Origin of the sequence: Arthrobacter celericrescens (assembly GCF_003614925.1) — a bacterium.
Lineage (GTDB): Bacteria > Actinomycetota > Actinomycetes > Actinomycetales > Micrococcaceae > Arthrobacter > Arthrobacter celericrescens.
On the sequence record NZ_QYLP01000033.1, the window covers coordinates 1 to 115,343 of the forward strand.

Genomic DNA, 115,343 nt, shown 5'->3' on the forward strand with positions numbered 1-115,343 from the left:
TACTACAACACTGAACGCATCCACGCCGCCATCAAGGACACCCCGATCACACGAGTGTCACCAACCTAATGGCCGAGTACAGCTAGCACTGCCTTGAACGGCGCCGCCCGGGAGGCGGCGCCGTTTCATTTGCGGGAGCGGCGCCGCGTCAGTCCGACACCCACCAGGCACACGACGCCGCCGATGAGCCCCCAAATACTCGGGACCTCGTTGAGGAGCGCCCAGGAAATCAGGATGGTGGTCCCCGGCACGAGGTACGTGGTGGCGGCGAGCTTGCCTGCCTCGATCAGGGACAGGGCGTACGCCCAGGTGGTGAACGCGATGGCCGTGGGGAAGACACCCAGGTAGACGAGCCCCGCCGTGGCCGGGAGCGGCGCGGCCTGGACTTCGGCTACAAGCTGGCCGGCCCACGGCAGGCAGCAGAGCGCCCCGACCATGATCCCGAACCAGGTGGCCTGCGCCGCGGTGAACTTCCGCAGCACGGGCTTCTGCACGATCACGCTGACCGAGGCGAGCACCGCGGCCAGGAGGCACAACAGCACTCCGGCGACATCCGCCGTCGAGCGCTGCCCGGAACCGAGGGCGATCATCGCCACCCCGCCGAACGCCACCGCGCTGCCGATGATCAGCCAGCGCGGGAACCCTTCCTTCAGGATGACCCCGGCCAGCACTGCGATGAGGATCGGCGAGACGTTGATCAGCATGGCGCTCGTTCCGGCGTCCAGCAGGTGCTCGGCCGCGTTGAGCGCCACGTTGTACCCGGCGAACCACATCACCCCATAGGCGAGGATCGGCCACCATTCCCGGCCCTTCGGCCAGACCTTGATGGTGGGCAGCACCACCGCGCCGAGGGCGACGGCGGCAACCGCCAGGCGTCCGAGCGTGAGGGGCCCGGGGGAGAAGCTTGGGCCGACGGCGCGGATGCCGACGAAGGCCGAAGCCCAGAGGATGACGGTGATGACGACGGCGGCGACGCCGGCTTTGCTGATGCCCCGACTGCCGGTGGGCGCCGTGTTTTGGGGCGTGGTTGGGATGCTTGTGGCCATGCAGCCAACCTAGCCCGGGGGACCGACATTTGGCTCGCGATTTCCGGACGTCCTGCAGCAAGAAACTGCCAAGGTTTGCGGGGCTGCGGGGAGGCTTGCGGACCTCGATTTGGGAATATCCGCTTCCATGCTCTAAAGTTTTAGAGTCCAGTTCGGACGAGCGAACATCAGGAAAGATTCCCAGGGATCCTTTCTGCCGCAAATCCGGATTGTTCCAGGCCCCCATCGTCTAGCGGCCTAGGACACCGCCCTTTCACGGCGGCGGCACGGGTTCGAATCCCGTTGGGGGTACGCAAGGAAGTGGTCAAAGCAGGCTGAAAAGTCTGGTAGGCTGGAAGCCTTGAAAAACGCGGTAGAGATACCGCAAACAAGCAAGGCCCTGTAGCGCAGTTGGTTAGCGCGCCGCCCTGTCACGGCGGAGGTCGCGGGTTCAAGTCCCGTCAGGGTCGCTCTGGTGGCCGGAAGAGATTCCGGCTATCACGGTGATAAAACACCTAAGGCTCTGTAGCTCAGTTGGTAGAGCGTTCGACTGAAAATCGAAAGGTCACCGGATCGACGCCGGTCGGAGCCACCACTGGGAAGCACCAATTCTTCGGAATTGGTGCTTTTCTTCTTTAACGCCCGGATTGTTCCCAATTGCCGCCCTGTTCAGCGGTGAACCCCGGGCGTATTCTTTCCTCGCCGGCACTCAGATGGCGTCGAAATGGGGGAAACCATGAAGCTCAAGTCCAGGCTGTTCCTTGCCGCCGCGCTGGCCGCGACCATGGCGCTGGGAGCCTGCTCGTTCCCGGCTCCCACGGCCCAGAACTCCCAGCAAAGCACCTCCCCCTCTTCACCGGAACCATCGCCGGGCGGCACATCCGGCAGTTCCGGCGGCGCCGGCAGGCTGTTCGGTGGCTTCAGCTCGATGAGCGAGGCCTGCGTCTCCGTCACCGCCACCTTCCTTAGCATCAGGATCCTTCCGCTGGCGGGCATGATGGGCGGCAATCCCGAGGACGTGAAGAAGGCCCAGGACGAGCTCGCTAAGTTCCAGGACAAAGTTCCGGACGAACTGAAGCCGCATTTCGAGAAGCTCAAGGCCTTGGTCGATTCGGCCGGTTCCGATTTCAGCAAGTACGGGACCGACGAGTTCGAGCAGCACTTCAAACCGATCGAGGAATGGCTGGACAAGAACTGCAAGTAGCCCTCGCCCTGTCACGGCCACGCGTTAGGGTGGTACCCAGAAGAAGGGGAGGGGCTCCGGCATGGACCGTGAAGAGATAAACCGTGAAGAGATAACAGGGGAACTGGCAGCAGCGGAACAGCCTGCGGGCACCGGACGCACGGTCATCTCGGATTCGGCCGTTGCCAAAGTCGCCGGCATCGCGGCGAAGACCGTGCCCGGCGTCTACTCTCTCGGTTCCGGACCGTCCCGTGCACTCGGCGCCATCCGGGACGCCGTGGGAAGCTCCGACCACGCCGCCGGCGTCCGCGCCGAAGTGGGCGAAACCCAGGTGGCCGTGGACATCAACCTGGTGGCCGTGTACGGCTACCCGCTCCACGACGTTGCCAACCAGGTCCGGGCCGCCGTCTACAGCGCGGTGGAGAAGCTCGTGGGCTTGCAGGTCATTGAAGTCAACATCGAAATCAACGACGTCTACATCGCCCCGCCGGCGAAACCGGGTGGCAAGACGGGCACCGAAAGGGAGGCACTGCAGTGAACATGACCGTGGTCGGCATCGGAATCGGTGCCTTCGTGGCTTTCATGTCCTTCCAGTTCGGGCTGTGGGGCTTCCTGGTTTCCCTCCTGTTCATGGGCATCGGCGCCATGCTGGGCCGCGCAGCCGACGGGAAACTGGACCTGCGCAGCGTGCTGGACGCCATCACCGGCCGGCGCTCCTCGTCATGAGTGCGGCCCCCGCGGCCGTCCGCCAGGCTTCCGCGGGCCTGGCCGGCCACAACCGGATCAGCACCCAGGCGCTGACGTCCCTGGCCCGTGAAGCTGCTGCCGAGGCGCTGGGGGTCCACGCGCACGACGTCCGGGCCGAATGGTCCGACGACGGCGGCCTGCTGGCCCTGTCGATCGTCGCACCGGTCGGCATCCCCCCGCTGGCGGACGTCCTCCGTGATCCACTCCGGGTAGCCGCGTCGGGCGGCTCCGTGTGGGACCGTGCCGTGGCGGCCAAGACAGACATCCTGCGCAGGGTCACGGAGCTAAGCGGCTCCCTGCTGAGCCGGGTGGACATCCGGATCAGCGGAGTCCGCGTCACCGAGGGAGGACGGGTCCAATGAGCAACGGCACCAGCAGCGTGGCAAGCGGCCAGGACGTCCATCCGCAGGCGGCGAATGCCGCGCCTCGAACACCTGCCGACCCCGGAGTCCGCAGCATCCTGAGGCGCGAGACCAAGTCCTCCCGCGCCCTCGCCGCCGGGGTGGCTGCCTTCCTGGTCATCGCCGTCTGCGTTTACGGGCTGCTCGAGTCCGCCCTGCGCGCGATCGGGCAGCAGCCCTGGCTGATCGACCCGCAGGCAGCGGCCGAGGGCCTCGTGAAACTTCCTGAGGGCATCTCACCGCTGTTGCTGGGCGCAATCGGCGCAGTCGTGGTGATGTTCGGCCTCATCTTCCTGCTCAATGCGGTGCTTCCGGGCCGCCGCGCACGGCATCTACTCGATGATCCGCGGCTGGCCGTGGTGGTGGATGACGAGGTCATCGCCGCCGCCCTGGCGAGGAGTGCCCGTGCTGCCGCCAACGTCACCCAGGAGCAGGTGATGGTGGTGGTGTCGCAGCGCCTGGTGGTGGTCAACGTCCGGCCCACGTCCGGGGTCCCGGTGCACGAGCAACGTGTCCAGTCCGCCGTCGAGGATGAACTCCGCGCCATGGCGCCCTCGCCTATGCCGGCCATCCGGGTGAACGTCGCCGTTTCCGGGGTGATCGGAGCGTGAACGGAACCCCGCACGTACTCAATCGGATCCTCGTGGGGATCCTCGGGCTGCTCATGACGGCGGCCGGCGCCTTGCTCGTGCTGCTCGCCAGCGTTCCTTCGGTGGCCCAGTGGTGGCATGGTTGGTCGTCGGACGTCTACCAGCGGGCTGCCTACCTGGCAGAGCAAACCCGGATTCCCGGGCGCCAAGAGAGCTGGCTCTGGGTGGCCGCCGCGGCCGTGATGGTGATCCTGATCGTGCTCATGGTGTCCTGGCTGGCACAGCAGGGCAAGGGCCGGGCCAACCTGATCGTGGCTGACTACGAGGACGAAACCACGCCCGGCGAAGTGCAGATCGGCGGTGGCGTGGCAGAGCAGGCCCTGAAAGCGGCGTTGGCCGGACGCGCGGACCTTGCAGCCGTCTTTGTCGCCACGTACGAGGTCCAGGGCCAGCCGGGCCTGAGGGTGCGCGTGCATCCCCGGCAGGGTGTTTCCCCGCAGATCCTCGCAGCGGAAATCTCCGGCCTGGTCGAAGCCCTGGACATCGTTGTGGGCCGCAGGACCCCGGTGCTGCTGCACATCGCAGGCGGTGCCCGGGCCCGCTTCAGCAAGGCCGAACGCGTCCACTGAGGCCCGCGTGAGTAGGCCCAATATGCGCGTTGGTTGAAGCGGCGGTGAACACCCAGGTTCATGTGTCCGAATATGCCCTGAACAGGGGTTTTGCCTTGCAGCGCCTGTCCGCCGGGCCCTAGTTTGTTGGCAGGGGGATGAGCTTTTCCCTTTGCTTGGGCTTCGCCCGGGCCGCCGGGGGACAGGTGTCCGGGTGGAGCCGACGAACCAGGAACATGAGAACCAGGAGAAGGAGAGCACCATGAGCGACGTAAGCGGCAATGGAAACACCGAGGGCCAGGTTCCCGAAGGCGACGCGTTGGAGAACGCCAAGGAGTTCGCAGGCGACGCGGTGGAGAACGTGAAGGATTTCGCCGGAGACGCTGTCGGGAACGCGAAGGAGTTCGCGGGCGACGTCGTGGAGAACGCCAAGGGCCTCGGCTCCAAGATTGCAGGCTTCTTCAAGGGCGACAAGTAACACCACGCACTGATACTGATGGCAGGTCCCGCCGGAAACGGGGACCTGCCATCGGTTTGTTCCGGACCTATTCAGCCTTCACCAGCCACACGGCACGGTTCGCCTTGACCCGGCCGTGGCTGACGGCGGCGGCCTGGCTCCGCAGCAGCACACGGTAGCCCTTCGGCAGGTCCACCGGAGCCTCCGACATGTTCGCGATCACCAGCACGCTCCTGCCTCCGGGCGCACGGGTCTCAAAGGCGAGGATGCCGTCCTTCGCGCTGTAGCTGCGCGACCAGTGCAGCGTGCCGTCACCGAGCCCCAGTTCCTTGCGTTCGCTGATCAGCGCGCGGTACAGCTCCAGGGTTGAATGTTCGACGCCGGCCTGCTGGTCCGCGGCGTACCGGCCGAACTTGCTCGGCTGCGGCAGCCACGGCGCGGCCGGCCCGGCGTTCCCGTGGCTGAAACCGAAGCTCGCCTCGTCTTTGGCCCAGGGGAGGGGGACCCGGCAGCCGTCGCGCCCGGGTTCCAGGCCATTGGTACGGAAGAACGTCGGGTCCTGGCGGTAGCGGGCTGCCAGGGCGGTGTGTTCGGGCAGGCCCAGTTCTTCCCCCTGGTAGATGTACGCCGAGCCCGGGAGCGCCATCATCACCATGATGGCCGCCCGCGCACGGGCAAGGCCGAGGGCCTCGTTCGGCTGCTCCTCGCGGCTGGAAATGCCGCGGGGGAACTTGGTCGGATCGGTGAGCCCGAAGCGGGACGGGTGCCGGACAGCGTCGTGGTTGGACAGCACCCAGGTACTGGGCCGGCCGACCGAGGCAACCGCCGTCAGGGTCTTCCTGATGCTGGTGGCGAGCCGGCCGGCATCCCAGCCGGCCATCAGGAAGCCGAAATTGAACGCCTGCTGCATTTCGTCCTGCCGGATGTAGCGGGCCAGGCGCTCCTCCGGCGCAACCCAGGCTTCGGCAACCAGGACCCGGTCGCCGTCGTACGCGGACACCAGCGTGTTCCAGCTGCGGTAGATCTCGTGCACGCCGTCCTGGTCGAAATAGGGCGGGCCCGCCGGCTCTTCGGCCTTGGCCTTCTCCGCGGACGACCGGCGCCGCTTCATGCCGCCCTGCACCATGGCCACCACGGCCTCGGACCAGTCCGGAAGGCCGTCCGCCTTGATCAGTCCGTGCGCCACGTCGATGCGGAAACCGTCCACGCCGCGGTCCAGCCAGAAGCGCATGATGTCTTCGAACTCGGCCCTGACCTCGTTGTTGTGCCAGTTCAGGTCCGGCTGGGCCGCCGCGAAGAGGTGCAGGTACCACTCGCCGGGGGCACCGTCGGCGTCGGCGGTCCGGGTCCAAGCGGGGCCGCCGAAAACGGACTTCCAGTCGTTCGGCGGCAGGTCGCCGTCGCCCGAGCCGGGAACGGCATCTTTGCCCGGACGGAACATGTAGCGCTCCCGGGCGGCCGAGCCAGGTGCCGAGCGGAGGGCTTCCTGGAACCACTCGTGGCGGTCCGACGTGTGGTTGGGGACGAGGTCCACGATCACCTTGAGCCCCAGTCCGTGCGCCTTGGCGAGCAGGACGTCGAAGTCGTCCAGTGTCCCGAAAAGCCCGTCCACCTCGCGGTAGTCCTCCACGTCGTAGCCGGCGTCCGCCTGCGGCGATTTGTAGAACGGAGAGAGCCAGACGGCGTCGACTCCCAACGCGGAAAGGTGCTCCAGGCGTGAGGTGACGCCGGGCAAGTCGCCCATGCCGTCGCCGTTGCCGTCCGCGAATGAGCGTGGATAGACCTGGTAGATGACGGCGTGGTGCCACCACGGTTGGGCTGCGTTCGCGGGCTCGGGCATCGGCTTCCTTCCGGCGGTTGCGTGCGTCCCCTCAGACTAGTCCCGCACCCGCCACGAAGCGCCCCGCCGTTCCTGGGTGTCGGATAGGCCACGCCCCGGGCTTCCGTCGTCTCAAATTGGTAACGGAGGAGATGTGTATCCAGTGTTTCCTAACGATTACGAGAATATGTGTAAACGCTTGCATTCTTCCCTCAATCCTCGCTAGTGTGAGCAGCACCACATCACATCGCCGCATCGCGGCACTCACCTGGTTCACTCATCGAGGAGTCCCGGAAAATGAAAACTCGCAAGTACCTCCTTCCGGCCGCTGTTGCCGGCGTGCTAGCCATGTCCCTCTCCGCTTGCGGCGGGGGTGGCGGGGGTGGAACCCAGACCGGCGGCGGCGACGCAGCTGCCAACCTGGAAGGCCGCGGCCCGATCACCTACGTCACGGGCAAGGACAACGCAGCCGTCCAGCAGCCCACGGTCGATCGCTGGAACGCCGCCCACCCGGACCAGAAGGTCACGCTGAAGGAACAGACGGACAAGGCCGATCAGCAGCACGACGACCTCGTCCAGCATTTCCAGGCCAAGCAGTCCGACTACGACCTCGTGACCGTGGACGTCGTGTGGACAGCGGAGTTTGCCGCGAAGGGCTGGCTCCAGCCGCTCAAGGACAAGCTCGCCGTTGACACGTCGGCGCTCCTGCCCTCCACCGTGAAGGCCGCCACCTACAACAACACCCTGTTCGCCGTGCCGGTCCACTCCGACGGCGGCATGCTGTACTACCGCAAGGACCTCGTTCCCACCCCGCCCAAGACCTGGGACGAAATGATGTCCATGTGCTCCATCGCCAAGGCGAACAAGATCGGTTGCTACGCCGGCCAGTACCAGAAGTACGAGGGCCTCACGGTGAACGCGGCCGAGGCCATCAACACCTTCGGCGGCAAGATCGTGGATGACGCCGGCAAGGCCACGGTGAACTCGGCCGAGGCCAAGGAAGGCCTGGGCAAGCTGGTTGAGGCTTACAAGAACGGCAACATCCCGGCCGAAAGCATCACCTTCCAGGAGGAACAGGGCCGTGGGGCATTCGAAGAAGGCAAGCTCCTCTTCCACCGCAACTGGCCGTACGTGTACAACCTGGCCAAGACCGACGGCGCTTCGAAGGTGAAGGAAACCTTCGCCGTTGCACCGCTCCCGGGCAAGGACGGTCCCGGCGCTTCCTCGCTCGGTGGCCACAGCGCGGCCGTCAGCGTGTACTCCAAGTACAAGGCCACTGCCGTTGACTTCGCGAAGTTCCTCCTCGAAGACGAACAGCAGAAGTTCTTCGCCCTCCAGGGCTCCCTCGCGCCGGTGAAGGCCAGCATGTACAAGGACGCCGCAATCGTCGCCAAGGCTCCCTACATGCCCACCCTGCTGACCTCCATCGAGAACGCCGTGCCGCGCCCGGTGACGCCGTTCTACCCGGGAGTCACCAAGGCGGTCCAGGACAACGCCTACGCAGCCCTGAAGGGTGAGAAGTCCGTAGACCAAGCGCTGACGGACATGCAGGCCGCAATCGATTCCGCCAAGTAGCGGTCCTTAGACAGCCGGGGAACCGCCGTCAACCGGCGGTTCCCCGGCTTCCCCAAGGAAGGGGAGAACAGGAGTCATCATGTCCACTGAGGCGCCCACGCCGACCAGTGCCAAGGAAACACTGGCCGGCACGCACCACATGCCAGGCAAGGAAAGCGCTGACCGCCGCCAGGTCACGCAGGGCCGCTGGGCCTACACCCTGCTTACGCCCACTCTCGTCCTGCTCGGCGTAGTCATCCTCTACCCGATCATCAACGCCATCATCATGTCCTTCCAGAAGGACGCTGGCCTTGACCCGGCCACCGGATTCTTCACCGAGGGCGGCTTCACTGGCCTGGACAACTACACCCACTGGCTGCTGCAGCAGTGTGGTTCCGGCCCCGCCCTAGGCCCGTGCCCGCCGGGCACCCTCGGTGCCCAGTTCTGGGATGCCATGGGCACCACGTTCTTCTTCACGATCGTCACCGTCGCGATGGAAACCGTGCTGGGCTTCTGGATGGCCGTGATCATGGCCCGCGCCTTCCGCGGCCGCGCGCTGGTCCGTGCCTCCGTGCTGGTGCCGTGGGCCATCCCCACCGCCGTCACCGCGAAGCTGTTCTTCTTCATGTTCGCCTTCGAAGGCATCGTGAATAAGATCTTCGGGACCCAGATCCTCTGGACCGGTTCGGAATGGCCGGCAAAATGGGCCATCATCATCTCCGACGTCTGGAAGACCACTCCGTTCATGGCCCTGCTGATCCTGGCCGGCCTGCAGTTGATCCCGGACGAGGTCTACGAGGCTGCGAAGGTGGACGGCGCCTCGGCCTGGCAGCGCTTCACCCAGATCACACTTCCGCTGGTCAAGCCCGCCCTGATGGTCGCGATCCTGTTCCGCACCCTTGATGTGCTGCGCATGTACGACCTGCCCGCGATCATGACCGGCGGCGCGAACAACACCACCACGCTCTCGATCCTGGTGGTCCAACAGATCCGGCAAGGCCTGAACAACGCTTCGGCGCTGTCCACCATCACCTTCCTGGTGATCTTCCTCGTCGCGTTCATCTTCGTCCGCTTCCTCGGCGCCAACGCCGTGGACGCCGCAACAACCGGAAAGAAGTGACGACATGAGCACCGCAACCGCCACTGCTGCCCGGCACTCCGAAGCTCCCGCGCGCCGTCGGGCCTTCGACTGGGCCCCGGCCCGCACGTACGTCCAGGCCGTGATCATCCTCATTTGGTGCCTGGCGCCGTTCTACTGGATGGTCGTCACCGCCTTCCGCGACGTCGGTTATACCTTTGAGCCGACGCCGTTCTTCAACCACGTCACCTTCGACAACTTCGTCACGGTGTTCGACGAAGCGCGCGGCAACCACTTCGCCCGGAATCTGGTGAACAGCCTCCTGGTTGCCGGCATCACCACCATCATTTCGCTCATTGTGGGTGTTTTCGCCGCCTACGCCTTGGCCCGGCTGAAGTTCAGCGGCAAGAGCCTGGTGCTCGGTTTCATTCTGGGTGCTTCGATGTTCCCCGGCGTTGCCCTCATCACCCCGCTGTTCCAGCTGTTCACGAACATCGGCTGGATGGGCACGTACCAGGCGCTGATCATCCCGAGCATCTCCTTCTCCCTGCCGTTGACCGTCTACACGCTGACCTCCTTCTTCCGCGAAATGCCGTGGGAGCTTGAAGAATCGGCGCGCATCGACGGCTGCACCCAGGGCCAGGCCTTCCGCAAGGTGATCCTGCCGCTCGCGGCTCCGGCCACCTTCACGACCGCGATCCTGACCTTCATCGGGGCCTGGAACGAATTCCTGATCGCCAGCCAGTTGTCGTCCGATGCGACCAAGACGGTAACTGTCGCCATCGCTGGATTCGCCGGCGCGCAGCCGCACCAGGAACCGTACACCGCCGTCATGGCCGCCGGAACCGTGGTGACCATTCCGCTGGTGATCCTGGTGCTGATTTTCCAGCGCAAGATCGTCGCGGGTCTGACCGCGGGCGCGGTCAAGTGAGCCGTACAGGACGCTCCGGAACTCCCGACGGCGGCAGCCCCGCCGTCGGGAGCTCCGCCCGCAACGACATCCACGCACGCCGCAAGCGCCGTTCGGCCGAGGACCTGGACATCCTGATCGGTTTCCTTGGCTTCTGGACCCTGGTGCTGCTGGTCACCACGGTCTGGATGGAGCTCACGGCCCAGCCTGCACTCGGCTGGGCCCTGGGGCTTCTGGCCTCGGTCCTGGCGCTGTGGGGGCTTGTGCGGCTGCGTCGGCGGCTGCCCGCCCGGACCGGACGCCGGTTCGACTAGCGGAGCAGTAACAAAAGCGCGGAACCGGGGGACACCTGCCGGAGGGCTAAACTGTATACCAGCCCTCGGCAGGGACATCCCGCCTCCGTGCGGTCTCAGGAGAGGGTTTCATTGGCGAAGACGAGCGAGCGGTCCCAGCGCGGAGGGCATGCCGGGGTAAGCATCGAAGACGTCGCCGCGGCGGCCGGAGTATCGACGGCCACGGTTTCCAGGGCCGTGCGGGGATTGCCCCGGGTCTCTGCAGCCACCAGGGAGAAAATCCTCAGGATCGCCGGGGAACTGGGCTACGTTGCCTCCTCGTCGGCATCCGGGCTGGCCACCGGACGGACCCGCACCGTCGGCGTCCTGGCCCCTTACGTTGACCGCTGGTTCTTCTTCAAGGCCATCGAAGGCGTGGACCGGGAACTGCACGCCAACGGCTACAACCTCTCACTCTTCAACCTCGGCGGGCAAAGCGGAAGCCGCGAACGCCTCTTCAGCAAGACCATGGTCTATAAGCAGATCGACGCCCTGCTGGTGCTCTGCATGTCCCTCACCCCGGATGAAGTGGACGACCTCCAGCGGATCGACATCCCCCTCGTGGTGGTCGGCGGGCCCGTGGAATCCTGCCCCAGCATCGGGATCAACGACTTCGCCGCCTCGGTGGAAGCCACCGAGCACCTGCTGGCGCTGGGACACCGCAGGATCGCGCTGCTCCACGGACAGGACGATTCCGACCTCAACTTCGCCGTTCCCCGCCTCCGCGTGGAAGGCTTCATGAAGGCCATGACGGATGCCGGGTTCACGCTGCCGCCCGAGTGGGACATCTACGGCAACTTCACCGTCAGCAGCGGGCAGGCCGGCTTCGACGAACTCTGGTCCAAGCCAGGGCCGAAGCCGACCGCGCTGTTCTGTGCCTCCGACGAAATGGCCATCGGCGCGATGCTGCAGGCCCGGCGGCGCGGCGTGCGCGTACCGGAAGACCTTTCGATCATCGGTATCGACAACCACGAATTCTCCGAAGCCATGGGGCTGACCACGATCGCCCAGAGTCCCCTCGACCAGGGCCAGTTGGGCACCCGGATGCTTCTTGAGGAGCTTGGCGGGACGGCAGGATCCATCCGTTCGGTCACCGCCGAACACCACCTGATCGTCCGGGAAACGACGGCACCGCCCGCCGCCTGAAGCTAGGACGCCCGGGCGAGCTGCCGGATCGGGATCCAGCGCGACGCCAGCCGCCGGTACGCCGCGGCCGCGCCGGTCATGTCGCCCTCGGCCAGGCACTCGATGCCCAGCCGCACATCCAGCGGCGACTCGTCCGGGTAGACCTTGTCCGCCACGGCGCCGTAGTCGAGCTCCACCATGGAGTCCACGTGGAACATCTCCAGCCACTCGGTCAGCTGCGTGAGGTCGTCCAGCATGTCCAGGTCCGGCGCCGCGAGGGCCAGGTTGGCCACCGCGAAGCGCGCCCGTTCCAGCGCCTCGGTCAGCGGCACCCACACCCGGACGGTGAGGATGCGGCCGTTGCCTTCGACGACGTCCTTGCGGTCCTCCTCCTGGAACAGCGAGAACCAGCTGAACGGAATGCCCCACGTGGAGGCCCGGGTGTGCACGCGCTTGGAGTCGTTACGTGCGTTGATCCGGTCGATCCGGAGCTGGTGCTTCTCGCGCTGGTCCACCGGGATGAGCAGCTCCGCGAGGGAACCGTGGATGCCTTCCATCAACGCGTTCGCCGCGAGTCCCGCGCGGATCACCAGCTGGCTGGGGCAGTAAAGGAGGCGGCCGCCGTCGCCCTCTCCACCTTCGGCGGGGGCGCGCGTCACGCGGACCAGGTCCGTGTGGCCGGTGGGGAACGGATCGCCCCCGGGGCGCGTAACCCGGCCGAGGGAGGCCAGGAGTTCGGCGTGCTCGACGGCGGCCCGGGAACCGCCGCGGGTGCCGCCGGCTTCGAGTTGTTCGCGCTGCCGCTCGGGGAACGCCTCGAGCGGTTCGTAGATGCGCAGGGCAGAGGAGAACGGAAGCCCTGCCTGGCCGCGGTAGAAGTCTTCGCTCATTGCAGCCCCGCCTCCCTCACCTGTTGCCTGCCCCGTTCTTGGAAAGCCTGCCTACGCAAACCGGTCCGCGCTAGTCCGCGAGCTCCACGATCACCGGCGCGTGGTCCGATGCGCCCTTGCCCTTGCGTTCTTCGCGGTCGATCTGCGCGCCGGTGACGCGGGCCGCCAGCGCGGGCGAGGCCAGGACGAAGTCGATCCGCATGCCCTCCTTCTTGGGGAAGCGCAGCTGGGTGTAGTCCCAGTAGGTGTAGACGCCCGGGCCCGGAGTGTAGGGGCGGACGACGTCGGTGAAGCCGGCGGCCTCGAAGGCGTGGAACGCGGCGCGCTCGGGCTCGCTGACGTGGGTCATGCGGTTTGCCAGGAAGAAGTCGATGTCCCAGACGTCTTCGTCGGTGGGAGCGATGTTCCAGTCGCCCATGAGCGCGATCTGGCTTTCCGGGTTCCCGGTGACCCAGCCGGCGGCGTGGCCCTTCAGGGTGTCCAGCCACTTGAGCTTGTAGGGCATGTGCTCGTCATCGAGGGAACGGCCGTTGGGCACGTACAGGCTCCACACCCGCACGCCGTTGCAGGTGGCGGCGATGGCGCGCGCTTCCTGGACCGGATCCTTGCCGGCCTTGCCGAAGACGGGCTGGTCGAGGAAGGTGCGTTCGACGTCGTCGAGCCCCACGCGGGAAGCGATCGCCACGCCGTTCCACTGACTCAGCCCGAAGTGCGCCACCTCGTAGCCCATGCGTTCGAAGAGCTCCCACGGAAAGTTGTCGTCCTTGCACTTCGTTTCCTGGATGGCCAGGACGTCGCAGTCGCTGCGCTGCAGCCAGGCCTCCACACGGTCGGCGCGGGCACGGAGGGAGTTCACGTTCCAGGTAGCAATCTTCACAGGCACTAACTTACCGAACTTGGCAGGACGGGTCTGCGGAACTGTCCGGAATACCCCGCCCGGATCCCTCGTTGCCCACCGACGTGAGCACACTTTTCTCCGAAACCGTCCTTTCCGCCCCGTCCGGCCAGCTCGCGCTGCGCAACCGGACCTTCCTCGCCCCGATGTGCATGTACTCGGTCGACGCACGCGACGGCGTCCCCACCCCCTGGCACCTCGTCCATCTCGGGGCGCGGGCGGCAGGCGGGTTCGGCATGGTGATCGCCGAGGCCACCGCCGTCGTGCCGGAAGGCCGCATTTCTCCCGAAGACCTGGGCCTCTGGAACGACGAGCAGGTGGCCGCCTTCAAGCCCATCACCGACTTCATCAGGAGCCAAGGCGCCGCCGCCGGCGTCCAGCTGGCGCACGCCGGCGCCAAGGCGTCCACCTACGGCAACGTGCCGCGTTTCGTTTCGCAGGGGCTCACCGGTTCCGTTCCAGCCGGCGACGGCGGTTGGGTCACCGTGGCGCCCTCGGCCACCTCGATCCACCGGCTGGCCGAGCCGCGCGAGCTGTCCGCGGACGAGATCGCGGAATCCGTCGAGGCGTGGGCGGCCGCCGCCCGGCGGGCCGACGAGGCGGGCTTCGACTTCATCCAGATCCACGCCGCCCATGGCTACCTGATCCATCAGTTCCTGTCACCGCTGACCAACACGCGGACGGATGCGTACGGCGGTTCGTACGAGGGCCGCACCCGGTACTTGCGGGAAGTGGTCGCAGGCGTGCGTGCTGCGTGGCCGGCGGAGAAGCCGTTGGGCGTGCGCTTCTCCGGGTCCGACTGGGTGGACGGCGGCTGGACCATCGAGGAGACCGCGCGGCTGTCCGTGGAACTCCGCTCTCAGGGTGTCACCGTGTTTGACCTGTCCAGCGGCGGGATCGGCGCCTACCGCGGGCCGGTGGGTCCGGGCTACCAGATCGCCCTGGCAGACTCCGTCAAGAAGGCGCTCGCCGCCGATGCGGCCGCCCGGGGCGTGGAGAATGATGCGTTCGTGACCGCCGTCGGGATGATCACCACGGCCCAGCAGGCGGAACAGGTGCTGGTGAACGGCCAGGCCGACGGGGTCTCGATCGCCCGCGCCGCCCTGCGCGAACCGAACTGGGCAGCGCTGGCAGCCCGCGAACTCGGCGAGGCCGTGGAGAAGACCCCGTCCGCGCCGCAATACTGGCGCGCGCACTGGTGATGCCCACCCGGAACCCCTACCGCGTCCCCTCGCGCCGCAGCGCCTTCGCGATGGCTGCCGCGCGGGAGTCCACGCCGAGCTTGGCGTAGATGTGGGCCAGGTGCGACTTCACCGTGGCTTCGGAGATGAACAGCTTGCGGCCGAGCTCTTTGTTGGAGAGGCCCTCGGTGAGCAGGGTCAGGAGCTCGGCCTCGCGGGGCGTGAGGGCTTCGTCCGGGTTGCGCATCTGCTGGAACAGCCGGCTGGCCACCGGGGCGCTCATGTGGCTTTGCCCGCGGGAGGCGCCTCGCACGGCGGCGAAAATCTCGTCCGGCGCGGCGTCCTTGAGCAGGTAGCCCATGGCCCCGGCGTCGACGGCGCGCACGATATCGGCGTCCGAGTCGTAGGTGGTGAACACGAGCACGGCCTGCGTGGGCCGGGCGGCGCGGATCCGGCGGATCGCCTCGATGCCGTCGATCCCCGGCCCCATCGACAGGTCCATGAGCACCACGTCCGGGCCGTGCTCCAGGGCAGCGGCTACCCCGTCCTCGCCGCTGGACGCCTCGGCCACCACCTCGACATCGGGCTGGGTGCTGAGCAGGGCCCGCAGGCCGCTGCGCACCACCAAGTGGTCGTCCACCAGGAGCACGGTGATCACGGCTGGCCTCCTTCGGCGCCCGGCGCGGAATGTTCGGGATTTCCGGGGTGGTGGAGCGGGATCTCCACCCCGATCACCGTACCTTCACCGGGCGCGGACTCGACGGCGAAGGTGCCGCCCAGCTGTTCCACGCGCTGGCGCATCGCGCGCAGGCCGTACCCGCCTTCCCGGGTGTGCGCTGCCGTGGCGTCCGGCGCGAAGCCCAGGCCGTCGTCGTAGATGTCCAGGGTCACGGAGTCCGGCAGGAACCCCAGCGTGACGCTCGCCGTCTGCGCCCGCGCGTGCTGCTGCACGTTCGCCGCCGCGCTCTGCGCGATCCGCAGCAGGGCGTGCCGCACCTCCGCGGGCAGCTCGCGGGGCTGCCCGACGACGGCGACCCGCATTCCCGGTACATGCTTGCGTGCCGCCGTGGCCAGGGCCGTTTCGAGCGGCTCTTCGGGGGCGTCCGCGGTGGCGAGTTCGTGGACGAGGCCACGGGTTTCGGCGAGATTGAGGCGCAGCTGTTCGGTGGCCTGCCGGACCTCGGCGCTCAGGCCTTCCCTGCGGTCCGCTGCTTCAAGGAGCAGCGCGGTGCTGGCCAGTCCCTGGGTGACGGTGTCGTGGATTTCGCGGGCCACGCGCTCACGTTCGGCCATGGTTCCGGCGGCGCGTTCGGCGGCGACGGCCTGGGCCTGCGCTTCGCGGAGTTCGCCGTTCAGGGCCGCTTGGCGGGCGAGGGCCCCTTCCAGGCGTTCGTACACGAGGGTGAGCACCAGGGCGGCGGCGAGCGGGCCGAGGAGTGCCGCGACGTCCGTGAAATCGCTCAGCTTGAACAGGCCGGCGGCTGTGCTGAGGGCCGTGATCGCGGTGGCGGCGGCTGCTTGCCCGGCCGGGACGCCGGAGCGGCAGACGAAGAAAACGGCGAAGGCGCACCAGGCGAAGCTCGGCGCGAGGATAACCAGCGCCGTCCACACAGCCACCAGTACCCAGGTGGCCACAGTGCGAGCCGGGCCGTGGGACCGCACCGCGGTGACGTACAGCCCGCACAGCAGGCCGGCGAGCACCAGCACCATGGTGTTCTCGCCCGGGCCGTGCCTTAACACGTAGCGGATGAGCGATGCGGTGATCAGCACGGCAAAGCCGCAGTGGACGGCAAAGTTCAGCTGCCGTTCCCGTTCCGGCCGTGCTTCTGCGGTGGTCATGCCGCCAAGTATTCCACTGCGCTCCGCCGCGGACCGGCCGGATTCCGCGCAGATAAAGGCGTCTCATACTTTTGGCTGAGACGGGTAGCCGAAAGCATGAGGCAGCGCGCCCTGAAGGGCCGATGTGCAGTGTCTCCGGGCCCGGCAGGATGGATGCCAAGAGCCCGGCAGGTACGCCGGCGAAGCACACCGAAAGGCAGATCATGGGACTGAGCAAGACCAACATCAAGACCCTCTCCGCAGCAGCCGCAGCCCTCATCCTCACCGGCGGCATCACCGTCGCCGCAAACGCCGGCCAGATCGCCCCGGCCGCGGCACCCGCCGCCCAGGCTCCCGCGGCCGTTCCCGCCGTCGACGTCCCCGCCGGTGAAGGCACCACCGTGGCCCAGAACCGTATCTCCGCCACCGCCTCCGCCAAGGCCGTCCAGGCAGCCCTCGCAAAGTGCGCGGCTGACAAGCTCCCGTTCGTCACCGTTTCCGTGGTGGACCGATTTGGCACCGTCCAGGCCGTGCTGCGTGGCGACAACGCCGCCGAGCACACCATCGAAGCCTCCAAGCAGAAGGCCTACACCGCAGCTGCGTTCGGCGCTCCCACCAGCGAGCTCAACGGCCGCATCAGCGGCAACGGCAAGCCCTCCATCGCCGACCTGCCCGGCACCCTGTTCCTCGCCGGCGGCGTCCCGCTGAAGGTCAACGGTGTTTCCGTGGCCGGCATCGGCGTTGGCGGGGCCCCGGACGGCATGCTCGACGAAGCCTGCGCAACGGCCGGCGCCGAGGCCATCCTGGCCCAGTAGTCTCAGCCCATGCCTGACTTCAAGCGCGGCCGGAGTTTCCTGCGGGGAGCTCCGGCCGCGTGCCTGATTCTGTTCCTGGCCGCCTGCTCCGGCGGGCAGCCGTCCGCCCCGGAAACTGCTGCGGGCCCGACGGCGGCAAGCACGACGGCGTCAAGCGCCCCGGCGGCGCCCTCGGCGTCTGCGGTGGTCCCGCCGTCGTCGGCTGCTTCCACGGCGACCCCCGGCAAGCGTCCGACCCTCAGCAAGGAGGCCCAGCTGGAAACGAACCGGCAGCTCATCCGCGCGGCCAAGGCCAACGACCCCGTCCAGGTCAGGAAACTCATCGCCGCCGGCGGGGACGTCAACGCCAAGGACGACATCCAGGACTCGGCGTTCCTGTACGCCGGTGCGGAAGGTTTCAACGAGGTCCTCAAGCTGACCATCGAGGCAGGCGCCGACGTGAAAGCCACCAACCGCTACGGCGGCACGGCGCTGATTCCCGCCAGCGAGCACGGTCACGTGGAGACGATCAGGATCCTGATCGCCGCCGGCGTCCCGGTGGACCACGTGAACAACCTCGGCTGGACGGCCATGCAGGAAGCCATCCTGCTGAACAACGGCGGCCCGCGCCAGCAGGAAGCGGTGAGGCTGCTGCTCGACGCCGGCGCGAACCCGGACATCCGCGACCCCCAGGGCCGCACCGCCCTGCAGAACGCGGAGCGGCTTGGCTTCACGGAAATCGCGGAGCTGATCCGCGGGCGCTGAGGCTGGTACGCGAGCGCTGAGGGGCGCGGCGGCAGGTCCGCGCTGAGGCGCTATCCGAACGTGAACGAGTACGCCTGGATGCCCTGCGGGATGCGGACCTGCAGCTTGCCTTCGCGGATCTCCATGTCGTCGACGATCCTGTAGAGCGTGGGCACCCCCGAGACTTTCACCGGGGTGCTCCTGCCGTCGCGGACCACCTCGATCGTCCCCTCGCCGCTGACCACGATGTACACCTGCCTGGCGTGATAGTTCAGGGCGATCGAGGACGCGGGGCCGGTGGGGGCGATCGACTGCGTTCCCAGGTTCCAGCCTCCGGAGAGGGCGAAGCTGTCCGCGGGCTGTCGTGGCGGGACGGTGTAGCTTCCCGCCCCGGCCTTGTACGGTTCGGTTCCGCCGTAGTTGACCTTCTTGGTGACGCCCAGGTACGTCTCGCGGGTTGTGGCACCGGCCACTGGACCGTCGTCGGAGGTTTCCACCGGCGCGGGCAGCGCCACGGACGGCTTGGCCTGCTTGAGGAGTTCACGGATGAGCTTCTCCGTGGTCTGGTAGCCGCCCTCGCCGAATTTGATGTGCCGGACGGTGCCCTCGGCGTCGATCAGGTAGTGCGCGGGCCAGTACCGGTTGCGGTAGTTGGTCCAGGTGGAGAGGGTGTTGTCGATGGCCACCGGGTAGGCGATCCCGAGGTTCTGCGCGCCGGACCTGACGTTCCGGACTTCCTTCTCGAAGGCGTACTCGGGGGAGTGCACGCCGATGATCTCCAGGCCGGCATCCTTGTACCTGCCGTACCACTGCGTCAGGTGCGGCACGGAGCGCTGGCAGTTGATGCAGGAGTATGCCCAGAAATCCACTAGCACCACCTTCCCCTTGAGGTCCTTCAGGTTTACGGGCTGGTTGCCGGGGGTGTTGAACCACTCCTGGATGCCCTTGAGGTCCGGCGCCGTGCCGCAGGATTCCAGCTCGGTTCCGCCGTTGCTGCACTTGTCCAGGTCCTTGTTCTGATCGTTGACCAGCCCGCCGAGGTCTAGGGCCTTCTTGACGGCGTCGTTGTCCTGCACCCGTTCTTGGAGTGTGGAGGTGTAGTCGGGGACCAGTTTCTGGAGCAGCTGCGGGAGGTTGAACACGAGCCCGATCGCCAAAGCGATCATCATGGTGCCGCCTGCGACGCGGATCTTGCGCTGGTTCTTCCGGAAGGACTTGACCCGTTCGGCCACGCGCCGTCCGGCCAGGGCGAATACGAGCAGCGGTATGGCCGCACCGACGGCGAAGGTCAGGGTGAGGACGATCGTTTCCAGGCCGACGCGCCCTGTGGCGCCCGCGACCGCGATTGCCGCCAGCACCGGCCCCGCACAGGGGACATAGACGACGCCGAGAGCCAGCCCCAGCACCAGCCCGCCGTTCTCCGTACCCACCCTGCGTTGCGGGATCCAGGAGAAGGGCTTTTCGAGGATGTGCTGGAAGCTATCGAAAATCAGGCCGAGCCCGATCAGCACCAGCACCACCAGGCCGATCCAGCGCAGCAGGTCCTGCGGCAGGTTCACCAGCGTGAGCAGGAACGAGCCCACCAGCGTGAAGGTGCTGAAGCTGATCACCAGTCCGAGGATCACCAGGTAGGGGCGCCACCCGGCTGGAGGGTTGGTGCCGTTGCGGGCCGCCTGGGCGCCGCCCGAGAGGAAAATGACCGGCAGGACGGGCAGGATGCACGGCGAGATCCCCGTGATCAGGCCGCCCAACAGGCCGATGAGTGCCAACTGCAGCATGGTGTCTCCCGAGGTTGCGGTGCCGGGCGCCAACAGTTCGTGTCCCGGATGTCTGCAGGGAGTTCGGAGCCGGAGCCCTTCCGGCTTGGTGCCGGTGTTCCGGGTCTGGAAAATTTCCTGCGGTTCGCACCCATCCACCTTCCCTCGTCCTCCGAATAGCTGGTGAGGCACAACCGTCGGCGAGGCAGATGCAGCGCCGGGCAGCCCGTGCCGACCCATTGGGCCCGACGCCACGGGTCCACAAACAAGGAGAATGACAATGTTGTCCAGAAAGCGCCCCACCCTCGCCTTCGTTGGTCTCACTGCAGCTGCCCTCCTCGGACTTACTGCCTGCGGCGGTTCCAGCACGTCCGGTTCGTCCGCGCCTGCCACGTCCCAACCGTCATCATCGGCAGCACCCACGCCGTCGGAATCGTCCATGACCAGTTCCGCCATGGATCCGGCCCGTGATCTCGTCGGCCCGGGCTGTGCCGCGTACGCCGCCCAGGTGCCGGATGGGGCGGGTTCGGTGCTTGGCATGTCGCAGGACCCGGTGGCCGTGGCCGCGTCCAACAACCCGCTGTTGAAGACCTTGACTGCCGCTGTTTCGGGCAAGCTCAACCCCAAGGTTGACCTCGTCTCCACCCTGAACGGAAGCGAGTTCACGGTCTTCGCGCCGGTGGACGACGCGTTTGCCAAGGTTCCCGCCGCCACCATCAACACACTCAAGACCGATGCCCCGCTGCTGAGCAAGATCCTCACCTACCACGTGGTTCCCGGCCAGCTGACGCCGGACCAGGTGATCGGCAAGCACAAGACGGTCCAAGGTGGCGAAGTCACCGTGGCCGGCACGAAGGATGCCCTCACGGTTGACGGCGCCAAGGTGATCTGCGGCGGTGTCCACACGGCCAACGCCACGGTGTACTTGGTGGACTCCGTGCTGATGCCCAAGTAAGTCCAGTTTCAACGTGCGTTGAGCAGGTGCCCCCTAGGATGCCTTCTTGGGGGCATTTGCCGTGCTCCTACCCGGAGAAAGGTGCCACGTGAAACCGTCCATCGTCTGGTTCCGCGACGACTTGCGCGTCAGGGACAACCCTGCCCTGCGGGCCGCCGTCGACGACGGCGCCGCGGTGGCGATCTACGTCCTGGACGAGGAATCGCCCGGCATCCGGCCGTACGGCGGTGCGGCGAGGTGGTGGCTGCACCACTCCCTGGCCGCGCTTCGTGAAGAGCTCGAGGCGCTTGGCATTCCGCTGCTGCTGCGCCGCGGGCCCGCCGCGGACATCGTCCGGAAGACCGCGACGGTGATCGGCGCCGGCGCGCTGTTCTGGAACCGGCGGTATGGGGAGGCCGAGCGGACGGTCGACGCCGGGATCAAGGCCTGGGCCCGCGACGCCGGGATCCATGTGGAGAGTTTCCAGGCGTCCCTGCTGCATGAGCCGTGGGAAGTCACCACGAAGACCGGCGGACAGTACAAGGTCTTCACCCCGTTTTGGCGTGCACTCTCGGCGCAGGAGTTCCGGGAGCCCCTGGTTGCACCTGCCAAGGGCCACGGGTACGCGGGCGACCTTCCCGCGTACGACGACCTGGATTCCTGGCGCCTGCTGCCCACGAAGCCGGACTGGTCCTGCGGCCTGGCTGAGGCCTGGACGCCGGGCCCGCGGGCTGCGCACAAGCGGCTGGCGGAGTTCGTGGACGGCGGGCTTTCCGGCTACAAGGAGGGCCGCGACCGCCCGGACCGCGACGGAAGCAGCGGCCTCTCGCCGCACCTGCGCTGGGGTGAGCTCAGCCCGTTCGAGGTGTGGCACGCCTTGGGGTTCCGGAGCTCGCAGAGCGCTGCGGTGTATGCCTCGGAGCTGGGCTGGCGCGAGTTCTGCTGGCACCAGTACTTCCATAACCCGCAGCTCGCCACCGCCAACCTGCGGACCGAGTTCGACCGCTTCCCCTGGGCCTGGCCCGAGGTTACAGAGGACGAGGCTGCCGCCAGGGACCTCCGCGCCTGGGAGCAAGGCCGTACCGGTTTTCCCCTGGTGGACGCCGGTCAGCGGCAGCTTTGGCACACGGGCTGGATGCACAACCGGGTCCGGATGGTCGCCGCCAGTTTCCTGGTTAAGAACCTCGGCATCCACTGGCAGCTGGGCGAGCAGTGGTTCTGGGACACCTTGGTGGACGCCGATCCCGCCTCCAACCCGGCCAACTGGCAGTGGGTGGCAGGTTCCGGGGCGGACGCGTCCCCGTTCTTCCGGATCTTCAACCCGGAAGCCCAGCGCACCAGGTTCGACCCCCAGGGCAAGTACATCGCCCACTGGATCCCCGAGTTCGGCACCCCCCACTACCCGGAGGAGATCGTGGACCTCAAGACCACCCGGCAGGACGCGCTGGAGGCTTACAAGGGGCTCAAGGAGCGGCTCTAGGCGGGGCCGAAGGTTCCGGCGGGCCGTCCTGACCTTCTTTGCCCACGAAACAGGGGCGGCACCCCATCAAATAGGCGTGCCGCCCTTGTTCTGTCCTTCAAAGAAGGTCAGGAAGGCCGCTCATCAAACAGCCCTGCGCCTCTGCACCAGCAGCACACAGGCGAACGACGCGAGCACTCCAGCCAGGGACAGGGCCAGCATCCCCGTGAACGAACCGCCACCGGACTGGATGAGGGCGCCGCTGAGCACCGGGCCCACTGCGAAGCCGCCGCCGATCATCAGGTTGGTGGTGTTCATGACGTGGCCGCCCCCGGAGAGGTCTGCCAGGGTGGACAGCAGGTAGGGCAGGATGAACGTCCACGCGAACTTGAAGATCACCGCCGCAACCGCGAACTGGATGAGCCCGGGAGCTCCGAACAGCAGCGCCACGCTCAACGCCATGCCCAGGTACCCGGCAATGAGGTAGAGGCGGCGCCGCGGGGTGTCGCCCAGGACCGTGGCCACGAGGGCGGAGGCGATACCGGCGACGGTGGCGACGGACAGCACCAGGCTCGTCGCAGAGAGTTCGGTCCCCGCCGCCGCGGAGATCTGTGCCATGAAGGACCACACCCCGCTGAGCGCCACATAGAAAAGGAAGACGGCGGCGAGCCCGGCCACGAACTTCGCCAGCGGCACCTTGGTGCGGGCGGCGGCTGCCGCGGGAACCTCACGGCGCAACACCTCGCCGTCGATCCTGTTCACCACGACAAGGCAGGCGACGCCGAGCCCGGCCAGCGTCCAATAGATCGCCGAAACCCCGGCCCCGGCGAACAGCGCGGGGAACACAGCCAAGATCAAGGCACCCATGGCCAGTTGGAACACCACGAAGATCCCGAAGGCACGGCTTGGATTGGAGGTCTTGCCGCTGAGGGTCAGGAGGATCACGGTGATCGAGCCGGCGGCCAGGGACGTGACGAAGCGGACTGCCACCAGCAGCGGGAAGCTGTCCACGAAGCCGGAGAGCAGGTTGCCGGCGATCACGACGGCGGTGAACAGGTAAGAGGCCGTGCGCAGGTTGATGCGCCGCAGCCAGAGGTACGCCGGGACGGTGGCCAGGCTGAAGGCGCCCAGTTCCAGCGAGAACAGGCCACCCAGCTGGACCGGGGTGAGCCCGAACTGCTGGATGAGCTTGCCAGCCACCACGGGAGCGATCAGGAGCACGGTATACAGAACGGCGCTATAGACGGCGACGTAGGTGTAGGTGCCGCGGTCGGATGCCCGTGTGGGCATGGCTGTCTTGAGGAGGGATGTCATGGCTGCCCTTCGGTTGGGGGAACTGTTGGGGAGGAGTGGGAGATCAGGCTTCGTAGACTTTCCGGCCCGCGAACCAGGTCTGCCGGGCGTGGACGGTCGGGATCTTCTCGATGTCCACGTCGTAGGGGTTGTCGCTCAGGACGATGAAGTCCGCGGACTTGCCAGGAATCAGGGAGCCGGTGACGTCGTCCACGCCCATCGCTTCGGCGCACGCGGTGGTGTAGACGGCAATGGCTTCGGAAAGCGTGATGGCCTGTTCCGGCCATAGGGTTCCCGGGAAGGTGCCACTCGGATCCTTCCGGGTGACGAGGCCGTAGATCCCTTCCCAGGCGTTGGGCGAGACGCTGACCGGCCAGTCGGACCCGCCGGCCAGGCGGGCACCGGCGTCGAGCAGGATCCGATTGGGCTGCATCTTCGAGGCTCGCTCGGGCGGCAGGACAGTGGCGATGGCTTCTGAGATGACGCCCGGGAACCAAAGCGAGGGCGAAATATCCGCGGTAACGTCCAGCTCGGCGAAGCGGCCGTAGTCGTCCGGGTGTACGAACTGGCCGTGGGCAATGTGGTACTTCGTGTCCGTGTGCCCGGCGGCCCGGACCTTGGCGATGGTGTCCAGGGCTAGGCGCACGGAGGCGTCCCCCGTGCAGTGGATCTTCGCGGAGATGCCACGTTCGGCCGTGCGCATCAGCCAGCCCTCCAGTTCCTCGGGGGCCATGGTGGCGTTGCCGCAGTGGCACTCCGGGAACCCGGCCTCGGGCAGGTACGGTTCCAGGAAGGCGCCGGTGCCTGCCGGCGGAACACCGTCCAGGAAGATCTTGATGAAGTCGGGGCGGTGGTGCTCGCTGCGCAGGGCGTCGCGTTCGGCGATGATCCCTTCGCCCAGGGGAGTGGTGCCGAAGATGAAATCGTTGGCCTGCATGGAGGTGACCACCCATGCGTGGAGGCGGCCGTCGTCGTCGAGCTGCTTGAGGGCCTGCAGCAGCTGTAGCGACGCCGCCGCGTCCTGGAAACCGGTGACACCGTAGCTGTGCAGGAGTTCGATGCCGCGCTCCGCCGCCCGGGCCAGCTTCGCTGGGTCCTGCGGCTGCAGCCGGGCGAGGGTCTGTTCGAGCAGCACCCCGCCTGCCTCGATCAGCACCCCGGTGGCGCGGCCGGCGTCGTCGCGGAGGATCTGGCCGCCGTCGGGATCCGCCGTAGTGTCGGTGATCCCGGCCAGCTCCAGCGCGCGGGAGTTGGCCCAGCGGTTGTGCTTGCTGTCGTCCTTGAGCAGGCCCGGCCGCCCGCCCGTGGCCACGTCCAGGCGCCGCAGGGCCTCCGGAGTGTTCAGTTCGCCCAGCAGGCCCGAGCCCCAGCTGCCGCCGGTGACCCACTCATCGGGGCCGAGGGTCGCGGCGTAGTCTCCGATGGAAGCGATGAACTGGTCCAGCGTCAGCGACGGCGGTGCGTCCAGTTCGAACAGGTCCATCTGCCCGGCGAGCATGTGGTGGTTGTGGACGTCCAGCAGCCCCGGCATGACATAGGCGCCCTGGAGGTCGACGACGGCGGTGCCCGGCCCGCGGCTCAGCCCGGCTTCCGTGCCGGTTGCCAGGACCTGGCCCGCCTTGACGGCCAGGGTTGAGGTCCGCGTGCCAGCGGGATCCAGGGTGTCGATGACGCCATTGATAAGAAGGAGGTCGGCGTGGTGTTCGGACACGGCCAGTCCTTTCGCTCGGGATGCGATTCAGACTAGGCGCGCCGCCTTGGCCGGCCGTTGTCTGGCAGTGCAAGGGACTTGTCCGGCAGAGCTCGTCAGTGAGCTGCGCCACTCTGGAAAATAGTAGGAAGTCCGAGTATATTCGGGACCAGATGGCCAGCCCGCGCCGAATTCCGTAGTCCGCAAGCCACGCGGCGCGGCCGCGGCACGGTCTTTCCGGCAGTCTTTTCCGGCAATGCGAAGGAGCATTCTGATGGTCCGCGAACTTTCCCACTACATTGACGGCCAGAGGGTGGACGGCACATCCGGCCGCTTCAGCGACGTCTACGATCCCTGCACCGGCGAGGTCCAGGCCCGGCTTCCGCTGGCCAGCAAGGCCGAGGTGCAGGAGGCGGTCGCCAATGCCGAGAAGGCCCAGCTCGAATGGGCCGCCATGAACCCGCAGCGCCGCGGCCGGATCCTGCTGAAGTTCGTGGACCTGGTCAACGAACATATGGACGAACTGGCCACCCTGCTCTCCTCCGAGCACGGCAAGACCTTCCTCGACGCCAAGGGCGACATCCAGCGCGGCATCGAAGTGGTGGAATTCGCGGCCGGCGCCCCGCACCTGATGAAGGGTGAGTTCTCGGACAGCGCCGGCCAGGGCATCGACGTCCATTCGATGCGCCAGCCGCTCGGCGTCGTCGCCGGCATTACCCCGTTCAACTTCCCGGCCATGATTCCGCTGTGGAAGTCAGGCCCCGCGCTCGCCGCCGGCAACGCCTTCATCCTCAAGCCCTCCGAGCGCGACCCCTCGGTGCCGTTGCGCCTCGCCGAGCTCTACAACGAGGCCGGCGTGCCCAACGGTGTCTTCAACGTCATCAACGGGGACAAGGAAGCCGTGGACGCCCTGCTCGAAGATCCGCGCGTCAAGGCCATCGGCTTCGTCGGCTCTACACCTATCGCTCAGTACATCTACGCCACCGCCGCGGCCCACGGAAAACGCGCCCAGTGCTTCGGCGGCGCCAAGAACCACATGGTGATCATGCCGGACGCGGACCTGGACATGGCCGCGGACGCCCTGATCGGCTCCGGCTATGGTTCCGCGGGCGAACGGTGCATGGCCATTTCCGTCGCGGTCCCGGTGGGCGAAGAGACCGCAAACATCCTGGTGGGCAAATTGCAGGAGCGCATCAAGGACCTCAAGGTGGGCCCCAGCCTCAAGGACGGTGTGGACTTCGGCCCCGTGGTGGCGGCCGCGGCCAAGGAACGGATCGAAGGCTACATCCAGGCGGGCGTCGACGCCGGTGCAACCCTCCTCGCCGACGGGCGCGGCCTCACCGTGGACGGCTACCCCGGCGGGTTCTGGCTGGGCCCCACCCTCTTCGACAACGTCACCAAGGACATGTCCATCTACAAGGAAGAGATCTTTGGCCCGGTGCTCAGCGTGCTGCGCGCGGCGGACTACGACGAAGCACTCCGGCTCTGCTCCGAGCACCAGTACGGCAACGGCGTGGCGATCTTCACCCGCGACGGCGACGCCGCCCGCGACTTCGCCAGCCGCGTGGAAGTGGGCATGGTGGGCGTCAACGTCCCCATCCCGGTGCCGATCGCGTACTACACCTTCGGCGGCTGGAAAGCCTCCGGCTTCGGCGACCTCAACCAGCACGGCGCGGACGCCTTCCGCTTCTACACCAAGACCAAAACGGTCACCACGCGCTGGCCCTCCGGGATCCGGCAGGGCGCCAGCTTCGTGATGCCGGCGGGCAGCTGATGGGGGAGGAAGCGGAGGTCCTTTTCGAGCAGCGCGGCCGTCTCGGTGTCGCCACCCTCAACCGGCCCAAGGCCGTCAACGCACTGAACCACGGCATGGTGCTGGCCCTGCTGGACCAGCTCACTGCCTGGGCCGCGGACGACTCGGTGGCCGCCGTCCTGGTGCGCGGGGCTGGGGATCGGGGCCTGTGCGCCGGCGGCGACATCGTGGCGATCTACCGGGACATGCTCGACGGCGGCCACGCCACCGCGGATTTCTGGCGCGACGAATACCGGCTCAACGACCTGATCTCCCGGTACCCGAAGCCGTACGTCGCCTTCATGGACGGCCTGGTGCTCGGCGGCGGCGTCGGAGTGTCCGCCCACGGCTCACACCGGATCGTCACCGAGCGCACCCGCACCGGCATGCCGGAAACCACCATCGGTTTTGTGCCCGACGTCGGCGGGACGCTGCTGCTCTCCCGCTCGCCGGGGGAGACAGGAACCCACGCCGCCCTCACCGGCGCGCACCTCTCCGGTGCGGACGCCGTGTACCTCGGGCTGGCCGACCACCTCGTCCCGTCCGGCGAGCTGGAAGCCCTCGCGGAGGCACTTGAAAAGGCGGCGTTGGAAGGCGCGACGCCGGATGACGCCGTCGCGCGGTTCGCCCAAGTGCCGCCGGCCTCGGCACTGGCCGGGCAGCGTGAGTGGATCGATGCCGCCTACTCTGCGGACGACGCGGACGAGATCGTGGCCAGGCTGCGGTCTGCCGGCGGCGAGGCCGCCGAGGCGGCGGACACCATCGAGGCCAAGTCCCCGACGGCTGTGAAGGTCACGCTGGAATCGCTGCGACGCGTGCGCGGGCGCTCCCTGGAAGAGGCCTTGGCGCAGGAGTTCCGGGTGGGCGTGCACTGCCTGGCCGGGCCCGACTTCCGGGAGGGCATCCGGGCGCAGGTAGTGGACAAGGACCGCAACCCGCAGTGGAAACCGGCCACCCTGGCAGGCGTGGACCGGGCCGCCGTCGAACGCTATTTCGAACCGCTTGATGGGCAGGAACTGACCTTCGAATCAAAGGAGTCGCGCCATGTCTGAGAACGCAACTACCGGAACCATCGCGTTCCTGGGCCTGGGCCACATGGGCGGGCCAATGGCGGTGAACCTCATCAAGGCCGGCCATACGGTGGTGGGCTTCGACCCCGTGCCCGCCGCGGTGGAGGCGGCGAAGGCGCACGGCGTGCCGATGGTGGATTCCGCCGCCGAAGCAGCCTCAGGCGCCGCCGTAATCCTGACCATGCTGCCCAGCGGCAAGCACGTGCTGGACGCCTACCGCGGCGTGGACGGCGAGTCCGGGCTGCTGTCCGTCGCCGCCCCGGACACCCTGTTCCTGGACTGCTCCACCATCAACGTGGACGAAGCCCGGGAAGCGGCAGCCATCGCGGTCGAAGCCGGGCACCGCTCCGTGGACGCCCCGGTGTCCGGCGGCGTGGTGGGAGCCGAGGCAGGGACCCTGACCTTCATGGTCGGGGCGCTGCCCGAGGACTTCGAGACGGCGAAGGGGATCCTGGAGCATATGGGCAAGAGGATCGTGCACTGCGGCGACCATGGGGCAGGGCAGGCCGCCAAGGTCTGCAACAACATGATCCTGGGCGTCTCAATGATCGCGGTGAGCGAGGCCTTCGTGCTCGGCGAGAAGCTGGGGTTGACGCACCAGGCCCTGTTCGACGTCGCCTCCAATGCTTCCGGCCAGTGCTGGGCCCTGACCACCAACTGTCCGGTGCCCGGGCCCGTGCCCACCAGCCCGGCCAACCGGGACTACCAGCCAGGTTTCGCGGGGGCGCTGATGGCGAAGGACCTCAGGCTCGCCGTGAACGCCCTGGAGAGTACCGGCGTCGAAGGGCAGATGGGGCACCTGGCCTCGAAGATCTACGATGCCTTCGCCGCGGAAGGCGGCGCCGCGCGGGACTTCTCGGGGATCATCACGGATATCCGGGACAAGTCGGGCAAGTAGCCTTGCGTATTGAAGGCACGGGTCTACTGAGGGATCACACAGCGAAGGGGAACGGTTTGGCGCAGCAATTCGAGAACATCCTGGTGGAAACCCGCGGACGGGTGGGGCTGGTGACCCTGAACCGGCCGCAGGCGCTGAACGCACTGAACAAGGCCACCATGGAGGAACTCGTTGCCGCGGTGACCGCCATGGACTCCGACCCGGACGTGGGCGCCGTGGTGATTGCCGGCTCCGAGAAGGCCTTCGCCGCCGGTGCCGACATCAAGGAGATGGCGGCCAAGGGCTACCTCGAGATGTACGCCGAGGACTGGTTCCGCGGCTGGGAGAACCTCACCCGCCTGCGGATCCCGATCATCGCCGCGGTCTCCGGCTTCGCCCTGGGCGGCGGCTGCGAGCTGGCCATGATGTGCGACATCATCATCGCCGGGGACAACGCCAAGTTCGGCCAGCCCGAAATCAACCTCGGGGTCATCCCCGGCATGGGCGGCTCACAGCGGCTCACCCGTGCCGTCGGCAAGGCCAAGGCCATGGACATGGTGCTGACCGGCAGGTTCATCGACGCCGAAGAAGCCGAGCGCTCCGGGCTGGTGTCACGCGTGGTGCCGGCCGCCGTCGTGATCGATGAAGCGCTGAAAGCCGCCGAACTGATCGCCGCCAAATCCAAGCCGGCCGCCATGCTCGCCAAGGAAGCGGTGAACGCGGCCTTCGAGATGGGGTTGGCGCAGGGCGTGGTGTTCGAACGGCGGGTGTTCCATTCCCTGTTCGCCAGCGAGGACCAGAAGGAAGGCATGGCCGCGTTCACGGAGAAGCGGTCGCCGGAGTTCAAGGGGCGGTAGGAACGTCACAAGGCGCGTTGTGGGCCACCTTCCGGGTCCAGGAGTTCGGCAAGGTGGAGGCTCTTGCGTTCCGGTTCCAATTGCTTGACTTGCATTGCACAGCTGAAACCGTCGGCAAGGACCGGGGTGTCTGTTGCAGTGTTTTCAAGGGCAGGGGCCAGTGCCTGTTGCGCCACCTTCATGGAAATCTCGTAGTGCTTGGTTTCGAATCCGAAGTTTCCCGCTACGCCGCAGCAGCCTGTCGCTTCCGTGACATTGGCAATTCCGAGCGCCGCCAGCGCTTTCCTCTGTACTGTCGCGCCAAAGGTTGAGTACTCGTGGCAATGGGTTTGGACTGTTACCGTCGATGGCACGGTCAGGGGTCTCCAGCCGTCATCCACCCATTGCTTCACCGCTTCTGCGAAGCTCTGGATCCTGTGCGAAACCCGTTCGGCGGCTTCGCTGCCGAGAAGCTCGGGACCGTCCTTCTTCAGCGCTGCGGCACAGCTGGGCTCGATGACGACGATGGGCGCGTCGCTGCCGTCGTCCAGCTTGGCCACGGTCCTGCGCAGCATCTTCTTTGCTGCGTCCAGTTGGCCGGTCGAGATCCAGGTCAGGCCGCAGCAGGCGTCTGTCTCGCAGGAGACCTGCCTTCCGGTGCCTTCGATAACCCGTGCCGCGGCTGCGGCCACCTCCGGCCGGAAACCCTTGGTGAACGAGTCGACGAAGAGCACCGTGTCCGCGTCCGCCGGCGCCTTTGCGAAGGCTGCGAGGGCATCGCTGAGCATCTTCCCGGAGGCAAACCTTGGCATGGCCCGCCGGGTGGTGAGGCCGCCGGCCGCCGCCACGACTTTTCCAAGCGGGCTGGCCAGGACGGCATTGACCAGCGGGCTGATGCGGGTGGTGAGTTTTAGCCACCGGGGCAGCCATCCGAGCGAGAAGTGCGACATCGGCCGGAGCCTGCCCTCGTAGTAATGCGAGAAGAACTCCGATTTGTAGCTGGCCATGTCCACGCCTGCGGGACAGTCGTTGGAGCAGGCCTTGCAGGCCAGGCACAGGTCCAATGCCTCACGGACGTCGTCGGACTTCCAGCCCTCGTCGATGGTGCGTGCTCCCCGGACCATGTCCTGGAGCGCCCTGGACCGACCACGGGTCGAGTCTTTCTCGTCCCCCGTGGCCCGGAAACTCGGGCACATCACCCCGCCGGAGTCCGAGCGGCATCTTCCGACGCCGATGCAAGCCTGGACGGCATGCACCCACGGGTCCGCTCCGGCCGCGGCAGCCTCGACCGGCCGGAGCTCGAAGTGCGTTCTCCATTCACGTTCGGGGATCCCCTCGAGTGCCAGGTTGGCGTCAAATGGATCCGGATCGGTAATCGGGCCCGGATTCAGGATCCCTGCCTCATCCCAGAGCCTGCGGTATTCCTCGAACGCGGCAAGCATGGCGGGTGAATACATCTGCGAGAGCAGTGCCGAGCGGGCGCGTCCGTCTCCGTGCTCACCGGATAGGGAGCCGCCGTGGCGGACAACGAGTTCGGCGGCGGCGTGCGTGAACTTACGGAATACGCTGCGGCCTTCTTCCGTGCGAAGGTCGTAGGTGATGCGGATGTGCATGCATCCCGCGCCAAAGTGTCCGTACATGATCCCGGTCAGCCCATAGTCATCCAGGAGCGTCCGGAAGTCGGCCAGGTAGGCTGCGAGGTTCTGCGGGGCAACGGCGGAGTCCTCCCAGCCGGCCTGGGATTCCCCGCCACTGGCGGGCCTCGATGACAGGCCTGCGCCGTCCTCCCTCACCCGCCACAATGTGGCGCGCTCGGCAGCATCCGGAACGGTCCGCCCATCGAGCAGGCGGCCGTTTGCGGCGAGCCGTTCTAGCAACAGTTCGGCTTGGCTGGCTACTTGGTCCGCGTCGTCGCCGTCGAGGTCTACATACAGGAACGCCTTGCCTTGGGGAAGGCCCAGAACCGAGTCGGCTCCGCGGCGCAGGCGCATGGTATCCACGATGGCCTCGTCGATGCCCTCGACCGCGGCGGGCGAGAAATCCAGGATGGTCTCGATGTCCTTCGCAGCGTCTACCACGTCCGCATAGCCGAGGCAGACCAGCAAGGCACTGGATGGCTTGGAAACGAGTTTCATTCGGGCACGGACGGCGACGGCGCAGGTACCTTCGGTGCCGACGAGCGCCCTGGCGACGTTCAGGCCGTTCTCCGGCAGCAGGTTGGCTAGGTGGTAACCCGAAACCTGGCGCTGGATGCGGCCAAGTTCGCGACGGAAAGGTGCCAGGTTGTCCTGGGCGAGCTTCTTGAGGGCTTCACCCAACTCGAATGCCCGGGACACGGAGTAGCCGTCGGACGGATCGGTGGCCCGGATGCCCTTGCCCGATGCGGTGAGGAGGGCTCCATCGGAGGTGACGACGTCGATCTCGTGGACGTGATCGGAGGTTCGTCCATAGCGGACGGAGTGGTTGCCGCACGCGTCATTTCCGATCGCACCACCGATCGTGGCACGGTTTTTTGAGGACGGATCGGGGGCGAAAGTGAGGCTTCCGCCGGTTGCGCTTTCGGTTGCCCGGGTGAGGTGTGCAAGCACAACGCCGGCTTCGACTTCTGCTGTTGCTGTCGTCGCATCGATGGCGATGATCCGGTTCATGTGCCTTGAGAAGTCCAGCACAATACCTGGGCCGATGGCGTTTCCCGCCATGGACGTCCCGCCGCCCCGGCTGATGAGAGCAGTTTTGGTTTCCCGGCACGCAGCCATGACGGCGACGACGTCCGCAACGCTCCGTGGGAACACAACGCCGAGAGGCGGAATCCGGTAATTGGAGGCATCGTAGGAGTATGCGGCCAGCCAGTGACCAGAGGCTTCCACGGGCACGCCCGCGTCCCGAAGCCTTTCCAAGACGGATCCGTGTTCCGCGGCTTTTGAGTGCATGGTGCGCTTTCCACTAGACGGGCGAATTGCCCGATTGAGCATATCGTCGATTGTTGACAATCCTCAAATGCCGCGGACTACGGCGGAAGGGGGTGGTGCGGTCGAGGGCGGGTAGGCCGGCGCCGTATCGCCTAAGCCTGCAGGGCCGTTTGGAAGTGTGCTGCCAGTTCCTGTCGGAACCGGTCGATGTCGCCTTCCAGGGCAAGCTCGGCCAGCTTCTGGTGCTCAACGGCTATGACATGGAGGTCGCTGTACGTGCGGTGGTCCACTGCCAGGTAGAGCCGCAGCTTCGTCTCCCAGCCATTCCAAAGATTCTGCAGAACGCTGTTCCCTGAGAAGTCATAGAACAGCCTGTGGAAGCGCAAGTGCGCGTCGATGCTGGCCGGTATGTCGTTCTGCTCCGTGGCGTGGTGGAGGTCCTCGACGGTTTGCATCAATTGGGGCCGCCCCGCCCCACACAACACTTCGGCGGAGAGTTCGGCCGCATAGGGTTCCACAAGCAGGCGGACTGAGGCGATCTCGGCGACTTCCCGGGCGCTTACCTCTACGACGAAGGACCCCCGGAAGGGGATCTTCACGATGAGCCCTTCCTCCTCCAGCCTGGACATTGCCTCACGCAGCGGCGAGCGGCTAATTCCGAGGTCGGTGGCGATGTGCACTTCCCGAAGCTGCCCGCCTGGGGGCAGGGTGCCGTCGAGGATCGCTGTGCGCAGAACACCGTAGACGCCCTCCGGCGTCGTGGTGCGCTGCGAGGGCCATTTAAACGTGGCTTCCATCCCGCCCCTTCATTGTCGATTGTCGATTATACCGGGGCCCCGATGATTGGGCCCGCGGAATCACGGGCTGCCTTGCTCTTGTTGGGTTGCAACGAGGTGGGTCACGGCTTCTTGCAGGTGCCGTTTGATGGCCGCGATGAGGCCCTCCCTGTCGCCCATCTCCAGGAGATCCAGGAGGTCCTGGTGCTCTTCCACCAAAACTTCCATTCTTGGGTAGGAGACTTCCAGGTTCAGGATGCACATCCGTGATTCGGTTGCCAGCGCCTTGTAGATGCGGCTCAGGCGGGAATTTCCCGCCGCGGCGACGAAGGACGAGTGGAACTGCATGTCCAGCCCGGCGATGGCCTCCCAGTTGGAGGCAAGCGCATGCTTCGCCATCCCGTCCACAATTTCCTTCAGCGCTTCGATGGCGTTCCGGATTTGCTCCGGGCCGCCATCCAAGAGTATGCAGGCAGCGGTGGACTCGATGGTCTCCCGGGCCGAATAGATCTCCCTGAGATCCGTCGGTTCAATCTCCAGGACAAATACCCCGTAGTTGCGCCGATAGATAAGGATCCCCTCCTGGCATAGGCGTTGAAGGGCTTCCCGGAGGGGCCCTCTGGACGTGTTGAGTTGGCTCGCCACCAGGGATTCATTGATCTGTTGCCCGGGGCGGATGGTTCCTCGGACGATTTGTTCGCGCAGATGGTCTGCAATCAGCTGAGCCGTCGGTCTCCCTTCCAGCGCAAACTGTTCTTCCGTTGCGGCCATTGATAGCCCCCTCATTTCAGCGAATGCGTACTACCTATTTGTCAAACAGCTAATGCCGGGATAAACCGTTGAGGGCGTACGAAATCGAGACCTTCAAACGTGCGGCTGCCCAACGCCTCATGGGCGGCAATTTCCCCAAACCCGGTGGCGTTCTTGAATCCGCCACCCGAAAATCCGGTGGCGCAATAGACCCGGCTGCCTTCGCTGAACGGGCCAAGGAGGGGTTGGCTGTCCTTGGTGTAGAGCTCGGGGAAGGCATCGGTGCGCACGATGTTCGGGATGAGTCCGGGGAAGAACTCGCTGACGGTCTCGACGGTCTCGGCGATTTCCGCACCGGTGAGGTCGCGGGGGACGGCGTCGGGGTTGGGGGTGGGGCGCCCGCGGCCGTCCAGTGTTGCCTTGACGGTGACGCCGTCGACGGCGGGTGCGCCGTACATGGACCGGTCCCCGTAGACCCGGCTGAAGGTGGGGAATTTCCCGGGGGTGAATTCGGCCCCGTTCTGGGCGACGAACCAGGTCAGGATGAGACGTTTCGTTTCCGTTGCGGCCGTGAGGTAGTCGGGCATGAACCTGCGCGACCAGCCGCCGGAGGCGACGATGACGTTCTCGAAGGTCCAGGACCGGCCGCCGGCGGTGACGACAACGCCGTCGGCGGTTTCGGTGATGCTGTCCACGGGAGTGTTGCGGTGGACCGTGGCACCGTTGGCTTCGGCGGCGGCCACTGCCGCCGTGACCGCGCGGTCGGTGCGGAGGACTCCGGCGTTCGGGTCGAAGACGGCGACGTCGTCCGGGCGGAGGCCGTGCTGCGGGTACCGTTCGGCAAGTTCCTCATGGCTGAGGAGCTGGTGTTCGGCGCCGGTGGCCTTGGTGGTTTCCAGGACGGCGTTGATGTAGGGGCCGTTGGCGGTGCCGATGGACAGGCCGCCGCAGCGGGTGAGGATGTCCTGGCCGGTTTCGGCTTCGAGTTCGGCCCAGAGGGCGCGGGAGCGCTGCAGGATGGGGTAGAAGTCGGGGTTGCCGCGGTAGATCATGCGGAAGAGGCGGGTGTCCCCGCCCACGGCGCTGCGGCCGTGGGCGGGTGTGGCGGCCTCGAAGCCGACTACCGAGCCGGACAGCCGGGATGCTTGCCACAGGGCCATGCTTCCGATGCTGCCCAGTCCGATGACTGCGAGTTTTCCGTCGGTCATTAGAGCACCTTTTCGTTACTGGTTGGTCCAGGTATTTGTTGTTCAGCTCGGGCGAGCTGCTTACTATTCGTGAAGTCCGGCGAGCCTGCTGCCGAACTTTGCCAGGAGCGAGGTCTCGGTGGAATCTCTGCGCTCTTCCCACTTGTCGGCGAAGCCGAACAGGCTGTACATGCTGTGAACGCCCAGCCAGCGAAGGGGCTCGGGCTCCCACTTCGGTGCGCGGTACCCCACCCAGGGAAGTAGCGTTCGTTCCGTCTTCCGGTCGAAGGCCAGTTCCGCCAGGGTCCTGGCGCCCAGATAGGCCGCGGTCACGCCGTGTCCTGCATAACCAGTCGAAGACCCGATTCCGGACGCCGGGTCCCACTGCACACCGCCGTTCCAGTCGCGGGTAACGCCCAGGACTCCGGACCAGGCATGGTCCACTTCGAAGTCGATGCCCGGGAAGAAGGATCGAAGCTTAGTGGAAAGCAGGTCAATCGTGGACTGCGCAGTCGAACCGGCGCCCCCCGTCCCCGAGCCGTAACGGTAGGGCTTGCCCCGGCCGCCGATGGCGATGCGGCCGTCGGCTGTTCGCTGTGAATAGATGAAGGTGTGCGCGGAGTCGTTGAGGTTCTGCGGCCCGTTCCAGCCAATCTGCTGCCACTCTTCGTCCGACAGCGGCTTGGTGACGATCATCGAAGAATTGATCGGAATCAGGCTCCTGCTGCCGAGCAGTTGTCCGGAATACCCCTCGGTGCAAACGAACGTCTTGGCAGCAGTGACCCGCCCGCCGTCCAGGGTGAGGGTGTTGCCGTCGATGCTGCCTACCCGGCTGCCCTCGTAGATGCTCACTCCCATGCGGGTAACGGTGTCAGCGAGTCCGTAGACGAGTTTCGCCGGATGAATCCGGGCGCAGTGCTTGTAGAACATTCCGCCGTGGACAGTGGAGATGTTGACTTCCTTCTGGAACTCTTCACGGTCGAGCAGGTAGACGTCGTCGTCGGTCAATCCGTACTTCCGCTCGGCGTCACGCCTGGCAGCCAGCCGGCCAAGCCCGGCCTTCGTGTGGGCAGCTATCAGCGCACCGCTCTTAATCTGATCCGCATCAATGCCTTCGGCCTGAAGGATCTCCAGGACAGCATCGACGCCGGCGATAAACTCCTGCTGCAAGGCACGGCTCGCTTCAATGCCGCCTTCGGACGCCCGGGCAAACTTGGCACGGTTACCGGCAGGCATCGCAGAAAGCCACCCGCCGTTCCGGCCGGATGCGCCATAGCCAATCTGTTCTGCTTCAAAAACCGCGACCGAGAGTGAGGGCTCGAGCTTCTTGGCGAAGTACGCTGCCCAGAGGCCTGTGTAGCCGCCACCGATAATGGCCAGGTCTACTGAGCCGTCGCCGGTGAAGCGGGGGTACGAGGGCCTCTTGTCCGCGAGCCCGGCCATCCAAAAGCCGAGCTCTCCGTTCCGGGGTGGTGCTGCAAGGGCTGTCATTGTTGTCCTTCGTTGTCTGTGAAGCGTTGAGGTGTTCAAGCGGCGGTGTATCCGCCGTCGACGGGCAGGACCGCCCCGGTGATGTAGGAAGATTCCGGCGACGCCATGAAGAGAACGGCGTTGGCGATCTCTTCTGGGGTGGCGAGGCGCTGGAGCGGGATCTGCCCCTCGCGCTGGCGGCGGTAGGCCGCGGGGTCTTCCCTGCGCTGGAAGGAGGCTTCAATGATCGGGGTGGCGGTCAGTCCGGGGGCGACGACGTTCACGCGGATGTTCCGCTCTGCCCACTCGATCGCTGCACCCTTGGCGAGCATGATCAGCCCGCCCTTGGCTGCGGAGTACAGGACTTCCCCGGGCTTGCCGACCATGCCGAGGCGGGAGCTGACGAGGACGAACGAGCCGCCGGCGGCGGGCATGAGCGGCGCGAAGTGCTTCATCACCAGGAACGAGCTCAAGAGGTTGCTGTGCAGCGTGTTCTTCGCGTCCTCATAGGACATCTCCGTCAGCGGGCCGCTGACCTGCAGGCCGTGGTTGAGGACGACGACGTCGACTGTGCCGTAGGTCTCGGCGGCTTCGCGGGCGAGGCGCTCGACGAAGGCCTCGTCGTTCAGGTCTCCGGGGACGTAGAGGTCCCCGGGCTCGGCGCTGTCGATCTGCTCCCTGCGTCCGGTGAGCAGCAGGCGGGCTCCCTCACTGCGGAACTGGGAACACACCGCCTGCCCGATTCCGCTGTTGGCGCCGGTCACCAGGGCCGTGACTTTATCAAGTCTCATGTCAGACACTCCTTATTGGCTACGTTGATTGGTTAGAGAGCTTCGGTGGGGAATTCCCGTGGCGGACCGGTCAGTTGAGGAATCCGCGGGCGTCCACCGGCCATCGCTCCAGGGACGTGCCCGTGCTGTCGGTGACGATGTACTCTTCGAAATTGACCACAATCGGGCAGACGTGGTTGGGCACCACCGGAAGGACAGTGCCTACGCTCGGGCTGAAGTCCCCGGAGGGCAGCGGGAGGAATCCGTGGTACTCATTGAGCTTTGAGAGGACTGCTGTGGTACCGGCGACGCCGCCGTAGCCGCGCTCGGGGCTGCCTTCACGTCCAAGCACCTTGGTGCCGACGTCGAGGATGACCTGGTCGGGAACCCAGTCGCTGACCACGGTACCGGCCACGAACAGGGCAATCTGGTCCTCGGTGCAGGCTCCGAGGCGGGTGTTGTTCAGGTCGTTGAAGACGTATTCGCCGGGACGGATCTCGGTGATCACGCTGTTGGTGGCGAACTCGACGGTGGGCGTGGAGCCGGCGCTGACCACCTCGGGTGTGATACCGATCGCGGAAAGGCTGCGTACGGCAGCGATGAGGGTGGCCTCCTGGTCCTGCGCTGCGCTCTTGCGGGCGTTAGGGCCGGCACTGCCATGGCCCGGATAGGTGAAGACCCCTGCCGGTACCAGGCCGCGCTTACGGGCGGCCGCCGCGAGGTCGCCGGCAGCCTCTGCTGGCGCGCCGGAACGACGGGCACCGCAGTCAACTTCAACCACGACCTGGAGGCGGTCGGCGTCGTCCCCCATCGCGTCGGCAAGGGCGTCGATCGCCGCGAAATTGTCGACGCCGACCCGCAGCCGGGTGGTCTCGGCAAGCCGGCGGATCCGCGGCCCCTTTGTCCCGGCCGCCCAGATCGGGTACGCGATGAAGATGTCGTCGAATCCGGCTCCGGCGAAGACCTCGGCCTCGCCCACATTGCCCGCAGTGATTCCGACGGCACCGGCCTTAACCTGGCGCCGTCCGATCTCCACGCACTTGTGCGTCTTGACGTGCGGCCTGACGTCGAGGCCATTCCGGGTGGCGAAGGCCTGCATGCGGTCGATGTTGTCCTGCATCACGTCGGCAAGGATGATCGGGGCCGGGGTGTCGACCCGCTCGACGAGAGCGTCCAGTGCTCGCTGAAGCCGGTTCACGCTGTACTCCTCATGATTCTGTGGATGAATGACCGAGGGCAGCGATGCTGGCTTCCTCGACTTTTGATCGTTCGGGACCCGCAAGAGCGGGTCCCGAACATTCATGCGGGTCCCTGGACCGCAGTGACGACCATCTGGATTTCCACCGGGGTGTTGAGCGGCAGGCCAGCGACCCCGATCGCGGTGCGGGAGTGCCGACCGTTCTCGCCGAGGACCTCGATGAGCAGCTCACTGGCCGCGTTGGCGACCTGCGACTGCAAGCCCCAGTCCGGCTGGCTGGCTACGAAGACGAGCATCTGCACGATCCGGACCCGCTCCAGGTCGCCGACTGCCTGGACTGCGGCGGCGAGGCAGTTGAGCGCAGTGTGTCGCGCTAACTCCTTCCCCGTCTCCAGATCGACGTCCCGGCCGACGATGCCCTGGCCCAGCAGCACGCCATCCTTGAAAGGCAGTTGTCCCGCGATATGGATGCTCTCGCCCACTGCCCGGTGGTGGACAAAGTAGGCGTTGCCGTCGAGCTCGGGCAGCTCCAGGCCGAGGGACTGAAGCCGTTCTGAAGCCGTGCGGCCCTTGACGGTTTGAGGTAGTGGCAGGCTCATCTGTACCCAGGTCTCCCTTAGGAAGCGTCAGGACGCGGCAGGCCGAAGAGGACCGGTAGGTCCGAGATGTCGGTGATGCGCTCGTAGCCGAGCCAGTACTCGTCGTGCTCGAAGCCGCGGTCGACGTAGACCTTCTTTTCGATGCCCATGATGGCTGCCGGGCGGTGGTCGTACATCGGGCTGGCAGAGACGTGCACGATCTCGTCCGGGGTCACGTTGAGCTTGTCGAACATGTACTCGAACGCGGCGAGGCGCGGCTTGTAGCAGCCCATCTGCTCAGCGGTGATGATGTCCGCGAACGGAGCTTGGAGGTTCGCCGCAAGCTTCTCGGCAACCACAGTGTCGCTGTTGGTGATGATGACCAGCGGAACGGCTTCCGCGAGACGGTTCAGCGCCGCGGTGACACCGGGGTAGGGGCCCCACGACGGGATCCGGTCGTAGACCTCGCGTGCCTCATCGGCGCGGAACTCGAGGCCGACCTTGCGCGAGGCGCGCTCCATGGAGTCGTTAACGATCTGGTGGAAGGGCTTGTACGCGCCCATGCACTCGTCAATCCGGTACGCCTTGCAAATGCGCAGGTACTCATCAGCGACCTCCGCCGGCAGGCGCTCGCCCAGGACGTCACGCATGGTGTCGTTGATCGCGAACTTGATGAGCGTCCCGTTCATATCGAACGTGACGAACTTTGGTTTGGTTTCGAATACCACGTGTCCTCCAGTTGGGATTGAATCAGATTGCAGGTTGTCGATTGTCGACGAAACTACGTCGTCGATTGTCGACAATACGCTTCGAGTGTGTGATTGTCAACAATTTGGCGATGCCAGGGATGGCCTCGGGAGAATCGTCCTTAAACAGCGTGCGGGCCGCCCCTTGAGGGGGCGGCCCGCAGCTTAGGGCGTCATGTTAGGCGTCGAAGCCATGGATGTAGACCTTGCGGATGGTCTCGAGGACCTCCCAGCGGCCGGTCCAGCCTTTGGGCTGCACGACGACGTCGCCCGCCGACACCTCGTAGACGTTGCCGGAGCCGTTGTCGGTGACCCGCACGCGGCCGCTGACGATGTAGCAGAGCTCGGTGTCCTCGCGCGGCGTGATGTTCCAGCCGCCGGGCTGGCACTCCCATACGCCGGTCTTGATGTCGTTGGTATCGAACTTCAGGATGGCTGTCTTGGGGTCACCCGAGTCGTAGCCGGCGCGGTGGCCGTTGGGCTCGAGTTCGCCTTCGATCTTGTCCTTGGGTACGTAAATGTATGGCTGCATGAAGCTCTCCTTCGACTGAAGTGTCAATTGTTGACAATTTTAGGCCACGGTAGGGGTGATGTCCATGGCGAATATCAAGGTCTAGGCCGTTGCGCGGCGGGACACGTTGTAGAAACGGATGTTCTCGTATTCCTCGAGGCCCTCCGAGCTTCCCTCGCGGCCAAGGCCCGACTGCTTGATGCCGCCGAACGGAGCCGCGGCGTTGGACGGCACACCCTGGTTGATGCCCACGATGCCCGTCTGGAGGCTGTCCGCCACGTTGAGGGCGCGGTCGAGGTTCTCGGTGAACACGTAGCCGGCGAGGCCGAACTCTGTCGCGTTGGCACGGCCAATGACCTCGGATTCCGAGCTGAACCGCTGGATCGCGGCAATGGGGCCAAAGATCTCGGACGTGGCAACATTGGAATCCGCCGTCACCCGGTCCAGGACGGTGGGGGCGAAGAAGTTACCCGGCGAGTCGTAGCCGTGGCCGCCGGTCAGCAGCTCTGCGCCGAGGCTCACGGCGTTCTCGGTGTAGGCCTTCATCTCCGCGACGGCGCGGTCATCGATCAGTGCGCCGAGGCCCGTCCCGGTGCCGAGGCCGTGCCCGACCTGGATCTGGGCGAAGCGTTCGGTGAGTGCGGCCACGAAGTCATCAGCGATGCCGTCCTGGACGTAGATGCGGTTGGCCCCGATGCAGGACTGTCCGCCGTTGCGCAGTTTCGCGGCAAGCGTGCCTTCCACGGCACGTTCCAGGTCGGCGTCGTCGAAGACGATGAGCGGGGCGTTGCCGCCGAGCTCCATCGAACTGCGCAGGACGTTCCGGGAGGCGAGCTCCAGGAGCCGGCGGCCCACCGGCGTCGAACCGGTGAAGGACACCTTGCGCACGCGGGGGTCGAGGAGGACGGCCTCGCTGAAGGCCCCCGACTTCGACGTGGTGACGACCTGGACCAGCTCCTCCGGCACCCCGGCCTCGACGGCGAGCTGCACTGCGAAGTATGTGGTCAGGGGCGTCAGGGTGGCGGGCTTGATGACAGCCGGGCAGCCCGCAGCCAGTGCCGGTGCGATCTTTCGGGTCGCCATGGCGAGGGGAAAGTTCCACGGCGTGATGAGGACGGCCAGGCCGACAGGGGAGCGGCGCGTCAGGAGGTTCGCGCCGCCGTCGGGCGTTTCCCGGAAGTTTCCGACGGGGCGCACGGCCTCCTCGGCGTACCAGCGCACGAAGTCGTTACCGTACTTGACCTCGCCGCGGGCCTCGGCGAGCGGCTTGCCCATCTCGCGCGAGATGAGGTAGGCGAGGTCCTCGGAGTGGGCGACGAGCTTGTCGTACCAGGCGCGCAGGACGTCGGCGCGGTGACGGAGGGAAGTCTTCGCCCACTCCACGCCAGCCTTGTCGGCGGTCGCGACTGCTGCCAGCGCCGTCTCGACGTCGGCGTCGGGAACGTGCGCGATGGTTTCCGCGGTCGCCGGGTCCTGGACCGGGATCCCTTGGCCGGGCAATTCGATGGATTGGATGACGGCGTCGGCCTGCCGGAGGTTGTCCGGGTCCGCTGCAATCAGGGGTGCTGTGACGGTGGAAGGGAGGCTCATCGACCCTGCTTTCGGTTTGGCGCCCGCTTGGTTCTTGGTGCTGGCTCTCACCCCTCGTCCCTGTGTACGCGCTTTCGGATGCTCGTGGCCAATGTGCAGTGAGGCAGCAGGAACTACCCGCAGGCGCGAGGGAATTCCTGAATGTAAAGCAAATCTAAACAGCTTCACCGGTTAAAAAAAGCGAATCCTTCTGACCGCTATATGTAAGTACTACTTACGGAATGCAGCCTCGAACGCCCGGACTATGGCGTCCCGCACAGCCAGGAGTGCCGGACTGAGCTCCGACCCCGACCTGACCAGATACTGGATGCTTCGCTGCTGGTCCGAGGGCAGCCAGGAACTCGGTGCGAGGTCGCTGCCAACCTCATGTACCACCATGTCGGGCAGAAAGGCTGCGGCCAGCCCTTGCTCGACCATCCTGAGATGAAAAAGGAGGTCGGAGGAGACGTGGGCGACGATGGGCTCAATCCCGAGTTCCCGGCATACCCGCAAGGCCCACTGCGAGGACGCCGAGCTGAGGGGTTCGAGGACCCAACGCACGTTTCGGAGTTGATCAAAGTTCTCAAAAGTGTGGCCACGGGGGAGGTAACCACGGACAGGGTCCTGGCCGATCACCGTGGTGCTGATGCCTCCACTTGGAGCCCCTGGAGTGCCGGGAAAGGAGTCAGTGACGACCGCATCAACCTGCCGCGAGAGCAGCTGTGTAACCGCAAGTTCGGGGTCCTCGCGCCGTAGATGCACGTCCAGGTGCGGAAAGTTTCGGGCCAGTTCTGCCACGGCTGCCGGCATGACGTTCCGGCTGATAGTAGTGAATGCAGCCACCGTCACCACGCCTTGGGGGCGCTGGTGTGAGGTCGCCAGATCAGCCTCCGCACGCTCCATGGCGGCGAGGATGGCTTCCGTGTTCTGGACGAGCTCCTCGCCGGCTGGGGTGAGTTTAACGCTGCGGCCGACTTTCTCCAGAAGGATCACGCCAGTTTCCTTCTCCAGGAGCCCGAGCTGTTGGGAAATAGCCGAGTGGCTATAAGCGAGTTCCCGTGCAGCGGCGCTCATGCTGCCATGAAGCTTGACTTCCCTCAGCAGGGTGAGGCGGCGAAGATCCAGCATTGCGCAGAAACATCCAATCAGCTGTAAGTGCACGTCGTTGACCATCGTATTCTGCGGCGAGAATCAGCACCCGCATCGATTGCTCCGTAGACGTCGTTTTCAGGGCTGAAAACGACAGCTACGGAGCAATCGATCTCTAGTTGGGCGCCGGTGTCTATACCTTGCTCGCGACCACCATGTAGTTCTCTGCCTCAAGATCGAACGTGCTCACTTCCGTCCGGAGTCCGGCCCGGTGCAGCTCTACTTCGAGTTCCTCGTACCGGTACGGCCAGCAAGACAGCAGTTCCGAGCGGACATGAATCAGTCCGGTCGCATCGACTTGGGCGATCGCAATCTCGATGTGGTGCTTATCCTCCCAATGCGGCGCAATCTCCCAGCGATAGATCACCACGGCATCGCGACCATTCCGGCGGACGAGCCGGTCCCCGATGTCCAGCCGGGATCCTCTGGCTCTCACGAGCTCCCAAGTGCGGGACGTGAGCACCAAGCGCCCGCCAGGGCGCAGAAGCCGTGACATCGACTCCAGAGCAGCACCCCTGCCTGTCGCGCCCGCGGCATGGTGAAGCGAGTTGCCAATGCAGAACACCATGTCGAACGTCTCGTCCTCGAAATGGTCCGGCAACTCTTCCCAGTTCGCCCGCACGGCCTGGACGGAGGCCCCGAACTCCTCAGCCAACTCTGAAGTCCGGCGAACCATCGCTTCGCTGGCGTCAGTTGCGACAACCTGCATGCCACGACCGGCGAGGCCAACCGCCAACTGTCCGGTCCCGCACGAACAGTCGAGGACGCGTGCGTTCGACGGCAGGAGTCTGAGGACGTCGTCGAACGACGCAGCGAACTCGGCGGGAGGCAACTTCGCATCCGAGATGAGCCATTCGTACACCTCGGCAAGCACGTCGTATTCCGTCACAACCACTACCTCCGTCACGCAGCAGACTCACGGCGGGACGTCAGTCCGTCAACGGAGCATGCCGGGCACCAATGGTTTTCGCAAGGATAACCCGTCCGCACATGCCACGGATAGCGTGAGCTGATCCCGGTAAGGACTTCCAGACCATGGGGCGGTCGCAGTCCAGCACTTTGTCATCGCTGGATGGCTGGAACTGCTACGACCTGAGTAGCTGAAGAAGGCTCCCGTCACAGTACAAAGCACGCTACCTTTGGGAGGGTCCTGTCCTGTCGCGCTGGGCGGCAGGGCAGGACCCCACTTTTCGGATGACGGTTTCAGGGGATCCGCACCGCGAAGCCGGCGTTGTGGCTGTCGTTGGCGAAGATCAGCCCGACCACCATCGAGTCCGCCGTGGCGAAGACGGCGGACCCCGAATCGCCCTGGCGGACGGTTCCCTGGTTGAAGCTGATGACATCCTTGAACCAGGCCCAGCGGCCGTCCATGAACTCCAGTACGAACCGGCCGGTCACACTGGTGATGGCGGCGTTCTGCACCACGCCGGTGGTCTTTCCGATCCATTGCACCGCGTCGTTCACCGCCGGGCTGCGGAGCCCGGCGGGCACGCCGATGCCGTGGATGTTCGGATCACCGTCCGTGGCCGTCATGTCGCACCACGCCAGGTCGGTCCTGTTGAAGACCGGGTTGGGTTGGTTGCGGTTCGCGTAGGTCACCACCGGTTCATAGCCGGAGACCGTGGTGAGGGTGTTGCCCCACAGCGCCCAGTCCGGCTGGTAGACGGTGGGACCCCGCGTCCCGTTCTTGGAGATCACATGATTGTTCGTCAGCAGGCGGAACCGGCCTCCCCAAGTGATGTTGACGCCCAGCGTTCCGGTGGCGTCCGTGAAGAAGCCATCGGGCACGGCGATCATGTACCCGCCAGGTGCGGGCCGCACTCTGTCATCCAGCTGACAGAGCCGGATCACCCCCGACTCGACCACGTCGGTGGGGACCTGTTCCACCCGCGGTGCGCCGCCGTCGTCCTGGACGTGGACTTCCACGAGAGGCGGTACCGGAAGGTCGTCAATTCCCAGCTCTGACGACGGCTTCTTTTCCACGACATGGACGACGACGGCCAGTTCCTGCGTCTGCCGGCCGCCGATGGCTTTCGGTCCCACCGTGAGGCCCGTGATGTTCGCGTTCGAAAGCCACGGGCTCACGCTCTGCAGGACCGGTTCGATCTGCTCCCGGCTGAGTGCCACGGCGGCGTCCTATTCCGGGTTCACCAGCGCGATGGTGGTTCCGAGGACCAGGGCCGTTTCCGCCGTCGACGTCCCCGAGAAGGTGCTCGTCGCGGAGTCCGCGGTCCAGCCGGAGGAGGCGCTGCCGCCGCCGCCGGTGAATTCGAACGGTCCGATCCGCACGCCCGAGGAAACTTCCCACTTCTTCGAGAACGACGTGAAGGCCGAACTGCTGACCTTGACGCTGAACGAGGGCTTGTAGCCGACCACCATGCCCACCTTCTGGACGCACATGATGCCGTTCGGGCCCCACACCGCTTTCTCGCCGCCGCCACCGTACGCCGAGTAGCCGCGGATGAACGGGCCCTCCGAGACGCTCTTGACGAAGGCCCCGTTGTACCAGAGGCCCGCGCCAATGGAGATGGTGTCCCAGGCTTCGAACTTGACCGTCACCTCGAGTGAGTTGTCGGTGGCGAACTCGTCGATCCTCTCCCAGGAGCCGCCGACGTTGACGCTCCAGAAGAAGTTGCCCACCGAGGCGCTGCCCTTGGCCCAGGTCTTGCTGTAGTCGTACTGCGCCTGATTGTTGCTGAAGCCGATCTCTCCGCTGCTTCCCCCGGTTCCTGCCTGGACCTTCTGCAGCCAGGTGGTTGCGTCCATCCCGATCGAATAGGCCGGCACCGCGGGGAAGGTGCTGAGCGTAGGATCCTGCAGCAGCGTGTAGTAGTCCTTGGTGCCGTACCGTGCAATCGCGTCGTTCAGGCCGGGCGTGCTGGTTTCGGACAGCAGCTGGTTCAGGACCCGTTGCTTTGCCTGGACCGTCTTGTCCGCGGCGTCGAGCTGGACGGCCCACGACTTTCCGCTGTAGCTGCCCAGCCACTTCAGGAACGGCGGGTCGTTGGTGCCGCCGGTCTCCTGGATGTAGGCCCGGCTCGCCTGGTCGTAGGTGATCTTGTAATCGTTGGTGGCGATGTTCAGCACGTTGCGCGCCTGGCTGATCTTCTGCTCGAGGACAGGATCGCTCGTGTCGGCGGCGACGACATTGAGCACCTGGCCGTAGGCGTCGTTGAATTTCACGCCGGAGGACACGTAGGCCCCGGTGGCGCTGAATTGCGGTGCGGTGGCGCAGAAATCGTACTGTGCGGCCGAGGTGTAGCCGACGTTGGTGATCGGCCAGTCCCAAGTGAGGAACGGGTAATTCAGCTGGAAGGAATCGGGCTTGAGTCCGAGCCCGGCGATCATGGCGCCGTACAGATGGTTCCACGCCTTGTCGTTTTCCTCGGCGTTTTGGGGTGTCGGGACCGCGTACCGGCGGCTTGTCGCCAGTGGATGGTCGGTGTTGGGGATGTCGAGTGCATCCCATTCCAGATGGAGGATCGAATCAATTGCGTTGCTCACGTCAGTTCACTCCTTGACTGGTGCTTCACGTCCGGCCGCCTGTGGATGGCATGCCGTCCGGATCGCTTTCATAGGGCTGCGGCGCCGGAATTGACGTCGGCGCAGGGCAGCATGATTTACCCCCCCATCTGGATTTTGGCGGCGGTCATCGCGTTCCAGCGCACCGCACAGAGGCATCGATCGATGAAATACTGCGCAAGGGATGCGCAGTCTGCCGGGAATTGTTGTGCAATTACCGGAGGCCGGCCGCGAAACATGCAGGCCGGAAAACCAGGAGACGCCGAAAGAGCGCCCGAAGGCGCAGAGTATTCTGAAGGCGCAGGACAGTCCGGGGATTTATCCGCTACAGGCTGTCGCGAGAAAGACCGTGAAGGCCGTTGGGACTTTTTCGAGGATACGGATCGACTGTCGTTTGAATAGCGGATCCCCCATCCTCTAATTGCAGGAAGATCCTGCCCCAGTATTAATTACGATGTGCTCCGTAACGGAATCTTAGGCGCCCGGTGAGTCCAGGGTCAATAGTGGCCGGGCCGTCGTATTGGGCCGCGATCCGCGGCATAGGCCGGTGGCCAGTGTCCGCCCAAGCTGGCTGATCGAAATACGCGTTTCATCGGGCGTCGACCGGAAAGCCAGGACCTGGGCGGAGGCATTGAACTCACCGAAGTTTTCGCAGGCGATGTCCATCTGCACGGCGTCGAACCCGGTGAGCGCGAGGTGCGCGTCCAGCATGCCCCGGGCCAGCAGGATGCCGGGCAAATGGTCCGGGAAGTGGTCGAAGACCAGCGGATCATCCCAGTTCCACACCAGTTCCGCCTGGAGTTCCTCGCCCTGCCGGCGGATATCCGCCAGGCCGGTATGGGGCGAGGCCGCCGCGGTCCGGTCCACGGCGGGCGCGTTCCTCCTGATCGCGCGGTACGCGGTGCGCGAAACACAACCCAGCCTGCCACGGCCGGCGCCCAACGGCACGCCCCCGGAAAGGAAGCAGGCCTCCAGCTCGAGGCCGCTGACCAGGCCGTTCCGCTGTTGGACGGCCACGGTGCTGACGGCGACGCAGCCGGCAAGGGGGCCGCCCGGGTCCTCCGGAACGTCCCGCAGCCACCCGAAACTGAGCTCCTTCATCAGCAGGGCCCAGTCCAGGGGTACGCCGCCTTGCAGGTGCGTGTAGGCGATCGCCGTCTGGCGCATGAGTTCGATCCCGAGGAGGGTGGGAATCCCGCTGGAATCCTGCGCGGATGCATCCCGGGGGAGTTCGGCGTCGAATTCCCAGCGGTGCCCTTGCAAATGGCGGGGACGGCCGATCAATACGGCATCTTCGGATGTCTTATGGACAAGCGTCCGCGCTATCCGGCCATCCATGCAGCATCTCCCCTAAGATGAGCGATAGCCCAGCGCGCTGAGGGCGCTGGCAACTGTATTCGAAATTAACTTTTCGTCCAACGGCAGGAGCCCTGGCAGCAGGATACGCATTATGAGCGGGCCCGTGATCAGGTCGCAAATCCATTCAACATCGGCGTATTCCGGGATTTCTCCCCGGTTTTCTGCCCTACGGATGATTGTAGCCACTCCGGCCCGCCGCGGGGCAAAAAATTTCTCCAGGAATGCCCAACGCAATTGCTCGTTATCGTGCAGGGAATTCAGGAATCCGGCGAAACTGGATTTGACCAGGGGATCCTCGAAAAGGGCCACCTGGTCCCGCTGGATTGCTTCAAGGTCGGCGGGCAGGTTTCCGGTATCGAATTCGACGTCCAAATCGATGCGGAAGTGCTCGAGCATCAGGGCAAGCACGAGCTCGGGGATGCCGGCGAAGCGCCGGTAGAAAGCCGGGCGGGTGGTTCCGGCCTTTGCCGTGATGGCTTCGACGGACAGTGCGCCGAAACCTTTGTCGAGGATCAGTTCTTCCGTTGCCCGGATCAGGGCGACATCCAGGTCTGCATTCCGTGGCCGTCCCGCTTTTTGCACCATAATGAGGCACAAGTGTAGCCAATGGGGGTGGCCTAGCCGCGCATTGCGCTGCAGCGCCGACGGCTTTGCGGAGGTGGTTTCGATTCTGATGGTGTATGGCTGTGGGGCCGTCGGCCTGCGGATTGCGCACGCCGCCAAGGTGGGCGGCGCCGAAACCCTCGTGGCGGGCCGTGATTCGGGAAGAGCGGCCGCCGCGGCCGCAACCCTTGACCTTCCGTGGCGGAGCTCTCCGGTGGACGACCCCGCCCGCCTTGCGCAGATCCTGAGCGGAGTCCGCGTGCTCGTCAACACCGCCGGCCCCATGGCCGTGACAGCGCCGGCCCTGATGGAAGCGTGTCTTCGCAGCGGCTGCCACTACCTTGACGTGTCCAACGAACTCGCGGTGTTCCTCGACGCGTGGCACCGCGACCGGGCGGCCCGGCAGGCGGGCATCGCCGTCGTTCCCGGCGCTGGATTCGCCACCGCCGTCGTCGAATCCCTTGCGCACCGGGTGCTCGGCAGGGTGCCGGGCGCGGACACGGTGACCATCGTCAGGTCCGCCCCGGGCGGGACCCGTAGCGACGGCGTGCGCGGGACCTCCTCCGCGCTGCTGGCGGCCGGCGGTTGGAGCTACGATGCGGGGCAGCTGCTGCGCGCGCCGGATACGATCCTGAGCTTCGACCTGCCCGAGGGCACCCGCGCGGCCGTCCCGATCGGCAGCGGCGAGGTCTTCGCCGTCGCCCATGCAACCGGCGTGCCGAATGTCTCCGCCTACTACACAAGCCGGCTCGGCCCCGTGCTATCCCGGCTGGCAGTTCCACTGGCACGGCACTGGGCACGGGCAGGGCTCCGGCTCCCGAACCGCCGCCAGGAACGTGCGGCGGGACCGGCTGGGACGCCGTCGCGGATCTGGCTGCGCGCAAGCAACCGCGGCGGTGCCGCTGCCGAGGGGTGGGTGGAGGCTTCCGGGACGGAGTCGACGGCGGTCATCGCCGCCGAGGCCGCGCGGCGGTTGGACTCGGGCAGGGCCGTGGGTGTCCTGACCTCCGGCGAACTGCTCGGCCCCGGCTTTCCGCTGGGAATTCCGGGAATCCGGCTCGGCGGAGCGGCGGGATTCGGTTAGTCGACAACCTCCCGCCGACCCGCCGTTTGCTAGGGTCGGAACGTGCGCGCAGTGATCTTTGATGCCGTCCGGGCCCAGCCCGATGTGCGGGACGTGGCCCGGCCTGAAGCCCCGGCTGGTGGAGTGGTGGTCAAGGTCATGGCGACCGGGATGTGCCGCAGCGACTGGCACGCGTGGGCGGGCCACGATGACATCGCCCTGCCCCATGTTCCGGGCCATGAACTTGCCGGCGTCATCGTCGAGACCGGTCCCGGCGTTGAGCGCTGGAAGACCGGTGACCGGGTCACGGTGCCCTTCGTCTGCGGCTGCGGGCACTGCGAATGGTGCCTTGCCGGGGACGCCCAGGTCTGCCCGGACCAACAGCAGCCGGGCTTTACCCACTGGGGATCGTTCGCCGAGTACGTGATGCTGCACGCCGCGGACACCAACCTGGTGGCCATCCCGGAACAGATCGATTTTGCCACCGCGGCCAGCCTGGGCTGCCGCTTCGCCACGGCCTACCGTGCCCTCGGCGCGCGGGCGCAGGTCAAGGACGGCGAGTGGGTGACTGTGGTCGGTGCCGGCGGCGTCGGGCTCAGCGCGGTGATGATCGCCAAGGCGATGGGCGCCAGGGTGATCGCGGTGGACCGGAACCCCGGAGCGCTGGACGTAGCTTCCCGGCTGGGCGCCGACCATGTCCTGCTCGCGGACGGTACCGATATTCCCGCGGCTGTCAGCAGCATCACCGACGGCGGCAGCCAAGTAGCCGTCGATGCCGTGGGCAGCGAGCAGACGTGCTCGGATGCGATCCTTAGCCTCCGGCGGCGCGGACGGCACGTCCAGATCGGGCTGTTGCCGGCGGTCGACGGCAACACCCGCGTGCCCATGGCACGGGTGATCGCCTGGGAACTCGACCTGCTCGGCAGCCACGGGATGGCCGCCGTCGACTACCCCGGAATGATGGCGCTCATCGAACAGGGAGCGCTGCAGCCGCAGCGGCTGATCGAACGCACCATCGGCCTCGAAGAGGCCGCCGCCATGCTGCCGGGCTTCGACAAGGCATCGCCCGCCGGCATGACCATGGTGGATCCGTCCCGCTAGCGCGCCGGGAGAAACCTCAGTCTTCGAAGTCGCCCGCGGCCTTGCGGAAGCGGCCCAGCACCTGGATCAGCTGCTCCACGTCGCCGTCCTCAAAACCCGACTGGGCGAACACTTCCGCGTTGAGGGCCGTCGTCGCCCGCTTTGCCAGGGTGCGGCCCTCCGAGGTGAGCTCGATCAGCGTGGTGCGCCCGTCGGTCGGGTGCGGTGAGCGGACCACCAGTCCCGCCTTTTCCAAGCGGTCGACGGCGTTCGTCACCGAGGTGGGGTGCACCTGGAGCAGGGCGCTCGCCTTGTTCATGGGCAGCGCGCCGCTGCGGGCGAAGCCGAGCAGGGCCAGCAGTTCGTAGCGCGCGAAGGTCAGTCCGAGGGGCTTGAGCACCGACTCGATCCGGGCCGTGAGGATCTGTTGCGTGCGCATGATGGCGGTGATGGCGGCCATCGGTGCGGCCACCTCGCTCCAGCCGTGGCGCTCCCAGTTGCGGCGGGCGTCGGCGATCGGGTCGCGCGGCAGCGGGGTTCCCATGGCGGCCTCAGTCCCTCAGGCCCGGGAACTCGGCCTCGGAGTATTCGACGCCGAGACCGGCCGGCAGCGGGCCGGCACCCGGCCGGCCGTCTTCGCCGTGCCGTTTCTCTTCGCTGTGGCGCAGCTCCACGCGGCGGATCTTGCCGGAAATAGTCTTGGGCAGCTCGGCGAACTCGAGGCGGCGGATCCGCTTGAACGGTGCCAGGTGTGCGCGGCAGTAACGCAGGATGTCCTCCGCGAGCTGCGGCCCGGGCTTGTACCCGGGGGCCAGGACCACGAAGGCCTTCGGCACCGAAAGCTTCACCGGATCCGGGGACGGGACGACCGCGGCCTCCGCCACGGCGGGGTGCTCGATCAGGACGCTTTCGAGTTCGAAGGGGGAGAGCCGGTAATCGGAGGATTTGAAGACGTCATCGCCGCGGCCCACGTAGGTGATGACGCCGTTTTCGTCCCGGCTGGCCATGTCGCCGGTGTGGTAGTAGCCGCCGCGGAACGCCTCGGCGGTCTTCTCCGGATCGCCGGAGTAGGCGGTCATCAGTCCCACGGGCCGGGGGTCCAGGCGCAGGCAGAGTTCGCCGTCGTCGGACTCTTCACCGGTGGCGGGGTCCACCAGCACTACGTCGTAGCCGGGCAGCGGCCGTCCCATGGAGCCGGTCTTGACCGGCTGGCCCGGGGTGTTGGCCACCTGCACCGTCGATTCGGTCTGGCCGAAGCCGTCCCGGATGGTCTGGCCCCAGGCGCGTTCCACTTGGCCGATCACCTCGGCGTTGAGCGGCTCGCCGGCGGACACGACCTTGGTGGGCGGGGTCTTGAGCAGGGTCAGGTCCGCCTGGATGAGCATGCGCCACACCGTGGGCGGGGCGCAGAAGCTGGTGACGCCCTCGCGGTCCATCTGTTCCATGAGGGCCTTGGCGTCGAAGCGCTCGTAGTTGTAGACGAACACGCAGGCCTCGGCGATCCACGGCGTGAACACATTGGACCAGGCGTGCTTGGCCCAGCCGGGGGAGGCCACGTTCAGGTGCACGTCCCCGGGCTCGACGCCGATCCAGTACATCGTGGACAGGTGGCCCACCGGGTAGGAGGCGTGGCTGTGTTCCACGAGCTTGGCGCGCGAGGTGGTGCCGGAGGTGAAATACAGGAGCATGGTCTCGTCGGCGCGGGTGGGGCCGTCCGGCACGAACTCCGCCGCTTCCGTCGCATGGTCGGCGTAGCGCAGCGCTCCCTCCGTGTGGCCGATGCCCACTTCGATCAGCGTGTAGTCGCCGGGGACTTCGGCGAACTTGGCGATGTTCGCGCTCCCGACAGCGGCCCAGCGGGCGCCGCCGCGTTCCACCCGGTCCGCGATGTCCCGCGGACCCATCAGGGTGGTGGTGGGGATCATCACCAGGCCCAGTTTGATGCCGGCCAGCATCAGTTCCCAGAGTTCCACCTGGTTGCCGAGCATGACGACCATCCGGTCCCCGCGCCGCACGCCCTGGCCGCGCAGCCAGTTGGCCAGGCGGGAGGAGGACTCCGAGAGCTCCGCGAAGCTGCGCCTGGTGGCGCTGCCGTCCTGCTCCACGATCACCAGCGCCGGGTTGCCGCCCTTGTCCGGGTCCGCGGCGATGGCGTCGAACCAGTCGAGCGCGAAGTTGAAGTGCTCGAAGCGCGGCCATTGGAATTCAGCGTGGGCCCGGGCATAGTCCGTGCGCAGCTCCAGGAGCCGGTCGCGGGCCGCACGGAAGTCTTCGGTGACAGTCATGGCGTGCCTTTCGCTTCGCGGGTCATCCGCAGCCGGGGCCCGCACTTGCAAAATATACTAGGACATCCAAGCGTTAGGAAGGCCGGACCGGCCGCAGCTCGCCGGTCAGCAGCTCCGCATAGAGGGTGGCGTGGCGGCGAGCCATCAGTTCGGAGCTGAAGCGGCGCTCGACGGCGGCCCGGCAGTCCCGCCGGTCCAGCCCGGCCGCCGCGCGCAAAGCCAGCCCCAGTTCATCGGTGCCGTTCCTCAGGAAGCCCGTGACGCCGTCGTCGACGATCTCCGGGGCGGCGCCCCGCGGCACCGCCACCACCGGAGTCCCGGCGGCAAGCGCTTCGATCATCACCATCCCGAAGGGCTCGTCCCACTGCAGGGGGTTGATCAGGGCCAGCGCCCCGCCGAGGAGCTCCAGCTTGCCCGCGGCATCCGGCTCGCCCAGGAACTCCTCGTCGCCGCCGAGCAGCGGCTCCACGACATCCCGGAAGTAGTCCAGCTCCGCCCGGGCGCTCATCTTGGCCGCGATCTTCAGCGGGATTCCCGCCGCACGGGCCGCCATGACCGCCTCCACCACGCCCTTGGTCGGGTCCATCCGGCCCAGGAACAGGGCGTAGCCGCCGCTGCCGTCGCCGAACGGGAAGTCCTCCGGATCCACGCCGTGGTGGATGACCCTGGCGATCGGCACCTCCGGCGCCGCGGCGGCCTGGTCCCGGGAAATGGCCACCAAGGCGGTATCGCGCGCCATCATCCGGTACACGCTGCGCAATTCCGGGGTCATCACCGTGTGCATGGTGCAGACCACCGGAACGCCCGGCGGGCGGTGCCGGTACAGGGGACCGGTCAGCGTGTGGTCGTGGATCACGTCGACTCCAGCCAGGGCCTCGTACGCCCGGATCACGTGGGGCAGTTCGGACATACTCTGGCCCATCGCGGAACGCATGGCGGGGGAGAAGCCGCCGGGCCGTTCCACCGGGGAGCTGCTGTCCGAGGACGCGGCGAGGACCACGCTGTGCCCCGCGGCCGTGAGGCCGGTGGCGAGGGCGTGGACCACGGCCTCGGTTCCGCCGTAGGCGGTGGGCGGGACCGGGACCCAGGGCGGTGCGATCAGGCCAATCCGCATAGGGGCTCCTGTGGTTTACGGGGCGGGACTGAGCTTTTCGGCGAGTTCCACCAGTTCCGCCAGCACGGGCCTGGATCCGTGGTGCAGGGTAATGCCCGGCGGGAGACCGTCCACCGTTGCCACATTGTCTTTCACCGTGATGGTCATCCGGGCGTCGCCGAGGGGGCAGTTGCTGATCCGGACGTCGCCCATTTCGGGCGGCAGGACGGGGTCCAGCCAGAGCCCGTTGAGGGCCACGTGCGGATCGTGCCGCAGCAGCACGCGCAGCAGCTGCACCGGGGCGGCGGCGGCCCAGGCCTGCGGCGAGCACGACGTCGGATACGGCACCGGTTCCGGGTAGTCGGCACGGTCGAAGCCGCAGAAGAGCTCCGGCAGCCGGTGGTCCGTGTACTCCGCGGCCTCGAACATGGCCATCGCCACCCGCTGCGCCTCGGCCACGAAGCCGTAGCGCATGAGGCCGGTGGCGATCAGGGCATTGTCGTGCGGCCACACCGAGCCGTTGTGGTAGCTGGCGGGGTTGTAGGCTCCCATGTCGGTTGCCAGGGTGCGGATGCCCCAACCGCTGAACATCTCCGGCGACATCAGCTTCTTGACCATCAGCGGCGCCTTGTCCTCGTCGATGAGGCTGCTGATCAGGCACTGGCCCATGTTCGAAGCGCAGGCGTCCACGGGCCTCTTGTCCCGGTCCAGGGCGATGGCGTAGTAGCCGCGGTCCGGCAGCCAGAACTGCTCGTTGAACTTCCGTTTCAGCTCGGCAGCGCGCTCGCGGTACTCGCGCGCCAGGGCGAGGTCGCCGGCGTCGTACGCCAGCCAGGCCCGTGCGGTGTAGGCGCTGTACACATAGCCCTGGACCTCGCACAGGGCGATGGGCGGCTCGGCCAGGCGGCCGTCCGCGAAGTTGATGCCGTCCCAGGAGTCCTTCCAGCCCTGGTTCACCAGGCCCTGGTCGTTGAGCCGCTGGTACTCCACGAAGCCGTCGCCGTCACGGTCGCCGTAATCCCGGATCCAGTCCAGGGCACGGTCCGCGTAGGGCAGGAGCGCTGTCATTTGCTCCCGGTCCAGGCCCCACCGGCTCGCCTCACCCAGGAGGCCGACGAACAGCGGGGTGGCATCGATGGAGCCGTAGTAAGCGGACTTCCCGCCCAGGGCCAGGGTGGTCCCGATGCCCGGGCGCACCTCGTGCAGGATCCGTCCGGGCTGCTCCTCGGTGAGCGGGTCCACCTTGGTGCCCTGCCGTTCGGCCAGGTTCCACATGGTGTCCAGGACCAGGGTGGGATCCAAGGTCAACGACATGAAGGAGGAGAGCAGGGCGTCCCGGCCGAAGAGCGCCATGAACCACGGCGCCCCGGCCGCCATCACCGTGCGGTCCGGCCGCTCAGGGTCTTCGATCTGCAGCGCGCCGATGTCCTCCTGGCTGCGCTGCAGTGTCTTGGCGAAGGACGGATTGCCGATTTCCGGGGCCGGGATCTTCCGGATCCACTCCTGGCGCCGCAGTTCCGCGGGGGACTCGGCCGAACTCAGGTGGCGGAACGGCAGGCGCTGGAAAGACCCGGCGGGCCCGCCGCCGTCGGGCAGCGGGGACACGGTGACGGTCACGCTCCAACTGCCGTGCGCCGGGACCACCAGCGTGTATCCCAGGCCTTCGTGGCGGACAGCGGCGTCCGGGGCGTGGATGGCGACGCCCTTGCGGGCGCCGCGCCATGCGCCTTCGATGACGAGGGAATCGCCTTCCACCCGCCGCTGCTGCTCCCAGAAGCGGGTGATCCGGGCGTCCTTCACCTCGAAAAGGTCGGCGAAGTCCGCGTCCATGGTGAGTTCGAGGTTGCACACCGCCGGTTCGCGCGAATGGTTGTGCACGGTGATGCGCTCTTCCATCCCGACGCCGGCCTCCCGCCGGCGCTCGACGATCAGCGGGCTGTCCGCCCGCCCCGCGAGCCGGCCCGGACGCCCGATGAACACGCCCCGGTACGGTTCGAGGTTCCGGGCAGCCAAGGGCTCAAGGGTCACGTCGTTGACCGTGAGACGCCAGCGGGAAATGATCCGGGTGTCGGCGTGGAAGACGCCGTGCGGCCGGCCCGAATAGATGTCCCCGGCCAGGCCGGAAATGCAGAAGTTCGCGCCGTCCACGAGCGTGACGGAGGCGCCCAGCGGACCGGCGGCGGTATCGGCGTTCCATCCAGCCATGGCGGCTCCTTCACGGCGGGGCTGCCGGCATCGGGTGGTCCGCCGGCGGCTACGGTTTGTCAGCCAAGCACGACCCTACGCCCTCCGGGGCGGCGCCAGAAGGGGGCCGGCCGCTGTTTCCACCGGGAGGGAAACAGCGGCCGGAGACTGGGCAGCACGGTCAGGACAGCGGGGTTACGTACGCCGCCGAGATACCGCCGTCCACCAGGAAGGTCGAGGCCGTGATGAAGGACGAATCATCGCTCGCCAGGAACGCGACGGCCGCAGCCAGCTCCTCTGGCTCGGCGAAGCGGCCCATCGGCACATGGACCAGGCGGCGGGCGGCCTTCTCCGGGTCCTTCGCGAAGAGTTCCTTGAGCAGCGGGGTGTTGACCGGTCCGGGGCACAGGGCGTTGATGCGGATGCCCTGGCGGGCGAATTCGACGCCGAGTTCCCGGCTCATCGACAGAACGCCGCCCTTGGAAGCGCTGTAGGAGATCTGCGAAGTGGCGGCACCCATGACGGCAACGAAGGACGCCGTGTTGATGATGGATCCCTTGCCCTGCTCCTGCATGTACGGGAGGGCGTACTTGCAGCAGTAGTAGACCGATGTCAGGTTGACTTCCTGGACGCGGCGCCAGGCATCAATGCCGGTATCCAGGATCGATGCATCGTCCGCCGGGGAGATGCCGGCGTTGTTGAAAGCGATGTCAACGCTGCCGTAGGTCTCTTTGGTCTGGGCGAAGAGGTTGCGGACCTCTTCTTCGCTGGTGACGTCGACCTTGACGAACAGGCCGCCGACCTCCGCAGCGGCGGCTTCGCCGGTGGTGGGATCGATGTCTGCGATGACGACCTTGGCGCCTTCTGCGGCCATGCGGCGTGCGGTGGCTAGTCCGATGCCGCTTGCGCCGCCGGTGATGACGGCGCTGCGGCCTTCGAGGCGGTTGGAGATGACTGCGTTCATGGTGGGCTCCTTGTTCTTGTGTGTTTGCTCGGGGTGTCCGGCTCAGGCCGGGGTGGTGGAGATGAAGACGTTCTTGGTTTCGGTGAAGGCGGCCAGCGCATCCGGTCCGAGTTCGCGTCCCAGGCCCGACTGCTTGAAGCCGCCGAACGGCGTGGAGTACCGGACCGAGGAATGCGAGTTGACGGACAGGTTCCCGGATTCGACGCCGCGGGCCACCCGCAGCGCCCGGTCCACCTTGGACGTCCAGATGGACCCGGAGAGCCCGTACTCGGTGTTGTTTGCGATCCGGATGGCCTCGGCTTCGTCGTCGAAAGGAACGACGGCGAGCACCGGTCCGAAGATTTCCTCCCGGAACGCGGGGGAGTCCAGGCCCGGGGTGAGGACGGTGGGCGGGAACCAGAACCCCGCGCCTTCCGGGGCTTTCCCCTGGAAGGCGACCGGGGCGCCGTCGGGAACAAACGAGGAAACCGTTTCGCGCTGCTGGGCCGAAATCAGCGGCCCCATGGCGGTGGCCTCATCCGAGGGATCGCCCACCGCCATGCCGAGCACCGCCGGTTCGAGCAGTTCCATGAAGCGCTCGTACACGCTGCGCTGCACCAGGACGCGGGAACGGGAGCAGCAATCCTGGCCGGCGTTGTCGAAGGCGCCGCCGGGAGTGGCCGCCGCGGCCAGTTCCAGGTCCGCGTCCTCGAAGATGATGTTCGAGCTCTTGCCGCCCAGTTCCAGGGTCACCCGCTTTACCTGCTCGGCGCAGCCGGCCATGATCTGCTTTCCCACGCCGGTGGAACCGGTGAAAACGACCTTCCGCACCGCCGGGTGGGTGACGAAGCGTTGGCCCACCACGGAACCTTTGCCGGGGATCACTTGGAAGACGCCCTCGGGGATGCCGGCTTCCAAAGCCAGTTCAGCCAGCCGGATCGCCGTTAGCGGGGTTACCTCGGCTGGCTTGAGGACAACGGTGTTCCCGGCAGCAAGCGCGGGGGCGAACCCCCAGCCGGCGATCGGCATGGGGAAGTTCCAGGGGACGATCACGCCTACCACGCCCAGCGGCTCTTGGAAGGTGACGTCCACGCCCCCCGCCACCGGGATTTGCTTGCCGAAGTTGCGTTCCGGCGCCGCCGAGTAGTACTGCAGCACGTCCCGGACGTTGCCGGCTTCCCAGCGCGCATTTCCTATGGTGTGGCCGGCGTTCCTGACTTCCAGCTGCGCCAGGTCTTCGAGGTCGGCGTCGACGGCGGCGGCGAAGCGGCGCAGCAGCAGGGCCCGGTCCGCCGGGGCAACCAGCCGCCAGCTTTCATAAGCGGCGGCGGCCCGGGCGATCGCTGCGTCGACTTCGCTGGCGCCGGCCAGCGGCACCGACTCAATCACCTCTTCTGTGGCCGGATTGATGACGTCAAAGACAGTGGCGGTCATGGTGTGGACATCGCTTTCGTGGTCTCGGTGATGGTCAACGGGCGTTCGGCGCGGTAGGCGGCGGCCGCCGCCACGAAGCCGTGGAAGAGCCGAAGGTCCTGCGGGTTCTGCTCCGGATGGAACTGCACGCCGAGCACCCAACGCTCGTCCTTGCTTTCGAGCGCTTGGATGGTTCCGTCGGCGGAACGGGCCGTGACCCGGAGTTCCGCGGGAACGGCATCCACCGCCTGGTGGTGGTAGCAGGGCGCTGTTCCGGAGGACCCCAGCAGGCCTTCGATCAGGCTGCCTGCCTCGGTGCTGAAGGCGGCTTCACCGAACACTCCGGGCGCCGGCTGGTAGTTGGCGCCTGGATTGATGTCCGGGATGTGCTGCACCAACGAACCGCCCAAGGCCACGCTGAGCAACTGGGCCCCGCGGCAGATCGAGAACAGCGGCAGGCCGCGTTCCAGGGCCGCGCGGGTGAGCGCTGCATCGTGCGCATCCCGCAGCGGCTGCGGTGCGGTGAGCGGATGCGGCTCTGCCCCGTAAAGGGAGGGGTCGACGTCGGGACCGCCCACCACGATCAACCCGTCCACCAGGTCCAGCACCGATTCGTCGGTCCCCACCGGCGGCAGCAGGAGCGGCGTCCCGCCGGCGGCGACGACGGCCTCGACGTAGGTGCCCGGCAGGATCGCGGCCGCCTCCTTCCAGACTCCCCAGGACGCTTCCTGGTAGTAGCTGGTCAGTGCAATTTTCGGACGGTAGGCGCTAGAGACGTTCGAAGCCACGGACACGCTCCCAATCTGTGATGGCGCCTTCGAAGGCGGCGAGTTCCACGCCGGCCGCGTGGACGTAGTGGTCCACAACGTCGTCGCCGAAGGCTTTGCGGGCGATGCTGCTCTCCGCCAGCAGGGCGCGGGCGTCGCGCAGCGTCGTGGGCAGCCGCTCGGCGCCGGAGTCGTAGGCGTTTCCCTTGGTGATGGCCGGAAGCGGAAGGTCGTTTTCCAGGCCGTGGATAACGGCCGCCACCAGGGCAGCTGCCGCGAGGTACGGGTTCACGTCGCCTCCGCCCACGCGGTTTTCGGTGCGCAGGCCGGGTCCGTGCCCCACCACCCGCAAGGCGCAGCTCCGGTTGTCCAGCCCCCAGGCGATGGCTGTGGGCGCGAAACTGCCCTCGACGTACCTCTTGTAGGAGTTGATGTTGGGGGCCAGGAAGTAGGTCAGTTCGCGCAGCGCCGCCAGCTGGCCAGCGATGAACCGCTCCATGACGGGACTGAATCCGTGGTCACCGTCGCCCGGCAGCACTGCGTTTCCGTCAAGGTCCGTGAGGCTGATGTGGATGTGGCAGGAGTTGCCTTCGCGCTCGTTGAACTTGGACATGAACGTGATGCTCTTGCCGTGCTGGTCCGCGATTTCCTTGGCGCCGTTCTTGTAGAAGCTATGTTTGTCGCACGCGGCCAGGGCTTCGTCGTAGCGGAAGGTGATTTCCTGCTGGCCCAGGTTGCACTCGCCCTTGGAGGATTCCACCACCAGGCCGGCGGCCTCCATGTTGTTCCTGATGGAGCGGATCACCGGTTCCAGGCGGGACGTGGCCAGGAGGGAGTAGTCCACGTTGTACTGGGTGGCCGGAGTGAGGCCGGTGTAGCCCTTGTCCCAGGCTTGGGAATAGGAGTCGTCGAACATGATGAACTCCAGCTCGGTGCCGATGTGGGCGCGGTATCCAAGCTTTTCGAGGCGCTCGAGCTGGGCCTTCAGGACCTGCCGCGGGGACGCCGCCACCGGGGAACCGTCGGTCCAGAGCACATCGCACTGCACCATCGCAGTGCCTTCGAGCCAAGGAACGCGGCGAAGGGTTGCCAGGTCCGGCTTCATCACCATGTCGCCGTAGCCTGTTTCCCACGAGGACATGGCGTAGCCGTCAACAGTGTTCATTTCGACATCCACGGCCAGCAGGTAGTTGCAGCCTTCGGCGCCGTGGTCCAGCACGTCTTCGAGGAAGGAACGTGCGCCGCAGCGTTTGCCTTGGAGCCGGCCCAGGGCATCGGTGATGGCTACGACTACGGTGTCGATCTCGCCGCTTGCCACCAGTTCCCTGAGGGTCTCAAGCGTCAACTGCCGGTGTGTATCTTGGATGTTCATTCTGTCTCCGCAACGTGGTTTCGGATGGAGTGGAATCTGGGGCTAGGACTTGAGTTCGGCTTCGGCGCGGGCCAGTCGGGCGAACTCTTCCTCGGGGGCGCCGGCGACGATGCGGTGCCGGCTGTAGAACCAGTAATAGAGCAGGGCGGCGGCGAAGATGCCGGCGGTGATGGATGCAGCGAAGACGTCGACGACGAAGGTCGCCACAACTGCCACGGCGGACAGCACCAACGCGATCGAGGTGGTGACGACGCCCCCGGGCGTCCGGTAGCCGCGCTCCAGGGACGGTTCCTTCTTGCGCAGCACGATGTGCGAGAGGTTCAACAGGACGTAGGAAACGGTGGCTCCGAAGACTGCGATGTTGATCAGCAAGGCGCCGTCCTGGGTGGTCGCTGCCAGCAGGAAGCCGATGGTTCCGGGCACGATCAGCGCCCAGTACGGCGTGCGGCGCTTGCCGGTGAGGGACATCCAGCGGGGCAGGTAGCCGGCGCGGGAGAGCGCGAACAGCTGGCGCGAGTAGGCGAAGATGATGGAGAAGAAGCTGGCCACCAGCCCTGCGAGGCCTGCGTAGTTGATGAAGTCAGCCAGGGGTGTATTGCCTCCGTAGGCGATGCGCAATGCTTCCGGCAGCGGGTTGTCCGAAGCGCTCATGGCATTGGCTCCTGCGGCCCCGGGCACGAGGACGAGCATCAACGCTCCGAAAATTACCAGGATCAGTACTGCGACGATGATGCCCCGCGGCATGTCCCGTTTCGGGTTTGAGGTCTCTTCGGCCGCCAGGGGAACACCTTCGACGGCGAGGAAGAACCAGATTCCGTAGACCAGTGCCGCAAGGATGCCGCTGATTCCCATCGGAAGGAACGCGCTGGATCCGGCGGAGCCGTCGGGAACAATATCGAACAGCCTGGCCGGATCGAACTTGGGAGCGAGCCCGACGGCGGCCGCGAACAGGGCGGCCGTGGCCACTGCCGTGATGGCGAACATGAGCTTGAGCGCCTCACCCACGCCCCGCAGATGGATGCCGATGAAGATGGCGTACGTGACCAAGTAGACGGGCCAGGAGTTGGTGAGGCCGAAGAGGCCCAGTGCTTCAACGTAGCCGCCGATGAATGTGGCAATGGCAGCAGGCGCCACCGCGTACTCAATCAACACGGCCATGCCGGTGGCGAATCCGCCGAGGGGACCCAGGGCCCGGCGGGCGAACGCATAGCCCGCTCCCGCCGTCGGGAGGGTCGAGGAAAGTTCGGCGAGGCCGAAGACCATGCAGGTGTACATGACGCCCATCAGGACAAAGGCGATCAACAACCCGCCCCAGCCCCCTTGGGCAAGTCCGAGGTTCCAGCCGGCGAAGTCGCCGGAAATGACATAGGCAACGCCCAGGCCGGCAAGGAGCACCCAACCGGCGGCGCCGCGGTTCAGCCTGCGGTGCTGCAAATAGGCATCGTCGTTGCGTGCTGTGTCTGTTGTTTCCATGTGTCTTCCTAAGAGGGGAGGAATGCAGTGGGAAATTCTGAAGTGCGCACGTTCTAAAGGACTGTTTTTAGTCCAAGAGCTGCATCACAGTTTGGAGGTGATCTGTGCCATGGTCAAGCATTCTGGCGAAAAAGATGCCTGATGAGAAAGATTGGCGCTGAAGAATGGTCGACTACGTGACCATTGAGCGAGGCGCGGATAGGATGGGTCCAACATCGACAGCCCCGGCTTCCGGCCCTAGTGAAGGGGAGGCTCCGCCGTGCAGGACTCTCCGTTCGGCCCTTCGTATTCCGTGCTGCGCCCGGTGCGCGGTGGAAACGCCTTCGAAGAGACCATCGAACACCTTCTGCAGACCATCAAGCTGGGGATCTTCGCGCCGGCGGAGAAGCTTCCACCCGAGCGCGAACTCGCGGAGCGGCTTGGGGTCTCCCGGGCCACGCTGAGGGACGCCTTGGGGGAACTGCAAAATGCCGGCTACTTGGAAGTCCAGCGGGGTCGCTACGGCGGCACCTACGTCTCAAGTTCGGCCGTTCAGCGCCCCACGGAGAGCCGCCCGCTGGAACGCGCGGAGGTCGAAGACGTGCTCTTGTTCCGGGGAATCATCGAGCCCGCGGCCGCGGCACTGTCGGCAAAGGCTGCACTGACTGCCGCTGCGCGGCAACATCTGCAGCAGTGCCTCTCGGAATTGATGAGCGCGACGCCGGAAACCTACCGTCCGAGGGACGCCAGGTTCCACATCGCCATCGCCGAGCTGTCCGGATCGGCCAGCCTGGTGGGTGCCGTGGCGGAGACGCGCGCACGGCTCAACGATCTGCTGGACCGCATTCCTCGCCTGGGCACAAACCTCGAACACGCCAATGAACAGCATGTGGAAATCGCGGAGGCCATCCTCAAGGGAGACGCAGTCACGGCGGAACGGGTCACCGTGGAGCACTTGGAGGGCACCGCATCCCTCTTGCGCGGCTTCCTCGCCTGAGGGCCGGAAGATTTGGCCGCGGACCCGCGCGGGTGTCCGCAATCGCCATCGGCAGTCTTGACTGAAAATTCAGTCAAAGCGTATCTTGGATGCGTTGCATCATGGTGATGCAGTTCACGAAAGGCTTGAGATGATGAGCACGCGCTTCCGCAAAGACGCGGGTCCCGCCGGTGCCGTGTCCCAGCACAAGGACCGCTTCGGCAGTATCGAGACAGTCGGCATTGAGTTCATTCCGGACGGAGAACGCACCTCCCGCCCCCGGAACCTCTTCACTGTATTTTTCGGGGGAAACTTCGCTTTCTCCGTCATCGTTTTCGGATGGCTCCCCATCACCTTCGGACTGGACTTCGTTGGCGCCGTGACGGCCAGCCTCACCGGCCTCATCGTCGGGACGGTCCTTATTGCGCCGATGGCCCTGCTGGGGCCGCGGACCGGCACCAACAACACCGTTTCCAGCGCCGCGCATTTCGGCACACGCGGCCGGCTGATCGGATCCGGCCTCACCCTGCTCTTCGCCCTGGCCTACGCGGCCATCGCGGTCTGGACTTCGGGCGACGCGCTGGTGGCTGCCGCCGAGAGGCTGCTGGGAACGCCTGTTGACGGCACCACCCTGGCCATCGGCTACGCCGTCATTTCCGCGGAAATCATCCTGGTGGCACTATTCGGCCACGGGACCGTGGTGGCGATGCAGAAGTTCGTGGCCCCGGTGGTCGGCGTTCTCCTGATCATGGGGGTGGTTGCCTTCGCCCCCACGTTCAGCCCCACCTCCGTGCAGGCGGACTACCTGCTGGGCGACTTCTGGCCGACGTGGATCCTGTCCGCCGTCATCTCCGTGGGCGGCCCGTTGTCCTATGCGCCCACGCTGGGAGACTACAGCCGGCGCATCTCGCGGAAACTCCACTCGGACCGCTCCGTGGTTGCCGCCACCTGCCTCGGGGTGTTCCTGGGCCTCTTTGTCACGGCATTCTTCGGCGCCTTCACGGCCGCGGCCATCCCGGAACTGGGCGGCTCCTACGTAGCGGACCTGGTCCGTTCCGCGCCGGCCTGGTATCTGCTGCCGATCCTTGTCATCGCCCTGGCAGGCGGGCTCGGGCAGGGCGTGCTCAACCTGTACGCCAGCGGACTGGACCTGGAAGCGCTCTTTCCCCGGCTCCGTCGTGTCCACACCACGCTCATCACCTCGGCGGCAGCCGTCGGGCTGCTGTACCTCGGCGTCTTCGTCTTCAACGCCGTCGACTCCATCACCGCCATGACGCTGGTACTCAACGGATTCGCTGGACCCTGGGTGGCAATCAATGTCCTGGGTTTCCTGGCGGTGCGGCGCGGCAAGTACAGTCCACGGGATCTGCAGCTTTTCCGTGCCAACGCTTCGTCCGGCCGCTACTGGAGCACCCGCGGCTGGAATCTCCGTGCAGTGATCCCGTGGGCCATCGGATCGCTGTTTGGCGTGCTGGCGACGGACACGTCCCTCTACACGGGCCCCCTCTCGCAGCTGGCCGGCGGCATCGACCTCAGTTTCCTCGGCTCCACGGCCATCGGAGCCGTCGGCTACCTGGCTGCCGTCCGGTTCTGGCCGGAGCCGCAGAGGCTCCCACGCTCCACGGCAACGGAGCACGTATTACTGTCGAACCATGACTGACAAACTGGGCAAGATCCTCACTGCCGCCACCACCTGCATCGCCAGGAACGGGGTGCGGGGATTGCGGGTCAACGACGTAGCAAAGGAAGCCGGTGTTTCGTCCGGCTTGCTGTACTACCACTTCACCGACCGTGCCGGACTGCTCGCCGCGACCCTTGACTACATCAACAAGCAGGTCGGCAAGGACGACTCCCCTGCCTCACCGGCAGCCGCGGACGGCGACAGGCACCTGCGCCACTTGCTCCTCGACGAAATCAAGGACGACCCGGATGTCAGGCGGAACTCGGTGGCGTGGAACGAACTCCGGGCGTGCTCAGTCTTTGAACAGGACCTGAGTGAACCGCTCTCGCGGACAACCGAGGAATGGAACCGTGAAATCGCCCGGGCCCTCGTCGCCGCCGGCCACGGGGCCGGTGAAGACGAAGCGGCAGCCACCGCCGAGATCCTTACCTGCCTGGTGGAAGGGATCTCCGGCCGGTGGCTCAGCGGGTTCGTCTCCACGGACCATGCACGCTCCCTGCTGGCAGCGGCGGTCGATTCACTCACGAGTGGACGTCCGGCCACCGTGCAGGAGGCTGCCGGCCAGGACCTGGGCTGACGGCTACTTCCACCAGTTGTCGAAGATGGTGACCGGGACGGTCCTCTTGTGGCGGGTGCGCAGGTACTTGTCCTCGATGATCTTCGCGACGCCCTCCGGGACTTCGCGGCCCTCGAGGTAGTCGTCGATCTGGTCGTAGCTCAGGCCGAGCTCGTCCTCGTCGGTGCGGCCGGGCTGGCCGTCCAGCAGGTCCGCCGTCGGGACCTTCTCCCAGACCCGGGCGGGGGCACCCAGCTCCGCGAGGAGGGCCCGGTTCTGGCGCTTGTTGAGGCCGAACAGCGGCAGGATGTCCGCGCCGCCGTCGCCGAACTTGGTGAAGAAGCCCGTAACGGACTCCGCGCCGTGGTCCGTGCCGATCACCAGGTAGTTGTGTTCGCCGGCCAGGGCGTACTGCGCCACCATGCGGATGCGGGCCTTGGTGTTGCCTTTGTGGAAGTCGGAGATCGCGGCGCCGGTGGTCTTCTCGAACTCGTCCTCCACGCCGTCCACGCCAGCGGAGATGTTGAAGGTCCACTCGGTCTTGGCCTGGATGAAGTCCAGCGCTGCCTGGGCGTCGTCTTCGTCATGCTGCGTGCCGTACGGCAGGCGGACGGCCACGAAATTGGCCTCCACGCCTTCGCTCTCGAGTTCCTCGACGGCCAACTGGGCCAGGCGCCCGGCCAGGGAGGAATCGAGGCCGCCGGAGATCCCCAGCACGAAGCCTTTGGTGTGGGTGGCCTTGAGGTATTCCTTCAGGAACGTGACGCGCCTGCGCACCTCCTCGGCAGGGTCGATCCGGGGCTGGACGCCCATTTCCTCGATGATCTTCGCCTGGAGTTTGCGCATGAATCCAAGACTAGCCAGCCGCGTCGGCCGGGCTCAACTGTGGCGCGGGTGCATTGCGGGCGCGTGTGGGGCTCGCGGGGGGCTTGCGGGGAGCGAAGCTACGCGACAGGCCCCGTCGACGCGCGGACGGTGAGGTGCGTGGGCATGACCGCAAGCCGGCGGGTTGAAGCGGCCTGCAGCGGATCGAGTTGGGCCAGAAGCATGGAGACGGCCACCCTGCCGGCCTGTTCGATGGGGGAGGAGATGGTGGTCAGCGGGGGATTGCAGAAGTCGGCCCCGAAGATGTCGTCACAGCCGACGATGCTCATGTCTTCCGGCACGCGGATGCCCCGTTCCCGGAGCCGCTGCAGCATTCCGATCGCAATCAGGTCGTTGAAGACGATGCAGGCAGTGGCGCCGGTCCTGGCGGCAGCGTCGGCGGCGGCGGCTCCCGAGGTGGTCTTCGGGGCGAAGGGGCCGACGCGGAACGTTGTCAGCCCGCGTTCCTGGCTTGCCTCCTCAAAGGTCTTCCACCGGGTGGCGTTGGACCACGAGGAGGCGGGTCCGCCCACGAAGCAGATTTTCGAATGGCCGAGCGACGACAGGTGTTCAAGTGCCTGGACCACCGCGCCGGGGGTATCAATCACGACGGCAGGGGCGTTCGCCGATGAGCGGTTGATGGCCACGATGGCCTGCGACGATGCGGCGTCGGCAAGCTGCGCGTCGGTGAGGCGGGACGCGGCGAGGATGAATCCATCGGCAGTGCGTTGCATCTTTCGCAGGGTGTCGGCTTCCATCTCGGCCGACTCTTCGGTGTCCACGAGCAGCTGCGTGTAGCCGGCCGCCTTCAGCTGGTTCTGCGTTCCCCGGATGATGTCGAAGTAGAAGGGGTTTGTGACGTCGGGGACAAGGACGGCGATGGCATTGGTTCGTCCCGAACTCAGTCCGCGGGCCTGGGAACTCGGCACATAGTTCAGGGCGGCGGCCGCCTCTTCGATTCGTTCCCGCGTAACCCGGTTGACCCGGCCCGGATTCGAGAGCGCCCGGGAAACCGTGGACGTTGCCACTCCCGCCATCTCCGCGACGTCCCGGATGGTGGGTGGCGCCCCCGCGGGGCGACTGGCGCTGGTCGCCGAATCTGCCATGATCGAGTCCCTTTCGACTGGTCTCCGCGCCCCGTTCCGGGAGTGGGGGACCCAAGTTATGCGGCAATTACAGCAGTTATGGCAACTTTTGGCAATCGCTTGCCGCCCGGTTTGCCGCCTCATAGACTCGACGCCGAAGCCCCTGTGACGCACAACACGAATCTGCGGACTGGGTAACCAAGGAGGAAACAATGAGGTTTGCACCATCAGCGAAGTTTGCCGCCGTTGCCGTGGCGGCCGGGCTCGCCTTGACGGCTTGCGCCGGGGGCAGCGGGAGTTCCGGCGGAAGCCCGGACGGCGCCGGGAAGAAACTCAGCGTTCTTACCGGCGTCAACAACCATTACCCGGAGGAGCAGAAGGAATGGTTCAAGGACATTGCCGCGAAGTTCAAGGCCCAGACCGGTGCGGACATTGAGTTTGAGACATTCGCCTCGGCCAATGACGAACTGACCCGGATCCAAACCTCGGTGGTTTCCGGCCAAGGCCCCGACGTTTACAGCCTCGGCACGACATTCACCCCTACCGCTTACGCCACCAAGGCTTTCGTGACTCTCTCCGATGAGGACTGGAAGAAGGTCGGTGGCAAGGAGCGGTTCAATCCGGCCGCGCTGGGGATCTCCGGCCCGGATTCGGAGCACATGGCGGGCATCCCGTTCGTCAGCCGTCCGTTCGTCATGGCTTACAACAAGGATCTGCTGGCCGCTGCAGGCATCCAGAAGCCCGCCACAACGTGGGACGAACTTGCGGTACAGGCCAGGAAGCTGACCAACGCAAGCAAAGGAACCTATGGGCTGGCCACCGGCTACAAGGACAACTATGACCCGTGGAAGTTCATCTGGGCCATGTCCGTCCAGGCCGGAAACCCGCTGGTGGACGGCGACAAACTCAAGATGGACGACCCCGCGGTCAAGAAGGCCTACGAAACCTACTTCGGATGGTTGACCAAGGACAAAGTGGTGGACCCCGCTGCCATCGGTTGGAGCAACAGCAACGCCGTTGCCGCCTTCGCATCAGGCAAAGCCGGCTACTTGATGATGACAACCTCCAGCTCCGTGCCGACTCTGGAAAAGTCCGCCGTTGCCGGGAAGTACGCCTACGCCACGATGCCGACGGTTGCCCCCGGCGAGTCGGCATCGAAGGGTGATGGGGCCAAGGCCGCCAGCATCCTCTCCGGCGATAACCTCGTGGTTGCCGACTACTCGCAGCAGAAGGACCTGGCCTTCGCCTACGTCAAGCTCATCACGTCCAAGGACGAGCAGTTGAACTACCAGAAGATTTTCGGCGAGCTCCCGGCCAATGCCGAGGCGTTGGCGGCCCTGACGAACCCGGTGCTCCAGCCGATTGCCGAGGCAGCCGGGAAATCTAAGGCGACGCCTTTCACCGGGGCGTGGGGTGACATCCAACTCGGACTCGTAAACGTCACCGTCCAGTCCATCCCCGACCTCGCCAAGGGCTCCGTGGATGGCGCGGCCCTGGACAGCCGGCTCAAGGAAGCACAGTCCAAGGGGCAGGCCTCGCTCGACCGGGCTTCCAAGTCCTAGGCGGTAACCACCATGTCAACCGATTCCTTCAGGGACACGAGGGCCGCGACCATTCCGGCTCCTGATAGGCAGCTGACCCGGTCCGGCAGCGCAGCAGACGACGGCGGAGTCCCGGCGAACGCTGGAACAGCCGCCGCCCGCGGCGCGGCGCCTTCCGGAAAGCCCTCGAAGCCCCGGAAGTCCGGCCGTCGCAGGAACATCAGCGAGCGGAACCGTCCGCTGTGGATGTTGATCCCCGGCGGCATGTTGATGCTGGTCATCATTGTTGTGCCGCTGGTCCTGGGCACCTACATGTCCGCCCTCAACCTTGACCAGTACACACTTCGCAAGTGGATCAGCGCTCCGTTCATCGGCGTCGAAAACTTCGTTGAGGCGTTGACCAGCTCACCGCTGCTGCACTCCGTTTGGCTCAGTGTCAGCTACTCCCTGATTGCCACGGTGGTCACCGTTCCACTCGGAATCGCGGCAGCTGTCGCCACCCAGAATCCCTTCAAGGGCAGGGCACTGGTGCGTTCGGTCTTCCTGATCCCGTATGTGCTGCCGTCGTTCGTGGTGGCCACGATCTGGCGGACCATGTTCCAGCCCGATGGCGTCGTCGACTCGGCCCTGGGAACAGTCGGCATCGATTCCGGGCTCTGGCTCAACGGACCGCAGACATATTGGACCCTGATCCTGGTCCAGATCTGGGCTTCCTGGCCGTTCATCTACCTGTTGGCCCTTTCCGGCCTGCAGTCGGTGGACCACGAAGTCCACGAAGCATCCGCCCTGGACGGGGCATTGTGGTGGAACAAGCTGCGGTACGTCATTTTCCCGTACCTCAAGGGTCCGCTCTCGCTGGCCTTCCTGATTGGGATGCTGCACCACATCAACAACTTCACGCTTCCGTTCGTGCTGTTCGGCGTGCCCGCTCCGGCCGACGTCGAGGTCCTGCCGATCCTCACGTACGTGACCAGCTTCCAAAGCTTCCGGTTCGGACTCAGCGCGGCCATGGCCTTCGTATCGCTCGTCCTGATCGCCATTCCGTTGTTCATCTACCTGCGCGCCGTCAGGCTCGACGACGCCGAGACGCCTGGAGGCAAGAAGTGAGCGCAACAACAACTTCAGTCCACGGCAAGGCGGCAAGCGAGCCAGCCGTTGCCGGGTCCAGGCCCGGTTCGGCGATGCAGCAGGAAGTGACCCGCCTCCTGCCCGGCCCGCTACTGGCCATCATCCTGGCGGTGCTGTGCGCGGTGGTGCTGATTCCGATCTTCTACATCTTCCTGGCCTCGGTGAATACGGACATCGGCGTGGCAGGGGGCGAATTCTGGCCGTCGTCGTTCTCGCTCGAGAACTACACCAAGATCTGGTCAAGCGTGGGCCTGGCCAAGGGCCTGGCCAACAGCGTCCTGGTTGCAGGTGCCACGGCAGTCGTCTCGGCCGCCATGTCCGTGTCCACCGCCTACGTCCTGGTCCGGTACCAGTTCCTCGGCAGGCTCACCATCCTTCGCGGGCTCCTGGCCCTCCAGTCGGTACCCGGAACGCTCATGGTTCTGCCCGTCTTCGTCCTCTTCTCCTCGGCGGCAAGTTACCTGGGCGTTCAGGTCATCGGAACCCAGTGGGGCCTGTTCATCACCTACCTGACGTTCGCGATGCCCTTCTCAACCTGGGTCATGGTCACGTACCTGCGCGGCCTGCCCCGTGAACTGGAGGAAGCAGCCCGGATCGACGGCGCGAGCAACCTCGGGGTACTGACCCGCATCATCCTGCCCCTGAGCTGGCCCGGGATCGTTGTCTCCGGGATCTTTGCCTTCCTGCTGGGCTGGAACGACGTGCTTTTCGCTTCGGTCATGACCCGGCCGGACAGCCAGACCGCAGCCGTTGCCCTGCAGATATTCGGGGCGTCGCAGGAAGGCGGAGCGATCCCGATGTACGGCCAGATGATGGCTGCATCGTTGGTCTGCGCGGCCCCGGTGGTGATTCTCTACCTGATTTTCCAACGTTACCTAGTGGGCGGCCTGACCGCCGGAGGAGTCAAATAGCAATGACCGGTTCAGCAAAAGTGGAGTGGACGCTCTCAGGATTCGGCGACGAGATCAGCGATGATCCAGTCCTGCAGATCGCCGTTCTCCAGGCCCTGGGCGCGAACCACATTGAAGTCCGCAGCGCATGGGGAACCAACATCGTGGACCTGGATGCTGCGCAGCTCGGAGAGCTCAAGGCGCTCCTTGACGCAGCGGGCATGGGAGTCTCGGCCATTGCTTCCCCCATCGGCAAAGTGGACGTGACGCTGCCGGTGGAACACGAGGTGGAACGCCTGCACCGTGCGGCGAACGCCGCGAAAGTCCTCGGTGCGCACTACATCAGGATCTTCTCCTTCTACTACGGCGGGGATGTGGAGGTGGAGAGCATCCGCGACGACGTCATTGCCCGCATGCGGGCGCTCGCGGCAGCAGCCGAAGAACACGGCGTGGTGCTGCTGCACGAGAACGAGAAGGACATCTTCGGGGATACGCCGGACCGGGTGCTCGACATCATCGAGTCCGTCGCCTCGCCCGCCCTGAAGGTGGCATGGGACCCGGCAAACTTCGTCCAGGTCGGAGTGAAGCCGTTTGACGAAGGCTACGCCAAGCTCCGTCCCCACCTCGAGTACCTGCAGGTCAAGGACGCACGGTTCGCCGACGGCGTCGTGGTGCCGTCCGGTGAAGGTGACGGAGACCTGCTCCGCACCGTGGAGGCCTTGAAGTCCGACGGCTTCGTTGGGTTCGCCAGCCTTGAACCCCATCTGGCAGGCGCCCACGGACTGGGCGGCTTCTCCGGGCCAACCGCCTTCGGCATGGCAGCCCGGGCCTTTGCAAAAGTCGTGAACGAAGCTGGAGTTGAGACCAAATGAGCACCGAAACGAACCAGGCCATCAACGTCGCCATCGCCGGATGCGGCGTCATCGGACAAACCCATGCCGCCGCCGTCGGCGAATTGCCGGGCTTGTGCGTCACTGCCCTGGTGGACGACATCCCGGCCGCGGCCGCGGCAATGGCCGGGCGTATCGAAGGCACCGGCGCGGCCAGGCCCGCCACCTTCGGAAGCCTGCAGGAGGCTTTTGCCGGTGCCGACGTCGATCTTGTCATCATCGCCACGCCAAGCGGGCTGCACATCCAGCAGGCCTTGGAAGCCCTGGACGCCGGGAAACACGTGGTCATCGAAAAGCCCCTGGATGTGAACCTGGACAGGGCGGATGACATCATCGCAGCCGCCAGTGCGGCCGAAGCGAAGGGGCTGGTGGCGAGCGTGATCAGCCAGCACCGCTTCGACCCCGCCTCCGTCATCGTCGACCGGGCCCGCAGGGCAGGCCGCTTCGGGCGCCTCACCTCGGCCATCGCCTCGGTGGGTTGGTACCGCAGCCAGGGCTATTACGACTCCGGCGCGTGGCGCGGGACGTGGGCCATGGACGGGGGCGGGGCCGTCATGAACCAAGGCGTCCACACCGTTGACCTTCTCCTCTGGTTCCTGGGCCGCCCGGTCGAAATCAGCGCCAAGACGGCACTCCTGGCCCACACGGACCTGGAGGTGGAGGACACGGCCGTTGCCACCGTGACCTTTGAATCCGGTGCACTTGCCGTGCTGCACGCGACGACGGCCGCCTACCCCGGGCTGACTGTCCGGCTGCAGCTCATGGGCAGCAAGGGTTCCGCCGTGATCGACAACGACAACCTTGAGTACTTCCACGCAAGCGACGGGAACGATGCCGAAAGCGGACCCATGGGCATCCGGGGAGGGGGCAACCAGGCCGAGGCCGAACTGGCCAACTTCGCCGAACCGGCCCTGTCCGCCAACCTCGATCCAACGGTCTCCATCGAGGGGCACATCCGCCAGTACCGCGACGTCGTGGAGGCCATCCGGAGCGGCCGCCCGGCAGGAGTCACCGTGCAGGACGCGGTCACGGCCCTGGCGACTGTCCGCGCGCTCTACGTCTCCGCGACGCTTGGCCGTCCCGTCCTGATCGCCGACGTCCTGGCAGGAAAGTTCAACGACGTCCGGGTGCAAACCGGCACCGGCCACCTTGAGGAGGTCCCGGCATGAAATTCTCGGTCTTCACCGCTTCCACCCCCGAATGGACGCCCCGGGAAGCAGCTTCCCGGCTGGCGGCCCAAGGCTGGCACGGCATCGAATGGCGGGTCACAGACCAGGCCGAGTCAGCGGAGGCGGGATTCTGGGCAGGCAACAGGGCTAGCTGGCCCATGACCGGCCTTGAGGACTCCCTCCCGGAGATCGCGAGGATCACCTCCGAAGCCGGGCTGGAGTACTCCGGCTTGGGCGGCTACGCGCGCTGCGACGACCACGACGGCGTCGAACGGGTTCTCGCCGCCACGGCCGCCTTGGGTGCCCGCCAGGCCAGGGTCAACGTCCTGCCCCTGGGCAACTCCACGATGGGAGGCCAGGAACCCAGCGGCCTGGGTTACCCGGAGCTTTTCGCTGCGACCCGGGCGCACTTTGAGTGGGTGGCCGGCCGGGCCGCGGACCACGGCGTCAAAGCCCTCGTGGAACTTCACCACGGCACGGTCACGGCGTCCGCTTCCGCGGCCCGCCGGCTCCTCGAAGGACTGGATCCCCGGCACGTGGGCGTCATCCACGATCTGGGCAACCTGCTGATCGAGGGCTGGGAGTCGCCGCTGCCGGCACTCCAGCTGCTTGGACCCTACCTGGCGCACGTGCATGTGAAGAATGCCCGCTGGGTCCGCACGGGCGAACGGGACGAAGCAGGCGCTGCCCTGTGGGCGAACGAGTGGGCACCGCTCACTGAGGGCCAGGGGAACGTCCTTGAATACTTCAAGGCACTCGCGGACGTGGGCTACGACCAATGGGTGACCGTGGAGGACTTCTCCACAGACGTTCCCCTTGCCGAACGCACCGCCGGAAACCTCGCGTTCCTCCGGCGTGCGGCGGAACTGGCCGGACTGACGGTGGACGGTGCCCTTCCCGCCGACGCCCTCGCGAAAGGCTGACCCGATGTCCCACTCACTTGCAGCCCACCCGGACCGGCTCCTCCCGGCCGATCCCGGGACCCGGAACATCGCCCGCGCCCTGTTGGCCCGCGTGCAGGACCTGCCGATCATCTCCCCGCACGGGCACGTGGACGCGTCGGTGATCGAGCACAACACGCCCTTCCCGGATCCGGCGGCCCTCCTGGTGACGCCGGACCACTACGTCACCCGCCTGATCCACGCATCCGGTGTCGGCCTGGACCGGCTCCGGCCGCAGAACGCCGCCCCGCGCGAGATCTGGCGGACCTTCTGCCGCTCGTGGCCGCTGTTTGAGGGAACGGCCTCCGGGTACTGGCTGCGGACACAGTTTGAGTCCGTCTTCGGGCTGCGGGACGAACCCAGCGAGGAGACGGCTGATGCCAGCTTCGATGCGATCCTTGCCCGGCTCGCCGAGCCCGCCTTCCGCCCCCGCGAACTGTTCAAGGATTTCAACATCGAAGTCCTCGCGACGACGGATGACCCCCTGGACGAACTCGCCAGCCACAGGGCGCTCGCCGAAGACCCCTCCTTCCACGGCAGGGTGCTGCCGACGTTCCGTCCTGATGCCTACCTTAATGTTGCGCACCCTTCGTGGTCCGGCAACGTCGAACGGCTCATCGCCGCGGCGGGTGACGGAGCCGATGGTTACCGCGGCTACATCAGGGCCCTGGAGAACCGGCGCCGGTACTTTATCGAGCACGGCGCAGTCTCCGCCGACCATGGCGTCCGCACGCCGGCCACCCTCAAGCTGGACGCGGCCCAGGCGGCGTCCCTGTTCGAAAAAGCCCGTGCAGGCACGGCGTCGGCCGCGGACCGGGACGCCTTCGAGGCGCACATGATGTACCAGATGGCCAGGATGTCGGTCGAAGACGGCCTCGTCATGACCATCCACCCGGGGTCCTACCGCAACCACCACGGGCCCACGTTTGAGGCGTACGGCGCGGACACGGGCCATGACATCCCCGTTGCCGTGAACTACACCGAGGGCATCCGGCCCCTGCTCCAGGACTTCGGAACGGCCAAGGACTTCCACCTTGTGCTGTTCACTTTGGACGAGACCGTCTTCTCACGCGAACTGGCACCACTGGCCGGTTTCTACCCGTCCGTGTTTGTCGGCGCTCCATGGTGGTTCCTGGACGCACCCGATGCCATGCTCCGTTTCCGGGCCGCCGTCACCGAGACGGCAGGTTTCTCGCGCTCGTCCGGATTCATTGATGACACCAGGGCCTTCTGCTCAATCCCTGCCCGGCATGACGCATCCCGCCGGGTGGAAGCGGCGTTCCTTGCGCGGCTCGTCGCCGAGCACCGCATCAGCGAGGACCGCGCGCACGAGCTGATTGTCGACGTCGTGGATTCCTCACCCAGGAGGGTGTTCAAACTGTGAACAGCAATCCGGCCCTGCCAAGGCTTGATCGGAGCACCGTAGCCGCTCCCAAGGCCCCCATCCGCATTGTGCACCTCGGTCTGGGCGCCTTCCACCGCTCCCACCAGGCGTGGTACACCCAGCACGCCGGCGACTCGGCCGCGTGGGGTATCGCCGCGTTCACGGGGCGGCGCCCCGACGCCGCCGAGGCACTCGCTGCCCAGGACGGATTGTTCACACTGGTGGAACGTTCCGACGCCGGTGACTCCTTCGAGGTCATCGGCAGCATCGTGGAAGCGGTGGACGGCGCCGACGTCGGACGGTTCGCGGAGCTTGTGGCCGCACCCGCGACGGCGGTCATCACCCTCACCGTCACCGAGGCGGCCTACGGGCTGGGCGCCGCCGACCTTCCGCTGCTGGCCGCCGGGGGAGAACCCACGACGCCGATGGGCCGCCTCGTGGCCGGCCTCGCCGCCCGCAGGGACGCCGACGCCGGACCGCTCGCCGTGGTCAGCTGCGACAACCTCTCCGACAACGGGGCCGTAGCGCGCGAAGGCGTCCTGTCCCTGGCCCGCGGATTCGATGCGGAGTTGGCTGCGTGGATCGAGGCGAATGTCAGCTTCGTCAGCACCTCGGTGGACCGGATCACGCCGCGGACGACACCGGCTGACGTGGCTGCCGTGTCCGAGGCCTGCGGCTACCGGGACTCATCGCCCGTGGTCGCGGAACCGTTCGGCAACTGGATCCTCAGCGGCGACTTTCCCGCGGGCCGGCCGAGGTGGGAGGACGCCGGCGCCGTGTTCGTGGACGAGATCGAGCCATATGAGAACCGCAAGCTCTGGCTGCTCAACGGGGCCCACTCGATCCTGGCGTATGCCGGCCAGGTGCGGGGCCACGGGACGGTCGCTGAGGCGTTGGCTGACGCCGTGTGCCTGCAGGCTGTGGAGGAGTTCTGGGACGAGGCGGCCCGGCACCTTGAAGGCGCGGACCTGGGGATACCCGAATACCGCGAGGCCCTCCTGGAACGCTTCGGCAACTCGAGGATCGCGCACCACTTGGCCCAGATCGCCATGGACGGCACCGCCAAGCTGAGGATGCGCGCCCTGCCCGTCCTTGCCGCTGAACGGGCGGCCGGGCGATCCGGGGACGGCGCGGCGACTATGGTCGCCGCCTGGATCGCGTACGTGTCGTCCACCCCGGAAATCCGGGACCCGTTGGCTGCCGATATCCGCGAAGCACTGGAACTCACGCCTGAGCGCCGCACCGGGGCATTGCTGGCCCTGCTCAGCCCCGAGCTGGCGGCCGACCGCTCCCTCGTGGCCAGGATCCATGGCCTCCAGGACCGCTTCGCCGCCATCGTAGCCCACTGACTTAGACCATCCGAAAGGACCACCGACCATGAAAATCATTGCCGCTGACGTCTTCGTGACCAGCCCGTCCCGCAACTTCGTCACGCTCCGCATCACCACCGAAGACGGTGTGACCGGCATCGGTGACGCCACGCTCAATGGGCGGGAACTCGCCGTCGCCGCCTATCTCAAGGAACACGTCGCCCAGCTGATGATCGGCAAGGACCCGCACCGGATCGAGGACACCTGGCAGTTCCTGTACCGCTCCTCGTACTGGCGCCGCGGCCCGGTCACCATGGCGGCGATCGCCGCCGTCGACATGGCGCTGTGGGACATCAAGGGCAAGCTGGCCGGCATGCCGGTGTACCAGCTCCTGGGCGGGGCGTCCCGCAACGGGCTGCGCGCCTACGGTCACGCCTCGGGCTCGGACATCCCCTCCCTGTTCGACTCGGTGCGCGAACACCTGGAGCTGGGCTACAAGTCCATCCGCATCCAGACCGCGATCCCGGGCATCAAGGCCGTCTACGGGGTGGCCGCGCAGGCCCAGTCCTCCGGCGAACGCTACGACTACGAGCCCGCCGGCCGCGGCGCGTTCCCGGTGGAGGAGGACTGGGACACCCGCGCCTACCTGCGCCACCTGCCCACCGTCTTCGAAGCCGTCCGCAACGAGTTCGGCCCGGAAATCCCGCTGCTGCACGACGGACACCACCGCATGACCCCCATCCAGGCAGCCAAGCTCGGCAAGGCCCTGGAACCCTATGACCTGTTCTGGCTGGAGGACTGCACCCCGGCCGAAAACCAGGAAGCCCTGCGCCTGGTCCGCCAGCACACCACCACCCCGCTGGCGATCGGCGAAATCTTCAACACCGTGTTCGACTACCAGACGCTCATCAAGGAGCAGCTGATCGACTACGTCCGCGCCGCGTCCACCCACTTCGGTGGCATCTCGCCGCTGAAGAAGGTCATGGACTTCGCCGCCCAGTACCAGGTCAAGTCCGGCTTCCACGGCCCCACCGACATTTCCCCGGTGGGCTTCGCCGCGCAGCTGCACGTCGGCCTGGCCATCCACAACTACGGCATCCAGGAATACATGCAGCACTCGGACAAGACCAACGAGGTCTTCCAGCAGTCCATGACCTTCAAGGACGGCTACCTGCACCCGGGCGACAACCCCGGCATCGGCGTCGAGTTCAACGAGGAAGCAGCAGCCGCCTTCCCGTACCAGCAGGCCTACCTGCCGTACAACCGCCTCGTGGACGGCACTGTTCATGACTGGTAAAGCGGCCATGACTGGTAAACACCACCACATCGTGGTGATGGGCGTGGCCGGCTGCGGCAAGAGCACCGTCGGCGCTGCCCTCGCCGAACGCCTCGGCGCCGGATTCCTCGACGGCGACGCCCTCCACCCGCAGTCCAACATCGACAAGATGGCCTCGGGGACTCCGCTGAACGACGACGACCGGGCACCCTGGCTTGCCGAGATCGGCAGGCGGTTCGCGGCGTCGGACGCGTCTCTGGTGATCGCCTGCAGCGCGCTCAAGCGCGCCTACCGCGACATCATCCGCGGCGCGGATGGCACGGTGGTGTTGGTGCATCTGCATGGCACCCGCCAGCTCCTCAACGACCGGATGAACGGCCGCCCCGGACACTTCATGCCGGTCTCCCTGCTCGAGTCCCAACTGGCCACGCTGGAACCGTTGCAGGCTGACGAAGCCGGAATCGTCCTGGACATCGCCCTGGCCGTGGAGGATCTCGTGGATGAAGCGGCAGCGGAGCTTTCCGGAAGCCGCGTGGAGGCCGTGAGCTAATACAGGAAGACTCAGTACAGGAACACCGGCAGCCAGTCGCGGTTGTGGGAGTGCACCAGTGCGAGGAACAGCACCAGGTCGAAGAGCAGGTGCACGGACACCACGTAGCTGAGTGACTTGGTGAGCTTGAACGTGTAGCCCTGCAGGAGGGCAAACGGGAAAGTCAGCAGCGGACCCCACGACTGGTAGCCGATCTCCCACAGGAACGACGAGAAGATCACGGCCTGCAGGAGGTTGGCCAGCCAATCCGGAAAATGCCGGCGCAGCAGGGTGAAGGTGGTGCAGATGAAGAACAACTCGTCCCAGATGCCCACTCCGTTCACGCCGACGAAGAGCCGCCAGAAAATCGTCGGATCGGAGGCGTCCGGCCAGTTCCGGTAGACGCCTGTGTTGATCAAATAGGCGGGCAGGATGAGGTAACCCAGTGCCACAACTCCCAGCAGGTACAGCTTCGCCGCGAGCGGCCACCGCCGCCCGGTCTTCACGGGGAATCGGATGATGTCCTCGCGGTAGGCGAACCTGGACACCAGCCATGGCACCAGGACGGCCAGCGCCAGCGCTCCGCCCATCAGGGCCATGTGGCCCAGGCTGAGATCGGCATTTAGCGGCACCAGGCTGATGATGACCATCCCGGCCGCGATCAGTGCGAGGTGCCGCATCAGAAGCCGGTCGATGAACGCGGCAATGATGACCCCGGCGGCGAGCAGGCCGTACCCGGGGATGCCTTCCTGGAGCGCGAACAGCGGCACGGCGGACAGCGACAGGAGCGCAGCCGGCAGCAGTTTCCAGCTGAGCGCGGTCCAGGTGGCTTCCGCCGGGAGTGATGGCACCTTCTAAGCATGTCAGGGCCGCGACACCAAGCCGGGGAGGAAGGCGCGCCAGTCTAAACTAGGAACCATGACTCCCGTTGCTGACGCCTCCGCTGCCCGTGCCCGCCTGCTTGAACTCATCAAGGAACTGGCCGTGGTCCGCGGCAAGGTGATCCTGTCCAGCGGCAAGGAAGCCGACTACTACATCGACCTGCGCCGCATCACCCTGCATCACGAGGCCTCCAAGCTGGTGGGCCAGGTCATGCTGGAAATGATCGACGACGCCGGCATCCAGCTTGAGTGCGCCGGCGGCCTCACCATGGGTGCCGATCCCGTCGGTACCGCCGTGATGCACGCAGCAGCCGACGCCGGCCGCGCCGTGGACGCTTTCGTGGTCCGCAAGGCGCAGAAGTCCTACGGCATGGGCCGCCAGGTGGAAGGTCCCTCGGTGGAAGGCCGAAACGTGGTGGTCCTCGAAGACACCTCCACCACCGGCGGCTCGGCGCTGACCGCCGTCGAAGGAGTCCGCAACGCCGGCGGCAACGTGGTGGCCGTGGCCGTGATCGTGGACCGCAACACCGGTGCCAAGGAAAAGATCGAAGCCGAAACCGGCGTTCCGTACCTCTACGCCTTCGGCAAGGACGAACTCGGCCTCAACTAAGGACCGCTTCGCATGGCCGGACCCGGCAGGGGCCGGCCATGCTGCGTTTAGGAGCAGAGCTCAGGAACCGCTATAGGGCACCCGTTCCCAGCTCAGCACATCGCTGCCGGCGGAAGCGTTGGGCGCTACGTCAACGCGCAGCCACTCATTGCTTGTTGCGGCACCTTCCACCGTCACGCGGTGGAGGTTTTCCACTTCGCTCTCGTTGTAGACGTTCAACCAGGGAGACCCTTCAGCCAGCGGTGCGTCGTCATTGAAGACATGGCTGTCGCCGTTGAACAGATACACCGGACGGCCGAAGGTGCGGGATCCTTCCGCGATGGCTTCGACGATCGGACGGAAGCCGCTCACGAGTTCCGGGTTGTCTTCGACGCCGTTGGCGAGCATGTAGGGGTCGAACATGTCGGCTTGGGTCATGACAACGACGGCCCTCGCGTTGGTCCTGGCGGCGTCAGCGAAGGTGCGTTGCAACTGGGCGACGTCGGCTGCCGTCCTGGTCTGCACCTCTGCAAGCTGTGCTTGGTTGGGTTCCGTCTGGCCCAGGCCCGACCACGGCGCAAGGGAGTTGTTCGATCCCTGGACGTTCACCACGGAGAAAGCGATCCGCTGCTCAGCGAAGGTGACGTTCTCGGGAAGGCCCTGGTCGGCGGCGGACTTCACGGGCATTGTGCCGCCAAGGGTCTTGCCTGGCTGGGCGAAAAACAGCTCCCGGAGCGCAGCCAGCCGTTCGAGGGGATCGTAGCTGCCGTTGTTGACGCGGTGGCAGTCCACCCACTCGTTGTCGCCGGGGGTGTAGACCAGTGGTGCTTCGAAGCGGTCAAACTGCGTCTTGATGGCGGCGAAGTATTCGTCCGTGCACTGCGCCGATCCGGCCTTGATATCGCCGACGTGGGTGACGAAGCCCAGCTCGTCCTGGCGGTTCAGCTCGGTGACCATCCCGGGGAAGCGGTCGAACTGCGCCGCACCATAGGGAACATCACCGATCACGGCAAAAGTGAAGGCACCGGACTGCGGGTCGGCCGGCAAGTCGGCAGGGGTTGCAGCCTGGGACGGAACTGCAGCCGAAGTAAGAAGGGCGAGGGCTGCTGCGGCCCCCAGAAACCGGGAATGATTGCGCGTGGGCATGACTGTCTCCATCAAGTCGGTAGATGCGGTGTCCGCAAATCTAGGCCGATGAGGAGGCCATGGAGGGAAGGCCGGATGTCGGAGAACTGAACATCTTCGCGTCCTTCCGTAACAACGGCAATGCCGCCGGTCCCGCTGTCAAGCCGACCCCCCAAGCTGCAGGTGGATTGCCAGTGTGACGGCTGTGAGCGCCAGGACGGCAGCGCAGGCTTTGATCAGGTGGGTCCTGGACTTCCGGTGCCGGGAGGTCAATGGATGCCCGCCCCTGACCTTCCTGCGCGGGCTTGCACAAGCAGCGGAACTGGTGAGGAAACCAGCCGCGATTAGAACCATCACAGTGAGCATGTGTTCGCTTGTCCGCGGCGTGCAGGAGGCCTAACGAGGGAACGCATCGCGGTAAATCATCAGCTCGTAGTCGTCATCGATATGGAAAAGCCGGCGGTGGCCGATGTCATCGGTCACCCAGATTAATTGCCCATCTTCAGTCCGGTCATCGATGGAGCCGCGGTGGCAAGGGACTCCGGCCTGGCTCAGGATGACGAGGTCACCTTGCTCGAGGGACTTCCAGAGAGATGTGTGACTGCTCTGTCGCACTTTGTCTACCTTTCTGATGCTTTTGGGGCGTGGTGCCGCAGGGGGCTGCCGGAAGCGGCCGTGGGAATGCGGGGAACCAGGGATCCTGGGAATGCGGGGGAGCGGCAGGATCGTGACAACAAGCATATCGTCGATTGTTGACAATTTGAAGGGGGCGGGTGGTGCGAATTAGGCGGGGAGTGCGTGCCGGCTCCACGCGGGCTGCGCAGCCCCTAGGCGCCCAGGGCCTTGTCGTGCTGCGTGGTCAGATCCTCGACAGCCTTTTCCAGGTGTAGCCGGATGGCCCTGAGGAGTGCCTTTCTGTCACGGCGTGCAAGCAGATCGAGGAGGACCTGGTGTTCCTCGACAAGCGCATCCACCCTCGGATAGGAGACTTCGAGGTTGAGGATGCACATTCTCGATTCGGCGGCCAGGGTTTTGTAGCTCCGGATGAGGCGGGAGTTTCCAGTACCGGACACGAAGGACGTGTGGAACTGCATATCCAGCCGCGCGATTTCCTGCCAGTTGGAGACTGCTACCTGCTTGGCCATTTCGCCGAGCGTCTCCTCGAGGACGCTGCACGTCTCCTCAATGGTTTCAGAAGGGGAAGCAAGGAGTTCCTCCGCAGCTGTTGACTCCAATGCCTGGCGGACAGCGTAGATTTCCCGGATGTCCTCGGAGGTTAGTTCCCGCACGAAGACGCCGCGGTTGCGCTTGTTGACGAGGATTCCCTCCTGGCTTAGCCGCTGTAGGGCCTCGCGGATGGGGCCCCGCGATGTATTCAGCTGCACAGCCAGGACAGACTCGTTGACTTGCTGGCCCGGGAGGAAAGCACCTTGCACGATTTGCTCCCGCAGTTGGTCGGCGATCAGCTGTGCAGTGGGCCTTCCCTCCAGGACAAAGGGGCTTTCCGTTGTCGCTGCGCTGGTGCTGTCGGTGCTCATCGGGCTGCACCTTCCGGTTCGGTGTGGAAAATCCGCTTGGCGCGGCGGGGAAGGGCTGAGGTTGCGCGGGAGTATTTTTGCTCGAGCTTGGATTGCGGGTAGCTCAGCAGGAGGGTCATGACGAGATACCAGAGGCTGGCGACTATGAGCAGGGGGATGGTTTCGTACGTGCGGGCGTAGATGAGTTGTGCACTCTGGAGCAGTTCGGCCACGCCGAGCACGCTGACCAGCGAGGTTTCCTTGAACATGCCGATCACCTGGTTGCCGGTTGCGGGGATGATCGAGGGCATGGCTTGGGGGATGATGACTTTGCGCATTTTCATCGCGCCGCTCATGCCGAGTGAGTCGGCTGCCTCGATCTGGCCCTTGCCTACCGAGGAGAAGCCGCCGCGGATGATTTCGGCCATATAGGCGGCTTCGTTGAGCGTTAGGCCGACGAGGGCGGCTGTGATGGGCCCCATTAACGCATTGGTGTCGACGGCGGTGCCAATGTTGGTGAAAGGGATGCCAATCGTCAGGTTTGGGTAGAGGGCCGCGATGTTGAACCAAAAGATCAGCTGCACCAAGACCGGGGTGCCGCGGAAGAGCGTGATGTAGAGGCTCGCGGCGATGGAAACCGGCTTCACGCGTGAGGAGCGCAGGATGGCGATCGCGAGGCCGAGCAGGGTTCCCAGGGCCATGCTTGCCATCGTGAGGAAAATCGTGAGCATGAGCCCGCGGAGGATAGTTTCGTGTGTGAAGTATCGGGCGACCACGTGCCACTTGAAGTTTGGATTGGTTGATACGGAATACAGGACGCCGACGGCAAGCAGGCTGCAGGCCAGCCAGGCAGCGTATTCGAAGATGCTCCGGCGCTTGAGCCTTGGTTTGAGCGCAGGGTCAATCCCGCTCGTCGCGCTTTTACTTTGGTGATGAATCTTCGCGGCCACGACGCACCTACTAATCGAGTTCGGCCCCAGTGCTGGCACCCTTTCCGGGCCACCTATCCGCAATGGAACGCCCCCTTGGCCAAATTGTCAACAATTTGCCTGGCCATGGGGCCTGCTGTGGGGGGCTTGGGGGTCTGGCCTTGTTAACCCGAAACGGCTGTTGCAAGCCCGATGATGTTCCGGGTGTTGCAACAGCCGTTCGAGACAGCGCAGGGTTTGTCCATGGCTAGGCGGTGACCTGGTCCGGTTGCCTTTCGGTCAGGTCCTCGACGGCCTTTTGCATGTGCCGTTTGATCGCCTTAAGGAGTCCCTTCCGGTCCCCTGCCTCCAGCAGATCCAGCAGGTTTTGGTGCTCCTCCACCAGGACGTCCACCCGGGGGTAGGAAACTTCCAGGTTGACGATGCACATCCTCGATTCAGCGGCCAGCGTCTTGTAGATCCGGATCAAGCGCGAATTTCCTGCGCCGGCAACGAAGGAGGTGTGGAACTGCATGTCCAGCCGAGCAATCGCTTGCCAGTCGGAGACGGCTACTTGTTTCGCCATTTCGCCGATGGTCTCCCGCAGGACTTCACATGTGGCTTTGATCTGCTCCGGGCTGCCGTCCAGCAGGGCGTTTGCCGCAGCCGATTCGACAGATTCACGGACCGCATAGATCTCCTGGATATCCTCGGTTTCCAGTTCGAGGACAAACACGCCACGGTTCCGATGGCTGACGAGGATGCCCTCCTGGCACAGACGCTGCAGCGCCTCCCGGAGAGGTCCCCTGGACGTATTCAGTTGGCCGGCCATGACGGATTCGTTGATCTGCTGTCCGGGGCGGAAAGTTCCCTGGACGATCTGTTCCCGCAGCTGATCAGCGATCAGCTGCGCCGTTGGCCTTCCTTCCAGTACAAAAAGCCCATCCGGTGTTGCCATCGACATCCCCCTCATCTCATTCTTTGCTAACTACATGCGTGACTACACAGCGATTGCGGTGTATTTGGTCTCAAGAAATTCCTCGATACCTATTTTGCCGCCTTCGCGTCCCAGGCCTGACTGCTTGACGCCTCCGAAGGGCGCCGCAGGATTGGAGACGATGCCGGTATTGAGGCCGACCATGCCGACTTCCAGCCCGGCGGAGAAGCGGAGGGCCTTGTCCATGTTCTCGGTGAACACGTAGCCAACCAGTCCCCATTCCGTGTCGTTGGCGAGCCGGAGCACTTCGTCCTCACTGTCGAACGCGGTGATGGCTGCGACCGGGCCGAAAATCTCGGTGCGCATCAATTCCGCGTCCGCGGAAACGTCAGTCAGGACCGTGGGGGTGTAGAAGTATCCGGGGCCTTCCGGACGGCTTCCGCCGGTCAGGATTCGAGCTCCCTTGGAGACGGCGTCGGCGACGAGGCTCTCAACCTTGTCCAGGCCCTTCTGTTCGATGAGGGGTCCGACGTCGGTCCCCTCCAGAGCGCCGTTGCCCACCTGCAGCTCGGAGATCCGCTTGGCGAACTTCTCGCTGAATTCCGCGGCGACGGAGCGGTGCACGAAGAAACGGTTGGCGGCGGTGCAGGCCTCTCCCATATTCCTCATCTTGGCCTTCAGCGCGCCGTCGACTGCCTTTTCGATGTCGGCGTCGGCGAGGACGATGAACGGGGCGTTTCCACCCAGCTCCATCGAGGACCGCATGACATTGTCCGCCGCCTGGCGCAGCAGGATCTTGCCCACCTCGGTGGAGCCCGTGAAGCTGATCTTGCGGGCAATGCCGCTGCCCATCCAGGCCCCCACAACGGTGGAGGCATTCGACGTCGTGACGACGTTCAGGACGCCGTCGGGAAGACCTGCCTCGCGGAAGAGCTGCACCAAGGCCAGGGATGTGAGCGGAGTGAGCTCCGCCGGCTTGAACACCATGGTGCAGCCTGCGGCTACCGCCGGGGCGATCTTGCGGGCGCCCATGGCCAGCGGGAAGTTCCACGGAGTGACCAGCACGCAAGGGCCGACCGGCTCCTTCGTGATCATGATCCGGGTGTTGCCGTCAACGGAAGTTGCGTGGTCGCCGCCAACACGAACGGCTTCTTCGGAGAACCAGCGAAGCATTTCGGCACCGTAGGCCACTTCGCCCTTTGCCTCGGCCAGGGGCTTGCCCATTTCCGCGGTCATGATCGCCGCGAGGCGGTCGGTGTTGGCAATCACCAACTCGAAGGCCTTGCGCAGAATGTCCGCCCGCTGGCGCGGAGTGGATTTTGCCCAATCCGCCTGGGCGCGGCCCGCAGCCTCGATGGCAGCGCGGGCCTCCTCCGGGCCGCCGTCGGCCACGTGGGCAATGACCTCGTGCGTGGCCGGGTTTTCGACGGCGAAAGTGGCTCCGTTGGCAGCCTTTTGCCAGGCGCCATCGATGAACAGTTCAGTGTGAAGACCCGAAGGGTCGAATGAGGTGCTCATGTCACGCTTTCATGAATCGGGGGAATGTTAGACGGCGGCTGTCTTCAGCGCCTGGGTGAACCGGGTCAGGCCGGCCTGGATCTCGTCGCTGCTGACGTTGAGCGGCGGGATGATGCGGATGACGTTTCCGTGGGGACCGCACGTCAGGAGGAGGAGTTCTTCCGGGATGGCCGCCTGCTGGACGGCAAGTGCGGTTGCTGCGTCCGGGGTTCCATCTGCGGCGGTGAACTCCACGGACTGCATCAGGCCGCGCCCACGCACATCGCCGATTGTGGCGAACTGGCCCTTGAGGCTGTCCAGCCCGGCGCGGAGTTCGTCGCCGCGGACCAGGGCGTTCTGGACCATGTTCTCGCGCTCGATGACAGCGAGGGTCGCCACGCCCGCGGCAGCGGCGACGGCGTTTCCGCCGTAAGTGCCGCCCTGCGAGCCCGGCCATGCCTTGCCCATCAGCTCCGTTGAAGCTGCGATGGCCGAGATCGGGAATCCGCTGGCCAGGCCCTTGGCGGTGATGATGACATCCGGAATGATGCCTGCCCAGTTGTGTCCCCAGAACTTTCCGGTCCGTCCGACGCCGGCCTGGACCTCATCGACGATGAGCACGATGCCGTGCTTGTCGGCGCGTTCCCGCAGCCCCTGCAGGAAGCCCGCCGGGGTCGGGATGTAGCCGCCGTCCCCGAGGACCGGTTCGATGATGAAGCCGGCAGTGTCGGCCGGGCTGCTGATGCTGGCCAGCAGCTGGTCCAGTTCCTTCAGGGCGAAGTCGACGGCGGTTTCCTCATCCCAGCCGTAGCGGTAGGCGTGCGGGAAAGGCGCGATGTGCACGCCGCTCATCAGCGGCGAGAAGCCCGAGCGGAACTTCGTGCCGGCCGTGGTGAGGGAGGCGGCGCCGACGGTGCGGCCGTGGAAGCCGCCGTGGAAGGAGATGATGTTCGGCCGTCCGGTGGCCATGCGGGCCAGGCGCACCGAGGCCTCTACAGCCTCGGAGCCGGACGTGGCGTAAAAGACACTGTCCAGCCCGGGCGGCAGGAAGTTTCCCAGCCGTTCGGTGAGCTCAAGCAGCGGCTTGTGCATCACGGTGGTGTACTGCGCATGGACAATCTTCCCCACCTGCTCGCGGGCTGCGGCCACCACGTCAGGGTGGCAGTGACCGGTGCTGGTGACGCCGATGCCCGTCGTGAAATCGAGGTACTTCTTGCCGTCGGTGGCATAGATCCAGCTGCCGAGGGCGTGGTCGACGACTACAGGGGTCGCCTGCTTGAGGATGGGACTGAGAGTTGCCATGGGTTCATGCTTTCTTATGGACTGTAGATTGTCAACAATTTGCGATGTGAGGCGTATCGCTGTGGTGACAGGACGGTTTAGCTTGTCTTGAATCGTTCCGGGCGAATGAAGCCCAGGCCGTCGAAGGTCTGCTTTCCGAGGGCTTCGCGTGCGGCGATGTACCCGAAGCCCGTGGCGTTCTTGAAACCGGCCCCGGAGAAGCCGGTGGCGCAGTAGATCCGGCTGCCATCGCTGATCGGGCCAAGAAGGGGCTGGCTGTCCTTGGTGTAGAGGTCGGGGAAGGCATCGGTGCGGACGATGTTCGGGATGAGGCCGGGGAAGAACTCGCTGACGGTGTCCGTGGTTTCTTCGATTTCCGCAGCGGTGAGGTCGCGGGGGACTGCGTCAGGGTCCGGCGTCGGTTTTCCGCGGCCGTCCAGTGTTGCCTTCACCGTGACGCCGTCGACGGCGGGTGCGCCGTACATGGAGCGGTCTTCGTAGATCCGGATGAAGATGGGGAATTTCTCCGGGGTGAATTGGCTGGCATCGTTGGCGACGAACCAGGACAGGAAGATCCTTTTGGTTTCCGTCGCGTTCTCGAGGTAGTCGGGCATGAGCCTGCGGGACCAGCCGCCGGAGGCGACGATGACGTTCTCGAAGGTCCAGGACTTGCCGCCGGCGGTGACGATGACGCCGTCGTTGGTTTCGGTGATGCTGTCCACGGGGGTGTTGCGGTGGACGGTGGCACCGTTGGCTTCGGCGGCGGCGACTGCCGCGGTGACGGCGCGGTCGGTGCGCAGGGCACCGGCGTTCGGGTCGTAGACGGCGACGTCGTCCGGGCGGAGGTTGTGTTGCGGGTACCGTTCGGCCAGTTCTTGGTGACTGAGGAGCTGGTGTTCGGCGCCGGTGGCTTTGGTGGTTTCCAGGACGGCGTTGATGTAGGGGCCGTTGGCGGTGCCGATGGACAGGCCGCCGCAGCGGGTGAGAATGTCCTGGCCGGTTTCGGCTTCGAGTTCGGCCCAGAGCCGCTGGGAGCGCTGAAGGATGGGGTAGAAGTCGGGGTTGCCGCGGTAGATCATGCGGAAGAGGCGGGTGTCCCCGCCCACGGCGCTGCGGCCGTGGGCGGGAGTGGCGGCCTCGAAGCCGACTACCGAGTCGGACAGCCGGGATGCTTGCCACAGGGCCATGCTTCCGATACTGCCCAGTCCGATGACTGCGAGTTTTCCGTCGGTCATTAGAGCACCTTTTCCAGGAAGGACCGGGTGCGGGCTTCCTTCGGATTGCCAAGCACTTCGCGCGCATCGCCGCGCTCGACCACGAAGCCCTCGTCCATGAAAAGCAGGGAGTCGGAAACTTCGCGGGCGAAGCCCATTTCGTGGGTGACGACGACCATGGTCATGCCCTTTTTGGCGAGGTCCTTCATGACAGCGAGGACTTCGCCGACCTTTTCCGGGTCCAGCGCGGAGGTGGGTTCGTCGAAGAGCATGATTTCGGGGTCCATGGCCAGGGAACGGGCGATGGCCACGCGCTGCTGTTGTCCGCCGGAGAGCTGGGCGGGGTACTTGAATCCGTGGCCGTCGAGTCCGACGCTGGCCAGCAGTTCGTCTGCCCGGGCGGCAGCCTTCTTCTTGTCCACGCCTTTGACCAGGACCGGGCCGGACATGACGTTTTCCTGGGCTGTCATGTTGGGGAAGAGGTTGAACTGCTGGAAGACCATGCCGACCCGGGTGCGCTGCTCGGCCAGCTTCTTCTTGCTCAGGGCGTGGTAGGCGGTTTCGGTTTCGTGGTAACCGAAGGTTTCGCCGTTGACCTGCAGGACTCCGAGGTCCACCGTCTCCAGGCCGTTGATACAGCGCAGCAGGGTGGACTTGCCGGAGCCGGACGGGCCGATGATGCAGCAAACCTCGCCGCTGGCGACGTCCAGGTCGATGTTCTGCAGGACCGTCTTATGTCCAAAGGATTTGCGGATTCCGCGGGCGTGAATGGTGCCGTCGGTGCTCATCGGGCAGCGCCTTCCGGTTGGGCAACCCGCTTGGCCTTGCGCGGCAAGGTGGAGGTTGCACGGGAGTATCGTTTCTCGAGCTGGGCCTGCGGGTAGCTCAACAGCAGGGTCATCACCAGATACCAGAGGCTGGCGACGATCAGCAGCGGGATGGTTTCGTAGGTCCGGGCGTAGATCAGCTGGGCGCTTTGGAGCAATTCCGCGACGCCGAGCACGCTGACGAGGGAGGTTTCCTTGAACATGCCGATGAACTGGTTGCCGGTCGCTGGAATGATCGAGGGCATCGCCTGGGGGATGATGACCTTGCGCATCCGCATGCCGGCGCTCATGCCCAGGGAATCGGCGGCCTCGATTTGTCCCTTCCCTACGGCGGAAAAACCGCCGCGGATGATCTCGGCCATGTACGCGGCCTGATTGAGGGTCAGGCCCACAAGGGCTGCGGTGATCGGGCCCATGATCGCATTCGTGTCCACGGCCGTGCCGATGTCCGTGAACGGGATCCCGATCCTCAGGTCAGGGTAGAGCGCGGAGATGTTGAACCAGAAGATCAGCTGCACCAGCACCGGGGTGCCGCGGAACAGGGTGAGGTAGAGGCCCGCGGCGATGGAAACCGGCTTCACGTGGGAAGCGCGCATGACCGCCAAGGCAAGGCCGAGCAGCGTTCCCAGTGCCATGCTCGCGACCGTGAGGAAAACGGTGAGCACCAGGCCGCGCAGGATCGATTCGGCGAAGAAGTACTTTCCGACGATGCCCCACTTGAAGTTGGGGTTTGTCAGGACCGAGGCGAGGATCCCGAGGCCGACGAGAATGCTCAGGACCCATCCGGCGTACTCGGTGGGAGTCCGAAGCCGAAGCCGCGGCTTGAGGGCTGCATCGATGCCACCCATCGTGGTTTCACTTCCTTTGCTGATAGTTGTGACCATGGAGGCGCCCCCTAGTTGAGCTTGGCGTCGGTGATGGCGCCGGACTCAAGACCCCAGGTCTCGAGGGACTTCTTGTACTCGGGGGTCTCCAGGACGGACTGGATGGCGGCCTGCAGGGCGGGGGTCAGCGGTGAGCCCTTCTTCACGCCGATAGCGGTGACGTCGCTCGAGCCGACATTGACCCGGCCGAGGAGGGTGAAGGAGTCCGGCTGCTGCTTCGCGGCCCACCCGAGTGCGGTGGTGTCGTAGAGGATGCCGTCGATCCGCTTGGAGTGCAGTTGGGTCAGGGCTTCCTGGACGTTGGGCAGCGTGACGGCGTTGATCGCCGGCTGTCCCTTCGAGGTGCAGGTCTGCTCCGAGAGGGCCGGGAGGCGCTTGAGCTGGCCGGTGGAGCCGGCAGTGACGGCGATGTTCTTGCCGCACAGGGTCTCCATGCTGAGGTTCAGCGGGTTGCCCGCGGCCACGGCCACGGAGCTGCCGGCCTTGAAGTAGTCAATCATGTCGAGCACCTCGAGCCGTTCTTCGGTCTTGGACATGGTGGTGGCCGTGAAGTCATAGCGGCCGCCATCGATGCCCGGGACGATCGTGTCGAACTTCGTGTCCTCGAACTTCAGCTTCAGGTCCAGCTTCTTTGCGATGAGCCGCGCGATGTCCGGGTTCAGGCCGATCGGCGTCTGGTTGTCCTCCGCGAGGAACGTCGTCGGCGGGTAGTGCAGGTCCATCGCGACCGTCAGTTCGCCCTTGTCCTTGTAGGACTGCGGAAGCAGGCTGACAGCCTTGGCATCGGGCTGGATGCCTGCCGAGATGTCGGCGGTGTTCGAGCTCTGCGGGTCCTGCGTCGCGGCAGCGCCACAGGCGCTCAAAGCCATCAGCACCGCAAGTCCGGTAGCGGCAGTCTGGATCTTGCTCATTGTCTTCATGATGCTTCCCTTCAAAAATGGGTTTCAGGTGAAGTTGGTTTCGCCGAACGAGTGGGTATTTTCGGAGGGCTTCCAAGTGGCGTCCTTGTCAGTTCGGAAGCCGGTCCCAGGGGCAATCGGGGAGGTGTTGGGTTCAAAGTGCTGTGATACGGGTCTCGTTCTGCATCCACTGCCTATGCAACTCCTCAAATCGCAGATTGTCAACAATCGACGATAAGTGAAATATTTGGCGCGGGTTTGGGCCCCGGGTTACATGAGAAGGTTTCGCAACAGAAACTGTTGACAATCTACAATTCTGGGACCTACAGTCAAAGCATCTGGTTCTCGACGCCCAGGAATCTCCGGCCCCCCACACGACCTGAAGCGGGACGGCGGACCACCGGGCGTCCCGCAAAAGTCATCTATGAACGGACGAATTATGGCAACCACCAACCGGCCGAAGTACATCTCCTTCGATGTCTACGGCACTTTGATCAACTTCGACATCGATCCCACCACGCGTCGCCTGCTGGATGGCCGCCTGCCTGAAGAAGAGTGGCCCGCGTTCAAGAAGGTCTTCCGCGGGTACCGCTTCGACGAGGTCTGTGGTGCCTACAAGCCCTACGAGCAGATCCTCCAGGACTCCTTCGACCGCGTGTGCAAGTACTGGGGCATTGAGTCGAACGAGGATGCCGGCGCACAGTTCGCCGAGGCTGTCCGCGGCTGGGTTGCCCACGAGGACGTGCCGGCCCCGCTGAAGCTCATGGGCGACAACTACAAGTTGGTGGCCCTGTCCAACGCCGATAACAGCTTCCTGGACATCAGCATCCCGAAGCTCGGCGCTGAGTTCCACGCCGTGCTGACCGCTGAGCAGGCCCAGGCCTACAAGCCGCGCTACCAGGCCTTCGAGTACATGCTCGACACCCTGAACGCCAGGCCGGAGGACTTCCTGCATATCTCTTCGCACACCCGCTACGACGTGCACCCGATGCACGACATGGGCTTCCGGAACCTCTGGCTGCTGGACCGTGGCTATGACCCCATTGGCCCGGGCTATGACCTCAACGTTGCTAAGTCCCTGGACGAGATCAACAAGCACCTCGGTCTCTAGACCGACTTCGAGGCGAAAGGCCATCCCGTGAAACTCATCCCTTACTGGCTGGACACAGCCGAACCTTCCGGCGATTACCGCAGCACCCCTGTCCCGGAAGCTGTCGACGTCGCGATCATCGGTGCCGGGTTCACCGGCCTCTCCGCTGCGCTTGAGTTCGCCCAGCAGGGTGCGAGCGTCGCCGTCTTCGAACGCCACACCGTGGGCTGGGGCGCGTCCGGCCGCAATGGCGGCATGGCCACCACCGGCCTGGCCATTGGATTCAGCACGGCGGTCAAGCGGTACGGGGTGCCCCGCGCCGTGGAGATGTTCCGTGAGTACAACGACGCCATTGACAGCATCGAGAAGCTGGTCCATGACCACGCCATCGATTGCGACTTCAACCGCTTCGGAAAGCTCTCGCTGGCCTACCACGAGTCGCACAATGACGGCTTCAAGAAGTCCCAGGAACTGCTGGCCAAGCACGTGGACCACTATGTCACCCTCATCCCGAAGGCCGACATCCACAGTGAGATCGGCACCGACTTCTACAAGGGAGCGATGCTCGACCCGAAGGGCGCGGGACTCCACGTCGGTAAGTTCGCCCACGGCCTCGCAGGGGCAGCCGCAACGGCCGGCGCGCTGATCTGCGAAAACGCGGGAGTGACCGAGCTCAAGCGGGTCAGCGGCACCGTGCACGATGTCCACACCACCCGGGGTATCACCCGTGCCAAGCAGGTCCTGGTCGCCACCAGCGGCTACACCGGCAGCATTACGCCGTGGATGCAGCGCCGCGTGATCCCGGTGGGCAGCTTCATTATTGTCACGGAGCCGCTGCCCGAAGACGTGGTGAACCGGATCCTCCCCAACAGGCGCCAGGCCTCGGACAGCAAGATGCTCACCTACTACTTCCGCATCACGCCCGACAACCGGCTCCTCTTCGGCGGGCGGGCGCGCTTTGCGCTCTCGAGCCCCGACTCGGACGTCAAGAGCGCAGAGATCCTCCGCAAGGCGATGCTCGAGCTCTTCCCGTACCTGTCCAACGCCAAGGTGGACTACATCTGGGGCGGCCTGGTGGATCTGTCGATGGACCAGATGGTCCACGCCGGCGAGCACAATGGGCTTTTCTACTCGCTCAACTACAGCGGCCATGGCGTCCAGATGGCGGCCCACATGGGCAAGCGGATGGCGCATTACATGGGCGGAGACAAGAGCGCCAATGTGTGGGAAGACCTGAAGAACCCGCCCGTTCCCGGCCACTTTGGTCCGCCGTGGTTCCTGCCCTTCATTGGGGCGGCCGCGAAGATCATCGACCGGATCAAATAGACCAGCTGGCCAGCAGGGACCGGCTGGCCAGCTACCAACCACCCAATCACCCACCTAGCCAAGGGACCACATGTTGCCATCAACAATCCTCGATGACGCGCGCCCGGAAACGGGGGACAGCCGCTCAGAAGTCGCCAACCTTCCTGGAGGTGCCTTCCTTGAAGGGCGCTGGCAGACCGGCGGGATGACCCTTGAGGTCAGGGATCCCCAGGACGGATTCGTCGTGGGGCATGTGTGCGCCTCCGCGCCGGAGGACGTCAAGCGTGCCATCGGCCATATCCAGCGCGATCTGCAGCTTGCAGACTGGCCCCTTCGTGCCCGGCGCGAGGCGCTGGAGAAGGCTGTGCAGTTGCTGGGTGAGCAGTCCGGGCGCTTCGCTTCCATCATCGCGGCGGAGAGCAGCAAGACAATCAGCGAGGCCGAGCGCGAGGTGCGCCGCTGCCAGGAAACCCTGCGGTTGTCCGCCGCCGCGGCGGAAGAGCTGGTGGGGGAAACGCTGGCCTTCGAGGACAGCCTGGCCGCGGGGGCCAAGGTCGGCTGGTACAGCCGGAAGCCCGTGGGCATCGTCGCGGCGATCACGCCGTTCAACGATCCGCTCAACCTGGTGGCGCATAAACTCGGCCCGGCCCTGATCGGCGGCAACGGCGTCGTGCTCAAACCGTCCGGGCGGACACCGCTGAGCGGACTCGCGCTGGTACAGCTGTTGTTGGAAGCCGGAGTTCCGTCGGGACGGATTGCAGCGATCGTCACCGGCGAGGGCGTGTCCGAAGCGCTGGTCACCGATCCGCGGGTGGACTTGATCTCCTTCACGGGCGGCCCGGTAACTGCGGACCGGATCGCCGCCGCTGCAGGAGCGAAGAAGATCCTGTCCGAACTCGGCGGCAACAACGCCACGATTGTGTGCGCTGACGCTGATCCCGAAACCGCAGCGGCTGCGATCGTGGCAGGTGCGTTCGGGGTGGCCGGGCAGAACTGCCTGTCGGTGCAGCGGGTATATGTACACATCTCGCTCTACGACCGTGTCCTGGAGCACGTAGTCCGCGGCACCAAGTCGCTGAAAGCCGGGCCCAAGTTCGACCGCGCCACCGACATCGGGCCGCTGATTTCCGAGGCCGAGGCCCGCCGCGTGGAGGAATGGGTCGACGAAGCCACAGCGGCTGGGGCCACCCTGCACGCCGGCGGCAAACGACGGGCCGCCTATTACGAACCGACAGTCCTGACTGATGTGCCTTCGAAATGCCGGGTCATCCGGGACGAGGTGTTCGGCCCAGTGGTGAGCATCCTGCCGTTCATCGAGGTCCAGGACGCCGTCTACGCAGCCAACAACACCGAGTATGGCCTGCAGGCCGGGGTGTTCACCCGGTCCATTGACCAGGCCTTGTCGATCGCGGACAAGCTGCACGTCGGCGCCGTCGTCATCAACGAAACCAGCGACGTCCGGATCGATTCCATGCCTTTCGGCGGCTTCAAGAAGTCCGGCGTCGGGCGCGAAGGCGTCCGGCATGCCGTCCGTGAAATGACCGAACCCAAGAACACGATCGTCAACCTCGGCGACCCCGCAGTAGCACCGGCCTGAAGGCAAACGGAGAATCCATGAATACCCACAACATCGCGGTCATTGCAGGTGATGGCATTGGCAAGGAAGTTGTCCCGGCAGCAATCGCCTGCCTGGAGCGCATTGCAGCCATCCATTCGTTGAGCCTCAACTTCACCCATTTCGAGTGGGGTTCCGACTACTACAAGCGGCATGGGCGGATGATGCCGGTTGATGGCCTGGACCAGTTGGCCCGGCATGACGCCATTTTCCTCGGCGCGGTGGGCGATCCGGAGGTTCCGGACACCGAGTCGCTGTGGGGCTTGCTGATCCCGATCCGCCGGGAGTTCCAGCAGTACGTCAACCTCCGTCCGGTCAAGACGCTCGACGGCGTGGCCTCGCCTCTGGCAGCGAAGTACCCGATTGATCTCCTGATCGTCAGGGAGAACAACGAGGGCGAGTACTCGGAGGTCGGGGGACGGATGTACCGCGGCCTGCCGCAGGAAAGCGCCGTGCAGGAAACCATTTTCACACGCCTGGGTGTTTCCCGGGTTGCCCACTTCGCGGCCTCACTCGCCTCTGCCCGCAGTGGAAGGCTGACGTCCGCCACGAAGAGCAACGGCATCATCCACACCATGCCTTTCTGGGACGAGGTGGTGGAGGAAACCGCCGGTGGCTATCCGGGGGTGGCGGTCACGCACGAGCTGGTGGATGCACTCGCCGCGCACCTGGTCCTGAAGCCCTGGACCTTGGATGTCATTGTTGCGTCCAACCTTCTCGGTGACATCCTGTCCGATTTGGGCAGCGCCGTCACGGGGTCCATCGGCCTGGCGCCGAGTGCCAACCTGAACCCGGACGGGTACTACCCGTCCCTTTTCGAACCGGTGCACGGCTCGGCTCCGGACATCGCCGGCAAGGGCCTCGCCAACCCGGTGGGCCAGATCTGGTCCGGAGCGATGATGCTGGAGCACCTCGGCCATCCCGAGGCGGCCGCGCACCTCCAGGCGGCGTTCGAGTCCGCACTGCGCGACGGCCATGGAACCCGCGACGTCGGGGGGACATCCTCGACGTCGGAATTCACGGCCGCTGTCCTCGCGGCGATCGAGCTATTGGCCGCTGACCAGCCGGCCGTTTCAGGGACATCGGCGCCGTGACTGCCGCAAGGGAGGCCGGGCGCCCGAAGGTTGCGGTCCTGTACAGGGAGGCGCTGCCGCCGGGGCTAACAGAGATCGAAAGGCTCGCCGAGGTCCGGTTGACCAAGGCGGACAGCCTCGCGAAGGCTTTGAACGGGGCGGACGTGCTGTACCAATGGCACTCCTTCTCGCCCGCGCTCAAGGAGAACTGGGACGCCGCCTCATCAGTGAAGTGGGTCCATGTCTCCGCAGCCGGGGTGAGCCAGCTGATGTTTGATGAGCTGGTGGCAAGCGACGTTACCTACACGAACTCCCGTGGTGTGCTGAGCCGGGCAATTGCGGAGTTCGCGCTCGGATTTGTACTCGATTTGGCCAAAGACGCGCAGGGTTCGTTCCGGCTGCAGCAACAGCAGCGCTGGCAGCACCGGACCACCCGCAAGATCCAGGGGCAGTCCGCGCTGGTGGTGGGCACGGGTTCCATAGGCCGTGAAATTGCCCGGCTTTTCAGGGCTGTGGGGATGGAGGTCGACGGCGCAGGCCGGACCGGCCGGTCCGGGGACGCAGACTTTGGCCTGATCTACTCTTCCCGCGAGCTGGCCCAGATTGTCCGTTATTACGACTACGTGGTTCTTGCCGCACCGTTGACGGAGGAAACCAGGGGTTTGGTCGATGCCAGGGTCCTGGAAGCCATGAAGGCCACTGGAGCCCTGATCAATGTGGGGCGGGGACAACTCGTTGAGACAGATGCGTTGATCGCCGCCCTCGAATCGGGCTCCATCGCCGCTGCTGCCCTGGACGTCGTGGATCCCGAGCCGCTGCCGGAAGGGCATGCGTTGTGGGGGATGGAGAACGTCATCATCACCCCGCACATGTGCGGTGACACCGTGGACTACCTCGATGACCTCGGAAAACTCTTCGTGGAGAACCTCCGGCGGTACTGCAATGGCGAACCGCTGGAAAACATCGTGGACAAGTCCCTCGGATACGTCCCCGGCTTCTGAGCCCCTCATTCACCGCAAAAGCGTTCACTTCCTAAGGACAACTGCCATGACCAGGTCAACGACGACCCTCTCCCGGATCCAGCACTTCATCTACGGTGTTGAGACCGCAGGCTCAGGGGGCATCACCCGCCCCGTGTACAACCCGGCAACGGGCCAGGTCACGGCCGAGTTGAGCCTGGCCACCCGGGCAGACCTGGAAGCGACAGTGGCCGCGGCTAAGAAGGCCGCTGATTCCTGGGGTGACATTTCGCTGGCCAAGCGCACCGCGGTGTTGTTCAAGTTCCGTGAACTCGTCGCCGCGCACGTGGAAGAACTGGCCACCCTGATCACGGCCGAACACGGCAAGGTCCTCTCCGACGCCAAGGGCGAGATCGGCCGGGGCCTGGAAGTCATCGAATACGCCTGCGGCATCCCGTCCCTGCTCAAGGGCGACTACTCGGACCAGGTCTCCACCGGCATCGATGTGTTCTCCTTCCGCGAACCCCTCGGCGTCGTCGCCGGCATCACTCCGTTCAACTTCCCCGTCATGGTGCCGCTGTGGATGGCGCCCATGGCGATCGCCACCGGCAACGCGTTCATCCTCAAGCCTTCCGAGCGCGATCCGTCCCCGTCGCTGCTGCTGGCCAGGCTCTGGAAGCAGGCCGGTTTGCCGGATGGGGTGTTCCAGGTCCTGCACGGCGGCAAGGACACCGTGGAGGGCCTGCTGACCCACCCCGACGTGGACGGTATCTCCTTCGTCGGCTCCACCCCGATCGCCCAGTACGTTCACGAAACCGCCACCAAGCACGGCAAGCGCGTCCAGGCCCTGGGCGGGGCGAAGAACCACGCGATCATCCTGCCCGACGCCGACCTGGACAACGCCGCCGACCACCTGGCCGCCGCCGCGTTCGGTTCCGCCGGGCAGCGCTGCATGGCCATCTCAGTTGCCGTCGCCGTCGGGGACGCCGCCGACGCCCTCGTCGCCAAGGTCCGGGAACGCGCCCTCGCCGTCAGGGTCGCCAACGGCACCGAGCCCGGCGCGGACATGGGCCCGGTCATCACCCCGGCCTCGAAGGAACGCATCGTCAAAATCGTCACCGAAGCCGAAACTGCCGGCGCCGCGGTGGTGGTGGACGGCCGCGAGCTCGTTGTCCCCGGCCATGAAGAAGGCTTCTGGGTGGGCCCCACCGTGATCGACCACGTGACGACCGGAATGAGCGCCTACACCGAGGAGATCTTCGGACCCGTCCTGGTGGTCGTCCGCGTCGACACGCTTGAGGACGGCATCAGCCTGATCAACGCCAACCCCTACGGCAACGGCACCGCGATCTTCACCGCCTCCGGCGCTGCGGCACGGAAGTTCCAGCGCTCGGTGGATGTGGGCATGATCGGCATCAACGTCCCCCTCCCGGTCCCGGTGGCTTACCACTCCTTCGGCGGCTGGAAGGCCTCCCTCTTCGGAGACAAGCACATCTATGGCCCCGAAGGCGTCTCCTTCTACACCCGCGGCAAGGTCATCACCTCCCGCTGGCCGGAAGCCAAGGACGCCTCCGGCGCCTCCTACAACTTCCCCTCCACCTAATCAGTCCTTCCGGAAGTCGAACCGAACCATGGCACACAACACAACAGCACCCATTCCCGACGGCGCCGAACCGGATTTCCCGGCGGGCCGGACGGAGACAGATTTCCTGGGAACCCGGACTCTTCCGACCTCCGCCTACTGGGGGATCCAGACCCTGCGGGCCGTGGAAAACTTTCCCATCACCGGCACCGCGATCTCCGCCTATCCCCAGCTGGTCAAGGCTCTCGCCCAGGTCAAGCATGCGGCGGTGCTCGCCAATTTCGATCTGGGACTGATCGCCGAGGCGAAGAAAGACGCTATTGTCCAGGCCTGTGCGGACATCGAGGAGGGCGGGCTGCTGGACCAGTTCGTCGTCGACGTCATCCAAGGCGGGGCCGGCACCTCCACCAACATGAATGCCAATGAAGTCATAGCCAACCGGGCGCTGGAGCACCTTGGCCTCGGCAAGGGTGCCTACAGCGCGATCCATCCCAATGGGGACGTCAACATGGGCCAGTCCACCAACGACGTCTACCCCACGGCCATCAAGATCGCCACGATCAAGGGTGGCCTGGAACTCCTGGCGGCCATGCAGCACCTGCGCCGCGCCCTCGCCCGCAAAGCGGTCCAGTTCGACGACGTCGTCAAGGTCGGCAGGACCCAGCTGCAGGATGCCGTCCCTATGACGTTGGGGCAGGAGTTCAGCACCTACGAAGTGATGGTGGAAGAAGACGAGCTTCGGCTCCGCGAGGCAATGGTCCACCTGCATGAAATCAACCTCGGGGCAACGGCAATCGGAACCGGCATCAACACCCATTCGAGATATGCCGCGATTGCCCGCACCCACCTCAGCGGAATAACCGGGCTCCCGTTGGTGACGGCCGGGAACCTCGTGGAAGCCACCCAGGACTGCGGGGCCTTCGTGCTCTTCTCCGGGATGCTGAAGCGGATTGCCGTGAAGCTCTCCAAGATCTGCAACGACCTGAGGCTGCTCTCCTCCGGTCCCCGGGCGGGTTTCGCCGAAATCAACCTGCCTCCGCGCCAGGCGGGATCGAGCATCATGCCCGGCAAGGTCAATCCTGTCATTCCGGAAGTCGTCAACCAGGTGGCCTTCGAAGTGATGGGCAACGACCTGACTGTTACTGCTGCCGCCGAAGCCGGGCAGCTGCAGCTCAACGCCTTCGAGCCCATCATCGCGCGCTCGCTGTTCGCCAGCCTGGCCCACCTCACCGCGGCATGCACTACCCTTGCCGACCATTGCATTGACGGAATCACGGCCAACAAGGAATACCTTCGGTCCCAGGTCGAGGCGAGCATCGGCGTCGTCACCATCCTCAACCCGATCATCGGGTACGACGCGGCAACCTCAATCGCCCGGCAAGCCCTGTCCACCGGGGCGAGTGTTTCCTCGCTGGTCCTCGAACGCGGACTGCTCACGGCGGAGCAACTCGAGGAGATCCTTAGGCCGGAACACCTTGCAAAGCCTCAGGCTCCGGTCGTCGACAGGCTCCCCGTTACCTAAATTCTGAGGACGTTTCACCCCTGCGGTGCCTGCTCGTGCGGCTTGAATTGGTCCACCAGTTCGGTCAGCCAAGGCCGGTGCCCGCGATGGAAAGTCACGCCGTCGGGCAGCCCCGTGACTGACGCAGTTGAATTGGTGACGTCGATGGTGACCCGGCCACGCCCTACCGGGGCGTTTGAAATGTGCAGGTCGCCAAAGGCCTCGGGGAGCACCGGGTCCATCCACAGGCCGCCGCGGGAAACGTGGGCGTCGTAGCGCATCAGACTCGTCACAAGCATGATCGGCGCGGTGGCCGCCCAGGCCTGCGGGGAACAGGCCGTGGGGTAGGCAACCGGCTCCGCGAACTGTTCCCGGTCGAAGCCACAGAACAGCTCTGGCAGGCGCCCCTCCGAGTACTCGGCTGCCTCCAGCAACGCAGTGGCGATTCGCTGCGCCTCCTCCACGAAGCCGTAGCGCATCAGCCCCGCGGCAATGACCGCGTTGTCGTGCGGCCAGACCGATCCGTTGTGATAGCTCGCCGGGTTGTATGCAGCCATGTCGCTGGCCAAGGTCCTGACGCCCCAGCCGCTGAACATTTCCGGAGACATCAAACGCTCGGCCACCAACGGGGCTCTGTCCTTGTCCACGATGCCGAACCACAGGCATTGCCCCATGTTGGAGGCGCACGCGTCCACAGGCTTCTTGTTACCGTCCAGCGCGATGGCATAGTACCCGCGGTCCGGCAGCCAGAACCGCTCGTTGAACTGCTCCTTAAGGCGTTCCGCACGCTCCGTCAGCTCTGTTCCCAATCCGGCGTCACCGGCGTCGAAGGCCATCCAGGCCCGGGCCATATAGGCGTCATAGACGTACGCCTGCACTTCGCACAGCGCGATCGGAGGTTCGGCAAGTGTGCCGTCGGCGAAGTTGATGCCATCCCACGAGTCCTTCCAGCCCTGGTTGATCAGGCCGCGCTCGTTGAGGCGCTGGTATTCAACAAATCCATCGCCGTCCTTGTCCCCGTACTCCTCAATCCAGGCCAGGGCCCGGTCCGCGTGCGGCAGGAGGGCGGCGATTGTTTCCGAGGCGAAACCCCAGCGGCTCACTGAGCCCAGGACGCTGACAAACAGCGGCGTCGCATCCACGCTGCCGTAGTAGGTGGACTTGCCGCCAAGCGCCAGGCCGCTGGACACGTCCAGCCGGACCTCGTGCAGGATCTTGCCGGGCTCCTCCTCGCTCATCTCGTCCACCACCTTGCCCTGGTGGTCCGCCAAGGTTTGCAGGGTGCCCAAGGCAAGCGACGGGTCCACAGGCAGCGACATCTCAGAAGCCCACAGCGAGTCCCGCCCGAACAGGGTCATGAACCACGGCGCCCCCGCCGCTACGACAACGTGTTCGGGGTGTGCCGGATCCTCAATCCTCAAGGCGCCGAGGTCGTCATAGCTGCGCCGCAGGGTCCGTTCAATGACGTGGTTGCCCACCTGCACCACCGGAATCTTCCGCACCCATTCCTGCCGGCGCAGGTCCCGGGGCGATAGGCCTCCTGCCTCTGGATGCAAGAAAGGTGCCAGAGTGTCCTCGCCTTCCGAAGCGGGCACGACGGTCAGCGCGGTGGTCCAGTGGCCCTGCCGGGGCACGACCGTCCGATACGCAACTGCATCAGGTCCGACGTCGGCACCTGGTGCCGTGACGATGACCTCCTTCCGAATGCCCTCCCAGAGCCCGCGGATGTTGAGGGAAACGTCGCCCGGTTGCCGGGTTTCCTCCCAGTGGCGTTCCAGCCGTGCTTCCTTCACCTCGAACAGGTCGGCGAAGTCCGCCTCTATCCCTATGCGCACAACGCATTCGACCGGGTTCACGGAGAAGTTCCGGATGGTGATTTTCTCCAGCAGCCCGGCTCCCACTTCCCGCAGCCGTTCCACGATGAGCGGACTGTCAGCGTAACCGTCGGAACGGGGAACCCTGCCGGCAAACAACGCCCTGAAGGGTTCCTTGGTTTCCGCGGCCAACGGTTCCAGGGGCTGGCCGTTCACGGTCAGGCTCCAGCGGGAAAGAATCCGCGTGTCTTGAACGAAAAGGCCGTGCGGGTGTCCGGGCTGGATGTCCCCGTTTGCCAAGGAAATGCAGAAGGACGATCCTTCCACCAACGTCACCGCGCCGCTCCCCAAGGGGCCTGCGGCAGTGTCTGCGTTCCATCCAGCCATCGTCGGTTCCTCCACCCTGGGGCGGTAATGCGGCAACATCAACGCGCTCCGGCCCGTTGCCCGGCCGCTCTTGCTTGGATAAGACGGTACGCCTGACCGACTGCAGGCACTAGGTCCCCAAACGGCCGTAAGACCGTGCTTGCCCGCTGGCACTTTCGGGGCTCCGCAGGCAACGTCATAAGCTGGCAGTGTGGAGCATTACCGCAGGGGGGATGTGCCAGCCGCTGCGGATGTGCCGGAGCGGCGGCCAGCCGAGCACGCCGCAAGGATCCTCCGCCAGGCCGCCGAGCTCAAGGATTTCTCCCGGCGCAGCTTCCTGATCGGCGCGGGCGCCTCCGGACTGCTCGCCACGGACATGTTCATCACCCGGCAGATCCAGGCCGAGCGGCGCGTCACGAAGATCCTCACCGTGGATGACGACGTCGCCACGGCGTACTTTCCCGACGCCGCGTGGATTCTTTTCCCGGGCTACAAGACCAGCTGGGAAGAGGCACAGTGGATCCTCAACTCCCTGCGCAACGCGCTGCGGCAGCGGGGCCAGTTGGCCGCCGTCGGGTACTCGAACCTCGGCCTGGAAGTCGATGAGGTGACGGACGCCGTCGTCGCCTATGCCCGGGAACGCAAGCTGCGCAAACTCTACTTCTACGGCCACAGCTTCGGCGGAATGCTCGCCACCGAGGTGGCCACGCGGCTGCGGGAGTGGCACGGGATCGCGGTGGAGTTCATCCTGCTCGACTCCTCCCCGTACAGCAAGTACGACGTCCTGGACCAGAGCTGGTTCGACGGCGTCGTGTTCCTCTACGAGAGCGGCTTCCGGGTGCCGTCGGTGCTGCGCGGCGGCTATGAGCTGGGGGAGCGGGTGGCCCACAAGAACGAGCGCAGCTGGCGGCAGATCCTGGACCAGACCCTGGAACAGCTGACCCCGATCGCCCCGTCCAGCGTGCTGATCCAGAGCGAATCGGCCTACATCTACCACTACGACGCCACGCGCTTCGTCGACCGGCTGGGGAAGACCAAGATGGCGTTCGTCGGCAACCCGCGCGACAACACCGTCAACTACGAAACGGCGCGGGCCGGCTGGTCGCGGACCTTCCGGAAGAACATGGCCACCGCGGACCTCAGGACCGACGGCGCCCTCCCGCCGCACGCCAGCCCGCAGTGGAACCCGTTCGTCTACCGTCCCATCGTCCAGACGCTCGAGGACGAGCTGTTCCCGCTGCCAGGTGCGGCGGGCCGGGTGACGGCGTTCTGATCCCGACGACGGCGGGCGGCTTGCGTTGGGCGTCCTGCCCGGCTCAGGCCGCCGGGCCGCGGAGTGCGTCGAGCTCGGCGGCGCTCAGGCCGGCGTCGCGCAGGTAGCCCGCGGCGTCGCCGAATTCCCGCCCGAATCCGGCAAGGAAGTGCCGGATGGCACCTTCGGGGGATTGCAGGAGCATATGCTCGGGGCTGAAGGCCTGCGGCGGCAGGGCCGGCACCGCCACGCTCCAGGTCTGTGCCATGACGGTCAGCAGCTGCGGCAGGGCCGCGGTGGTGGCGGTGTAGTCGGCCACCACGGCCTCCGGGTCCGTGCCGGCCGCCAGCAGGGCCAAGGCCGAGATCACACCGGTCCGGTCCTTGCCAAGCGAACAGTGCACGAAAGCGGTGCCGTGCGCCGCGGGCCGGAGGGAGGCAGCCACCCAGGCCGGGCCCGTGCGGACCCAGCCCAGGTACAGCTCGCCGAGTTCTTCGGCCGTGCCCACCACCGGCGGAAGGCCGTGCGGCGCGGTGTCGAAGGGACTTTCCAACAGTTCGACGCCGTTGCCCTGGGCCAGCTGCCACGGCAGGAGGTCGCGTTCCCGGACGCTGCGCAGGTCGACCACCGTACGGATGCCGTGCGCCGCCAGGAACTCCGCAGTAGCCGCCGCGTCCATGCCGAAAGGCTGGCTGCCCCGCACCAGCCGGCCGCCCAACAGGGGCCGCAGATTCAGCACCGCCATGGCCGTTGTCCTTCTTAGATCTGGTCCTTGAGCTCGGCCACCGAGGTTAGCACCTGGTTCGGCCGGAACGGGAACGCCGCGATTTCCTCGCGCTGGGTGATGCCGCTGAGCACCAGGACCGTGTGCAGGCCGGCTTCCATCCCGGCGATGATGTCGGTGTCCATCCGGTCGCCGATCATTGCCGTGGTTTCGGAGTGCGCGTCGATCCGGTTCATGGCGGAGCGGAACATCATGGGGTTGGGCTTGCCCACGATGTACGGTTCGCGGCCTGTCGCCTTGGAGATCATGGCGGCGATGGCGCCGGTAGCCGGGAGCGGGCCCTCCTTGGACGGTCCGGTGGCGTCCGGGTTGGTGGCAATGAACCGTGCCCCGCCCAGGATCAGGCGCACGGCCGTGGTGATCGCCTCGAAGGAGTAGGTGCGGGTCTCGCCGAGCACCACGAAGTCCGGGTTCTGGTCGGTGAGGATGAAGCCCGCCTCGTGCAGCGCCGTCGTCAGGCCCGCCTCGCCGATCGTGTACGCGCGGTTCCCGGAATCCGGTCCGCCGGCCGCCACCTGGTCCTTCAGGAACTGGGCAGTGGCCAGGGCCGAGGTCCAGATGTTCTCCTCGGGGATTTCCAGGCCGGAGGAGCTCAGGCGGGCGGAGAGGTCGCGCGGGGTGAAAATCGAGTTGTTGGTCAGGACCAGGAAGCGCTTGGACGTGTCCACCCAGCGCTGGATCAGTTCGGCCGCGCCGGGAATGGCCTGGTTCTCGTGGACCAGGACGCCGTCCATGTCCGTCAGCCAGCATTCAATCTCGTGACCGTTGCGGTACGCCGCGCCGGTCTTGGGGGCCGCGTCTGTCTTCGCCATTCTTACCTCCGCTGTTGTGGCTGATTCTGCCCCCAAGTCTTTCACCTTTCGGTGCGCCGAAACACAAGGCGCCCATGGGTTACGCGCCATCCGGGTCCCGGCAGCCCCGTTAGGGTTGAGGGGTGAATGACGACGCACCTTCCGAAGCCCCCACCCCAGCAGAACCCGACGGCGGGAAAACCGCCGCCGTGGAGGTCGGCGTCGGGCCCTGGGAAGGTGAGTGGCCCGAAGGCGCGCACTGGGACCCTGACCTGCTGGCCGACGGCGACCGCCGCAACGTCGTCGACAAGTACCGGTACTGGAAGCATGAGGCGATCGTCGCTGACCTCGACTCCAAACGGCACGACTTCCACATCGCCATCGAGAACTGGCAGCACGACCTCAACATCGGCACCGTGGTGCGCACCGCGAACGCCTTCCTCGCCAAGGAAGTCCACATCATCGGACGACGCCGGTGGAACCGCCGCGGTGCCATGGTCACCGACCGCTACCAGCACGTCCGCCACCACCCCACCGTGGAGGACTTCGTGGCCTGGGCGCAGGGGGAGGGTTTGGCCATCATCGGCATCGACATCTTCCCGGACTCGGTGCCGCTGGAGAGCTACGACCTGCCCCGCAACTGCGTCCTCGTGTTCGGCCAGGAAGGCCCCGGCCTGACCCCCGAAGTGCACGAGGCCGCCGTCGCCACCCTGTCGATCGAACAGTACGGTTCCACCCGGTCCATCAACGCCGCCTCGGCCGCCGCGATCGCCATGCACGCCTGGATCCGGCGGCACAACTTCGGCCAGCGCGTCATGTAGCTATTGCTGTGCCCGGTTGAATTCGCATTCCGTGGCTGTGCTGGAACGACGCCGCTAGTTTGAGCGGACCGTGAGCGCCTGTACCCGGGGGGTCCGCAGAACCAGGTGAGGCTGCAGGAGTTGGTGTGTCGGTTCCGCGACTTCCTGGCCCGGCTGGACCCGGCCGCCGTGTGCGCCGGTGAGCAGCTCGAGCATTCCCCCGGCGACGTCGTCGATGGGTTGCTCGATGCTGGAAAATCCGATCGACGAGGCAACCGGAGTGTTGTCGTACCCGATGACGGGGATGCGGCCCGCGCTGTGCATGAAGGCTCCCAAAGCCAGAGCATCGCTCGCACACACGACCGCCTCAATGTTCCCGGCCGTCTTCTCCAGATGGAGCAATGCCTCAGCGCCGAAGGTAGCACCATCTTCGGTGGGTGCGTGCAGTGCAGCGATTTCCTCAGGGCGGAGGCCGCTCGATTCCTCCATGGCTTGCTGCCAGCCGCGGCGCCGGTCATCGCCGGTGCCCGACGGGCTGTGCCAGCCGATGTAGGCGATCCGCCGTGCTCCCGTGCCGAGGAGATGGATGGTCGCCTCACGGATGCCGTGCCGGCCGTCGACGTCGACCCACAAATGCTCCGGGTCGGATATGTCGTCGGTTCCCCAGGGGCGCCCGAAAGTGACGAATGGTTCGCCATGCTCAATCAGCCATTGGGTCCGAGGGTCGCCATGGAAGGTCGCGGTCAGAATGAACGCGTCGACATCGGCACCCTCGCTCAGCCGTTTGAACTGGCGGATTTCATCGTTGCTGTCCGCCGCCGTAAACACCATCACGCGCAGGTCCTTGCGGTCTGCCTGCTCGGTAAGCGAGTGCAGGAAGCGATCGAGGATTGACCCCGAGATCCCATCGGCGCTGAGGGGGTCCAAGCGGATGCCGATTGTCGAACTTTTTTGGGTCCGCAGCCGGCGGGCGGATGCGTGGGGCCGGTAACCGAGCCCTGCGATCGCAGCCTCGACTTTTTCCCGTGTCTCCGGGCGCACCAAGGACGGCGAGTTGAGCACGTTCGACACCGTCTGGCGTGACACGCCTGCGGCGGCGGCGACATCGAGGATGGTTGGCAGTTGCCCCACGGTCCTTCCTTCCCGGATCCAATTCTTGGATCGTTCAAAGCATGTAAGGCACTATAGCTTCTCCTGGCGGCTTGGCGTTCGCGGGTGCGCCTCCCGATGGTGAAGCGGCCGCTCTTGACATGCTTCAAAGCCCATCGATATTCTACTCGGACCAAATTTGATCGTTCAAATTGATCGTTCAAATTTTATGCCGACGAACCCCGTTACCACTGGGGTCGTCACGGTTAATTCCGGCCCAGCTTTCTGGAGCGGTCCCCATGATCTTTGTCCCTTTATCGTGCCCGGAAACGGGCTCCCCACAGCTAGGAGAAGTTAGTGCAACGAAGCATCCAGCGCTGGTTCATCGGAGGTGCGGCCGCCATGGCGGCGTCCATCGCGCTCAGCGCTTGCGGTTCCGGATACACCACAAGCCCGCAGAAGAATGGCACACTCACTTCCTCGAACACGGCGCTGACAGTGATGATCGGATCGAGTGGCGACGCAGAGACCGCCGCCGTGAAGTCCGCCGTAGCCGACTGGTCCAAGGCCTCCGGCACCGGGGCCACCGTCGTCGCGGCCAGCAACCTCGGCCAACAGCTCTCGCAGGGTTTCGCAGCGAGGAAGCCTGCCGACGTGTTCTACCTCTCGACCGACGCCCTCGCCGGCTACGCCTCCAACGGATCGCTTCTCGCCTACGGTGACCAACTGACGAACAAGGATGATTTCTACCCCAGCCTCGTCAAGTCGTTTACCTACAGCGGCAAGTTCTATTGTGCGCCCAAGGACTTTTCGACTCTGCAGCTGGTAATTAACACCGACATTTGGGAGAAAGCCGGCCTATCCGACTCAGACCTGCCAACGACCTGGGCGCAGCTCGCGTCCGTCAGCAAGAAGCTCACAACTCCCGAACACGTCGGTCTCGGCATCTCTGGCGAGTACGCGCGCATAGGATCTTTCATGGCCCAGGCGGGCGGCAGCCTGATGAATGACGAGAGCACCGAGGCGACAGCGGACAGCGACGCCAATATCAAGGCCCTCGACTACGTCAAGGATTTGCTGGCAGCCGGGGACCTCAAGTATGCCAAGGACCTCGGGGCCGGCTGGGGAGGCGAGGCGTTTGGCAAGGGCTTGGCCGCCATGACCATCGAAGGCAACTGGATCACCGGTGCCCTGCGGGCCGACTACCCCAACGTGAAGTACAAGGTCGCCGAGCTTCCTGCCGGCCCGGCGGGGAAGGGTACCCTCCAGTTCACTAACTGCTGGGGTATCGCAGCAGACAGCCCCAACCAGGCGGCGGCACTCAAACTCGTTGAGCAGCTGACAAGCAAGGGCGAGCAGCTCGCCTTTTCGAAGGCGTTCGGCCCGATGCCCTCCGTCAAGTCCGCTGCCCCTGAGTGGAAGTCGGCCAACCCCGCCCTGGTTCCGTTTCTCGCGGCCGCAGACTATGCCAAGGGTGTGCCGGCTGGCAAGGGCTCGGCTGATGTCGTCACCGAGCTCAACTCGAAGCTCGAGACGCTGGTGACGAGCGATCCTCAGACGATCCTTGGGGCCACGCAGAAGAACCTCGAAGCCCTGGCCAGGTAGTCGGACATGCATGCAACTACGAAGCGGTCCCGTCGCTCCGGGATCCGCCGCGACGAGACCGCATCCGGGTGGTTGTTCGCGGCCCCGATGCTCATCCTTCTTGCCGTATTCCTTGTGGTTCCCGTGCTCATGGCATTGTGGGTCAGCTTCAGCGACTGGGCCGGAAGGGGGAGCCCCTTCTCCGGGGATGTCCACTTCGTCGGTTTCAAGAACTACCAGGCTCTGCTCGCCGGCGGAGGTCTCGCCGAACAGGACTTCGGCACGGCGCTGCGCAACAACGCGTGGTACGTGGTCCTGGTTGTGCCGTTGCAGACCGCGGTGTCGCTCTTCCTTGCCGTCCTGGTCAACCGGGCCATCCTTCGCGGGCGCGGTGTTTTCCGTACGGTGTTCTACTTCCCGTCCGTGACCAGTTCCGTCGCAATGACTGTGGTGTGGCTGTTTCTCTTCAGTGCAAGCGGCGCGGTCAACACGGTCCTTTCGTGGGTCGGCGTGAACGGCCCGAACTGGTTCAACGATTCCACGGGAATCTTCCATAACCTGCTCGCCGCGTTCGGGGTCAGCCATGGCCCCGAGTTCCTGACCGGCGGCGAATTACTCGGTGTTTCGTGGTGGGGGTGGCTGAGCGGGCCTTCTGTGGCAATGAGCGCCTTCATCCTGATGGCGGTGTTCACTACCAGCGGCACATTCATGCTGCTCTTCATTGCCGCCCTGCAAAACCTCGCAGGCGACATCACCGAAGCGGCGATCATGGATGGGGCGAACGGTTGGCAGCGGTTCTGGCGAATCACGATCCCGCAGCTTCGTCCAACGCTCTTCACCGTGTTGACGCTGGGCCTTATCGGCTGCTGGCAGGTCTTCGACCAGGTCTATGCCGGTACTGAGGGCGCCCCGGGGAAGACGACCCTGACGCCTGCGTACCTCTCCTACAGCACAGCGTTCAACAACCAGCAATGGGGCCAGGGCGCGGCGATAGCGTTCATCCTGTTTGTCATCATCGTGGTGTTCACCGTCCTCCAGCGCTGGATCCTGCGTGAGCGCGCGGTATCCAAGCGTCACATTCGCCTCTACCAGGGACCGCGCCCCTCGGAAGAGGGCGCTAACACCGAAACCCTTGCCGCCCGACGGGAAACCACTATCAAGAGCAGGGAACCACGACCATGACCATCTTCGCGAAGCCGGAACAGGAGGCGCCCTCCACGGAGACCCTGGACTCTCCGACGAACCGCCGCCCCCAAAGACGCCCAAGGGCCAACACCGCGGCATGGGTCGCCTACGCGGTACTAATCACCATCGCGGCCATCTACATCATGCCGTTCCTGATTCAGATCTCTACCTCGTTCAAGACCGATGCCGAAGCTGCTGCCAACCCCGTCTCGCTCGTCCGCCAAACCTGGACCACTGAGGCATACCGGGAACTGTTCCTGAACTCGGATTTCCCCACCTGGTTCAAGAACTCGATCATTGTCACCGTGCTCGTCACCCTGGGCCGCGTTTTCCTCGCATCGCTTGCCGGCTACGCCCTTGCACGCTTGCGCTTCCGCGGCCGGGGCGTCATTTTCGCGGCACTCATCGGAGTCATGGCGGTGCCGGGAGTCGTCTTGATGATCCCGAAGTTCCTGGTCATCAACCAGATCGGAATCTACGACTCCTACACCGGCATGATCATCCCGTTGCTCACCGACGCCGCCGGTGTCTTCATCATGAAGAACTTTTTCGAGTCGATTCCACCAAGCGTCGAAGAACAGGCCCGCATCGATGGCGCCGGCTTGTTCCGGGTGTTCTGGTCCATCGTGCTCCCGATGGCCCGTCCCGCGCTGATCACGATCATCATCTTGTCGTTCCAAGGTTCGTGGAATGAACTCGGACACTTCATCGTCGCCACACAGGACCCGTTGCTGACCACCCTGACCAAGGGGGTTGCCGGCCTCGCCAGCGGCCAACTGAGCTCGGGCTCGCAGTACCCGATCAAGCTCGCTGCTGCGGCGATCATGACCATCCCGGTGGCGGTCATGTTCTTCATCTTCCAGAAGCGAATCATGAACACCAGCGATGGCGCGGTCAAGGAGTGACAGTCAACGCACCATCTGCCCCGACAACAACCCTTTCGCCAATGCCCAAGGAGGCGTGAACACCTACATGATCCAGACACTCCAACCCCTACTTCACGATAGTCTCGTGCTCCTCGCCGCACCGAGCCAGGCATGGTCAGCCAACCACGGCGATATGGATGGAAGCGGAATCCAGGGCTTCTACCACTCCGATGTGCGCCTGCTGAGCGAGGTCGAGTTCAGGGTGGGAGGCATCCAGACCGAACACATCGCCACCACCTCCGTCGACGCCGCCACTGCGACCTTCACCTCCGTGGCCCGGAACGTCGACGACCGTACCGCCGACCCCAGGACCCGCGTGGACCGCACCCGCACGATCTCGGCAGGGTCCCTGGATGAAACCCTGACGCTGACCAACGCCCTGTCCGAGCCGGTCACCACCACGATCTCGGTATCCGTGCGAGCCGACTTCAGGGACATGCAGGTAGTGAAGGCCGGAATGAGCGGCAGCGAATCGCCGATCACCCTCGAGGCAACGACCGATACTGTGCGCTTGCGGGCCGGAAATCTTACGGCCCTCCTCCAGGCCCCTGGGGCGGCTATCTTCGCTGCCGATGCTTCCGCCACTTTTTCATGGGCTGTTGCAGTGCCCGCGAAGGGCAGCGTCACCGTCGGATGGCGTGTAGACGCCCACGACGCATCCGCGGTGGTCGGCGGCGCGGCAAAGGAAGCCGCATGGTCCAAGGTCATGGTCCGCTCGGGCGATTCCAGGCTCTCCTCGTGGGTCCGAAGCGCGCTCGGTGACCTGCAATCCCTACGGATGGCGACACGCCTTGTACCCAACGAGGTATTCCTCGCTGCAGGCGCTCCTTGGTTCTTCACCTTGTTCGGCCGGGATTCGATCTGGGCGGCCCGGATGCTGCTTCCGCTAGGCACCGAGACAGCCGCATCGACGCTCCGCGTCCTGGCGGCGCTCCAAGGGACCCACGAGGTTCACGAGACGGCCGAACAGCCCGGCAAGATCATGCACGAACTCCGCTCGAAGACGTTCACCATCCCGGGGGAGAATGTGGCGTTGCCTCCCTTGTACTACGGCACCGTCGACGCAACCCCGCTCTGGGTGATCCTGCTCCACGACGCATGGAAGTGGGGGATGGACGACTCCGAAGTCGAAGCGCTCCTGCCCAACCTCGAGGCTGCCTTGGCTTGGATGCGGGACTACGGCGACAGCGACGGCGACGGACTGATCGAATACATCGACACGACCTCGCACGGTCTCGCCAACCAGGGGTGGAAGGACTCCGGCGACTCTATCCAGTGGCGCGACGGTACGCTGGCCGAGGGCCCGATAGCGCTCTGCGAGGTACAGGCCTACGCCTACGAAGCGGCGGTGGCTGGGGCTGCGATCCTTGAACACTTCGGTCGCTCGGGTGAGGGCTGGCGCTCGTGGGCCGCAGCCTTGAAGGCACGCTTCGCGGAATCCTTCTGGATCGATTCGCCTGACGGTGCCTATCCGGCGGTCGCCCTGGATGCGAGCAAGAAGAAGGTCGATACAGTCACGAGCAACATCGGGCACCTGCTCGGCACCGGGATCCTGGACGCCAGGGGCGCCGAGCTGGTCGCCCAGCATCTGGCGTCCCCGGAGATGAACTCCGGTTTCGGGCTCCGCACGATGTCCTCCGATTCGGCCGGGTTCTGGCCGTTGAGCTATCACGGCGGATCGGTCTGGACCCATGACACAGCGATCGCGATTTCCGGCCTCCGTCGTGAGGGCTTCGCAGATGCAGCTACGAGTCTGATCGAGGGGTTGCTGCACGCGGCCGAAGGGTTCAACTACCGCATGCCCGAGCTGCATTCCGGAGACTCCTCCGGCGCCGTCTCATCGCCGATCCCTTATCCGGCCTCATGCCAGCCCCAGGCGTGGTCGGCCGCCGCAGCGGTTTCCGTCCTGTCGAGCGTGCTCGGCCTGCGGGCAGACGCGCAGTCCGGCAAGTTGGACATCGAGCCGCTGCCGAATTCCCCTTCCGTCGAGGCGAAGGGTCTGCGCTTCGCAGGCGAAGCCCTGTCGGTCACGGTTGGTGCCGATGGAACAGTGCAGCGGACCTAGCCAGGGTCCGAAAGGTGCCCCGCCCGGGATTCGTCGATCCTCGGGCGGGCGCCTGCCTATCTGGTAGGACTTCGTGGCCTGGCCCGCCCGTGCGTTCCCTGTAGGTTCCGCATGCTGCCGGGGGCATGATGGACCCACAGATGCACGCCGTCGAGGGGAACCGTTGTGGAAACCGTGCCGAGTGGGGCCGGGCAGGATGCACCCGAAAGCATCATGGCCGAAAGCATCAGGACGCAGCTTGAATCCGACGGCGTGTCCCTGCTAGTGGGCACGGCCGTCGACTACGCCGGAGGAATCCATTGCAAAGGCGTCCCGATCCGGCGGCTTCCGGAGTTCCAGGACGCCGGCATGGGAGCCTCGCCCTCGTGGAACGTCTTCTGCGCGGACAACGGCATCGCCTTCACCTCCTCCATCGGGGCCGTCGGGGATCTCCGCCTCCGGCTCGACGCCGCCAGGGTCCGCAAGGTGGACGACGGCCTGGCCTGGGGACCCGCGACCTTCCACGAACAGGACAGGACCCTCTCTCCGCTGTGCCCGCGCGGCCGCCTCGCCGCCGTCGTGGACAGCCTCACGGAGCGCGGACTTTCGCCGCTCATGGGCACCGAGCTTGAGTTCGTCCTCACCACCCGCGACGGCGGGCACTTGCCCAAACCCGGATGGACCGCCTACGGCATGGGCGCCGTCTCGGACCGGCGCGGGTTCCTCGTGGACCTCACCGCAACACTCGAAGCAGCGGGCCTGGGTCCCGAGCAGATCCACGCGGAGTACGGGGAAGACCAGTTCGAGGTTTCCCTCGCTCCCGCTCCGCCCGTCGAGATGGCAGACGGGTGCGTGCTGGCCCGTATCCTCATCGGGATTGTCGCCGCCCGCCACGGCATGGCCGCCTCCTTCTCACCGCTCCCTTGGACGGACGGGGCGGGCAACGGGGCGCACCTGCACCTCTCGCTTCACCGCGACACCACACCGCTGTTCGGCGGCAGCCTAGGACCCCATGGCATCACCCCGGAGGGCGGATCCGCGATCGGCGGGATCCTCGCGGGCCTGGACCACTTCCTCGGCGTCTACGCAGGCTCGGTCCTTTCCGCGCAGCGGCTCCAGCCCGGGCGCTGGTCCGGGGCCGCAGCGTGCTGGGGCCTGGAGAACCGCGAAGCCGCGGTGCGTTTCGTCGCCGCGACCGCCGGCAACCCGCACGGCGCGAACGTGGAACTGAAGGTGGTGGACCCCAGCGCCAACATCTACCTCGCCGCTGCAGCCCTCGTTGGCTCGGCGCTCCACGGCATCGATGCGGGGCTGCCCCTCCCGGCGGAGGTGCCCGGCAACCCCGCTGACGCCGACGATTGGCCCGCCACGGCCATCGACGCAGACCAGGCCACCATCCTGGAAAAGCTGGAGGCCTCGGACCTTGCCGGGAAGACCCTGGGGCCGGACATCGTGGAGGGCATCGTCGCGGTCCGCCGCCACGAAGCCGCGAAATTCGCCGGCAAGGATCCCGCCGAGACCGCACAGGCCCTCCGCTTCGCCTGGTCAGCCTGATGTCACCGGAGCCGGACGTCGTGGCGGGACTTGAGGGCCGCGTTCCCCAAGGATTGGCCGACGCCGTGTCCGCCCTCCCGCTGGTGGACCACCACATGCACGGCTGCTTCACCGAACCCCTCACCCGGGCGGGGTTCGAAGTGGCCGTCAACGAAGGGTCCCCGGACCCGATCCCGGCGTTCATGACCCAGTTCGATTCCCAAGTGGGCTTCGCCATCCGGCGCTGGTGCGCTCCGCTGCTCGGCCTCCCGCCGCATGCCGGCGCCCATGAGTACTGGGAAGCCCGCAGCGCCCTGACGCCCGCGGAACTCAACCGCCTGTTCCTGGCCGATGCCGGGGTGGCGCACTGGATCGTCGACACCGGGCTCAGCGCCACCGCCGTCACGACGCCGGAAGCCATCACGCAGGACTCCGGCGCCCCTGCCTCCGAGGTCCTCCGGCTCGAACTCCTGGCCGAACAGGTGGCGGCCCGCACTGCCTCCCCGGCTGACTTCGCCCAGGACTTCCGTGCGGCGCTCGCGGCGGCGGCCCCCGGCGTCGTCGGCTTCAAGACGATCGCCGCCTACCGCTGCGGCTTCGACATCGACTGGTCCGTCCCCAGCGAGCAGCGTTTGGAACGGGCCGTGGCCCGCTGGACTGCGG

At 65.8% G+C, this 115,343-nt stretch carries 105 protein-coding genes and 3 tRNA genes (1 of these 108 running past the window's edge); 55 read left to right on the forward strand and 53 right to left on the reverse strand.

The genetic code is table 11. From position 1 onward, the window contains the following. Positions 1-125 precede the first annotated feature (125 nt). Positions 126-1,046 carry a DMT family transporter gene (locus D3654_RS07980; RefSeq protein ID WP_120520980.1) on the reverse strand — a complete coding sequence of 307 codons (921 nt, stop codon included), beginning with the start codon at positions 1,044-1,046 and terminating at the stop codon, positions 126-128. Positions 1,047-1,264: 218 nt separating this feature from the next. Here D3654_RS07980 and D3654_RS07985 point away from each other — a divergent pair. The 10 genes from D3654_RS07985 (at position 1,265) to D3654_RS08030 (ending at position 5,032) form a co-directional block, all read left to right on the forward strand. After that, positions 1,265-1,337: transfer RNA gene (locus D3654_RS07985), tRNA-Glu, on the forward strand. 84 nt (positions 1,338-1,421) lie between these two features. Next, positions 1,422-1,495, forward strand: a tRNA-Asp gene (locus tag D3654_RS07990). Between the two features lie 49 nt (positions 1,496-1,544). Beyond that, positions 1,545-1,620, forward strand: a tRNA-Phe gene (locus tag D3654_RS07995). 129 nt (positions 1,621-1,749) lie between these two features. After that, entirely contained in the window at positions 1,750-2,229 is a 480-nt protein-coding gene (locus tag D3654_RS08000) for a hypothetical protein (RefSeq protein ID WP_120520981.1), read from the forward strand. A gap of 61 nt (positions 2,230-2,290) precedes the next feature. Further along, complete coding sequence (locus tag D3654_RS08005; protein WP_120520982.1) at positions 2,291-2,746, forward strand: Asp23/Gls24 family envelope stress response protein; 456 nt, start codon at positions 2,291-2,293, stop codon at positions 2,744-2,746. Continuing rightward, positions 2,743-2,934 carry a hypothetical protein gene (locus tag D3654_RS08010; RefSeq protein WP_115787145.1) on the forward strand — a complete coding sequence of 64 codons (192 nt, stop codon included), beginning with the start codon at positions 2,743-2,745 and terminating at the stop codon, positions 2,932-2,934. The genes D3654_RS08005 and D3654_RS08010 overlap by 4 nt, the downstream gene beginning before the upstream one ends. Then, positions 2,931-3,317 (forward strand): hypothetical protein, encoded by a 387-nt coding sequence (locus D3654_RS08015; RefSeq protein ID WP_120520983.1) that lies wholly within the window; start codon positions 2,931-2,933, stop codon positions 3,315-3,317. Before D3654_RS08010 ends, D3654_RS08015 begins: the two co-directional genes overlap by 4 nt. Beyond that, positions 3,314-3,967 carry a DUF6286 domain-containing protein gene (locus D3654_RS08020; protein ID WP_245413142.1) on the forward strand — a complete coding sequence of 218 codons (654 nt, stop codon included), beginning with the start codon at positions 3,314-3,316 and terminating at the stop codon, positions 3,965-3,967. The genes D3654_RS08015 and D3654_RS08020 overlap by 4 nt, the downstream gene beginning before the upstream one ends. Then, a complete protein-coding gene (locus tag D3654_RS08025; RefSeq protein ID WP_120520984.1) occupies positions 3,964-4,575 on the forward strand; it encodes a hypothetical protein in 612 nt (203 codons plus the stop codon). Before D3654_RS08020 ends, D3654_RS08025 begins: the two co-directional genes overlap by 4 nt. A 241-nt stretch (positions 4,576-4,816) precedes the next feature. Next, the gene (locus D3654_RS08030; RefSeq protein ID WP_162943680.1) at positions 4,817-5,032 is read left to right on the forward strand and encodes a hypothetical protein; all 216 of its coding nucleotides are present in this window, start codon (positions 4,817-4,819) and stop codon (positions 5,030-5,032) included. Between the two features lie 67 nt (positions 5,033-5,099). On the opposite strand, the gene D3654_RS08035 is transcribed toward D3654_RS08030, so the two are convergent. After that, positions 5,100-6,851 carry a glycoside hydrolase family 13 protein gene (locus D3654_RS08035; RefSeq protein WP_245413143.1) on the reverse strand — a complete coding sequence of 584 codons (1,752 nt, stop codon included), beginning with the start codon at positions 6,849-6,851 and terminating at the stop codon, positions 5,100-5,102. 276 nt (positions 6,852-7,127) lie between these two features. Between D3654_RS08035 and D3654_RS08040 the strand changes: the two genes are divergently transcribed. From D3654_RS08040 to D3654_RS08060, 5 genes are all read left to right on the forward strand, one after another. After that, entirely contained in the window at positions 7,128-8,405 is a 1,278-nt protein-coding gene (locus D3654_RS08040) for an ABC transporter substrate-binding protein (RefSeq protein WP_120520986.1), read from the forward strand. Positions 8,406-8,484: 79 nt separating this feature from the next. Next, on the forward strand, positions 8,485-9,504 hold the full coding sequence (locus tag D3654_RS08045; protein ID WP_120520987.1) for a carbohydrate ABC transporter permease: 1,020 nt from the start codon (positions 8,485-8,487) through the stop codon (positions 9,502-9,504). Positions 9,505-9,508: 4 nt separating this feature from the next. Continuing rightward, entirely contained in the window at positions 9,509-10,393 is an 885-nt protein-coding gene (locus D3654_RS08050; RefSeq protein WP_120520988.1) for a carbohydrate ABC transporter permease, read from the forward strand. Positions 10,394-10,461: 68 nt separating this feature from the next. Further along, complete coding sequence (locus tag D3654_RS08055; protein ID WP_120521089.1) at positions 10,462-10,686, forward strand: hypothetical protein; 225 nt, start codon at positions 10,462-10,464, stop codon at positions 10,684-10,686. Between the two features lie 111 nt (positions 10,687-10,797). Beyond that, positions 10,798-11,850, forward strand: a complete 1,053-nt coding sequence (locus tag D3654_RS08060; protein ID WP_120520989.1) for a LacI family DNA-binding transcriptional regulator — start codon at positions 10,798-10,800, stop codon at positions 11,848-11,850. Positions 11,851-11,852: 2 nt separating this feature from the next. On the opposite strand, the gene D3654_RS08065 is transcribed toward D3654_RS08060, so the two are convergent. After that, the gene (locus D3654_RS08065) at positions 11,853-12,719 is read right to left on the reverse strand and encodes a DUF8083 family protein (RefSeq protein WP_120520990.1); all 867 of its coding nucleotides are present in this window, start codon (positions 12,717-12,719) and stop codon (positions 11,853-11,855) included. A 70-nt stretch (positions 12,720-12,789) separates the two neighbouring features. Continuing rightward, complete coding sequence (locus tag D3654_RS08070) at positions 12,790-13,596, reverse strand: exodeoxyribonuclease III (RefSeq protein ID WP_120520991.1); 807 nt, start codon at positions 13,594-13,596, stop codon at positions 12,790-12,792. A gap of 83 nt (positions 13,597-13,679) precedes the next feature. Between D3654_RS08070 and D3654_RS08075 the strand changes: the two genes are divergently transcribed. Then, positions 13,680-14,816 (forward strand): NADH:flavin oxidoreductase/NADH oxidase, encoded by a 1,137-nt coding sequence (locus tag D3654_RS08075; RefSeq protein WP_120521090.1) that lies wholly within the window; start codon positions 13,680-13,682, stop codon positions 14,814-14,816. A gap of 16 nt (positions 14,817-14,832) precedes the next feature. Here D3654_RS08075 and D3654_RS08080 read toward each other — a convergent pair whose 3' ends face one another. After that, positions 14,833-15,453: a response regulator gene (locus D3654_RS08080; protein ID WP_120520992.1), complete on the reverse strand. Its 621-nt coding sequence runs from the start codon at positions 15,451-15,453 to the stop codon at positions 14,833-14,835. After that, positions 15,450-16,634: a sensor histidine kinase gene (locus tag D3654_RS08085; RefSeq protein WP_120520993.1), complete on the reverse strand. Its 1,185-nt coding sequence runs from the start codon at positions 16,632-16,634 to the stop codon at positions 15,450-15,452. The genes D3654_RS08080 and D3654_RS08085 overlap by 4 nt, the downstream gene beginning before the upstream one ends. Before the next feature lie 203 nt (positions 16,635-16,837). Here D3654_RS08085 and D3654_RS08090 point away from each other — a divergent pair, with 203 nt between their 5' ends. Both D3654_RS08090 and D3654_RS08100 read left to right on the forward strand, forming a co-directional pair. After that, a complete protein-coding gene (locus tag D3654_RS08090) occupies positions 16,838-17,428 on the forward strand; it encodes a GlcG/HbpS family heme-binding protein (RefSeq protein WP_120521091.1) in 591 nt (196 codons plus the stop codon). 9 nt (positions 17,429-17,437) lie between these two features. After that, complete coding sequence (locus tag D3654_RS08100) at positions 17,438-18,172, forward strand: ankyrin repeat domain-containing protein (RefSeq protein ID WP_342635089.1); 735 nt, start codon at positions 17,438-17,440, stop codon at positions 18,170-18,172. A 50-nt stretch (positions 18,173-18,222) separates the two neighbouring features. On the opposite strand, the gene D3654_RS08105 is transcribed toward D3654_RS08100, so the two are convergent. Then, positions 18,223-19,929, reverse strand: a complete 1,707-nt coding sequence (locus D3654_RS08105; RefSeq protein WP_120521092.1) for a cytochrome c biogenesis protein DipZ — start codon at positions 19,927-19,929, stop codon at positions 18,223-18,225. Between the two features lie 259 nt (positions 19,930-20,188). Here D3654_RS08105 and D3654_RS08110 point away from each other — a divergent pair, with 259 nt between their 5' ends. Further along, positions 20,189-20,863: a fasciclin domain-containing protein gene (locus D3654_RS08110; protein ID WP_120520996.1), complete on the forward strand. Its 675-nt coding sequence runs from the start codon at positions 20,189-20,191 to the stop codon at positions 20,861-20,863. An 88-nt stretch (positions 20,864-20,951) separates the two neighbouring features. Beyond that, a complete protein-coding gene (locus tag D3654_RS08115) occupies positions 20,952-22,322 on the forward strand; it encodes a cryptochrome/photolyase family protein (protein ID WP_120520997.1) in 1,371 nt (456 codons plus the stop codon). Positions 22,323-22,445: 123 nt separating this feature from the next. Here D3654_RS08115 and D3654_RS08120 read toward each other — a convergent pair whose 3' ends face one another. Together D3654_RS08120 and D3654_RS08125 are read right to left on the reverse strand one after the other, a co-directional pair. Beyond that, positions 22,446-23,615 (reverse strand): MFS transporter, encoded by a 1,170-nt coding sequence (locus tag D3654_RS08120; protein ID WP_120520998.1) that lies wholly within the window; start codon positions 23,613-23,615, stop codon positions 22,446-22,448. A gap of 43 nt (positions 23,616-23,658) precedes the next feature. Further along, positions 23,659-25,305, reverse strand: coding sequence for an amidohydrolase (locus D3654_RS08125; protein ID WP_120520999.1), 1,647 nt, complete (start codon positions 25,303-25,305; stop codon positions 23,659-23,661). A 253-nt stretch (positions 25,306-25,558) separates the two neighbouring features. On the opposite strand from D3654_RS08125, the gene D3654_RS08130 reads away from it, so the two are divergent. From D3654_RS08130 to D3654_RS08145, 4 genes are read left to right on the forward strand one after another with little or no spacing between them, the layout of a single operon-like run. After that, complete coding sequence (locus tag D3654_RS08130) at positions 25,559-27,058, forward strand: CoA-acylating methylmalonate-semialdehyde dehydrogenase (RefSeq protein ID WP_120521000.1); 1,500 nt, start codon at positions 25,559-25,561, stop codon at positions 27,056-27,058. After that, positions 27,058-28,128, forward strand: coding sequence for an enoyl-CoA hydratase/isomerase family protein (locus tag D3654_RS08135; RefSeq protein WP_120521001.1), 1,071 nt, complete (start codon positions 27,058-27,060; stop codon positions 28,126-28,128). The genes D3654_RS08130 and D3654_RS08135 overlap by 1 nt, the downstream gene beginning before the upstream one ends. Beyond that, on the forward strand, positions 28,121-29,044 hold the full coding sequence (mmsB, locus tag D3654_RS08140) for a 3-hydroxyisobutyrate dehydrogenase (protein WP_120521002.1): 924 nt from the start codon (positions 28,121-28,123) through the stop codon (positions 29,042-29,044). Before D3654_RS08135 ends, mmsB begins: the two co-directional genes overlap by 8 nt. A gap of 56 nt (positions 29,045-29,100) precedes the next feature. Next, on the forward strand, positions 29,101-29,880 hold the full coding sequence (locus D3654_RS08145) for an enoyl-CoA hydratase (RefSeq protein ID WP_120521003.1): 780 nt from the start codon (positions 29,101-29,103) through the stop codon (positions 29,878-29,880). Between the two features lie 5 nt (positions 29,881-29,885). Here the strand turns inward: D3654_RS08145 and D3654_RS08150 are convergent, their stop codons facing one another. From D3654_RS08150 to D3654_RS08230, 17 genes are all read right to left on the reverse strand, one after another. After that, entirely contained in the window at positions 29,886-32,789 is a 2,904-nt protein-coding gene (locus D3654_RS08150; RefSeq protein ID WP_120521004.1) for an FAD-binding and (Fe-S)-binding domain-containing protein, read from the reverse strand. A 131-nt stretch (positions 32,790-32,920) separates the two neighbouring features. Next, positions 32,921-33,565 carry a GntR family transcriptional regulator gene (locus tag D3654_RS08155; RefSeq protein ID WP_120521005.1) on the reverse strand — a complete coding sequence of 215 codons (645 nt, stop codon included), beginning with the start codon at positions 33,563-33,565 and terminating at the stop codon, positions 32,921-32,923. A 60-nt stretch (positions 33,566-33,625) separates the two neighbouring features. Further along, the gene (locus D3654_RS08160) at positions 33,626-34,315 is read right to left on the reverse strand and encodes a GntR family transcriptional regulator (RefSeq protein ID WP_120521006.1); all 690 of its coding nucleotides are present in this window, start codon (positions 34,313-34,315) and stop codon (positions 33,626-33,628) included. 41 nt (positions 34,316-34,356) lie between these two features. Then, complete coding sequence (locus D3654_RS08165) at positions 34,357-35,502, reverse strand: FAD-dependent oxidoreductase (RefSeq protein WP_120521007.1); 1,146 nt, start codon at positions 35,500-35,502, stop codon at positions 34,357-34,359. Positions 35,503-35,565: 63 nt separating this feature from the next. Further along, positions 35,566-36,972 (reverse strand): NAD(P)/FAD-dependent oxidoreductase, encoded by a 1,407-nt coding sequence (locus D3654_RS08170; RefSeq protein WP_245413144.1) that lies wholly within the window; start codon positions 36,970-36,972, stop codon positions 35,566-35,568. Positions 36,973-37,007: 35 nt separating this feature from the next. Beyond that, positions 37,008-37,742 (reverse strand): SDR family NAD(P)-dependent oxidoreductase, encoded by a 735-nt coding sequence (locus D3654_RS08175; protein ID WP_120521009.1) that lies wholly within the window; start codon positions 37,740-37,742, stop codon positions 37,008-37,010. A gap of 70 nt (positions 37,743-37,812) precedes the next feature. Further along, positions 37,813-38,919 (reverse strand): alanine racemase, encoded by a 1,107-nt coding sequence (locus tag D3654_RS08180; RefSeq protein ID WP_120521010.1) that lies wholly within the window; start codon positions 38,917-38,919, stop codon positions 37,813-37,815. A 101-nt stretch (positions 38,920-39,020) separates the two neighbouring features. Beyond that, on the reverse strand, positions 39,021-39,518 hold the full coding sequence (locus D3654_RS08185) for a RidA family protein (RefSeq protein ID WP_120521011.1): 498 nt from the start codon (positions 39,516-39,518) through the stop codon (positions 39,021-39,023). Positions 39,519-39,535: 17 nt separating this feature from the next. Continuing rightward, entirely contained in the window at positions 39,536-40,225 is a 690-nt protein-coding gene (locus D3654_RS08190) for a haloacid dehalogenase type II (protein ID WP_074589364.1), read from the reverse strand. A gap of 196 nt (positions 40,226-40,421) precedes the next feature. Continuing rightward, positions 40,422-40,775: a cupin domain-containing protein gene (locus D3654_RS08195; protein ID WP_120521012.1), complete on the reverse strand. Its 354-nt coding sequence runs from the start codon at positions 40,773-40,775 to the stop codon at positions 40,422-40,424. 81 nt (positions 40,776-40,856) lie between these two features. Further along, positions 40,857-42,344 carry an NAD-dependent succinate-semialdehyde dehydrogenase gene (locus D3654_RS08200; RefSeq protein ID WP_120521013.1) on the reverse strand — a complete coding sequence of 496 codons (1,488 nt, stop codon included), beginning with the start codon at positions 42,342-42,344 and terminating at the stop codon, positions 40,857-40,859. Between the two features lie 210 nt (positions 42,345-42,554). Continuing rightward, positions 42,555-43,496: a LysR family transcriptional regulator gene (locus tag D3654_RS08205; RefSeq protein ID WP_084111115.1), complete on the reverse strand. Its 942-nt coding sequence runs from the start codon at positions 43,494-43,496 to the stop codon at positions 42,555-42,557. 109 nt (positions 43,497-43,605) lie between these two features. Further along, on the reverse strand, positions 43,606-44,361 hold the full coding sequence (locus D3654_RS08210; RefSeq protein ID WP_120521093.1) for a class I SAM-dependent methyltransferase: 756 nt from the start codon (positions 44,359-44,361) through the stop codon (positions 43,606-43,608). 314 nt (positions 44,362-44,675) lie between these two features. After that, entirely contained in the window at positions 44,676-45,599 is a 924-nt protein-coding gene (locus D3654_RS08215; RefSeq protein ID WP_120521014.1) for a hypothetical protein, read from the reverse strand. A 9-nt stretch (positions 45,600-45,608) separates the two neighbouring features. Continuing rightward, a complete protein-coding gene (locus D3654_RS08220) occupies positions 45,609-46,976 on the reverse strand; it encodes a hypothetical protein (RefSeq protein ID WP_120521015.1) in 1,368 nt (455 codons plus the stop codon). Positions 46,977-47,468: 492 nt separating this feature from the next. Continuing rightward, positions 47,469-48,332, reverse strand: a complete 864-nt coding sequence (locus tag D3654_RS08225; RefSeq protein WP_120521016.1) for an AfsA-related hotdog domain-containing protein — start codon at positions 48,330-48,332, stop codon at positions 47,469-47,471. 12 nt (positions 48,333-48,344) lie between these two features. Next, on the reverse strand, positions 48,345-48,938 hold the full coding sequence (locus D3654_RS08230; protein ID WP_162943682.1) for a TetR/AcrR family transcriptional regulator: 594 nt from the start codon (positions 48,936-48,938) through the stop codon (positions 48,345-48,347). A gap of 73 nt (positions 48,939-49,011) precedes the next feature. Between D3654_RS08230 and D3654_RS08240 the strand changes: the two genes are divergently transcribed. Further along, positions 49,012-50,040, forward strand: a complete 1,029-nt coding sequence (locus tag D3654_RS08240; protein ID WP_162943683.1) for a saccharopine dehydrogenase NADP-binding domain-containing protein — start codon at positions 49,012-49,014, stop codon at positions 50,038-50,040. A gap of 42 nt (positions 50,041-50,082) precedes the next feature. Further along, a complete protein-coding gene (locus D3654_RS08245; RefSeq protein ID WP_120521018.1) occupies positions 50,083-51,120 on the forward strand; it encodes a zinc-dependent alcohol dehydrogenase family protein in 1,038 nt (345 codons plus the stop codon). A gap of 16 nt (positions 51,121-51,136) precedes the next feature. On the opposite strand, the gene D3654_RS08250 is transcribed toward D3654_RS08245, so the two are convergent. From D3654_RS08250 to eat, 9 genes are all read right to left on the reverse strand, one after another. Continuing rightward, on the reverse strand, positions 51,137-51,643 hold the full coding sequence (locus D3654_RS08250; RefSeq protein WP_120521019.1) for a MarR family winged helix-turn-helix transcriptional regulator: 507 nt from the start codon (positions 51,641-51,643) through the stop codon (positions 51,137-51,139). A gap of 7 nt (positions 51,644-51,650) precedes the next feature. Then, the gene (locus tag D3654_RS08255) at positions 51,651-53,384 is read right to left on the reverse strand and encodes an AMP-binding protein (protein WP_120521020.1); all 1,734 of its coding nucleotides are present in this window, start codon (positions 53,382-53,384) and stop codon (positions 51,651-51,653) included. 73 nt (positions 53,385-53,457) lie between these two features. Continuing rightward, positions 53,458-54,498 (reverse strand): glycosyltransferase family 4 protein, encoded by a 1,041-nt coding sequence (locus tag D3654_RS08260; RefSeq protein ID WP_120521021.1) that lies wholly within the window; start codon positions 54,496-54,498, stop codon positions 53,458-53,460. Positions 54,499-54,513: 15 nt separating this feature from the next. Next, a complete protein-coding gene (locus tag D3654_RS08265; protein WP_120521022.1) occupies positions 54,514-56,682 on the reverse strand; it encodes an amylo-alpha-1,6-glucosidase in 2,169 nt (722 codons plus the stop codon). A gap of 160 nt (positions 56,683-56,842) precedes the next feature. Next, the gene (locus tag D3654_RS08270; protein WP_120521023.1) at positions 56,843-57,625 is read right to left on the reverse strand and encodes a 3-oxoacyl-ACP reductase; all 783 of its coding nucleotides are present in this window, start codon (positions 57,623-57,625) and stop codon (positions 56,843-56,845) included. 42 nt (positions 57,626-57,667) lie between these two features. Next, a complete protein-coding gene (locus tag D3654_RS08275; protein ID WP_120521024.1) occupies positions 57,668-59,038 on the reverse strand; it encodes an aldehyde dehydrogenase family protein in 1,371 nt (456 codons plus the stop codon). Next, complete coding sequence (locus D3654_RS08280; protein WP_120521095.1) at positions 59,035-59,805, reverse strand: gamma-glutamyl-gamma-aminobutyrate hydrolase family protein; 771 nt, start codon at positions 59,803-59,805, stop codon at positions 59,035-59,037. Before D3654_RS08280 ends, D3654_RS08275 begins: the two co-directional genes overlap by 4 nt. After that, positions 59,786-61,156, reverse strand: a complete 1,371-nt coding sequence (locus D3654_RS08285) for a glutamine synthetase family protein (protein ID WP_205571759.1) — start codon at positions 61,154-61,156, stop codon at positions 59,786-59,788. The genes D3654_RS08280 and D3654_RS08285 overlap by 20 nt, the downstream gene beginning before the upstream one ends. A gap of 42 nt (positions 61,157-61,198) precedes the next feature. Beyond that, positions 61,199-62,629, reverse strand: a complete 1,431-nt coding sequence (gene eat, locus D3654_RS08290) for an ethanolamine permease (RefSeq protein ID WP_120521025.1) — start codon at positions 62,627-62,629, stop codon at positions 61,199-61,201. Between the two features lie 259 nt (positions 62,630-62,888). Here eat and D3654_RS08295 point away from each other — a divergent pair, with 259 nt between their 5' ends. The 3 genes from D3654_RS08295 (at position 62,889) to D3654_RS08305 (ending at position 65,842) form a co-directional block, all read left to right on the forward strand. After that, the gene (locus tag D3654_RS08295; protein WP_120521026.1) at positions 62,889-63,605 is read left to right on the forward strand and encodes a FadR/GntR family transcriptional regulator; all 717 of its coding nucleotides are present in this window, start codon (positions 62,889-62,891) and stop codon (positions 63,603-63,605) included. Between the two features lie 133 nt (positions 63,606-63,738). Further along, on the forward strand, positions 63,739-65,244 hold the full coding sequence (locus tag D3654_RS08300; protein WP_205571760.1) for a purine-cytosine permease family protein: 1,506 nt from the start codon (positions 63,739-63,741) through the stop codon (positions 65,242-65,244). After that, complete coding sequence (locus D3654_RS08305; protein WP_120521028.1) at positions 65,237-65,842, forward strand: TetR/AcrR family transcriptional regulator; 606 nt, start codon at positions 65,237-65,239, stop codon at positions 65,840-65,842. Before D3654_RS08300 ends, D3654_RS08305 begins: the two co-directional genes overlap by 8 nt. A gap of 3 nt (positions 65,843-65,845) precedes the next feature. Here D3654_RS08305 and nadE read toward each other — a convergent pair whose 3' ends face one another. After that, positions 65,846-66,667: an ammonia-dependent NAD(+) synthetase gene (gene nadE, locus D3654_RS08310; protein ID WP_120521029.1), complete on the reverse strand. Its 822-nt coding sequence runs from the start codon at positions 66,665-66,667 to the stop codon at positions 65,846-65,848. Positions 66,668-66,765: 98 nt separating this feature from the next. Further along, the gene (locus D3654_RS08315; protein WP_120521030.1) at positions 66,766-67,791 is read right to left on the reverse strand and encodes a LacI family DNA-binding transcriptional regulator; all 1,026 of its coding nucleotides are present in this window, start codon (positions 67,789-67,791) and stop codon (positions 66,766-66,768) included. Positions 67,792-67,982: 191 nt separating this feature from the next. Between D3654_RS08315 and D3654_RS08320 the strand changes: the two genes are divergently transcribed. Genes D3654_RS08320 through D3654_RS08365 form a run of 10 tightly spaced genes read left to right on the forward strand, consistent with a single transcriptional unit; the run spans position 67,983 to position 78,849 of the window. Beyond that, positions 67,983-69,332 (forward strand): ABC transporter substrate-binding protein, encoded by a 1,350-nt coding sequence (locus D3654_RS08320; RefSeq protein WP_120521031.1) that lies wholly within the window; start codon positions 67,983-67,985, stop codon positions 69,330-69,332. 12 nt (positions 69,333-69,344) lie between these two features. Then, complete coding sequence (locus tag D3654_RS08325; RefSeq protein WP_120521032.1) at positions 69,345-70,418, forward strand: carbohydrate ABC transporter permease; 1,074 nt, start codon at positions 69,345-69,347, stop codon at positions 70,416-70,418. Continuing rightward, positions 70,415-71,350, forward strand: a complete 936-nt coding sequence (locus D3654_RS08330; RefSeq protein WP_120521033.1) for a carbohydrate ABC transporter permease — start codon at positions 70,415-70,417, stop codon at positions 71,348-71,350. The genes D3654_RS08325 and D3654_RS08330 overlap by 4 nt, the downstream gene beginning before the upstream one ends. Positions 71,351-71,352: 2 nt before the next feature. Then, a complete protein-coding gene (locus D3654_RS08335; protein WP_120521034.1) occupies positions 71,353-72,201 on the forward strand; it encodes a sugar phosphate isomerase/epimerase family protein in 849 nt (282 codons plus the stop codon). Beyond that, complete coding sequence (locus tag D3654_RS08340) at positions 72,198-73,388, forward strand: Gfo/Idh/MocA family protein (protein WP_120521035.1); 1,191 nt, start codon at positions 72,198-72,200, stop codon at positions 73,386-73,388. Before D3654_RS08335 ends, D3654_RS08340 begins: the two co-directional genes overlap by 4 nt. Next, entirely contained in the window at positions 73,385-74,311 is a 927-nt protein-coding gene (locus D3654_RS08345) for a sugar phosphate isomerase/epimerase family protein (protein ID WP_120521036.1), read from the forward strand. Before D3654_RS08340 ends, D3654_RS08345 begins: the two co-directional genes overlap by 4 nt. A gap of 4 nt (positions 74,312-74,315) precedes the next feature. Continuing rightward, complete coding sequence (gene uxaC, locus D3654_RS08350; RefSeq protein ID WP_120521037.1) at positions 74,316-75,713, forward strand: glucuronate isomerase; 1,398 nt, start codon at positions 74,316-74,318, stop codon at positions 75,711-75,713. Further along, positions 75,710-77,062 carry a mannitol dehydrogenase family protein gene (locus tag D3654_RS08355; RefSeq protein WP_120521038.1) on the forward strand — a complete coding sequence of 451 codons (1,353 nt, stop codon included), beginning with the start codon at positions 75,710-75,712 and terminating at the stop codon, positions 77,060-77,062. Before uxaC ends, D3654_RS08355 begins: the two co-directional genes overlap by 4 nt. Before the next feature lie 28 nt (positions 77,063-77,090). After that, positions 77,091-78,320 (forward strand): D-mannonate dehydratase ManD, encoded by a 1,230-nt coding sequence (manD, locus tag D3654_RS08360; RefSeq protein ID WP_120521039.1) that lies wholly within the window; start codon positions 77,091-77,093, stop codon positions 78,318-78,320. Next, on the forward strand, positions 78,310-78,849 hold the full coding sequence (locus D3654_RS08365) for a gluconokinase (protein ID WP_245413145.1): 540 nt from the start codon (positions 78,310-78,312) through the stop codon (positions 78,847-78,849). Before manD ends, D3654_RS08365 begins: the two co-directional genes overlap by 11 nt. Positions 78,850-78,860: 11 nt before the next feature. Here D3654_RS08365 and D3654_RS08370 read toward each other — a convergent pair whose 3' ends face one another. After that, entirely contained in the window at positions 78,861-79,679 is an 819-nt protein-coding gene (locus D3654_RS08370) for a CPBP family intramembrane glutamic endopeptidase (RefSeq protein ID WP_120521041.1), read from the reverse strand. A gap of 67 nt (positions 79,680-79,746) precedes the next feature. On the opposite strand from D3654_RS08370, the gene pyrE reads away from it, so the two are divergent. Beyond that, on the forward strand, positions 79,747-80,319 hold the full coding sequence (gene pyrE, locus D3654_RS08375; protein WP_120521042.1) for an orotate phosphoribosyltransferase: 573 nt from the start codon (positions 79,747-79,749) through the stop codon (positions 80,317-80,319). Between the two features lie 60 nt (positions 80,320-80,379). On the opposite strand, the gene D3654_RS08380 is transcribed toward pyrE, so the two are convergent. The 11 genes from D3654_RS08380 to D3654_RS08435 all read right to left on the reverse strand — a co-directional run bounded on the left by D3654_RS08380 (position 80,380) and on the right by D3654_RS08435 (position 91,408). Beyond that, positions 80,380-81,444, reverse strand: a complete 1,065-nt coding sequence (locus D3654_RS08380; RefSeq protein ID WP_120521043.1) for a hypothetical protein — start codon at positions 81,442-81,444, stop codon at positions 80,380-80,382. 375 nt (positions 81,445-81,819) lie between these two features. Next, the gene (locus D3654_RS08390) at positions 81,820-82,038 is read right to left on the reverse strand and encodes a hypothetical protein (RefSeq protein WP_120521045.1); all 219 of its coding nucleotides are present in this window, start codon (positions 82,036-82,038) and stop codon (positions 81,820-81,822) included. A gap of 212 nt (positions 82,039-82,250) precedes the next feature. Next, positions 82,251-82,961, reverse strand: coding sequence for a GntR family transcriptional regulator (locus D3654_RS08395; protein WP_120521046.1), 711 nt, complete (start codon positions 82,959-82,961; stop codon positions 82,251-82,253). Beyond that, positions 82,958-83,890 (reverse strand): amino acid ABC transporter permease, encoded by a 933-nt coding sequence (locus D3654_RS08400; RefSeq protein WP_245413146.1) that lies wholly within the window; start codon positions 83,888-83,890, stop codon positions 82,958-82,960. The genes D3654_RS08395 and D3654_RS08400 overlap by 4 nt, the downstream gene beginning before the upstream one ends. Positions 83,891-84,116: 226 nt before the next feature. Next, on the reverse strand, positions 84,117-84,806 hold the full coding sequence (locus tag D3654_RS08405) for a GntR family transcriptional regulator (protein ID WP_120521098.1): 690 nt from the start codon (positions 84,804-84,806) through the stop codon (positions 84,117-84,119). Between the two features lie 42 nt (positions 84,807-84,848). Further along, positions 84,849-86,303, reverse strand: coding sequence for an NAD-dependent succinate-semialdehyde dehydrogenase (locus D3654_RS08410; protein WP_120521047.1), 1,455 nt, complete (start codon positions 86,301-86,303; stop codon positions 84,849-84,851). A gap of 27 nt (positions 86,304-86,330) precedes the next feature. Further along, positions 86,331-87,584: an aspartate aminotransferase family protein gene (locus D3654_RS08415; protein WP_120521048.1), complete on the reverse strand. Its 1,254-nt coding sequence runs from the start codon at positions 87,582-87,584 to the stop codon at positions 86,331-86,333. A gap of 77 nt (positions 87,585-87,661) precedes the next feature. Further along, positions 87,662-88,798, reverse strand: a complete 1,137-nt coding sequence (gene solA, locus D3654_RS08420; RefSeq protein WP_120521049.1) for an N-methyl-L-tryptophan oxidase — start codon at positions 88,796-88,798, stop codon at positions 87,662-87,664. Beyond that, a complete protein-coding gene (locus D3654_RS08425; protein WP_120521050.1) occupies positions 88,798-89,565 on the reverse strand; it encodes an amino acid ABC transporter ATP-binding protein in 768 nt (255 codons plus the stop codon). The genes solA and D3654_RS08425 overlap by 1 nt, the downstream gene beginning before the upstream one ends. Beyond that, positions 89,562-90,488, reverse strand: a complete 927-nt coding sequence (locus D3654_RS08430; protein WP_245413147.1) for an amino acid ABC transporter permease — start codon at positions 90,486-90,488, stop codon at positions 89,562-89,564. Before D3654_RS08430 ends, D3654_RS08425 begins: the two co-directional genes overlap by 4 nt. A gap of 11 nt (positions 90,489-90,499) precedes the next feature. Beyond that, entirely contained in the window at positions 90,500-91,408 is a 909-nt protein-coding gene (locus D3654_RS08435; protein WP_120521099.1) for an ABC transporter substrate-binding protein, read from the reverse strand. A gap of 418 nt (positions 91,409-91,826) precedes the next feature. On the opposite strand from D3654_RS08435, the gene D3654_RS08440 reads away from it, so the two are divergent. The 7 genes from D3654_RS08440 (at position 91,827) to aspA (ending at position 100,533) form a co-directional block, all read left to right on the forward strand. Continuing rightward, the gene (locus tag D3654_RS08440; RefSeq protein ID WP_120521051.1) at positions 91,827-92,498 is read left to right on the forward strand and encodes a haloacid dehalogenase type II; all 672 of its coding nucleotides are present in this window, start codon (positions 91,827-91,829) and stop codon (positions 92,496-92,498) included. A 27-nt stretch (positions 92,499-92,525) separates the two neighbouring features. Further along, positions 92,526-93,803, forward strand: a complete 1,278-nt coding sequence (locus D3654_RS08445; RefSeq protein ID WP_120521052.1) for an NAD(P)/FAD-dependent oxidoreductase — start codon at positions 92,526-92,528, stop codon at positions 93,801-93,803. Between the two features lie 70 nt (positions 93,804-93,873). After that, positions 93,874-95,379 (forward strand): aldehyde dehydrogenase family protein, encoded by a 1,506-nt coding sequence (locus tag D3654_RS08450; protein WP_120521053.1) that lies wholly within the window; start codon positions 93,874-93,876, stop codon positions 95,377-95,379. 17 nt (positions 95,380-95,396) lie between these two features. After that, a complete protein-coding gene (locus D3654_RS08455; RefSeq protein WP_120521054.1) occupies positions 95,397-96,491 on the forward strand; it encodes a tartrate dehydrogenase in 1,095 nt (364 codons plus the stop codon). Further along, on the forward strand, positions 96,488-97,471 hold the full coding sequence (locus D3654_RS08460) for a D-2-hydroxyacid dehydrogenase (protein WP_120521055.1): 984 nt from the start codon (positions 96,488-96,490) through the stop codon (positions 97,469-97,471). The genes D3654_RS08455 and D3654_RS08460 overlap by 4 nt, the downstream gene beginning before the upstream one ends. Positions 97,472-97,517: 46 nt before the next feature. Further along, positions 97,518-99,032 (forward strand): CoA-acylating methylmalonate-semialdehyde dehydrogenase, encoded by a 1,515-nt coding sequence (locus D3654_RS08465; protein ID WP_120521056.1) that lies wholly within the window; start codon positions 97,518-97,520, stop codon positions 99,030-99,032. Between the two features lie 28 nt (positions 99,033-99,060). Next, entirely contained in the window at positions 99,061-100,533 is a 1,473-nt protein-coding gene (gene aspA / locus D3654_RS08470) for an aspartate ammonia-lyase (protein ID WP_120521057.1), read from the forward strand. Positions 100,534-100,547: 14 nt separating this feature from the next. On the opposite strand, the gene D3654_RS08475 is transcribed toward aspA, so the two are convergent. Beyond that, on the reverse strand, positions 100,548-102,713 hold the full coding sequence (locus D3654_RS08475) for an amylo-alpha-1,6-glucosidase (RefSeq protein WP_120521058.1): 2,166 nt from the start codon (positions 102,711-102,713) through the stop codon (positions 100,548-100,550). Positions 102,714-102,927: 214 nt separating this feature from the next. On the opposite strand from D3654_RS08475, the gene D3654_RS08480 reads away from it, so the two are divergent. Beyond that, positions 102,928-103,965 (forward strand): thioesterase domain-containing protein, encoded by a 1,038-nt coding sequence (locus D3654_RS08480; protein ID WP_120521059.1) that lies wholly within the window; start codon positions 102,928-102,930, stop codon positions 103,963-103,965. 43 nt (positions 103,966-104,008) lie between these two features. Here the strand turns inward: D3654_RS08480 and D3654_RS08485 are convergent, their stop codons facing one another. Together D3654_RS08485 and D3654_RS08490 are read right to left on the reverse strand one after the other, a co-directional pair. Continuing rightward, entirely contained in the window at positions 104,009-104,689 is a 681-nt protein-coding gene (locus D3654_RS08485) for a tyrosine-protein phosphatase (RefSeq protein ID WP_120521060.1), read from the reverse strand. Between the two features lie 14 nt (positions 104,690-104,703). Further along, a complete protein-coding gene (locus tag D3654_RS08490; protein WP_120521061.1) occupies positions 104,704-105,540 on the reverse strand; it encodes an HAD-IIA family hydrolase in 837 nt (278 codons plus the stop codon). 188 nt (positions 105,541-105,728) lie between these two features. Between D3654_RS08490 and D3654_RS08495 the strand changes: the two genes are divergently transcribed. After that, positions 105,729-106,340 (forward strand): TrmH family RNA methyltransferase, encoded by a 612-nt coding sequence (locus D3654_RS08495; RefSeq protein ID WP_245413150.1) that lies wholly within the window; start codon positions 105,729-105,731, stop codon positions 106,338-106,340. Positions 106,341-106,394: 54 nt separating this feature from the next. On the opposite strand, the gene D3654_RS08500 is transcribed toward D3654_RS08495, so the two are convergent. Beyond that, positions 106,395-107,450: a LacI family DNA-binding transcriptional regulator gene (locus D3654_RS08500; protein WP_120521063.1), complete on the reverse strand. Its 1,056-nt coding sequence runs from the start codon at positions 107,448-107,450 to the stop codon at positions 106,395-106,397. Between the two features lie 360 nt (positions 107,451-107,810). Between D3654_RS08500 and D3654_RS08505 the strand changes: the two genes are divergently transcribed. From D3654_RS08505 to D3654_RS08530, 6 genes are all read left to right on the forward strand, one after another. Then, positions 107,811-109,013: an extracellular solute-binding protein gene (locus D3654_RS08505; protein WP_205571764.1), complete on the forward strand. Its 1,203-nt coding sequence runs from the start codon at positions 107,811-107,813 to the stop codon at positions 109,011-109,013. A gap of 6 nt (positions 109,014-109,019) precedes the next feature. Continuing rightward, entirely contained in the window at positions 109,020-110,174 is a 1,155-nt protein-coding gene (locus D3654_RS08510) for a carbohydrate ABC transporter permease (protein ID WP_120521065.1), read from the forward strand. Continuing rightward, positions 110,171-111,082: a carbohydrate ABC transporter permease gene (locus tag D3654_RS08515; RefSeq protein WP_120521066.1), complete on the forward strand. Its 912-nt coding sequence runs from the start codon at positions 110,171-110,173 to the stop codon at positions 111,080-111,082. The genes D3654_RS08510 and D3654_RS08515 overlap by 4 nt, the downstream gene beginning before the upstream one ends. A gap of 55 nt (positions 111,083-111,137) precedes the next feature. Then, complete coding sequence (locus tag D3654_RS08520) at positions 111,138-113,168, forward strand: amylo-alpha-1,6-glucosidase (protein ID WP_342635090.1); 2,031 nt, start codon at positions 111,138-111,140, stop codon at positions 113,166-113,168. A gap of 213 nt (positions 113,169-113,381) precedes the next feature. Then, entirely contained in the window at positions 113,382-114,701 is a 1,320-nt protein-coding gene (locus D3654_RS08525; RefSeq protein ID WP_120521101.1) for a type I glutamate--ammonia ligase, read from the forward strand. Next, positions 114,701-115,343, forward strand: the 5' portion of a protein-coding gene (locus tag D3654_RS08530; protein WP_120521067.1) for an amidohydrolase family protein. It continues 536 nt past the right edge of the window; only the first 643 of its 1,179 coding nucleotides appear in the window; it begins with the start codon at positions 114,701-114,703; its stop codon lies off the right edge, out of view. Before D3654_RS08525 ends, D3654_RS08530 begins: the two co-directional genes overlap by 1 nt.

Coding starts and splice junctions, on each gene's coding strand:
- D3654_RS08175 (WP_120521009.1), bottom strand. CDS start 37,742: ATGAGACTTGATAAAGTCACGGCCCTGGTGACCGGCGCCAACAGCGGA.
- D3654_RS08090 (WP_120521091.1), top strand. CDS start 16,838: ATGGGACTGAGCAAGACCAACATCAAGACCCTCTCCGCAGCAGCCGCA.
- D3654_RS08395 (WP_120521046.1), bottom strand. CDS start 82,961: ATGAGCACCGACAGCACCAGCGCAGCGACAACGGAAAGCCCCTTTGTC.
- uxaC (WP_120521037.1), top strand. CDS start 74,316: ATGTCCCACTCACTTGCAGCCCACCCGGACCGGCTCCTCCCGGCCGAT.
- D3654_RS08105 (WP_120521092.1), bottom strand. CDS start 19,929: ATGCTGCAGTTGGCACTCATCGGCCTGTTGGGCGGCCTGATCACGGGG.
- D3654_RS08135 (WP_120521001.1), top strand. CDS start 27,058: ATGGGGGAGGAAGCGGAGGTCCTTTTCGAGCAGCGCGGCCGTCTCGGT.
- D3654_RS08085 (WP_120520993.1), bottom strand. CDS start 16,634: ATGACCACCGCAGAAGCACGGCCGGAACGGGAACGGCAGCTGAACTTT.
- D3654_RS08150 (WP_120521004.1), bottom strand. CDS start 32,789: ATGCACTCAAAAGCCGCGGAACACGGATCCGTCTTGGAAAGGCTTCGG.
- D3654_RS08170 (WP_245413144.1), bottom strand. CDS start 36,972: ATGACAGCCCTTGCAGCACCACCCCGGAACGGAGAGCTCGGCTTTTGG.
- D3654_RS08490 (WP_120521061.1), bottom strand. CDS start 105,540: ATGGCGAAGACAGACGCGGCCCCCAAGACCGGCGCGGCGTACCGCAAC.
- D3654_RS08270 (WP_120521023.1), bottom strand. CDS start 57,625: ATGAACGCAGTCATCTCCAACCGCCTCGAAGGCCGCAGCGCCGTCATC.
- D3654_RS08195 (WP_120521012.1), bottom strand. CDS start 40,775: ATGCAGCCATACATTTACGTACCCAAGGACAAGATCGAAGGCGAACTC.
- D3654_RS08030 (WP_162943680.1), top strand. CDS start 4,817: ATGAGCGACGTAAGCGGCAATGGAAACACCGAGGGCCAGGTTCCCGAA.
- D3654_RS08285 (WP_205571759.1), bottom strand. CDS start 61,156: ATGAACATCCAAGATACACACCGGCAGTTGACGCTTGAGACCCTCAGG.
- D3654_RS08415 (WP_120521048.1), bottom strand. CDS start 87,584: ATGGCAACTCTCAGTCCCATCCTCAAGCAGGCGACCCCTGTAGTCGTC.
- D3654_RS08515 (WP_120521066.1), top strand. CDS start 110,171: ATGACCATCTTCGCGAAGCCGGAACAGGAGGCGCCCTCCACGGAGACC.
- D3654_RS08050 (WP_120520988.1), top strand. CDS start 9,509: ATGAGCACCGCAACCGCCACTGCTGCCCGGCACTCCGAAGCTCCCGCG.
- aspA (WP_120521057.1), top strand. CDS start 99,061: ATGGCACACAACACAACAGCACCCATTCCCGACGGCGCCGAACCGGAT.
- D3654_RS08305 (WP_120521028.1), top strand. CDS start 65,237: ATGACTGACAAACTGGGCAAGATCCTCACTGCCGCCACCACCTGCATC.
- D3654_RS08405 (WP_120521098.1), bottom strand. CDS start 84,806: ATGGCAACACCGGATGGGCTTTTTGTACTGGAAGGAAGGCCAACGGCG.
- D3654_RS08440 (WP_120521051.1), top strand. CDS start 91,827: ATGGCAACCACCAACCGGCCGAAGTACATCTCCTTCGATGTCTACGGC.
- D3654_RS08275 (WP_120521024.1), bottom strand. CDS start 59,038: ATGACCGCCACTGTCTTTGACGTCATCAATCCGGCCACAGAAGAGGTG.
- D3654_RS08045 (WP_120520987.1), top strand. CDS start 8,485: ATGTCCACTGAGGCGCCCACGCCGACCAGTGCCAAGGAAACACTGGCC.
- D3654_RS08380 (WP_120521043.1), bottom strand. CDS start 81,444: ATGCCCACGCGCAATCATTCCCGGTTTCTGGGGGCCGCAGCAGCCCTC.
- D3654_RS08510 (WP_120521065.1), top strand. CDS start 109,020: ATGCATGCAACTACGAAGCGGTCCCGTCGCTCCGGGATCCGCCGCGAC.
- D3654_RS08430 (WP_245413147.1), bottom strand. CDS start 90,488: ATGGTCACAACTATCAGCAAAGGAAGTGAAACCACGATGGGTGGCATC.
- D3654_RS08455 (WP_120521054.1), top strand. CDS start 95,397: ATGAATACCCACAACATCGCGGTCATTGCAGGTGATGGCATTGGCAAG.
- D3654_RS08340 (WP_120521035.1), top strand. CDS start 72,198: ATGAGCACCGAAACGAACCAGGCCATCAACGTCGCCATCGCCGGATGC.
- D3654_RS08300 (WP_205571760.1), top strand. CDS start 63,739: ATGAGCACGCGCTTCCGCAAAGACGCGGGTCCCGCCGGTGCCGTGTCC.
- D3654_RS07980 (WP_120520980.1), bottom strand. CDS start 1,046: ATGGCCACAAGCATCCCAACCACGCCCCAAAACACGGCGCCCACCGGC.
- D3654_RS08525 (WP_120521101.1), top strand. CDS start 113,382: ATGGCCGAAAGCATCAGGACGCAGCTTGAATCCGACGGCGTGTCCCTG.
- D3654_RS08250 (WP_120521019.1), bottom strand. CDS start 51,643: ATGGGAACCCCGCTGCCGCGCGACCCGATCGCCGACGCCCGCCGCAAC.
- D3654_RS08130 (WP_120521000.1), top strand. CDS start 25,559: ATGGTCCGCGAACTTTCCCACTACATTGACGGCCAGAGGGTGGACGGC.
- D3654_RS08335 (WP_120521034.1), top strand. CDS start 71,353: ATGACCGGTTCAGCAAAAGTGGAGTGGACGCTCTCAGGATTCGGCGAC.
- D3654_RS08485 (WP_120521060.1), bottom strand. CDS start 104,689: ATGGCGGTGCTGAATCTGCGGCCCCTGTTGGGCGGCCGGCTGGTGCGG.
- D3654_RS08035 (WP_245413143.1), bottom strand. CDS start 6,851: ATGCCCGAGCCCGCGAACGCAGCCCAACCGTGGTGGCACCACGCCGTC.
- D3654_RS08325 (WP_120521032.1), top strand. CDS start 69,345: ATGTCAACCGATTCCTTCAGGGACACGAGGGCCGCGACCATTCCGGCT.
- D3654_RS08475 (WP_120521058.1), bottom strand. CDS start 102,713: ATGGCTGGATGGAACGCAGACACTGCCGCAGGCCCCTTGGGGAGCGGC.
- D3654_RS08425 (WP_120521050.1), bottom strand. CDS start 89,565: ATGAGCACCGACGGCACCATTCACGCCCGCGGAATCCGCAAATCCTTT.
- D3654_RS08315 (WP_120521030.1), bottom strand. CDS start 67,791: ATGGCAGATTCGGCGACCAGCGCCAGTCGCCCCGCGGGGGCGCCACCC.
- D3654_RS08040 (WP_120520986.1), top strand. CDS start 7,128: ATGAAAACTCGCAAGTACCTCCTTCCGGCCGCTGTTGCCGGCGTGCTA.
- eat (WP_120521025.1), bottom strand. CDS start 62,629: ATGGAAACAACAGACACAGCACGCAACGACGATGCCTATTTGCAGCAC.
- D3654_RS08345 (WP_120521036.1), top strand. CDS start 73,385: ATGAAATTCTCGGTCTTCACCGCTTCCACCCCCGAATGGACGCCCCGG.
- D3654_RS08100 (WP_342635089.1), top strand. CDS start 17,438: ATGCCTGACTTCAAGCGCGGCCGGAGTTTCCTGCGGGGAGCTCCGGCC.
- D3654_RS08160 (WP_120521006.1), bottom strand. CDS start 34,315: ATGGCCGCAACGGAAGAACAGTTTGCGCTGGAAGGGAGACCGACGGCT.
- D3654_RS08230 (WP_162943682.1), bottom strand. CDS start 48,938: ATGGTGCAAAAAGCGGGACGGCCACGGAATGCAGACCTGGATGTCGCC.
- D3654_RS08225 (WP_120521016.1), bottom strand. CDS start 48,332: ATGGATGGCCGGATAGCGCGGACGCTTGTCCATAAGACATCCGAAGAT.
- pyrE (WP_120521042.1), top strand. CDS start 79,747: ATGACTCCCGTTGCTGACGCCTCCGCTGCCCGTGCCCGCCTGCTTGAA.
- D3654_RS08265 (WP_120521022.1), bottom strand. CDS start 56,682: ATGGCTGGATGGAACGCCGATACCGCCGCCGGTCCGCTGGGCGCCTCC.
- D3654_RS08000 (WP_120520981.1), top strand. CDS start 1,750: ATGGGGGAAACCATGAAGCTCAAGTCCAGGCTGTTCCTTGCCGCCGCG.
- D3654_RS08205 (WP_084111115.1), bottom strand. CDS start 43,496: ATGGTCAACGACGTGCACTTACAGCTGATTGGATGTTTCTGCGCAATG.
- D3654_RS08320 (WP_120521031.1), top strand. CDS start 67,983: ATGAGGTTTGCACCATCAGCGAAGTTTGCCGCCGTTGCCGTGGCGGCC.
- D3654_RS08255 (WP_120521020.1), bottom strand. CDS start 53,384: ATGACTGTCACCGAAGACTTCCGTGCGGCCCGCGACCGGCTCCTGGAG.
- D3654_RS08435 (WP_120521099.1), bottom strand. CDS start 91,408: ATGAAGACAATGAGCAAGATCCAGACTGCCGCTACCGGACTTGCGGTG.
- D3654_RS08365 (WP_245413145.1), top strand. CDS start 78,310: ATGACTGGTAAAGCGGCCATGACTGGTAAACACCACCACATCGTGGTG.
- D3654_RS08065 (WP_120520990.1), bottom strand. CDS start 12,719: ATGAGCGAAGACTTCTACCGCGGCCAGGCAGGGCTTCCGTTCTCCTCT.
- D3654_RS08200 (WP_120521013.1), bottom strand. CDS start 42,344: ATGAGCCTCCCTTCCACCGTCACAGCACCCCTGATTGCAGCGGACCCG.
- D3654_RS08120 (WP_120520998.1), bottom strand. CDS start 23,615: ATGACATCCCTCCTCAAGACAGCCATGCCCACACGGGCATCCGACCGC.
- manD (WP_120521039.1), top strand. CDS start 77,091: ATGAAAATCATTGCCGCTGACGTCTTCGTGACCAGCCCGTCCCGCAAC.
- D3654_RS08185 (WP_120521011.1), bottom strand. CDS start 39,518: ATGAGCCTGCCACTACCTCAAACCGTCAAGGGCCGCACGGCTTCAGAA.
- D3654_RS08015 (WP_120520983.1), top strand. CDS start 2,931: ATGAGTGCGGCCCCCGCGGCCGTCCGCCAGGCTTCCGCGGGCCTGGCC.
- D3654_RS08155 (WP_120521005.1), bottom strand. CDS start 33,565: ATGGAAGCCACGTTTAAATGGCCCTCGCAGCGCACCACGACGCCGGAG.
- solA (WP_120521049.1), bottom strand. CDS start 88,798: ATGACCGACGGAAAACTCGCAGTCATCGGACTGGGCAGTATCGGAAGC.
- D3654_RS08020 (WP_245413142.1), top strand. CDS start 3,314: ATGAGCAACGGCACCAGCAGCGTGGCAAGCGGCCAGGACGTCCATCCG.
- D3654_RS08165 (WP_120521007.1), bottom strand. CDS start 35,502: ATGACCGACGGAAAACTCGCAGTCATCGGACTGGGCAGCATCGGAAGC.
- D3654_RS08005 (WP_120520982.1), top strand. CDS start 2,291: ATGGACCGTGAAGAGATAAACCGTGAAGAGATAACAGGGGAACTGGCA.
- D3654_RS08505 (WP_205571764.1), top strand. CDS start 107,811: ATGGCGGCGTCCATCGCGCTCAGCGCTTGCGGTTCCGGATACACCACA.
- D3654_RS08450 (WP_120521053.1), top strand. CDS start 93,874: ATGTTGCCATCAACAATCCTCGATGACGCGCGCCCGGAAACGGGGGAC.
- nadE (WP_120521029.1), bottom strand. CDS start 66,667: ATGCGCAAACTCCAGGCGAAGATCATCGAGGAAATGGGCGTCCAGCCC.
- D3654_RS08260 (WP_120521021.1), bottom strand. CDS start 54,498: ATGCGGATTGGCCTGATCGCACCGCCCTGGGTCCCGGTCCCGCCCACC.
- D3654_RS08465 (WP_120521056.1), top strand. CDS start 97,518: ATGACCAGGTCAACGACGACCCTCTCCCGGATCCAGCACTTCATCTAC.
- D3654_RS08410 (WP_120521047.1), bottom strand. CDS start 86,303: ATGAGCACCTCATTCGACCCTTCGGGTCTTCACACTGAACTGTTCATC.
- mmsB (WP_120521002.1), top strand. CDS start 28,121: ATGTCTGAGAACGCAACTACCGGAACCATCGCGTTCCTGGGCCTGGGC.
- D3654_RS08110 (WP_120520996.1), top strand. CDS start 20,189: ATGTTGTCCAGAAAGCGCCCCACCCTCGCCTTCGTTGGTCTCACTGCA.